Here is a 115,343-nt window from a genome sequence, read left to right on the forward strand (position 1 = left end):
GTGTGATAAAATTGGTTTACCAATATAATAGTCTGCATAAACTTATAAAGACCGCAGATGTTGCAAGCATCTACGGTCTGCACAATAGATTGCCCTCAATGGCGATCGTTAATGGATTCTTAACGAAGTAAGACCTCCGAAACTTCCAGGCTCAAGGGAGGTCTACTTCTTTTTTAAGTAGGAAAGTAAGGCGAGGATGAACATGCCAAATATGAGCATCAAATTAAAGTATCCTTTACTTCCATGGTATCACCTCCTTTCTAGGAGATGAACCAACCACCCTTGAGAACCGATTCTATTGCATCCATATTATACACAATGCTGAATGCGAACATATGCTTTTATATCCTATCTTTTTCTCTATCTTCATGTTTTTCTTTTCTGTCGTATAACGTTTCGTATCTACGACGTCCCTGACCTTACAGGCGCAGGCTGAGCCTTAGATAGCTCTTATCTTATCTTAGGCTCGGGCATGCTGGGTCAAAGATTTAGCCGGTGCAGGGTTGCCGCAGCTCCAACTTCTTCGAAAATGCTTCTTGCGGACCGAGGTCCGTATTGGCCGAATGTGTGAATGCTGTGTTATGCGAAGGACTTCACTTCAATGAATACTCATACAAAATCATCCCCGAATAACCGACACTGAATCCTTCTTTTAATTTTTCAAACTCACTACTCTGGATTCCAAATGCAAATGAAAAATCTGAATTAAATCCTGTTTGCCCAGTTTCAATTATCTCCCCCTGTGGATCTCTCAGGATAAATTGCCCATTTGCCCCTGTACTTGTATATGTCCCATCATTATTAAATATCTTGTTATAAAGAAAAGTACCCTCCTCAGAATCGAGCATATACGTTGTGTGAAAAATAAAAAGAATGTCGTGTTCACGGTTAATTACTTTATGAAGTAAAAAGCTAGTATTGTGAAATTCTGCAACCTGAACATCTAGTTTATGCGAATCTACTGACGATAAAGGGATCCATTCTGGGTCAATGAACAATTCAATGTTCTCTTTTTCTTTCTGATCGATTGTATATTGTCCGCTTTCAAATATATTTTTAACAGGTTTTTCATTTTCAGATTGATGTACAGAGTATGCACACGCCTGAGTTATTCCACATGTGAGAAAAATAAAAATTAAGAAAATAAGCTTTGGTTTTACTTGCACTATATCTCTATCCTTTCTGAAGTGTTTCGTATAACGGGCCGCATTTACGAACCCTCACCGACTTAAGTGACCGAAGGGAACGGCCGCGATGCGGTTAGTCGGTGAAGGGTTGTCGCCTGAATCCACTTCTCCGAAATCCCTCTTGCAGACCAAGGATCGCTTGTGATCCGTAGTAGAAACACTTTGTTATCAGATGTTCATGTCTTCTTAGAGATATTTACAATATGATCTTATGTATTCCTGCTTCTCCTAAAAAATCTGATCTTGCCAATCCTTGTTCCCCTAATAATATTCTGTCGTTTTTAATTGCCTAGCTGACTTTCTGTCTACGCTTAAAGCATGACGTTACCGCTATGCCTCCAAGACTTAATACAGAGCGGATGGCTAGCCCTTACCCTGGTGGGATCTCCCCCCACCAAAATGTGCGACCTGCCAGGGCGCACTGTAGATATATTGTTATGCACAGTTACTTCCCTTCTTTGAAAATACAATCGGTAAAATGAATATGATATAATTGAACTAAAGTTATTAATATATGGCAAAAATGTTTATGTAAAGGGGTGATGAACATGGCCATATCAAAAGATGAACTTTCCAAAATGATACAACAGTTACCTGAACAAGATCTTGATTTAGTTCATAATTTAGTGAAAAGATTAATTAACTCAACTGACTCACACATTCCTTACGATGATGAACCTTTAACTGAAGATGATAAAAGAGCTATTAAAGAAGCTAAAATTGAATACCAACAAGGAAAAACTTTAAATTTAAAGGATATTGAAAATGAGTTACGAAGTTGAGTTATCAAGTTCAGCAAATAAATACTTAAGAAAACTTGATAAAAAAACTCGTAATCGAATCCTTAATCACATTTTAATATTATCAGAAAATCCACGACATCCCGAATTAAATATAAAGAAATTGCAAGGTGAAGAAAGCCTTTACCGACTTCGTATTGGTGACTTTCGTGTTATGTATTCAGTTTATGATGACGTACTGATAATTTTCATAGTAAAAATTGGACCTCGTGGAGATATCTATAAAAAGTAATTTAACAAGTCACTTGATAGAGTGGCTTTTTTTTCTTTTTTAGTAATTGCGCATAACGTTTCGTATCTACGACCGCCCATGAGTCTTACAGGTGAAGCCTGAACCTAGAAATGCCTTTCTTGGTGAAGGCGAGCCGACTCGGTTGGCGAACGGGTTGTGTCGAGCACTACCTCCCTTGCCTACTCTTCGAGACCGAGGGTGCTTGTCACCCGACGCGTGAACACGGTGTTATCTGATGGGCACTATCTAAAAGAATTCATATAAGTCGTTGAAATATTTAATGTCCTCATCACAAACAGCATCAATTCCATAGCCTTTATAGAAAATCTCTCTGTCTATTTCGTTATTAAAAATATAAGGCTTTGGTCTAGTTGCTAGTGTTAGATCATATCTAGGGTCTCCAAACGCACCTCCAGACCAATCAATAATGCCAACAATTTCTGTTCCTTGAACTAATACATTATCGATAGTAAAATCACCGTGGATTAATGTATGATCAACTTTTATTGGTCTCTTTTTCATTAAATTGTTGAGTAATTCTTTTGTACCATCTACCTCGTATTTTTTTAGGTTATATTCAGCCTCGATAAGTTTCTTTTCTAACCATGGTTGCTCACCTGCAGTTAGCTCTTTTGGACATGTTGTACTATGTAAATCCCTTAATACTTGACCATAGTTATATAAGATTTCTTCTTTGTGTTGTTTTGAAATACCTCTCTGAAACAAACTTCGTATTGTTTCACCTTCTATAAAACTCATTAGCAACCAGGAGGAATTTCTATCCTCTGTAAATTTATAACGCTTGGGAACTGGTAATGATGTATTGTTTAGAATATGTAAGATTTTGCTTTCCTGGAATAGGCACTTTCGATATAGCTCTTGAACACTTTTCTTTAAAACAAATTTTCCCTTCTCACTAGTCACTATGCCTACACTCGAAGTACATCCTTGCTTAGGAAAAGAAATGTTTTTAATACCTCCGATTAATTGAGTAAATTCATATGGAATCTTTTCTATTTCAATAGGCTTCATTATAACAAAACTCCAGATTATTCTATTAAAGTGCTTTTCAGATAACGTTTCCGTATCTGCGACGCCTCTGAGCTTACAAGCATGACTAAGCCTTAGATAGCTCTTATCTTTGGCTTAGCCATGCTGACTCAATTAGCGAAGAAATGTGTATCTGAGTTCACTTCTAAGCCTGTCGGCATCCAGAGACCAAGCCGCCTCAAGCGGCGCCGTGTAGATATTTTGTTATGTGTAGTTACTGGTTACTTCGTGAAAAAGAAATCTACTACTAGTCTTCTTTTAATTGCTTTGTAAATCTATATCCGTTAATTTCAAAGCCTTGGCTTTTATAAAAAGAATGTGCTGCTTCACGTTCAGGCTTTATCCCACTTGTTAAAAACATTGTTGAAGCACCCCTATTTACTCCCCATTCCTCCGCTTTATTTATAAGTGATTTTCCTATTCCCTTACCTCTTTCTTCTTTACTTGTTACAAGTAAAGATATTTGAACAAAAGGTTTACTTTCTTCATAGATATAAAGTTCTCTTAATCCAATCATTCCAACTACTTTATCATTTTCCTCTGCTACAAAAGTAGAGTACATGGACAAGGCTAATATATTTTCCATTCTACACTGCATCTCTTGTAAATTTGTTGGATAACCCAAGTCTTCCATCAATCCAACAACATCTTTTAAATCGCTCATTTTGAACTCTCTTATTTGAACCATTTTTCTCACCTCATAAGTCACAACAATCGTAATTTAATATGGGTACAGTTTTTTTATAATTGCATCTTTTTAGTTACTCTCTAACAAAAACAGTAATTACATATAACGTTTGCGTATTCACGACGCCCATGAGCCTTACAGGCGATGTCCTGAACCTAGAAATGCTTTTCTTGGTGAAGGTGAGCAGACTCGGTTGGCGAATGGAGTGTGTCCCGGTAAATACTCCCTCTGCTTCAATCTCCCGGGACCGAGGGCGCTAGCCCGTAGCGTAGATACTTTGTTATGTAAAGTTATTGGCCCGCATTAATCCTACATTATGTCGTTAACAATTTCTCTTAAGTGAACCTGGTACATCTTATTTTCTTCTCTTAGAATTAACATGTCTCCTCTGAAGTCTCTATCGGTTGATTTAATAGTTTTACCTTCCTCATTAACAAACTTAATTGTTTTATGAGTTTTAAATCCTCTGGAACCTCTATTTTCAAGTAGTATATATTCATTGTGTTTACTATATCCAGCATCAAATAAGAAAAAATTATCAAATACTATGAATCCAGAAGAACCTGAAATATTGGGATTATAAAAATCCACTTCATTGTTTTCTATCTTTCCTAGATTAAAATCACTATAGTAGTAGAACCAGACTTGATTATCATTAACAACATTTAAAGCATAACAGTCACAGATATCCGCATCATTATTTGAAAATACTTTGTTTCCTTTCTCATCCCATGCTACTAGCCCAGAAGCACCTACAGGCGGGTTCCATCCATAATTTCCAAAAACGCCTTCATCAAAATAACTTGTCCAAATCTTTCCCTTTTTGCTTACTTGTACATTTTCAATACCATCACCTAACAGTATCTCTATAATATCTACTCCGTCTAAGGTAACTATTTTACCGTTTAGATCATATTTATTATTTCCGTAATATCTGGTTCTAGCACCTACAAGAAGTAGCTTATCCTCTTGTAAAGGTTGCAAAAAATGATAGTTAAAAAATTGATTATAAATATAAGTTTCAAATATATACTGACTGTCCAAAATTAGCACTTTATAAGTATGTGCATCTGAGAGCTTGGATTTAACAAACATCCCATCAATTCTTTGAGGCTCTTCATCTACAAGCAACACATAAATGTTCTTGTTAAATCCAATTGTAGAAGATACAATTCTATAACCATAAACATAATTGCTTATATCTTCTATAGCCTTAAGCTGATAATTTATTTTTTTCTTCATTGTATCTCCTTTCTATATTGCAATCATTTTACATAACGTTGCGTATTCACGACGCCCATGAGCCTTACAGGCGCAGGCTGAACCTAGAAATGCCTTTCTTGGTGAAGGCAAGCCGACTCGGTTGGCGAACAGGATGTGTCGCTGAATTCACTTCAATGCCTTTCGACAACTGTCGACCGAGCCGCCCCCGCGCGGCAATGTGTGAATATTGTGTTATCGGATGGCGATGCCTTCTCTGTTCAGATTGCCATGGACGGCAATCCCTTTCTTGTTAAACTAAAGCACCCGTTACTTCAACAAAAAATCGAAATATTTTCAGTCCCAGATTTGTGGTCTATCAATATCCATTGTTCTCATATAGTCTAACAATTGACCTGTGTGAACAGATTCGTGATAAGCTATACGCAACAACATATCACCAAGTGTTCTAACATATCCTACATCAGAACGATCTATTTTAATGTTTTCTAAATCACTGGGATTGATTGTCTTTATGTAACAAATGAATTTTTCACGATATGGTTGGGCAAATGCCAAATCATCTTCTACTGTTGTAAATTTTTTTGCATCAAAAGGGTTAGACAAACTTGTTAACACTCCGCTACCTTTTCCCACAAGAATTTGATGATAAAGAAATTCACCTTCTAATATATGTCTAATCATCTCGGCACAAGTCATTGCTTCTTCATCAGGTTTCCATTCTAGCATCTTGCTCGGTATTGCTTTCCATACTTTTATGCTCCTACGTCTAATTTCTTCAAAATTTAGTATTATTAAATCATTCTGGTTCACTTTGTTTCTCCCCCTGTATACTTCTTATTCTATGACAAAGAAAGAACACTCGTTCTCACTATGCCAAATATGAAATATTTCATTAAAAGACTTTCCTTCCCATATAAATTTTAATTAATGTTTCATAACTCTTGTTAAACTAGTATATTCTATGCTTTTAAAAACTGCGGCCATGGACGGACGCACCTTTACATCGCTTTCCGATAACGTTCTTGTGTTCACAACGCCCGTGAGCTTACAGGCGAAGGCTGAACCTAGAAATGCCTTTCTTGGTGAAGCCAAGCAGACACGGTTAGTGAACGAGTTGTGTCGAGCGATACTACCTTGTATCCTCTTCGAGACCGAGGGCGCTTGTCGCCCGGCGCGTGAAAACGGTGTTATCGGATGGTGATGTCTACTCTGTTCAGAGGTTGCCATGGACGGCAACCCCTTTCTTGTTAATCTAAAGCACCCTATAGTTAATCAAAGAAGTTCAATATTTGATAATTAATTTAAGCTGCATATTGTTATCCCTTTTTACCTTCCCCGTTAGTACAATTTTATTCTTATTCTCCTGTTTCCCAACTACCTTGCAACTTCCGAATGTAAACGATTTGTCCAATGTGATATGCGTTATGAGTAGATACATTTCCTAGTAATGCCCACCACTTCGCAGGCACTGGAAAACCTACAACATCATTTTCAATTTTTTCTTTTGTTAATAAACTTTGCCATCGTAATAACACTTCTAATAGGTGGTCTTTTAAGTAATTAAATGTATGGTTAGCATGGATTTCAAAACTTTTATTATTATTTCCTATTGACTGTACAGCATTGAAATCAGATTCTTGGTATCTTTTTTGCCATGTTTGGTTCCAATATAATAGATGTTGCACAATTTCGGCTATACTATGACTATTTTCGTTTGGCTTCCAAAATGCTTGCTCTTCTGACAAATCTTCTACTGATTCTGAAAATGTTATATACCAACTAGGGTCATTAGCATTTGCTAACAACAGTTCAGATAAAACCTCTTTTGCATGAACCATTACCCCACACTCCTCATTTTAATATCTTTAACAATCCTACTTCGATAGTTGAAGATAAATATTATTAATTAAAGCACTTTCGATTTTTTAAAATTTGTGGCCATGGGCGACCGCAACCATACATCGCTTTCCGATAACATATTTTTTCTGACATCTATCATAATAAATGATATTTTAATAGATTTTACGACAGATGTCGTAAATAATCACTTTAAAACTTGAAATCTATTGTTCATCAGGCCTTTCATGTAACATTCGATCCAATGGACTTTGGATCCTACTGACATCCTTTTTGGTCACATGTGTATAAATCTCAGTCGTCGTTGAATTTTTATGTCCTAATAATTCTTGGATATACCTTAAGTCCGTCCCTCCTTCTAATAAATGAGTAGCAAATGAATGACGCAGAGAATGAATCGATACTTTTTTGGTAATTTTAGCATTGGTACAAGCCTTTTCAAAGATTCTTTGAACTGTCCTTGCTGTAATATGCTTATCTGGATTTTCACCGGGAAACAGCCACTGACGTGGTCGGTACATCATCACATAATCTATTATGACGTCTAATGCAGCTTTGGAAAGGATGGTGTATCTATCTTTTCTTCCTTTTCCTTGCTTAACATGTAGCAACATTCTGTCTTTATCGATATCACTTACTTTTAGTTGTACCACTTCACTCACACGTAGGCCAGCTGAGTATGTCACATAAAGTATAGCTCGGTGTTTTTTATTTTTTACAGAGTTTAGTAAACTATAAACTTCTTTAAGACTCAGTATAGTAGGCAGTTTTTGTTGTTTTTTGGGTCGAGGAATATCTAGTTTCATCTGTCTTCCTATTACATATTCATAATAAAAGTTAAAGGAACTGATCGCTTGGTTAACATATGAATGGGTTCTTTCTTTCTCTTCTATTAGGAAAAGCAGATATTGCTTTACATTTTCCTCCGTTAATTCACTTGGTAATTTATTAAAATATCTAGATAATCGTTTAATATGTAATACGTATACCTTGCGAGACCGCGAACTATAGCCGCGTAGCTGAAGTTCATGTTTCTTTTTTTCTAACGTATAGGCTAGAGGAATCTCTATATTTTTACTGTTGGACATTGTAGAAGAATCGGGATTATTGAACGTTGGTGAATAGATAATTTTTTCTTCTGAGAAGACTCCCTTGACGTGTTCCAGTGCTTTTCTCGTGTTTGGAATAATCCAACATTTCTTTTCTTGATTCCACTGACGTCCTTTTACTGCTCTTATTTTCTGTACTCGTTCTTCAGAGTAGGGAAAATATACGTGTAGCTCGTATTCACTTACTTTTTTTATCCTTATCGTCATAGCTTTACCTCTTTTTAAATTGGAGTGATACGATGGTGTCTGACATGGTTATATATATCATAAATGCATACTTTTTAATGGAAATAATTTCTTTAGTTCTTCAGTATACTACAAAAATCCTTCCCAAAAACAAAAAAAGCACCTTTTCAGGCACTTTTTCAGGCACTTTTTGTCAAACATTCGAATTATATGTTTGTCGGCGAGTTTTTGAAGCATAAGCTTTCCGAACGGAAATTTTATGGTTTATGTCACACAGAAATAAAAAAACCACCAAATTAGTATTTTGGTGGAGGCGGTGGGAGTCGAACCCACGTCCGAAGATAACGCAACAATAGCCTCTACGAGCGTAGTCATTGTATTTGAGCTTCGCCTATTAGAACGCCCAACGACTGGCCACCTAATAAGCTAACCTGATTAGCTTAGACATGATCCGCAGGTGGAGAACCATGCTGCAGCCCACTGATGAGTGAACCCTAGTCTGTCAACATGGGCGATTGACAGGTAGAGCCGCTAGCATTATGCTGCTAAAGCGAAGTTATTGTTAGATTTGCCAGTTATTATTGGCGAATGCGTTTTTACGAGGCCGACCCCTCGACTCGCAGCTAAAGCCCGAACTATCCCCGTCGAATCCAGAACGCCCCCTCATAGGAGTGTCTGTTCTAAGATAGTTTTACAGCTCAGCTGTTATCTTCAAGCGTACGTTACGCTCTATTCAGCTGTCGTCAGTGACTCAATCGCTAGTCTCTGATAGTGTCACTAGATAATATACTATAGCATATTCACAGTAAAAATGCAACTTTTACACTGATCAAGTGTGCCGTAACCCCCTCCGAAGCAACCTTTGAGTGAAGCTCGAGTAGCGGAGGAGAGGAGCACCAGCCTTACGCTCTTTGACACCCCATAGCACGTGACGTGCCCCTCCGAAGCAACCTTTGAGCGAGGCTCGAGTTGCGCAGGAGTGGAGCACCAACCTTACGCTATTTGACACCCTATAGCAAGTGGCAATTGGCGTGCCCTCTCCGAAGCAACCTTTGAGTGAAGCTCGAGTTGCGGAGGAGAGGAGCACCAGCCTTACGCTATTTGACCCCCCATAGCAAGTGACGTGCCCCTCCGAAGCACCCTTTGAGCGATGCTCGAGTTGCGGAGGAGAGGAGCACCAGCCTTCCGCTATTTGACACCTATAGCAAGTGACGTGCCCCCTCCGAAGCAACCTTTGAGCGAGGCTCGAGGTGCGCAGGAGTGGAGCACCAACCGTACGCTATTTGACACCCTATAGCACGTGGCAATTGGCGTGCCCTCTCCGAAGCACCCTTTGAGTGAAGCTCGAGTTGCGGAGGAGAGGAGCACCAGCCTTCCGCTATTTGACACCTATAGCAAGTGACGTGCCCCCTCCGAAGCAACCTTTGAGCGATGCTCGAGTTGCGGAGGAGAGGAGCACCAGCCTTACGCTATTTGACACCCCATAGCAAGTGACGTGCCCCTCCGAAGCAACCTTTGAGCGATGCTCGAGTTGCGGAGGAGAGGAGCACCAGCCTTACGCTATTTGACACCTATAGCAAGTGACGTGCCCCCTCCGAAGCAACCTTTGAGCGATGCTCGAGTTGCGGAGAAGGGGGCCACGCCACTAAACAAATTACATCTTCTGCCGCTCCCGAAACGCCCGCTCGATATCCCGCTTGGCATCCTTTCGTTTTAGCGCCTCACGCTTATCGTGTAGCTTTTTACCTTTCGCTAGAGCCAATTGTAACTTGGCATAACCGTTTTTGAGATATAATTTTAGCGGAACCAAAGAAAAGCCTTGTTCCCGTGTTTTACCGATCAACTGATTTATTTCCTTACGATTGAGCAATAATTTCCGCGCCCGTTCAGGCTCATGATTGTAGCGATTACCTTGCTCATACGGGCTGATGTGCATATTGTGTAGCCACACCTCTCCGTTTTTGACACGGGCGAAGCTGTCCTTTAAATTAGACCTTCCGGCTCGGATAGACTTAATTTCTGTCCCCGTAAGAACAATACCAGCCTCAAACGTTTCTTCTATATGAAAATCGTGTCTGGCCTTTTTATTCTGGGCCACTGTTTTAATCCCTCTAGCCATAGGGTAACACCTCGATTCTATCTGTACCCTTCATTATATCAATATCTGTTTCCATAGTTCAACAGGTCCGATTTTGTAAGAGGTCACAATAACGCCATTAGTGATAAACAACCCCGAATAAGATGGCGATCCCGATCACAGCTAAAGGATGCAAATGGAAAACGAAGATGAGCACAGCTGCAACGCCAAAAATAGCTATGTTCATCGTGTTCGTCATTTCCTTCATCCCTAGCTCCCAAGTGACTTGGAGCAGGAATACGATCACCACAACCCGTAAAACCTTGACGATGCCCTCTATCTTAGAGATGTTCTTAAATTTAATGTAGAGCGTGGTGAGTATGACGACGAGGACAGCCGTGGGGATGACCATTCCCCCAATGGCTGAAACAATACCAAAAACACCGCCAACTTTATAACCGACAATGGCAGCGATTTTAGTTGTGATAGGACCGGGGAGTGTGTTCCCTAAGGCTAAGGCCTCCATAAATTCATCATGTGTCATCCAACCGTAATTTTCGACGACTTCTTTTTCTATAAAAGGAATAGACGCAGGCCCACCACCGAAACCGAAGAGCCCTGGCTTAACGAAACCTATAAATAGTTGCCAATAAGTGATCAGCGATTCTGCCATCCTTACTCCTCACCCTTTCGGATGGACACAACCGTATCGTTCCAAGCCTGCCCACCACCGACAGGATCGGCATCACTGCGGATAATCGCATTAGGATTATAGCCCGTTGTCGTCCACCACCGCTGTTCTTGGTTTTCTCGCTGTTCTTGCTGTTTTTGACCCCCATTTTGACGCTCATGGATATCTGCCCGTGCCCGACTACTGTTTTGACGCTCAAGGGTATCCGCCTGTGCCCCACTACCATTTCGAAGCTCAAGGGTATCTACCCGTAACCCACTATCGTTTTGCTGCTCAAGGATATTTGCCCGTACCCGACCCCCATTTTCACGCTCAAGGATATCTGCCCGTGCCTCACCACCGTTTTGCTGTTCAGAAGTATCTGCCTGTGCCCGGCCATTGTCTTGACGCTTGGACGTATGGGCTTGAAGCACAGATCGGGGTAAGCCTTGACCTGAAGCGACAGGACCGTATGCGGTATGACCCATACTGGCAGAGATGGCAACCACTTTTGGATGAATGCCTTCGGTTATGAACGCTTTGACCTCTAAGTACTGCTCTCCGTCTGGTAAATGTAACGTCACATCATCGCCATCCTCTATGCCTATCGCAAGCGCCGACTTTGGATGTAACCACATCGGGTTATCATGGACGATCTCCGCTAACCACTTCTGGTTCATGGTTCGAGACTGTGTGTGAACGTTCCATTTAAAAGTGGTGAGGACAAACTGATCGTCAGCCAGCTCCTGATGATCCAAGGGCACGTACGTCGGCCATGGACTATATGACGTCCCGTGTGTACGATTCAATTCATCTATCATAGGGTTGTAGATGGTGAACTTCCGAGTGGGGGTCTGAAACCCACGATACGGTTGCCCATCTACCATTATACCTATAGCCGTGCCGTCTTCACGTCGTATGATATCTGTACCATCCTCGACATAGGTGCCTTGTAACGCTTCCTTCGTCAGCTTCCTTTTGTACGGTTCATAGTTCGGGGTGGCTTCATTGTGCCAGTGTATCCCTTCCTGCTTCAATGTTTCCCAGCCTCCAGGGACGTTCACCGCCCACCTTTGCACGTAGTCTGCCGCCGAGTCGTATGCAAAATAAGCCGCCATCCCTTCCCCAATCGCTAAGGCGATGTCTTTCATTATATCTCTAATATCTCTAGATTCTCCTTGTGGAGGCACAACCGGTTGCCGTAACCCTATATAGGGAGTTAATTCATACGAATTTCTGGTGTCTAGGTCCCATTTCTCCAAGAACGTAGCATCCGGTAATATGAGGTCGGCAAGATGCGCTGATTCACTATAAAAAGCGTCAATGGCCACATGAAAAGGGACCAATGATTCATCTAAATACACATCCTGGACCGTTGTTTCTCCTTCTGGCCAACTCATGGGCGCGTTCACGTAATAAGTGATCAGTGCCTCTACATCCACCTTGCCCTCGGCAATATAAGGATAGATGGTGGAAGACACAGCACCGGGATACAAAGCGTTAGCGAGCGGGAACGCCGACGGATGGGAAAGTTCCGTTTGCTTTTGAGGCTTGGGCGGCATTGGCACTGGCGGCGGATAAGCGCTTGAGTCAGGTTTACTCGACGTGTAGCACCAGCCCCCTTTTTGCCCTACACTGCCAACGATCGCATTAAGGAGTGTGACGGCGGATTCATTATAAAAGCCGTTACGATGGGCATGTGTCCCTCGATTAGAGATCGTGGTACACTGGGGTGCCGCTTCAGCGAACGCCTTGGCCAGTCGCACGATCGTTTCAGCGGGTACGCCACTTTCCGCTTCGGCCCACTGAGGGGTGAACTGAGACAAGTGATCCTTGAGCGCTTGCACAGAGGTTGTCGTCCATTTTTCAATGAACGCTTCATCATATAAGCCCTCCTGCATGATCACATTCCCCATGGCCAGTGCCACAAGACCGTCCGTCCCAGGAAAAATAGGATGCCATTCATCTGACTGCGCAGCCGTATGAGATAAGCGCACATCGAAGGTGACTAACGTCGCTTGCTTTTTAAGCTTCCCTTCAACCACACGTTGTAAAAAGGGGACATGGCCTTGGTGCGCCTCATATAAGTTACTCCCGAAGTTCAACATAAAAGACGTGTGGGCCACATCATTGGTATCCCAATCTGTATCGCCAATAGCGGCTTTAATGGCCATCCGTTTGTTCAAGGAACACAACCCACGATGGCCCACTTTATTCGGGGTACCGAAGGCGTTTGTAAAGCGCTCCAGTAAGCCATTCGTGCGATCTCGACCGTACTGAAGCACCAGTTTTTCCGGATGACGCCTTTTGACTTCACGCAAACGATCCGCTACTTCATCGATCGCTTCCTGCCACGTGATACGCTCCCATTGTCCTTCGCCTCTTTTTCCTACTCTCCTTAAGGGATGAAGAATCCGGTGAGGGTCGTAGAGCATATTGATCGCCGCGTGACCTTTGGCGCACAGCTTTCCTCTGCTATTAGGGTCTTTGGGATTGCCTTCTAGCTTGGTGACTTTTCCCTCCTTGACATGGGCGATCATGCCACATACTGTGCTGCAGTTAATACACATGGTTGGGATCTGCTGCTCCTGCTGCTTCATGGACGACCCTCTCCTCTTCCACGCGGGATGGATGACGCTAGGCGAGTGGTTTTATGTTTTTGTGCAAGGTCGTTAATGCCGCTAAGGCGGGCTAAACCCTCTCTGAAGACTTCATCTGGTTGTATGTAGTACACGTGTGGGACTAGCTCGTCGTCCGATTTGTATATAGGCTCCGCCCCGTGTTCACGTATATGCTGGGAAATGTCGGAATCGGGATCGCTGACGTCTCCTATCTCTAAAGCGTTGGTTGGACACGTACTGACACATGCCGGTAGGCCACCGTCAGCCATTCTGTCGGAGCAAAAGTCACACTTTTCTGCTTTACCCGTGTCAGGATGCAAGTATATGGCATCATAAGGGCAAGCCGATACGCATGCACCCACACTGGTACACGTGTCCTCATTGACGACAACGACGCCGTTCTCATCTTTAGATAATGAACCTGTGGGGCACGAGGTGATACAAGGGGCGTCCGTACATTGGTTACACATGAGCGGTACAAATTGCTTTTTTACTTGGGGGTACGTTCCCTGTTCTTGTGTTTCAACTCTGGTTCGAAAAGACCCCAACGGAACGTCATGCTCCGATTTACAGGAAACAGAGCAGGCGTGACATCCTGCGCAAGCTCTCAGGTCTATGAGCATCCCCAGTTGCTTCGTCATCTCTCTCCCTCCTTCTCCTCTACATGTGCGCGATCCGTCTAACTGGACTTCCTTACAGGGGTCGACTTCTCTAGGACCTTCACAGCTTCAGGTTCGATGACGGCGTAAACATCATCCCCTTCTTCCATGCCCATCAGTGCTGTGATGTCCTCTCCTTGAACCTCTACAACGAGCGGTATGGGCCCTTCTAAGTCCACCCGTAGGCGGTTTCCGTACATGAGTATGTTGATTACTTTACTAGCGAGGACATTGGCCCGTGAGGCTGATGGTTTCTCCTTGGTCAGTCGTATATCCCATGGTTGAATCACGATGGATTGCTCACCTTCACTTCTCGCCGTTGAGCGTAACGTTTCTCCCCATCGTTCTAGTTTAAAATGAGCTAACCCATCTTCCTGTTTCGTCATTCGCCCATCGAAGTAGTTGGTGCCACTAAAATCAGCGACAAAAGAGGAACGCGGCGCTTGAATAAGTTCTTGAGATGTCCCTTCCTGAATGATTTTGCCTTCGTCCATGACGAGAATACGTTGCCCTAGAGAGATGGCGTCTTCATAATCGTGTGTCACCACAACGGCCGGGATGTTTAATAAGGACAATGTTTTCTTCAACTCTCTTCGCACGCGATCGCGTGTGGTCACGTCAAGGGCCGATAGCGGTTCATCCAGTAGAAGGATTTTCGGTTCTAGCACGAGTGCTCTGGCTAAGGCCACGCGCTGTTGCTGACCCCCGGACAGTTCATCAGGCATATTATCTATGTACTCCGTCATCCCCACTAAGGCCAGCTGTTCCTCCACCCTCTTTTTTTGTTCAGCAGGGGGGATGTGTCGGGCCGCCAGACCAAAGCCGACGTTTTCGTAGACGGTTAAGTGGGGAAACAAGGCATAATTTTGAAATAAAAAGCCAATTTCACGCTCCTCAGGAATCATATTAATCTTTTTGTCATGGCTAAATAGGAACTGGTCACCGATGGTGATCTCACCCTGATCGGGCCGAATTAGCCCTGCGATGGCTCTCAATGTGGTACTTTTACCACAGCCACTATGCCCGACGATCACGAGCGTTTCCTTCCCGATTGTAAACTCAATATCTAACTCGAAATCACGTAGTTCTTTACGGATATTACATGTGAGCATGTTGCTGCTTCCCCTTTCTCTTACGCCAATATCGCTTGAAGCGCGGATAGTATTCGACCCCTTTGACACTGAGTAATAAAATGAAGGCCACGAGGATCAGCAATGCCGACAACGCAACGGCGATGCTCATATCGGATTCCATCGCTGAGAAAATGGCTAAGGGCATCACTTGCGTCACTCCGGGAAGGTTTCCCGCAAACATAATCGTGGCCCCAAACTCACCTAATGCACGTCCCCAGCTTAACGCTGCACCGGTAATAAGTCCTGGCGCAGCCAAGGGCATGATCACCTTGAAGAATGTTCGCAACCTTGAGCTGCCTAGTGTACGAGAGACCGAAATAAGATTAGGATCTACGCCGGAAAAGGCGGTACGAGCCGCCATGATATAGAATGGCGCAGATATAAAGGTTTGAGCCATGACAACCGCCACGGCTGTAAAAGCAACCTGAATCCCCATCATGTCAATCCAGGTACCGAGCAACCCGTAACGGCCAAAGACCATGAGAAGCCCCACACCGGCTACAGCTGGCGGGATCACTATCGGAAGCTGAATGAGGACGTCTAAGAACTGCTTCCCCGGAAAATCTTTTGTCGCTAAGAAATAAGCAAGGGGTGTCCCAAAGACGAGGATAATGGTCATCGTGATTAATGTGGTATAGATGCTTAGTTTTAACGATTCGTAAGCCATAGGGGTTTGTAATTGGGTCCATATCTCCTGAGGAGACATATCAAAGAAAACAGCGACCATAGGGAGAAAGATAAACCCTAACGCTAGGATGACAATCAATGAGAATAAAGGAATTTGGAACCATTTATACATATTCAAATCGCTTCACCTACTCTATGACATTACTTATTTTCATAAACTTATGTTTGGCTAAAATGTCTTGCCCTTCCTCGGACAAGGTAAAATCCACCCATTGCTGAGCAAGATCAGGATTTGGGGCATCTGATACGACGGCAATCGTGTTATTTGTGATCACATTTAAATCCTCTGGGATCTCGATGGTTGTCACTTGGTCTTCGATGCTTGGTATGACATCCGTCACGTACACGATTCCTGCGTCTGCTTCCTTAAGCGTAATCTTACCTGATACAGCTCTCGTGTTCGTTTCTAGGGAGACCACATTCTCTAGCACATTTTCCTTATAGTTTGATCCGAAGGTGTCTTCCGCTTTTTTTAGGAACGCTCTGGCGTACTTTCCGATGGGCACTGTTTCTACCCCTACGACAAGTTTATAATCTTTGCTATCGAGCTCTTCTAAACGCTCAAGGTTACCTGGATTATCTACGGGCAAAAGGACCGTCAAAGTATTGTGAGAGAAAATGGTATCTTCACCCACACGCCCTAATTGCTGTAAATCCTCCATATGTTCTAAGTCAGCGGAGGCAAAAACATCCGCTGGCGCCCCTTGCTCGATCTGTGTCCGAACGACCTGGCTCCCGGCAAAATTAATGCTCACGTCAACGTCATGCTTTTCCTCAAATACTTCTTTCAGTTCCGTAAAAGCATCTTGTAGTTGAGCCGCTGCGAAAACTGACAGCGTTTCACCACCCGCTTCCTCACCTTGGCCTTGACTATCAGCCTGTGAACAGCCAGATAAAACAAACAGACATAAACCTATCAAGACAAAAGTTGTGACGTATGAAGTCTTGTGTTTTTCCATTTTTCTCTTCACGTACAGATCTCCTCTCTTACCCATTACAAAAGTTTTATTGTGTATAACTTACCGTTATGAATTTTATTACTATCATTTATATTTGTCTACTTTAATGCTTACGGTCTCAACTTATTATTCCTGACGAAATGGGTCTGTGCAAGTCAATAAGAGATAAATGGCGTGCTGCCAAAAAATGCCCAAGCAAAAAAACCCCATTTTTGTTTTCTTAATAAAAATGGGGTTCATAGTCTGTCACATATCTCATGGTACATTATGTCTGATTGTACATATATCTGCTTGTACAAATGTATCTGCTTGTACAAATGTATCTGCTTGTACACAAGAATTATCTGCTTCTTACATATATCCACATCTACATATATCTACATCTACGTATATCTGCATCTACATATATCTACATCTACGTATATCTGCATCTACATCTATCCACCTATATATATAGTGTGTTTAGCGTTTTCTTTTCTTTTGAGCTTTCTTCGCTTTTCTTTTTAAGCCATTGTTTTGTTTTTTCTTATCGTCTTTTTTGGGTTTACGTGTCCCTTTTTTATCTTTGCCGTCGTTTAGCTTAATGACTTTGGCTTTTTTATTTCTTTTGAGTGGCTGGCCTGTTTCACGATCCACCATTTCAAAATCAATGGAGCGTTCGTCTAAGTCTACTTTGACCACCTGTACAGTGACTTGATCTCCTAAACGAAAGACTTTACCTGTGCGCTCACCGATCATAGCGTACTGTTTCTCATGGTAGTGATAATAATCATCCGTTAAGTAACTGACATGGACGAGCCCTTCGATGGTGTTGGGGAGTTCTACAAAGATACCGAAGGAGGTCACACCGCTGATCACGCCTTCAAACTCTTCCCCTACTTTATCCTCCATGTATTGTGCTTTTTTCAAGTCGTCCGTTTGACGTTCAGCCTCCTGAGCCAAACGTTCTCGATTAGACGTGTGCTCAGCAATGACCGGGAGTTTTTCAGCCCAAGTTGCCTGCGTGTTCTCTTGCACATTTTTCTCAAATATATATTTGCGCAGAAGACGGTGCACGATAAGGTCAGGATAACGACGAATCGGAGACGTAAAGTGAGTGTAATAGTCTGCGGCTAAGCCGAAGTGCCCGACGTTTTCAGACTCGTATCTTGCTTGTTTCATGGAGCGTAGCATGACTGTGCTGATGATCGCTTGTTCTGGCGTATCCTGAATTTGCTCAAGCAACTGCTGTAGCGCTCGTGGATGGACACTATTCGCTTTGCCCCGCACTAGGTATCCAAAATTAGTGATAAACTCAACAAACGCTTGGAGTTTTTCTGGATTGGGGTCTTCGTGTATACGATATATGAAGGGCAAGTCCATCCAGTTTACGTGTTCCGCTACGGTTTCATTGGCGACCAGCATGAACTCTTCAATGATCTGTTCAGCAATGGAACGTTCCCGAATGTGCACCTCCACTGGCTTACCATCTTCGTCCACCTGTATACTCGCTTCCTTAAAGTCGAAGTCTATCGCGCCCCGTCCCATACGCCTTCCTCTTAAGATCAGGGCCAATTCCCTCATAAGATCGAAGAAGGGCACTAAGGGTTCATAGTGCTTGACTACATCGTCGTTTTCTCTTTCCACGATTTGACGTACGTCGGTATAAGTCATACGCTCTGTTGAACGAATCACGCTCGGAAAAATGTCGTGCTGAATCACTTCTCCTTGTGGTGTGATTTCCATCTGACAGGATAGCGTCAAACGATCTACTTTTGGATTCAAACTACATATTCCGTTGGATAGGCGATGGGGGATCATAGGGATGACCCGATCAACCAAGTACACACTGGTCCCCCGTTGGTAAGCCTCTTTATCTAGAGCTGAACCTTCTTTCACATAATAACTCACATCAGCAATATGTACGCCTAGGACGTAGTTTCCTTGGTCATTTTGTTCAAGTGAGATCGCATCGTCTAGGTCTTTGGCGTCTGCCCCGTCGATGGTCACGATCGTTTCTTCTCTTAAATCACGGCGGCCTTTGATTTCTTCCTCATCTATTTCGTTAGGAACAGCCTCAGCCTCAGCCATGACATCCTCTGGAAAAGGACCGGGTAGCTCGTAGGCACGTATGATGGAAAGGATATCGACGCCCGGGTCATTTTTATGTCCCAGAATTTCGAGCACCTCCCCTTCCGCATTCCTTCTGCCTTCGGGGTACTTGGTCAGTTGAACAACAACCTTATGTCCTTCAGCTGCCCCATTAAATTTCTCTTTGGGGATGAAGACGTCGTGGGTCATGCGCTTATCATCGGTGACAACGAAGCCATAATTCTCAAGATCCTGGAAGGTGCCGACCACCTGTTGTACACCACGCTGAATAATCCGAATAACCTCACCCTCTAGCTTGGGACCGGATGATTCATGATTGATTCTCACGAGTACTTTGTCTCTGTTCATCGCACCGTTTAAATCTTTCCCCGCAATGAAGACATCAGGCTGTTCCGCTATGTCTGGAATAAGGAAACCGAACCCCTTGGCATTCCCTTGAATGGTGCCTTTGACCAGGTTCATTCTTTCTGGTACACCGTATCTGTTCGAGCGAGTGCGGATAATTTCGCCTTCTTCCTCCAGCTCATTCAAAAGCTTAACGAGTTGCTTAAACGCGTCTGAACCGTCGATCTCAAACACTTCTTCAAGCTCCTGAACGGTTAAGGGCTTATAGGCGTCCTCCCGCATAAAGTCAAGTAATGTTTCCCTGTTGATCAAGGCTATCACTCCTTTCTAGTCGTTTGATATATTGATGTACGATGTCAAACAGGTCATCTTTTTCTTCGTCTAAGGTAATTATGTGTCCTGATTTCTGAAAATATTTAAGCTCCTTTGTGGCACTGCCAATCTTCTGATATAAGATTCTTCCACTGCAGGGATCTACCGTTTCATCCTGCTCAGATTGTATGATCATGATAGGCGCTCGAATCACGGGTAGTGCATAGCCCACATTCTCCATAAGGTTATGCAAGCTGGCGATACATTTTATGGGCGTGCGATCATAGATGAAAAGTTCTTTTTCAATATGATAGGCCTTTTTCTCCCGACGTTTGAGGTAAGGCTTTAGATGATAAAGGTATTGTGCTAATCCCATCCTTCGATCGTGTACCTTAATTGGGGCACACAAGGTGACGATCCCCAAGACCCGCTCATACTGAGCAATTTTAAGTGATAGGAGTCCACCCATGGACAAACCAACAGGTACAATATGCTCACACCCCAACGCTTTTAAGTGGCTATAGCCTGTCTTGGCACTCACCCACCAGTCTACCCACGTTGTGCACGCCATTTCCTCTGGTGTGCAACCGTGTCCTTTTAGCAGAGGGGCGTGAACCGTGTATCCTTGAGCATGTAGATACTCTCCTAACTCCCGAATCTCATTCGTCGTTCCCGTGAAACCGTGTATGAGTAAAACGCCTACCTTTGAATCGGTAGCTTTTAATGTCAATGGCTGTGGTAACGTTGTATGTTCCATAGGTGCACTCCCATTCCTCCATTCTAATGCTGCTGATGACAGAGCCGCATGACAACGAGATTAGTGCTCGGGCTCTAGCATCGGCTCTTTGGTTGTTGCGTTTAGAAATTGAGAGACCTTCTCAAACAATATCTCTCGCTCACAATCGTGACACACGATGTGCTTTGAATCTTTGAGTAAGAGCAACTCTTTTTCGGAAGATTGTACACACTGGTAGAGGTATTTAGCCCCCTTAGGATGGGCCACGTGATCTTTCTCGCCATGTATAATTAACAAAGGCACGCGTATGTCTTTTAATGATGGTTTGAGTTGTCTAACAAGCCTACGGAAGTTTACAACCGCTTTGATCGGTGTGGACGTCCATTTCTTTCTGTAACGTTGCAAACTTTGTCGTGCGTACGCCTCCTCATTAAAGAAACCTTTGGCGACGCCAGACAGCTCTCTGACTAGCTGTTGGGTATGTGGTGCGTATACAGCTGGGCTAAGCAATATTAACTTAGATACCGGGTAACGCGAAGAGAGATGTCCGGCAATGAGGCCACCCATCGAGAAGCCAATGAGATAGACTTCATCGCATTCTCGTACGGCAGTTTGAAGGGCTTGCTCTGCTGAACGAATCCAATCCTGCCACGTTGTCTCTTCTAAAGAGTGTTCATTTCCGTGTCCAGCCAAAGTGGGAGTATAAACCTTCCATTCCGTGTGTTCGCGAAAATAATCTGCTAAAGGTTTGATTTCACGGGGACTACCGGTGAAACCGTGGATCAACATACACCCCTTCACACACTTCACTCCTTGTTGTCATTTCTTCTACTTATATTACCCTGTTTTCCTGTCTTTAAAAAGAAAAAGACAGCAGGCTTTGACTCCCTACTGTCTTTAATGTATGCACGAAATATTTTATTGACCCACAATATATGCTACTGTCATAGACAATAAGATGAACAGTACGGCAAATACCGTTGTTAGCTTTCCGAGTAGTGCGTCAGCACCACGAGCTTTTTGTTTCCCCATAATTTGTTCCGCACCACCGCCGATAGCGCCAGACAAACCAGCACTACGTCCGCTTTGAAGTAGCACTACAGCGATCAAACCAAGGGAAACGATGATGAGTAGTATTTTAAAGATCATCTCTCCCACCTCCTAAGTGAGTATGCAATACTATTAAAGTATCACACTTTGTCCCACATTTCAATTACTTCTTTAAGTTATAGAAGGCGTCAGAGCCACCGTAAAGCCCAACGTATGCGAGTTTGTCTTCGATTCTAAGTAACTGGTTATATTTGGCAACGCGATCTGTTCTAGAAGGCGCCCCCGTTTTGATTTGTCCAGCGTTTGTGGCTACAGCGATATCGGCAATCGTTGTATCTTCAGTTTCCCCAGAACGGTGGGAGATGACAGCTGTGTAGCCGGCACGTTTGGCCATTTCGATTGCGTCAAACGTCTCAGTTAGAGTACCGATTTGGTTTACTTTTACGAGGATAGAGTTACCCACGTTTTGTTCAATTCCTTTAGATAGACGTTCAGTGTTGGTCACGAATAGGTCATCGCCTACAAGCTGTACGCGGTTCCCGATCGTTTCCGTTAGCTTGTTCCAGCCATCCCAATCGTCTTCATCTAAGCCGTCTTCGATTGAAATAATCGGATACTTGTTAATCAGCTCTTCGTAGAAGGAAACCATTTCGTCTGTTGTACGTGTGACACCTTCACCTTTTAACACGTATTGGCCATCTTGGTATAGCTCAGTTGCAGCGACATCCAATGCGATAAACACTTCTTCTCCTGGCTTATACCCTGCTTTTTCAATCGCTGTGATGATGGTACTGATCGCTTCTTCGTTTGAAGAAAGGTTGGGGGCAAAACCACCCTCGTCACCAACCGCCGTGTTCAACCCTTGTTCGCTTAACACTTTCTTTAGACTGTGGAAAATTTCTGCACCCATACGTAGGGCGTGTGTGAAGCTGTCCGCACCGACTGGCATAACCATAAATTCTTGGATATCCACGTTATTATCCGCGTGCTCCCCACCATTGAGAATGTTCATCATAGGGACAGGTAGTGTCTTGGCATTGAATCCGCCAAGGTACTCATATAGTTCTTGTCCTAGACCTTCAGCAGCAGCTCTTGCTATAGCCATGGACACCCCTAGGATGGCATTGGCACCAAGCTTAGACTTATTAGGTGTCCCGTCTAGGTCGATCATTAATTCATCGATCCCAACTTGGTCACGTGCATCATAACCGATAAGCTCAGGGGCGATCGTCTCATTGACGTTCTCTACAGCTTTGGTAACCCCTTTACCTAGAAAGACTTCCTTGTCCCCATCTCTTAATTCAACGGCTTCGTGAGCACCTGTAGAAGCACCAGAAGGAACGATTGCTCTTCCGATCGCACCAGACTCGAGCTGTACTTCTACCTCTACTGTAGGATTCCCACGAGAATCTAATACTTGGCGTGCAAATACGTCAGAAATAATCATGCTTATCACTCCTTATTTTAAATGTATAAAGTTATACTTCGTTTCCTTTAATCAATGATGTTCCCGTCATTTCTTTTGGTTTCTTAACCTCTAATAAGTCTAAGATCGTCGGTGAAATATCTGCCAAAATACCGTCTTCTCTTAAGGTGCTGTTTTCTTGTGTGACGATAAACGGCACAGGATACGTCGTGTGGGCCGTGTGAGGGTTACCCTCTTCATCCATCACCATGTCCGCGTTACCATGGTCCGCTGTAATAACAGCAGTGCCACCTTTGGCCTTAAGTTTATCCACAATCTCACCGAGACACTCGTCAACAACTTCAACAGCCTTCACTGTTGGCTCTAGTTTACCAGAGTGTCCTACCATGTCAGGATTAGCAAAGTTTAAAATAATCACGTCATGCTTATCTGACTCAATCTCTTCTAGCAGCTGATCCTTTACCTCGTATGCACTCATCTCAGGCTGTAAGTCATACGTGGCAACCTTCGGAGAGTTAATGAGTACTCTCGTTTCCCCGTCAAATTTGGCTTCTCTACCACCACTAAAGAAGAACGTGACGTGAGGGTATTTCTCAGTCTCTGCAATACGCAATTGGGTGAGGCCGTTCTGTGTGAGCACTTCACCCAATGTGTTATCTAGATTTTCTGGCTTGTAAGCGACAAAGCCATCGACTGTTTCACTGAAATGCGTGAGACACACATAGTGAAGATCTCTAGGGAATTGTTCCCCTCTGTCAAAGCCTCGGAAGTCTTCGTTGGTAAAGACTTGTGAGATTTGAATGGCACGGTCCGGTCTAAAGTTATAGAATACGACGGCGTCCTCAGATTCGATTAAACCGATTGGCTGATCATTTTCATCAACCATGACGGTCGGCACGACAAATTCATCATAAACACTGTTCTCGTACGACGTCACAATCGCTTGGATTGGGTCCTTATATTTGGGCCCTTCACCATAAACCATGGCACGGTACGCTTTTTCCGTACGGTCCCAACGCTTGTCACGGTCCATTGAGTAGTATCGCCCTTGGATGGTGGCTAGCTGACCAACACCGATTTCATCCATTTTTTGAATGAGTTGTTCAATATAGCCACGTGCACTGTCAGGAGCAACGTCACGTCCATCAAGAAAGGCATGCACGTAGACGTCCTTCACCTTTTCCTGTTTGGCCAGGTCGAGCATAGCAAACAGGTGCTCAATGTGACTATGAACGCCCCCGTCAGACAATAGACCATAAAAATGGAGTTTTTTATTTTGTTCACGTGCGTATCGCATGGCTTTAACCATGACGTCATTCTCGTAAAACGTCCCTTCGTTGATGGCCTTATTCACACGTGTAAGATCTTGATATACCACTCGGCCTGCGCCGATGTTCAAGTGGCCTACTTCTGAGTTCCCCATCTGCCCTTCAGGCAACCCAACCGCTTCACCACAAGCTTTTAACATGGTATGGGGGTAGTTCTCCCAATATCGATCAAAATGGGGTGTTTTGGCCTGTGCGACCGCATTCCCTTTTTCTTCATCTCTTAAGGCGAATCCATCTAAGATGATTAAAGCGACAGGTTTTTTCTGACTCATCCTTTATGTCCCTCCAGTAATTGTAGGAAGGAATCTCCTTTAAGGCTGGCGCCACCTACTAAGGCACCGTCAATGTCTGACTGTCCCATATATTCTTTGATGTTTTCCGGCTTTACGCTACCGCCGTATTGGATACGTACTTTATCTGCAACCTCAGAACCGAACTGATCAGAAACGACACTGCGTATGTATGTAATCACTTCATTCGCATCTTCAGCGGATGAGGATTTTCCAGTTCCGATGGCCCATACGGGTTCATAGGCAATGACCGTTTGGGAAGCTTGCTCAGCGGATAAACCATCGAACGCTAGCGTCACTTGTTCTTTGACGACGTCCTTTGTCTGGTTACCCTCACGTTGATCAAGGTTTTCCCCCACACATACGATCGGTACTAAACCATACTGATGCGCCGCTTTGGTCTTTTTATTCACTGTTTGATCCGTGTCGTTGAAATACTGTCTTCTCTCAGAGTGCCCTAAGATGACGTAATCGACACCGAGGTCCTTGAGCATTGTCGGACTCACTTCTCCTGTAAAAGCGCCTTGCTCTTCAAAGTGCATGTTCTGAGCTCCGATGGCAACCGGCTTTTCTTTCACAAGGTCGACAAGTACTGGGAGATGGACAAATGGCGCACAAATGACCGTATCGATATCGGCTTCGTTAGGGACAAGGCCGTCGATTTCATTGATGAAATGCTTGCCTTCTTCTACTGTTTTATGCATTTTCCAGTTTCCGGCGATAATAGGTTTACGCATCATTGTTTCCTCCTCTATTTACACTTACTTGTCCTGTAGTGCAGCGACACCCGGAAGTACTTTACCTTCCATAAATTCTAGTGAAGCGCCGCCTCCAGTGGATACATGATCCATTTCGTCAGATAACCCCGCTTGTTGTACAGCACTAGCAGAATCGCCACCACCAATAATGGTCGTGCCTTCACATTCAGCCACCGCTTTGGCTACACTATTCGTCCCTTGGGCAAATAGGTCATACTCGAAAACACCCATTGGGCCGTTCCAGATGACGAGTTGAGAGTCCTGGATGATCTCTCTATAGCGCTCGATGGTCTTAGGGCCAATATCGAGTGCTTCCCAATCGGATGGAATCTCGTCTATATCGACTACCTTGGTGTTCGCTGTTCTAGAAAATTCATCAGCGACAGTCACGTCTTGGGGTAAGTAGAAATGAACGCCTTTGTCTTTGGCCTTTTCCATAAAAGTTTTTGCTAAGTCTAGCTTATCTTCTTCTAGTAGGGATTTCCCAATTTCATGTCCCATCGCTTTAACGAATGTGTATGAGAGTCCGCCACCGATGATAAGGTTATCGACTTTATCTAATAGATACTCAATCACACCTATTTTATCTTTTACCTTCGCACCGCCAATAATAGCCGTAAATGGACGGTCAGGGTCCTCAAGTGCTTTTCCTAGGAACTGAAGTTCTTTTTCCATGAGTAAACCTGCAACGCCTGGTAAATGATGAGCGATCCCTTCTGTAGAAGCATGGGCACGGTGAGCGGCACCGAATGCGTCATTGACATAAAGGTCTGCTAGGCGTGCAAAGGATTGAGCTAGCTCAGGATCGTTTTTCTCTTCTCCTGCATAGAAACGCACATTCTCTAGGAGTAAAATGTCCCCTTCTTTCATCTCTGCTATGTGGTTTTCAACTTCCGTCCCATAAGCATCGTTGGCCTTAGACACTTCTTTACCAAGTAACTCGGCTAAGTGTTCGGCCACTGGGTCTAAACGAAGATCTTCAACAACCTCACCTTTAGGTCGACCAAGGTGGCTTGCGAGGATGACTTTGGCACCGTGTTGAATGAGGTATCCAATCGTCGGTAGGGCTGCTTTTATACGTGTATCATCTGAGATGCGCCCTTCGCTCATAGGAACATTAAAGTCCACGCGGCAGAAGACCCGCTTCCCTTTTAAATCAATATCACGGATACTTTGTTTATTCATTACTTTCGCCTCCTGACTCAGTCAATCGTATCATGCATGGGAAAGAGGAGAATGTTCAATTCTCCTCCCCAGTGGTTACGTTGATTATAATCCTTTTGATGCGATGTATTCAACAAGGTCAACAACGCGGTTAGAGTAGCCCCACTCGTTATCGTACCAAGATACGACTTTAACCATGTTTCCGTCGAGCACCATTGTAGATAGCGCGTCAATGGTTGAGGAGTGTGGGTCCCCATTGTAGTCAGTGGATACAAGAGGCTCTTCAGAGTAAGCAAGAATGCCTTTTAATGGCCCTTCAGCCGCTTCTTTTAGCGCTTTGTTCACATCATCAGCTGAAGCGTCTTTATCTAATTCAGCAACAAGGTCAACAACGGAAACGTTCTTCGTTGGAACACGCATCGCGAATCCGTTTAATTTTCCTTCTAATTCTGGTAGTACAAGGGCAACTGCTTTAGCCGCGCCTGTTGTTGTCGGGATGATATTCTCAGCCGCTGCACGTGCACGACGGTAATCTTTATGAGGTAAGTCTAGAATCTGTTGGTCATTCGTGTACGAGTGTACCGTTGTCATCAGACCACGCTTGATGCCAAACTCATCATTTAATACTTTAGCGAAAGGTGCTAAACAGTTTGTCGTACAAGAAGCGTTGGATAGCACATGGTGAGAACCATTGTCATACTTATCTTCGTTAACACCGAGTACGACATCGAAGTCTGCGTCTTTAGAAGGAGCTGAAATAATAACCTTCTTAGCACCGCCATTTAAGTGTTGAGCAGCGTCGTCACGAGCTGTGAAGCGTCCAGTACTCTCTACAACGACCTCGATACCAAGGTCTCCCCACGGTAATTTGCCAGGCTCACGCTCAGCTAATACTTTAATTTCTTGACCGTTTACCACGATCGCGTTTTCTGTTGCTTCTACACTGAGGTCTAACTTGCCATGTACAGAGTCGTACTTAAGTAAGTGAGCCAGCATTTTCGCATCTGTTAAGTCGTTAACAGCTACAACCTCTACCTCAGGATTGTTTAAAGCTGCGCGAAAGACGTTACGGCCGATACGACCAAAACCATTAATACCAATTTTTGTTGCCATAATGTAAATCCTCCTCATTGTTTTTAAAAGTTAATGTATAAGTAAGCTTAAAAAAAGCTAAACACCTATGCTTTAAGTATTTCCCTTGCTGCGCCTTCATCCGTTACCAGCACATCGTGGACACCTTGCTTGAGAAAGGCGCGTATGGCTGATGCTTTATTCTTTCCGCCAGCCACAGCTAAAATATGATCAGCTTGTCTGACATCTTCAAGACGCAATCCAATTGTACGTATCTTATGTACAATATCACCTTGGGCATTAAAGTAATACCCAAATGCTTCGGCTACAGCGTGTCTATCCGTCAGCAAATCTATGACTTCCTGTGGAGACTTTCGACGTTTGGCCATGGTTTTAGCTTCTCCGATTCCGTGTATGATCATACGAGAGGATCGAATTAACCTGACCACTTCTTTGATCTGGGGGTCGCTTAACAAAGACTGATAAGAAGTGACGCTTAACTCATCTGGCACGTGCAGCAAACGGTATCTACCATCCGTTTGTTTAGCCATCTTTGAACTAATCGTATTCGCTTGTAGCTCAACCTCTTCACCCAACCCTCCTCTAGCTGGTACAAATAATAGAGACTTTAGCACAGTACTAGAGGTGAGTGCTTCTGACACGGCAGCGACAGTCGTCCCTCCAGCAACGGAGATGACCCAGTTTTGCTGTACCAATTGACGCAACTGATCTGCAGCCGCTCTACCAAGGTCTGCTTTGACCCACGGAGATTCATCGGTGTCTCCCATGACTACGACGACTCTATTAAGCCCTAGCTTCGTTTCTAACGCTTGCTCTAATTCTTGTAGGCCGAACAGCTCTCGTGTGACCTCTTCCATCTCTAATAGGACTTCTGAACCTTCCTGTGAAAGACTCATCCCTATTTTAGAGATATGTATTAAACCCTGGTCTTTGAGAAAATCTGTTTCTGAACGTAAGACTCTTTCCGTTAGGCCTGACATTTGAGCCAGCGTACGTCGTCCGACAGGTTGAGCAGCACGGATTAAGTGCATGATGTACATCCTATTGCGCATGGTATCGACGACATCTGGGACGAGCGTTTTTTGCAATTCAATGATTTGCTTCAGATCAACACCCCCTCCGTGTAGAGACTGTAAACCGGGACGTCTTTTATCCCACTGAGACTAATTATGTCCCACCAGAGGTAAAAAAATTCATTCTTCCTGTATTTTATCAGTGGCTTATACGCATTGCAATAAAAAAAGACGCTGGCGAGGCGCTGTAAACCCTTACATCAGCGTCTGTTACCGTACTTTTTTCTTTGAGCAGAAGACAGGATGCCCGCTTCCTCTCTATATTTTGCCACTGTTCTTCTCGCGACCTTTATACCGACCTCACGTAGGGCTTTGACAATGGCTTGATCGGATAAAGGCCTCGTTTTATCCTCCTGATCAATGAGCTCACGGACCTTCTCCTTAACTGCATTCGTTGAAAGAGCACCGCCATGGTCTTGCTGTAATCGGGTTGAAAAAAAGGTTTTTAATTCATAGACACCCCAAACGGTCTGAACATACTTTTGATTCGTGGCTCTAGAAACAGTAGACTCATGGACATCAAGCCTTTCCGATACTTGTTTTAATGTCAAGGGCTTGAGGTCTGCTGTCTGTCCGGATAGGAAAAAATCCCGCTGGGCATCAACAATGATCTGCGCCACATTTAATATCGTACGGTGACGTTGCTTGACACTACTGACAATCCACTCGTATTGTTGCTTCATTTCCTCTAGATAAGCCTTGGCGTCCTGATCATACTCTAGGTGGCGATACACGGGATTCATCTGAATCTGAGGCAGCACTCGGTCATTCACCTGAATCATAAATTCTCGCCCTTGTAATGGCTCCACAATGACGTCTGGCACTACGTATTTGGTTTCATCCTTATGAAACAGCGCGCCCGGACGAGGGTTTAAGGTACGAATAAATTCAGCCATCTGTTGCACGTCTTGTGAGGTGACATTAAGTGCTTTCGCTATTTTCACTATACGGTGTCTGGCTAGATCATGGAGATGATGCTCAATGAGCGATTCAATCTTGCTCTCTCTCCATTCGCTTTGCCGCACTTGTAATTGTAAGCATTCCTCTATACTTCTGGCGCCAACGCCGAGTGGATCAAACTGTTGCAATGTACACAGCGCTTCATGCCATTCAGAACGGGTACACCCTGTCAGTTCCTTACTGTCTTCATAGATTGTGGTCAGGTAGCCATCCTCATCCACGTTACCAATCATAAACTCTAACAGCTTTCTCTTTTTTTGAGATAGGGACAGGTATCCACACTGCTCTATGAGATAAGTGTTAAGAGAGTGATCTTGATGAACATATAAATCAATAGGGTTGGTGTAGGTCTCCGTTTCTGACCTAGGAAAACCATGATACCGATCATCAATCCAACTTTCCTGCTGGCCATTTTTGCGCTCAACCGTTTGTTGCCAGTGCTCTGGGTCCTCAACTTCCAGTAATGGATTTTCCATCGCTTTTTCATGTAGAAATTGCAGAAGGTCAGGCAAGGAATACTGTAGAATGGAGATAGATTGCCTAAGCTCTGGCGTCATGGCCAGCTTTGTTTGCTGTTGCTGTAGTAATCCCATTCCTAGCTCCATTATTGCTCAATCCTTCCTTTGTGTGTTAGGTATGACTCACACAGCCGTCAACGAACCTCAAAACAAAACCTCGTTCAAATGATATCTACCTTATATTGTACATGATTTTGATAGCGCTTGCTTTTTCAAGTTATGGAAAGAACTCAACGGAGACGAGGGAAAAGTTTGAGAGACAGACATACCACTTGTATTTTGTCTGGTCATTGTATTTATGACCATTATATGCAGGCTTTACGTTCTTGAATAACCCTTGCATCTCATGGTTTCATATCGTATAATATACGTTGCACCTTTTATTCAATGTACTAACGATGGATTAACTTGTCTGCACCCGTAGCTCAGCTGGATAGAGCGGTGGTTTCCGGTACCACGTCTGCCGGGGGTTCGAATCCCTCCGGGTGCGCCATAATTTTGTTCTGAGTGGTTATACCTTGCTGGATTATACCTTGCTGTAGCTTTCTTTTGGATACTAAACTCTGCTGTAGCTTACATACGATCGTCATAACCACACGAATATACGATTTAAAACCATATAACTATATATATAAAAATACACCTTTTTTGTCATGACGTATGGACAGAAAAGGTGTTTTTGTTAGGTCTCCTTTTGCGGGTCACGCCTTTTTATATTAGACTGAAAATAAGATTGATTCTTTAAATCTCTTTAAACCTTGAATGACTTATCTACATACACAACGCTCAACTCACCATTTTTTAATACCAATTTAATACCAAGAATAAATTTTAGGAGATCAAACGATGGGAGACCACATAATAGACCAAAGCGTATACGAAACTGAGTGGCAACAAATAGGACGACACACATGGATACTAAAAGCTCACCCCGATCCGACACGTGTACAACCGGTGATTGGTGTGATTATAACGGAAAACCATACGGTGCTAGTGGATGCTGGGAACGGCCCTGAACATGCTCAAGTGGTGCTAAACTGGCTAGAGCAACAACAAGCACCGCCCATTTCACACGTCATCATCACCCACCATCACTGGGACCACTTATTTGGCATGGGCGCTTTTGACGGTCTCATCTTATGTCACGAACAAGGTTATGAGCATCTTAAGAGACTGTCAGGCGTCCCGTGGAGTGAGGATTATCTCAAAGCGGACATGGTCAAGCACCCTGAAAAGAGCGCAGGTCACGAAGCAAAGCTAAGGGTGATTCAAAACTGGGAAAATGTTCGGCTTAGGATGCCTGATATCACTTTTAATGGTCACATGTTTTTACATATAGACCATCTCACATTAAAACTCCGTGCTATCGGTGGCCGTCATGCAGAAGACTCCATCAGCATCCATGTCGTTGAAGACGACATCGTTTTTGTAGGAGACAGCTTCTACCCTCCTCCCTCATCGAAAAGACAACCGGGGGAGTCGTTTTCAATGGATGTGTTACAGAGATTATTAGATGAAGAGGCCAAACTGTATATTCATGGGCATGGTAAACCATGGACGCGAGAACGGCTCGCGTCATTTATGGCTCAATGGCATAAAAAAGACTAATAAAATTAAGACAACAACAACATCGAGGCTCACAGTATGTGGACCAATGCAACTTGTGAAAAAACAGCAGCCAAATGAGAGATATCATGGCGTACTATGCATAACCTAAAAGCAAAAAAACGCGTACACCTAGTCAGGCATACGCGATTTTTTTGTTTATGAAGTGACCATCATCATCAATCTGTTATATTTTTACTACATTTTCAGCTTGAGGACCTCTGTCTCCTTCAACAATGTCAAATTCAACTTGTTGACCTTCGTCTAACGTTTTAAAGCCTTCCTCATTGATAGCGGAGAAGTGTACAAATACGTCGTCTCCGTCTTCTCTTTCAATAAATCCAAATCCTTTTTCGGAACTAAACCATTTAACTGTACCTTGCATTACTTTACGAGACCTCCATGTTTATAAGTTTACAATTTTATTTTGTCCATTGTGCCTTAAATTATAATACGGTTTGATCTAAAAATTTTGGCATTCCTTTCACTTTATCCATGCGAAAAAGTATCTTGCCAAGAAAAGCAACGTTAGGTATAGTGGCACATGTGTGTATCCAACCTAACGTCGAAAGAAGCAGTGTCGTATGAATGAAACAGTAAGGATGGATACTAACCTCAACATCCTTCAAATATCTTAAGTCTGTTACCACTCTTAAGGAGGTTTTCATCCGTGCAACAGGAGCAACGTGAACAGAATGAAGCGGCTTGGAACCAGAGTCCTTATCTAGCCTGGGTTCAGCGCCACGGAACACCCCAACAAGCAGCAGAAAAATTAAAGTCAGCACCAGAAAAACCTCTACGGGCACTTTTGCCATACATGGGTGATGTACGAGGGTTAAAAATAGGTAACCTGTTAGGTTCGAACGGTACAAAAGCTGTGGCCTTGGCCTTACTGGGGGCGGACGTCACAGTTGTTGACATTGCACCAGAAAATGCGCGTTACGCGCACGCATTAGCGGACCATGCAGGTGTGTCCATTCGCTACATCGTGTCAGACGTATTGGCTTTACCACAACAGGAATTAACAGGAGATTACGATGTCATTATGATGGAATTCGGTATCTTACATTATTTCATAGACCTTTCCCCTTTGATGGAGAACGTATATCACCTTCTTAAACCGGGTGGGCGTTTGGTATTACAGGATTTCCACCCTATCTCCACTAAATTGATCTCATCTAGAGGGAGAACAGCCAAAATACGCAAGCATAAAGTCGATGGCGATTACTTTGATTCCTCTATAAAAGAAACTGAAGTGGCTTACGCCAAATTTTTACCTGAGGAAGAAAAACAGGACATGCAGAAGGTTCAAATCCGCCAATGGACATTGGGTGAGATTGTAACGGCGATCGCACAATCACACCTTATGGTAAAAGAGCTGGTAGAGGCACCTAATCGTTCGTCCGAAGTTTTTGATAAAGGCATACCAAAATCGTTTACAATCGTAGCCGAAAAGCAAGGACATATGTAGAAAAAGAAATTAGAAAGGCAGCACACTCTACCCCTTAATAAGACAATGGCCCTAAAGTCTCAAAACACATTTTTTGTCGAATTAAGAAGGATTTTCGTTTTTAGCGGAGAATATCATATTCTTAGAGTGCAAAAGTCGAAATGTTTTTGTTATACGAGTACTATGTACAAACATAGGAGTGGGCCCATGAGAAAGAAAAAACGTTGGTGGACGATACAATTTATACCCCATGGGAAAGGCAAGGTCCAAACATTCAAGATCAAGTTATTCCCGATGATCATGACGATTCTTCTACTCTTCACCACGATGATCCTAGCATACACCTCTGCATATCTTCTATGGCAACTAAAAAAGTCATCGGATCAAAAAATCATAAAGCAAGATTCGGAAATGGATCACTACATCACAGAAAATCAAGACTTAAGAGAAGAAATCGACCATTTAAATCAAGAGCTTGTTGATTTGCACGAAGATGTCCAAGAATTACAAAATTTCATAGAGGAAGTCCAAACACTCGAACAACAAATACAAGGGTTAGATGGGACAAGCCACCGTCATATAGAGCAGACTGAAGATGATGATGAACGCATCAAGAATATGTTGTCGGTTGCCAGCTATGACATTGAGGCGGAATCTACTTCTCCAGATGAAATACGACAGCAAATAGAAACGATTAAGGAAGAAGCTGTCGTCCAGCAAGAAAATCTAGAGCAGCTCAAAGAGGAAATTAAAGAAGAGCAGTATCGCGCCCAATTTATACCCTCCATCGCACCGTCTAATGGCAGGCTGACATCCCCTTTTGGGTGGAGGCGTGATCCGTTCAATGGTTCGCAAAAAATGCATGCTGGTATCGACTTCGCTAGTCACAGTGGCACTCCAATCTACGTGACAGCGAATGGCATCGTGAAGTCAGCTGGCTGGCATTCTGGTTATGGTAAACATATCGAAGTTGATCATGGTAACGGGTACGTCACAACATACTCACACTTATCTTCGATGGATGTGAGCGCTGGCGAGTCAGTCGAACGTGGTGATGTCATCGGTAAAATGGGCAGCACAGGGCGTAGTACAGGCGTACACTTACATTATGAAGTACATAAAAACGGAACACCCGTGAATCCAATGCCTTATATTAGAGGGGGAAATTAGTCATGTTGTCTAAAAAGCAGCAAACGGATCGTGTCAACACAGTGATCGGCCATGGTACATCCATAGAAGGTAAAATAAAATCAACAAGCTCTATTCGCATTGATGGTGAGTTCGTAGGTGAGATTCAAACGGAAGGTAACGTATTAATTGGAAAAGAAGGGCAAGTCAGAGGTAACATCGAAGCCGCTAATGTCACTGCTGAAGGCCATATTCTAGGAAATATGACCGTACGTCACACGATACAATTGGTTAAAGGCTGTCAAATTGAGGGTGATATGATATCTGAGACCATCGAAGTTGAGAAGGGCGCTTACTTTAACGGTAGAAGTACGATGGTCATCCCAGATCAAGACACGAAAGGTAAGCCTCATAAAAAGCAAAGCGAAGAGCAAAAGACAAAGAACGGAAATGACCCTGCTGCGGATAAGAACGAAGACCGACAGAACCCAAAAGACACAGATAAGAAAAAAGGCAAGGCCAAGGAAAAAGACAAAGTCGCATCGTAATATTAGCACCACTTTTTAGCACACGACCTTTTACTCCACCACGAACAGACAGATCGCAATGCATCCCTACCGGCAATCTTAACGATTATGAAAAAAGCATGCCACGGATACTGGGCATGCTTTTTTGGGCTCGATTTTTCACTATTGTTTTTACTATTTATATGGTTGGCCCTGTTTAAATCAAATTTTAACCGGGTATAATGTTAGCATTTGTAAGAACTTTTGTGACGACTTTACAGAGCGATTCATAAACCGGCATGAAATTATTTGACCTTTTTTGACCTTTTGATATAATAGAGGTGAAACGGAATTGATGGAAAAAAAGGAGGTTCTCTTAATGAATTTGATCCCTACAGTTATTGAACAGACAAACCGCGGTGAACGTGCGTATGACATCTACTCACGTTTGTTAAAGGATCGTATTATTTTCTTAGGAACAGGTATTGATGATCAGGTCGCCAACTCTGTTGTTGCTCAACTACTATTCCTAGCTTCTGAAGATCCAGATAAAGATATTTCCCTATACATTAATAGCCCTGGTGGTTCAATCACAGCAGGTATGGCCATTTACGATACGATGCAGTATATTAAGCCAAACGTGTCTACTATATGTATCGGTTTAGCTGCGTCTATGGGTGCTTTCCTACTCGCTGCTGGTGAAAAAGGTAAACGCTTTGCGCTCCCTAATGCCGAAGTGATGATTCACCAACCTCTAGGCGGCACACAAGGGCAAGCAGCTGACATTGAAATTCATGCGAGACGTATTATTCAAATGCGTGAACACTTGAACGAGATTCTCTCTGAGCGCACTGGCCAACCGATTGAAAGAGTTGCGAAAGATACAGACCGCGACAACTTCATGTCTGCTGAAGAAGCGAAAGATTATGGATTAATTGATCGTGTCATTACAAGCACACCTCAGACATAAGACGGATGACAAAAAAGAGAGTGATAATCGCTTATCACTCTCTTTTTTTATTCATCGTTTTTAACGAATTGGACGAGCGCCTCCACTGCTTGCTCTGCGTCACTTCCGTCCGCGGAGATGGTGACTTCTTTACCGTTACCAATGGCGAGACTCATGATGCCCATGATACTTTTGGCGTTTACTTTTTTATCATCTTTTGCTACAAATACATCTGCCGAATATCGGTTAGCTTCCTGCACGAAAAGTGCAGCCGGACGGGCCTGAAGGCCTGTTTTGAGATTCACAACAACTTTCTCTTGTACCATACATACTCCTCCTTTACAGAATGACGAGTTTACACTTTAATTCATTATAGCACTACTTCGTTCTAATAGAACATGTTTCTGTTAAAATATACGATTTGTTTCCAAATTGTACTACTTCGTTCAAAATGAACGTCACATTTCAAAAAAAGTTATCTTAGCTTATCAGCTATCTCATTTAACTTTCTTAAGCGATGATTGATTCCAGATTTACTCACTTTGCCACTTGGGATCATATCCCCTAATTCTTTTAAGGTGACATCAGGATGTTGCTTACGGACCTCGGCGATTTCACGGAGTTTATCAGGTAACTGTTCCAATCCGAGCTTATCCTCAATTAACTGTATAGTCTCCAGTTGCTTCATCGCTGCCGACACCGTCTTATTAAGATTGGCTGTTTCACAGTTAACGAGACGGTTCACTGAATTTCGCATATCTTTGACGATGCGTACATCCTCAAATTGAAAGAGCGCTTGATGGGCACCAATGATACTTAAAAATTCTGTTATCTTTTCACTTTCTTTAATGTACACCACATATCCTTTTTTTCGTTCAATATATTTGGCGTTCAGGTGAAAGCGATTCATGAGCTTCACTAATGCTTTGGCATGCTCTTCATAACTGGAGAAGATCTCTAAGTGATAGGAAGAGGATTCAGGATGGTTTACTGAACCGCCAGCAAGGAAGGCCCCACGGAGATAAGAGCGTTTGCAACACGACTTACGAATCATCGCACTTGATATGTCTCGTTTCATTTCAAAGTTGGGGGTGACAATATTAAGGCTTTCTAAAATTTCACGAACTTTCATCGTGACTCTCACAACGTAAATATTATTTTTCTTGAGCCGCATTTTTTTACGTACAAGAAGTTCAGACGGTACTTGATATAAAGATTTCACATAACTGTAGATGACCCTTGCAATCGCTGCATTTTCTGTCGTGACATCAAGTACAAATTTGCGATCTCTATAAGTGAGAATCCCGTTCATGCGGATCAATGCACTTAACTCTGAGCGCATGCAACATTCCTGAACCTCTAGACTTGTTAATTCTTTTTTTGTTTGAGCAGCAAAGGACATACCACATCAACTCACTTCCTATAACCATGACCATATAAACAATGTAAGACAATCTCTTTTAATCTTTGAGCATCGTGTCGTACGTAGTTGTTCATTTGATATAACGTGTCTTCTATCACTTCAATATGCTTGTCAGCTAAACTGTTAGGCTGATATGTAACGGGTGAGGCCCCTTCAAGCTTGTAACGCTCAACGACCTCAGGCGGAATAAGCCCTGTATTGACGATAGCCTTTTGAAATAGTGGGAAAGATACATGACGGTATATGGCATCGATATGATCTTTTACATCATAGTTGTCCGTTTCACCTGGCTGTGTCATCACATTAGCAATATAGATGATATCGGCTGATGTTTCTTTTAGTGCGGTCTGTATCCCCGGCACTAATAGATTAGGAATAATACTTGTATAAAGACTACCAGGACCGATCAGAACGATATCTGCCTCTTCAATCGCTTGTAACGCTTCTGGCAATGCTTCTATATCTGGAGGCTCTAATTTGAGTCTTTCAATTCTCTTATTCGCTTTTGGAATATTAGATTCACCTGAAACGATACTCCCATCGTCCATATGTGCTGTGAGCTTAATGCTTTGGTTCGCGGCAGGCAACACTGTTCCTCGGACGGCCAGGACACGACTCAAAGCTTTCACAGCTGTTACAAAATCACCGGTAATTTCTTTCATACCGGCGATAAGGAGGTTTCCTAAACTGTGACCCGAGAGTTGGTCTCCATGCTGAAAGCGGTGTTGAAACAGACTCTGTAAGAGAGGCTCTTTCTCGGCTAAAGCGACGAGTACGTTACGAATATCTCCAGGTGGTGGCATTTTGAGCTCTTCTCTTAAGATACCTGAGCTACCGCCATCGTCTCCTACTGTGACAATCGCTGTTAAGTCTAAAGAACTGACTACTTTCAACCCTCTTAGGATCGTACTAAGACCAGTCCCGCCTCCGATCACAACGGCTTTTTTATGTTCTCTATTATCTTTCGTCATGCTTCACCTCATCGGTCTTTGTTAATGTCTCGATGCGTTACACGTGTCGTATACTCTTCTATAAACCGTTGGTGGAAGTACTCCGCAAGTGTGACTGAGCGGTGCTTCCCTCCTGTACATCCAATCGCGATCACCACTTGGCTTTTCCCTTCCCTCTGATACTGTGGGATGAGGAAATCAAGCATTCCTTCTAATTTTTTGATAAACGTTTGGGTGTCAGCCCATTTTAATACGTATGAGGAAACCTCTTCTTCTAGCCCTGTTTTGGGTCTCATTTCTTCAATGTAGTGCGGGTTCGGTAAGAAGCGGACATCTAATACGAGATCGGCGTCAATAGGAATGCCATACTTATAACCGAAGGACATCATGTTGATCGTCAGCTGGTGCTGATCAAGGTCAGTAAAGCGCTGAATCATGCTCTCCCTTAGTTGGGCCGGTTTCATGTTGGACGTATTGACGATCTGTTGCGCTCTCCCCTTCAGCTCCTCTAATAGTTTTCTCTCTTTGCGTATCCCATCAAGAGGTGTGCCGTCTGGAGAAAGGGGATGACGTCTTCTGGTCTCTTTATAGCGCTGGACCAGTACCTGATCATCAGCGTCTAAGAAAAGAATTTGGTAGTTAAAGTGTTCCTTTTGCTCAAGGTCGTCCATTGCCATGAGCAATGAATCAAAAAACTCACGCCCACGTAAGTCTAATACGAGCGCCACTTTATTAATGGATTTAGATGATTGTTCTATCAGTTCAATAAACTTTGGAATAAAGACAGGCGGCAGGTTATCCACGCAGAAAAAGCCTAAGTCTTCCATGCTTTGCATGGCCACGGTTTTCCCTGCCCCTGACATGCCAGAGATAATGATGAGTTGTATGGACTTGTTCTCCATCCTACATCCCCCTATTGATATGAGATTAACTCATATTCCGTTGTGTACCTAAACTTTCTGACTAGTACGTTTTGCGCTTCTCGTAGGACATGATCAATATACTGTTGATCTCCCTCAGCTTTAGGCAGTGAGGCAATATCTTTGATTGGCACCCACTCAAGCTCTCCCTCGGGTGATTCGTCGAGTAACGTCCCTTTGTAAGTGTCCGTGAAAAAGGTAAACATCATCCATTCATCAACCACTTGGTCATTCTCTTCTATCACCATTGTTGATACGCCTTTTAAAACGGGGTCCACGATATCTATTCCTGTCTCTTCTTTGTATTCTCTCTTAACGGATTCAGTGATGGATTCCTGGGCTTCCATTTTACCGCCAGGTGCCACCCACCATCCTCGTCTCGGCTTTTTTAATAATAATACTTGATTCGTTTCTCGGTCTAAAAGTATACAGTTCGTTACTCGCTGCACATTCGTTCACCTCATGTCTAGCATACCACCAAGCGAGGCCACACGCAAAAAAAGAACGCAGGGAAGTGTTCCCTGCGCTGCATGAAATATTTAAAAGGGGGTCAATTACTTAACTATAGTCTACCCCACTTTTATTTCATTTATATTACAAAAGCGTTAAAAACCCGTTACATTTTATTGACTAATTTTTGAACAGAGGATTTCATGTTCTTTTCCAGTGATATTCACGCGATTTTAGAACTTAGTTTTTCACTTTTTCTTTTATTTTCTCATCTAGGTTCTCAACATAATGTTGCGCACTAATGGCCGCCTGAGAACCATCACCTGTGGCTGTAACAATTTGACGTAATGTCTTGTCTCGAACGTCCCCCGCAGCAAAGATACCTGGAACATCCGTTGCCATGTCTGCCTCGTTAGATGTGATGTAGCCCTCTTTATTGGTAATCCCTAGTCCTTCTACAGAGTAGCTAATAGGGTCCATACCAATGTAAATAAAGACGCCGTCACAATCAAAGTCTTGGGTTTCACCCGTCTTGGTATTTTTAATGCGTACCCCTGATACTTTGTTATCTCCTAGGATTTCTTCTACAACGTGGTCCCAAATAAAGTCGATCTTTTCATTGTCATAGGCACGTTTTTGTAGAATTTTTTGCGCACGGAGCGTATCACGACGGTGGATCACCGTTACTTTGCTCGCGAAGCGTGTGAGATAGTTCGCTTCCTCTACTGCAGAATCTCCCCCGCCGACCACGACGAGTTCTCTATTTTTGAAGAATGCGCCATCACATACTGCACACCAGGACACGCCACGACCAGAAAGTTTTTCTTCTCCAGGAACGCCTAAGCTACGGTATGAAGAACCTGTAGCGACAATGACTGACTTGGTGAGGAATTCGTCTTTGCTTGTCACCACTTTCTTGTACGGATCAGCATTTTCGATTCTTTTGACATCACCGTACTTGTACTCTGCTCCAAATTTCTTGGCATGCTCAAACATTTTGTTTGAAAGCTCAGGTCCTAAGATATAATCAAAGCCTGGAAAGTTTTCAACTTCTTCCGTGTTAGCCATTTGTCCACCAGGTACACCTTTTTCAATCATGAGTGTGTTCATGTTTGCTCGAGAGGTGTAAACCGCAGCTGACATACCAGCAGGGCCAGCTCCGACGATGATGACGTCATAAATGGTTTGTTCATTCATATCATTCACCCCTACTTGTTCTATTCATCCTTATCATACGAGGTTGCCTTTTTACTGTCTAGTAATATGCTTTTTTCAATCTTGGCTATATTTTTACTCAGTGTTTGAAGCGTAATCCCGTAGCGTTGAGCCAATTCTTTCTTGACCACTTTTTTGCTGTAGTTGATGGCAACCAAGTATTCAAGCGCGGCCGCCCAGGCTTCAGGTTTCCGTATCATAGGGACATTCGGCTGAACATCCTGTAGAAACTTGGCCCATAATATTTGCGCCTCTTGATGTTCTATGACGTTATACTTCCCTGCCATCTGTTGTTTTAGTACATCAAGGACGTCCTGCCACTGCGACATCCATTCCGGATACGCTTCCTGTAGAGTGTCCGGGTGCACTTCTTCAACCCGACCGTTCAACCAAGCTTGATAAGGAGGCTGTGCTCCCATTTGGCGCAGCGCAAAGATCGCCGTTCTTTTAATATATTCTTCTTCTTGAGGGGCTTTAATAAATTGCCTTAACGCTTCTTCTATTTCGGCATCAGCGAAGTATTGGAAGGATTGAATCACTTGTAATTTGGTGTCTCGATCACCATGACGAAGCGACCACAAGAGAGAAGAACGTATAACAGGGTCTTGTAAAAGATTCGTCGGGATCTTACCGTCTTTAAACCATTCTTTCTTTTTTATTTGTACGTCATAAGGCAGTTGATAGTGATAAGACAACCTTTTTTCTCTATTCTGTGCTGTGCTGGTATGGAGCAGCTGTAAGTAATAATCAGCCACTTCGTCCTGAGGATAAAGACTTTTTAGCTTTTTCCATACTTTCTGTGCCTTTTCATACTGTTGTGTATTGTAAAGGGCCACCGCGATATAGTGATAGAGGCTGGGATCATGCTCAATATCCTTTTTAGTCAGGGAAAGAAAAAGTTCGTATGCTTTCCCATCCTGTCCTAGTATACCAAGGGTGGTCGCTAGTTTGTATTGATGATCCGGTAAGATCGGTTGGACTTTTGTTAATCCTTCAATAATCTCATCCGCTTTCTCATGCATGTCTCTGTGCTTAAGAAACACCGCTAGATTACACAGAGCATGAAGATTCGTAGAGTCACGCTCTAAAATGTCATCAATGACGCTCATCGCTTGTTCAAATTCACCCAGGTAATAGTATGAAAGGGACAGGTTATTACGTGCAGCAAGAAAATGCGGATATTCATCCACCATCCGTTCTAAAAGCTTCGTGGCCTCCACAAACTTTCCTTGCTCTAGACACGTCCGCGCTTTCTCATGCTCTTTTATTAACTGATTCTCTTCATCCCATTCACGAGGGGCACGATCAAGTTCGAAGCAAATAAAGTCCAATAACTCTTCTGCTTCTTCGGCATAGATGCCGTCTGGGCTTTCTTGTATATACATAAGCGCAAATTTCTCGGCCTCATCAAACTCTCCTAAATGCGCATAGTTATTAGCCATGTAGTAATAGCAGTCCACAAGGGTACTGTCCATATGCTGTATCACTTGAGACAACCAGTTATTACTCTCCTCGTAATGTCCCATTTCCGTATAACATGCCGCCAGATGAAGCACGTATGTGGGTTGCTCTGGTGCAAGATCGACACATCGTCGTAAATATTTATACGCCTTAGGAACGTCACCTCGATGAAAGTATCGAATGCCTCTTTCAAAGAAAAACTCTGCATCAAAATGTACAGAGACAATATTATTTTTTAGTTTTAGTTGTTGCTTAGTATTAGGCATAACGCTCCCCCGTCTATAGTCGCTATCAGTGTTGTTTGCCAAAAGTATACCATAGGAAGACACTCGATTCCTAGTGCCTTAATTTGGCCACAGCCTAGCTTACAATGGGTAAAGATTGATATCCATGATGCGACACAAACAAAAAAGGATAGGCTATAGGAAACCTACCCGGCATTGTCAACTTATCAGAACGGTCGTCTTATTTGCGATGACGCTGTTCTAGTATTTCTAGCACTTGGTCTAGTCCCAGATTTTGTTCTTTCCACAATACGATGAGATGATAGAGTAAGTCGGCAGATTCATTGCGTAACTCTTCTGGGTCACGGTTCTTAGCCGCGATAATGACTTCACTCGCTTCTTCTCCTACTTTTTTAAGGATTTTATCGACGCCTTTATCGAACAAGTAGGTGGTATACGCGCCTTCAGGACGTTCGACCTCTCTTTGGGCAATCGTCTGTATCAGTTCACTTAGAATCGTGTAGTCGTAAAGTGAATCAGTCCCGGCATTCTGCTCAGCTGAGGTGTCCACATCGATGGTCCTTGCAAAGCAGGAGAAGGTGCCTTCATGACAGGCGGGGCCAGCAGGGTCGACCATGACAAGTAATGTATCCCCATCACAATCGTAGCGTATCTCATGAACCTGCTGTGTGTGACCTGACGTTTCGCCTTTGTGCCATAAGGATTGTCTAGAACGACTATAGAACCACGTTTGCTTCGTTTCGATGGTTTTTTGTAATGATGTACGATTCATATATGCCATCATCAGGACGGCTTTACTTTGCCTATCTTGAACGATGGCCGGGACAAGCCCTTGCTCATCGAATGTGATATCCTCTATGCTCGTTATTTGATTGGCCATCTTACAGGGACCCCTTTCTCTTGTAAATCCTCTTTGACTGCACGTACGGTCGTCTCATTAAAATGAAAGATTGAAGCAGCGAGGGCCGCATCCGCTTTCGCTGCATCAAAAACCGGATAAAAGTCTTTTGTTCCGCCTGCCCCACCGGAAGCGATGACAGGAATGTTAACGTTCTCTGATATGTGCTTAGTGAGCGCGATATTAAATCCCGTCTTTTCTCCGTCAGCGTCCATACTTGTCAGCAGGATTTCACCGGCACCACACGCTTCAGCTTCTGAAGCCCATTCTAGAGCGGTCTGATCAACACGATGACGTCCACCATGTGTATACACATACCAATCTTGACGATCTGCATCCCACTTCGCATCGATAGCGACCACGATACATTGTGAGCCGAAATAATTGGCGCCTTCCGTGATGAGCTCGGGGTGATTTAAAGCAGCCGTGTTAAGAGACACCTTGTCCGCTCCTGCACGAAGGATTTGCTTCATACTTTCCAGAGTGTTAATGCCGCCCCCAACGGTAAATGGAATCGTGATCTTGGCTGCCGTCTGCTCCACCACATCAACCATCGTCTGACGTCCCTCATGAGAGGCTGATATGTCCAGAAAGACAAGTTCATCTGCCCCCTCCTGGCTATAGATATCCGCGAGCTCGACAGGGTCCCCGGCATCACGCAACTGCTTGAACTGGACCCCCTTCACCACACGCCCATCCTTCACATCCAGACAAGGAATGATTCTTTTGGTTAACATGTTAAACCTCCTCTACGACTTGCTGTGCGTCCGTCAGGGAGAAAACAGGCTGATACAACGCTTTCCCCACAATGGCTCCAGAGATCCCTTTACCCACGTATTGAGCGAGGTGGCGTATATCTTCAAGCTGACTCACACCTCCGGATGCAATGACAGGCTTACCCACCCGCTGAGCAAGGTCCGCAGTCGCTTCCGTATTCGGGCCCGACAGTGTACCGTCTTTACTAATATCGGTGAAGATAAACGTTTCTGCCCCCTGATCAACCAAACGCAGGGCGAGTTCCTCTACTCTTACTTCAGAGGATTGCAACCATCCTTCTACTGCGACGAAACCGTCTCTAGCATCTAACCCTATAGCGATATGCTTACCATACTGCTGCAACGCTGCTTTCACAAAGTCTGGGTCTTTTATCGCGGAGGTACCTAAAATGACACGTTCAACCCCACATTGTAAGTATTGTTCCACATGCGCCAGTGAACGAATGCCACCGCCCACTTGCACCGGTATATCTACGGCTTTGGCTACCTCACTGATCACTTGATCATTAACTGGATGCCCAGCTTTAGCCCCATCAAGGTCAACGAGGTGTAGCCAAGAAGCCCCCTGCACTTCCCACTTCTGCGCCATTTCTAGCGGTTCGCCGTAAACCGTCTCTTGATTATAGTCTCCTTTGAACAATCGTACACATTTCCCCCCACGAATATCTATGGCAGGGTAAACGGTAAAAGTTTCTTTTACACTCACTATGCTCCGCTCCTTTTTTGGCGTCTAGGCGTCGATATTTTCGATAAAATTTCGCAACAGTTTCATCCCAGTGGGTCCACTTTTCTCAGGGTGGAACTGCATCCCGAGTAAACGTTCTGTTCCGACCACACCCGGTACGCGTGTGTCCCCATAAATAGCTTCTGCTATGCGTGCCTCTTCCTTCATCTCCGCGACATAGTAGGAGTGGACGAAGTACGTATAGCCTTGGTCTATATTTGCTAAAATCGGATGGCCTTTTTTCAGATGTTCAAGTCGGTTCCATCCCATATGGGGGACCTTGTAACGTTGTCCTTGCGCATCCTGTCCCGAAAACCGCTGAACATGTCCCTCCAAGAGGTTTAGACCTTCGTGATGTCCTCCCTCTTCACTACTCGTAAAAAGGAGCTGCATGCCAAGACATATCCCGAGTAATGGGGTCTCCCGCTCTACAAGCTCACGCATGACCTGGTCTAAGCCTGTGCGCCTCAGCTGAGCAATGGCGTCTCCAAACGCACCGACACCAGGCAGGATGACTTTTTCAGCTTGACGGATGATTTCAGCGTCCTCAGTCACTTGGTAAGCATGGCCGAGTCGTTCAATCGCTTTACTCACACTGTGGAGGTTGCCCATTCCATAATCGACGATGGTGATCATCGTTACAACATTCCTTTCGTTGAAGGGATCCCTTTGACTCTGGGATCCATCCCAGTGGCTTCATCTAGTGCACGGGCACAAGCTTTAAACATCGCCTCAATTTGATGATGTGTGTTATGTCCGTAATGTAGTAACACGTGTAGATTCATCCGTGCCTCTAAGGCGAATTTCCAGAAAAACTCATGGACAAGCTCTGTATCAAACTGCCCGACCGTCGACTGAGACAGCGTCGCTCTGTATTCGAGGTGTGGGCGATTGCTCAGATCGACCACCACTTGAGCCAGGGTTTCATCCATGGGAACGAAGCTGTTACCGTATCTGCGAATCCCTTTTTTATCTCCTAATGCTTCCTTCAAGGCGGCCCCGAGGCAAATGCCCACATCTTCGGTTGTGTGGTGAGCGTCAACCTCCACATCGCCGTTCGCTTTAATGTGTAAATCGAAGTGGCCATGCCTCGTAAATAGGTCGAGCATATGGTCTAGAAAAGGAACGCCTGTGTCAATCTCACTTTTTCCTTCTCCATCTATGTTAAGTTGAAGCTCTATTTGTGTCTCACTCGTATTCCTTACGACACGGTACGAACGCGGTTGGTTAGGATTCTCCATCGTCTTCCTCCTCTTGTTGGGTCGCTTCAACTCTTTTTTGAATCGCCTGAGCGTGACCTTCTAATCCTTCATACCGAGCCAGTGCCATTATTTTATGAGCGTTTTGCAGGAGGTCTTGTTCGCTATATGAGATGATACTACTTTTCTTCGTAAAATCATCGACATTCAGAGGAGAAGCGAAACGAGCTGTACCGTTTGTAGGCAGTACGTGGTTAGGACCAGCAAAATAATCACCCACAGGTTCAGAGCTATACTCGCCGAGGAAGATCGCACCAGCATGACGGATATTTCCAAGTAGTTTAAACGGGTCTTGGACGAGAAGCTCCAAATGTTCAGGGGCGATTTCGTTGACGGCATGCACCGCTTCTTCTAATGTTTCTGTGACATAGATGGCGCCGTAATCCCGAATAGACGCTGTTGCGATGGCCTTTCTCGGAAGGCTTTGAATTTGAGTCTCTACTTCAGATTGCACACGTTGCGCGAGAGTATGGGAAGGTGTCACGAGCACAGAGGAAGACATGGGATCATGCTCCGCCTGTGATAGAAGGTCGGCAGCAATATAGGCTGGGTTCTGTTCCTCGTCTGCGAGCACCACGATTTCACTTGGACCTGCCACCATATCAATATCAACGGTGCCAAATACTTCTCTTTTGGCCAGAGCGACATAGATATTCCCGGGTCCGACAATTTTATCTACCGGTTGAATCGTGTCTGTTCCATACGTGAGCGCGCCGATCGCTTGAGCTCCGCCCGCTTTATAGATTTCAGTCACACCTAGCAGATCAGCAGCGACGAGCACCGCTGGGGTCAGTGTGCCATCTTTTTGCGGCGGGGTGACCATCACGATCTCCTTCACCCCCGCCACTTTAGCTGGGATGACGGTCATCAGAACGGAGGAGAGTAAAGCCGCCGTCCCACCAGGCACGTACACCCCTACACGATCTAAAGGTTGGATTTTCATCCCTAAAAGGGTGCCAGATTCCCTCGTGTCAATCCAAGACTGCTTCACTTGTTTTTGATGATAACGTTCAATATTTTGGATGGCCTCTTGAAAGTAGGTGACTGCTTCCTCATCCACGTGGTCGTAAGCGGCTTTTCGCTCAGCCTCACTCACTCGGAGATCATCTAATGAAACGCCGTCCAAACGAAGCGTCAAGTGATACAACGCTTTATCACCCTCTTTTTTCACACGCTGTAAGATGTTTAGCACACTTTGTCGTTGGGCATCTGTCCCTTGCCCTATATTTCGCCGTAAAGACACTTCATCTAATTGGTCAGTGATACGAATCATATTTCGTCCCCCTTTTGAATCACACGATTAAATCGTGCCATGAGATCTTCTATCTGCTCAGTTTTTGTGCGGTAACTCACCTGGTTAGCGATCAGTCTCGTTGTGATGTCGTACATGGTTTCCATTTCTTCGAGTCCATTCTCTTTTAACGTCCGCCCTGTTGAGACGATATCCACTATACGGTCCGCCAAGCCCACAATAGGAGCTAATTCAATGGAGCCGTTTAACTTAATGACTTCAACTTGTTGTCCCTGCTGACGAAAGTAAGCTGATGCGACACGCGGGTATTTCGTCGCCACACGCGGGGCAACGGTTGGTTTCCAATCAGGTAGACCTGCAATGCTTAAGCGACAGTGACTTATCTGTAAATCAAGAATCTCGTAAACCTCTCGTTGTTCCTCTAATAGAATGTCCTTCCCTACCACTCCGAGGTCAGCCACACCATACTCCACATAGGTAGGGACGTCCGTTGGCTTAGCTAATATAAAGGACATGTTCGCCTCAGGTACATCAATCACAAGTTTACGACTCTCCTCAAATGAATCGGGAAAGTGATCATCCGCTTGTCTTAAGAGGTCGACAGCTTCTTCAAAAATCCTACCCTTGGGCATGGCGATGGTTAAAGTATGTTGTCCTGTACTCATCACTGTGACCCCTCCTCCTGTTCTAAAGCGATTCTTTCGTCTGCTTCCACTGATACGGGTGTGTGGTCATTTTTCATTCTGTGCAGAATGACCGTGTGGTTTTCTTCACGTAATCGTTCAGCTAACGCAACCGCTTTTTGGCGTTCCTTGGACGTATATGTGATCACGACGCGTTTGTTTTCAGAGCGTGTTTCAACGGTACTCACCTCAAGAATGCGATCCACTTTTAATGAGAAGCCTATGGCCGGAGCCGGTCTTCCAAACTGCGACAAGAGATGATCATAACGCCCACCGTTTCCTATGGGGAATCCCAGATTCTGTGCGTATATCTCGAAGTGTACCCCCGTATAGTAGTCCATCTCCCTCATCAGACTAAAATCTAGTTTGAGGTATTGTGTCACGTTATAGTCTTCTAAGACCGTCCAAAGCTCTTCTATCTCTTGTATCACTTGATCGAGATCCGCTGATTTAATCATACCACGGACCTGCTTTAAGATATCCGTTGACCCGTGATGTGTCAGGAGTGACAATAACGCTTCCTTTTTCTCTGAGGTTAAAGCCATGTTGTTAACGGCCCGTCTGTAACCAACGTAATCTTTGTCATATAGGGATTGTTTTAACGTTTTTTCTTGTTCATCATGATCAAGGCACTGTTTGAACAACGCCGTGATAAATCCGGCGTGACCAATGGTAAGGGTAAAATTGGGTACTCCAGCTGCTTTTAGGGCACTAATCGCTAGCGCAATCACTTCTGCGTCCGCATCAGGCGCTTCCTCTCCAATATATTCTACACCAACTTCGGGAAATTCGGCATTACGTCCTGCCTCCTTTTCCTGTGCACGAAAAACGTGTCCCTGGTACGAGAGACGTAGGGGAAAAGGATGATCTCTAAGCAGAGAGCCCACTACTCGCGCAATCGGTGCCGTCATATCAGGACGGAGGACGAGCGATCTCCCTGAGCGGTCTAAAAGTTTAAATAACTTTTGCTCTAATGTGGCACTCACGCCCCCGACGGTGTCGTAAAATTCGAGCATCGGCGTTTCTATAGGTTCATACCCCCATTGCTGCACCGTATGTTGCACCCGAGACATAATGTCGCTTTTCTTTTTTAACAATGTGGGCAGCGTATCCCGCATGCCTATTGGCTTTTCAAAAACAAATGGCTTTGACATGACCTCCACTCCTCTATTTTAATCTCTAAAACACTGTATATTAAATCCCCAAGTGTATATGAAAATCTCTCTTAAAAAACCAAACGCTTTAGCTTGCTAACAAATTAAAGTAAAAGTGCTATGTGAAAAAGTCTATCATGAGATTTATAAGGGGTCAACCGTTCAACTTGCCTCCTTCTCTGATACAAAAAACGAGAAGAGCGACACGTTCGTCACTCTTCTCGTTTGCTTAAAATAAAAAATTTATACTCTTTCACGAATGGTTTGTATCGGATTCCCACCAACAAAAGATCCCGGTGCCACATCCCTTGTCACAACAGATCCTGCGGCAACAACCGCCCCATCTCCAATGGTCACACCCGGTAGAATGGTGGTATTGGCTCCTATCATTACATCTGACCCGATATGTACTTCACCTAGACGATACTCTGATATGAGATACTCATGGGCTAATAGGGTTGTATTATATCCAATAACGGTGTTATCTCCTACTTTAATGTATTCCGGATACATAATATCCACCATCACCATCAAAGCGAATGATGTATGCTGTCCTACGGTCATACCGAGGCACGTGCGATAAATCGCATTCTTAACCTTTAAGAACGGACAGTACCTTGCCACCTGAATAAAAATGAAATTCTTCATCACTTTTATGAATGACACTGTATCATAAACCTGCCATAAACTATTGTGTCCTTCAACTGGATATCGTTTCGTCTTTCTAGCCATTTATGCCTTACACCACTCTCTATGCGTTACTATGAACGTGACAGCTCTTGTTGGATGGTCAGTAAATCTTGCATCGATTCGAGCATATACGTTGGTGAGAAAGATTGGAGGTAATCGACGCCCTTCAGTGTCCAAGCCACACCAGCTGAGTCAATACCTGCTCTTTGAGCGGATTCAATATCATAACGGCTGTCTCCCACCATGAGGGTCGTCGGTGCTAAGGCCCCCAATTCTGACATGGCTTTTAGCACTGGCTCTGGATGAGGCTTAGGGTGGTCGACGTCTTGAATTGTAATGACCGTTTGCATAAAGGGTTTGAGCCCACAAAGCTCAAGGCCCATCATCGCTGTTTTACGTTGCTTCGTTGTCACAATGCCTAATTTGACCCCTCTATCATGTAAGGTTTGTATGACGTCGTAGGCGTGGGGAAAGGCTTCAACCATGTCATCGTGCACCCTCAGGTTATGCTCACGGTACACCTGTATCATGTCTTGTATACGTTCCGTATCTGTCTCTGCTTCTTCAGCAAAGATCGTCATCATATCCACTAAGGTTTTCCCCATGTGTGGGATGATGTGATCACGGGTGTATGCTTTCTCAGGGTAATATTGATTCAGCGTGTGTAAAAAGGATGATATAATCAGTTCATTTGTATCCAGTATTGTGCCGTCAAGGTCAAATAAGACGGTTGTGTATTTTCCCATGGTCCTTCTCATACTCCTTTGTGTCTGTACCTATAACGTACATTTAATGGTTTGTTTCTTCTTTGAGGTAGGATTGACTAGGGGTGTGCTCCGTTCGTTTCCATAATAGCCCAATCGCAATTGTTAACAATATCGCTAGCACGAGACGCGTCAGGAGCAATGGCCACAGCGGAATACCTAATGGCAGAAATATTAAAGTATCTTCTACCACCGCATGACAGGCCACAAGGAATATGAATAATAGATACACATCGCGTTGACTCATATTATCTTCCTTTACAGCCTGAATGATCACACCGGCGCCATATGCGAGGCCAAACAGAAGCCCAGCCCCCAACGTTGTAGACGTATTGGGTGATAAGCCTAATACTTTCGTGGCCGGTCTCATCCAACGCGTGAACAACTTCAGGAAATCCCGGTCCTTCATCCATTGAATAAAGATCATGAGCGGGATCACGATCATTGCTAACTGCAAAATACCGATCACGGCTGTATTAAGAGCATGAAGTGTCATCGCTAACCACCCTTCAATGTTCTCCGTTGAGGTGTTCGGTATCATCCCATACTGTGCAGGCGTTTGACCGCCAGACCAAAATAGATGAATAAGGAACGCAGAAAGGAAAGCTAAGCCTAACCTCACGGTGACTGCCACCCATGCTTTAATCCCCACTTTGACTGCCACCGCTGTCTCAATAAAAAGATTGTGAGAAAGAGACATCATCACTGCTAGTATAAAAACTTCCTTCACGTCAAGACTTAAGCTTAAAACGGCCCCGATCCCAGCATAAAGGTTGAGAAAGTTAGCTAAAACAAAAGGGATAGCCGCTTCACCCGGCAGGCCGATCAAACGCATCAAAGGTTCAAACAGAACCACAATCCAGTCGATCACAGGCGTGAAGGATAGCAAGGTCACAATTAACGTGACGGGGAAAATGACTTTTCCTAGTACCCATGTCGTCTGTAGTCCAGCTTTTATACCCGCTTTTAATGTATCCATAGGGCGTGCACCTCCTTCAAGCGATTATTTTGTGTTTTGTTGTGCGTAGTAGAGAGGATGCTCACCTTTTTTACGGCGATAAATAATAAACGTTACGCCTGCTGCAATAAGAAACAGACTGATGACTTGAGCCATACGTAACGTATCCGTTAGCATCAGACTATCTGTTCTCATGCCTTCAATAAAGAAACGTCCGATAGAATACCATATCAGATAAGACGCAAACAGTTCCCCGACTTTCAAGTTAAGTTTACGAAGACTGATCAAGATAAAAAAGCCAACAAAGTTCCAAATTGATTCATACAAAAACGTAGGATGATGATAATAGAAACCGGGGCTCATACCAGGGCCTGGGTTGTCGTTGTAAATGTACATCTGGTTAATGATGAACTCCGGGAGTCTAAGGCCTTCTAAGAAGTCACGTGTAACAGGCCCGCCATGGGCTTCTTGGTTCATGAAGTTACCCCAACGGCCAATCCCCTGAGCAAAAATAATACTAGGGGCTACGGTATCCGCTAATCTCCAGAAATGCAGATTCCTCTTTTTCGTAAAGACGATGAGGGTGATCACGGCCGCAATCAGCACCCCGTGAATGGCAAGCCCACCTTCCCATACCGCGATAATGTCAACAGGGTTCTGTGAGTAGTACTCCCATTCAAAAATGACATAGTACAAGCGTCCACCTAAGATACCTGCGGGTACACCGTATAAAACAAGGTCTAAAAACGTATCCGGGACGATGCCATGTTTTTTCCCCTCTCGTATGGATAGTGTGAGGGCTACAAACACAGCAAAACCTAATATCAAGCCATACCAATGTACGGTTAATGGGCCTAACTCTAAAGCAATCGGACTTAATGGTTCAATCTGCTCAACTGCTTCATTCATTTAATCTGTCTCCTCTCTCGCTTGATATAACATTCTCGCAATGAGCATATATCATCATTTTTTCCACTCGTTTTAGTAGAAATGATATTCATTACTTCTAGGGCATCTCCAGACTCAATCTACAGTTCACTCAATCTACAGCTCTTCATTATCTTCACTTAGGATCGTGTCTTTTAGTCTGTTGTCGAAGGCTTCCGCTGCATTATATCCCATGCGCTTCAAACGGAAGTTCATTGCGGCGACTTCAACAATAACAGCTAAATTTCTACCTGGTCTCACAGGAACGGTAATCTGTGGGATTTGGGCGTCTAAGACTTCGAGCTGTTCTTCATCTAAACCGAGACGATCATACTGCTTATTCTGATCCCAATTCTCCAAACGACAGACAATGGCAATTTTCTTAAAGTTTCGGACTGCCCCCGCACCGAATAAGGTCATCACATTGATAATACCAACACCCCGTATTTCTAATAAGTGACGGATCAATTCAGGCGCATGACCAATGAGGATATCCTCGGCCGTTTGTCTAATGATGACATTATCATCAGCGACTAAGCGATGCCCTCTTTTAACCAACTCAAGTGCTGTTTCACTCTTTCCTATACCACTACTCCCCGTAATCAGCACACCTATCCCGTAGATATCGACGAGCACGCCATGCATTGTTGTGCTAGGAGCCAAGCGGCTCTCAAGATAGTTGGTTAATTTGCTAATGACCTGTGTCGTGGCTAATGGGCTTCTTAACACAGGAACATTATATGTTTGTGAGGCTTGAATCAACTCATCAGGCACATTGAGCCCTCTAGAAATACAGATACAAGGGGTCTCCTCCTGACATAATCGATTCATACGGATCACTTTGTCTTCAGGATCAATACCACTAAAAAAGGTCAACTCCGTCTTACCCAACAGCTGTACGCGTTCCGCTGGATAATACGTGAAGTAACCTGCTAGTTCGATACCAGGCCGTGAAATATCACTTGTTGTAACCGTGCGTTCTAAGTACTGTTCGCCTGTAATCACTTCAAAATTAAATTGTTCGACCAACTCTTTGACCTTTATAGGGCTCATGCTTTTACTCCTTTTGAATGAATCATCATTAAAATCTTAACCGATTGATTTTTCCCTTAGTCTATCTTAGGCAAGATATGTATAGTTTATCATTAAATATAAAAAAGAAGCTAGCCTTTTAGACGTAGCTTCTTAGGCACCTGGATATTATTGCTTTAGTCCTTGTCCTTCAATTACAAACAGGTCATGTTTATACAAATACAGCGAAAAGGTCAGTCTGATTAAGCACTAACCTTTCTCGTCAAGCATTACGTGATGCGGTTGACAATCACCCGTTGTATCACCCAATTCAATATGCCGATAATGATGCCTGCCCAGAACGCCGTCCAAAAAGAAGTAATGGTAAAACCTTCAATAAGGGTTGCCGTTAGCAGGAGCATAGCTGCGTTAATGACGAGCATAAATAAGCCAAGCGTGACGACGGTAATGGGGAATGTGAGAAAAATCAATATGGGTTTAATAAACGTATTCACAACTGAGAAAAGTAGGGCTGCCAAGAATGCAACGCTAGCACTTTCAATGGTAAAGCCTGCAAAAAAGCCAGCCACAATCATTAAGGTCGCCCAGTTTACCAGAATGCTAATCAACCACTTCATTTAAACGTCCTCTCTTTCCTGTATAAAGATTGAGCCGGTCTTAGACAACAAATCAACATCATGCGCCTTTTCTTCACCTTGAGCAAGTAAATATTGCTTATGATTCGTCGTCTGGGGTCCTTCTGTTTTTACTGTATGCGGAATCTGGACATGTATATGCCCTACTTTTGTCTGGCACTGGCCATGCACACCATAAACGGCAGGGGGATAAACAACCCGTATGGTGCCATTTGTCGTTGTCGCTTTGATATGACTGCCCTTCAAAAGGTGCTCCTCTATGCGAATGTTCCCATTGGTGGTGTCACACAAGATCCATGCTAGGTTTCCTTGCAACTGGACACTGCCATTGGATGTTTTCCAAGTACTTTCTTCCGCATCCACTTGCAAACACTGGACTCTCCCATTTGAGGTATTACCGGAAATTTTCCCGGTCGTTAAGTCTTGCAAACGAATGGAACCATTTGATGTGTCCACGTCTAAAAGGTTTACCTCATGCTGACTTATTTGGATAGACCCGTTGTTGGTACTGAGATTGATACGTTCATAAGCACGTCGAGGCAATGTCACCTCAAGTGAGATCTTCACATGTTTCTTGTCCTCTACTTCAAATCTATACTTTCCCTGATCAGTTGAGCTATGGATCAAAGACTTCATAATGTCCCGAGCTTCTTGTTCGTCGTCCGCTTTGGATATAACACCGATAACGTTGATTTGACCTTCATCTCTATCCCAGGACTTAACCTTAATACTGCCATTCGATGCGAGCAATGACACATCCGTGTATGAAAATTGCGGAATACGGATGGCTTCCGTTACTTTCATTCCGCCACTCCATTGAAAATCTAAGTCGAGATCAACGTCCATGGTTTGGAGTTTATCAACGGCTTTTCCCACGAGATCTAGGAGCTTGGTGGCACCCTTGTTCGCTCCCCCAATCAGCTTATCCGTTGTCTCATGTAAATCCGCCTTCATACGTTGAAACTGTTCCCGGTAGGCTTGCTTTTCTGTGTCATCTCCATCTTCCTGTCTAAACGTCTCACTTGTATGCTGCGTTTGATGACTTTTGTCAAGGGCATCCAATAGCTTATTTGCTTCCTCTGCGCTTATTTTACCCTCTTCTAACATTTTTAAAATGATGCGTCTTTCTTCCATAGGGGTCACGCTCCTTTCAAGTCAGCGAGATACAAACACCTTAAATATCTTGTAAAAGCCTTAACGCTTCAGATGATGAAATGTCTCCTTGATCTAGTGCATTCAAAATGTCTTTTTGGGACGCTTTTACCTTATCATCACCGTTACGCTGAGCGAGGTCCGCTTGATTGCCTTCACTTCTTCCTGTACGATGTTCTAATGCATCAATCACTTGTTCTAATCTGTTTCGCACTGTAGGATAGGAGATGTTTAACGCCCTTTCCATCTCCTTTATCGACCCTCTTACTTTGATAAACGTTTCCACAAATTTAAGTTGTTCTTGGCTCAGTGAGGTGAGTGTACTGGCTTCAAAATGGCCTTGTATCGTTGTCTGACAATGATCACAGTGCAATTCCTTCACAATGAGCTCATGACGACAAACCGGACACTGTTCTGGTATGGGATGCTTCATTGAGAACTCCTTTCTCCGAGACATAATCATGTTGATCTATTTTAACACTGTTCTTTTTAACATCATAAATAAATATATTTATTTTTTCAACAATATCATCCTATTCAATTATATATTTAAGGGTTAAAATTAATTTTATTGATTTTACACCTCAACCCTCCAACACACTGGTTGACAAATCGAAGTGTCTCTTTTTATTCTGATAGTGACAGGAATGAAAAGAATATAACAGATGGTCTAAAAATAAAGTCAAAACGATCCGATATACATAAAAGAAGCGTTGTGTACGAATGATTTATGTTTGTCTATTTCGTGCGTTCATCATTCTGACGATGTATGGTCGACAATGAATCGTCATAGAAGGCATGCGTTTATTGCTTTTTCACTGTCGGGTGTTACACTAATACCCTGTTAATATGTTCATAAATCCTAAAACAAGTGAGGCTAGAAAAATGGACAGAACTTCTATCATCGGGGTCATACTTGGGTTCCTTGCCATCGGCATCGGAATGGTCTTGAAAGGGGTTAGTATCGGGGCCCTCCTCAACCCTGCAGCTTTACTCATTATTTTTCTCGGTACAGCAGCATCATTGTTTATCGCTTTCCCGTACCAAGAAATCAAGAAGTTTCCTACTTTAATGAAAATCCTTTTTACAGAGGAAAAACTCATTACTGAAAAAGATCTTATCCCGTTGTTCAAAGATTGGGCTGGTATTGCGCGTAAAGAAGGCTTATTAGCATTAGAACCACAAGTCGAGGACATAGATGAGCCGTTTCTCAAACACGGCATGAAGATGGTGATTGATGGACAACCTCCTGAATTTATTCGTGAAATACTTGAGGAGGATCTAGATGCGATGGAAGATCGTCACCGCGCCGGTGCGAGTATTTTCTCACAGGCAGGCACCTATGCACCCACTTTAGGGGTGTTAGGAGCTGTTATCGGGCTTGTAGCCGCTTTAGGTAATTTGGACGATATAGATGCACTCGGACCAGCCATTGCTGCAGCTTTTATCGCCACTTTGTTTGGTATCTTCTCCGGGTATGTTTTATGGCATCCTTTCGCCAACAAGTTGAAACGTAAGTCTCAGCGAGAGGTCAGAATGAAGCAAATTATGATCGAAGCCATTCTAGCCATTCAAAGTGGTGTATCTGCTCGCGTCATTGAAGATAAAATTTTAACCTATATCCCTTCTAGAGAACGTCATATCGAGTCTTCTGAAGGAGGAGAAGCGTTCGATGTCTAGAAGACGCGGAAAAAATCAAGAAGAGCATGTCGACGAGTCGTGGCTGATCCCCTACGCCGATATTCTCACTTTATTACTCGCATTATTTATCGTGCTATTTGCGGCAAGCTCTGTTGACGCACAAAAGTTTGAGAAACTAGCGGAGTCTTTAAAGGTCGCTTTTACCGGTGGTACAGGCGTCATGGAACATCACGCCCCAGTCGTCCCTCCGGATGATATTCCCGTTACGCCTGATGAACCGGAGGAGACACTAGACGAAGAACAACTCGCTGAATTTTATGCGAGTCAACAAGACTTAGAGGATTTAAAGCAGCTGCAGGAAAAAATAAATGATTACATACAGGAGGAAAATTTAGGACTAAGCCTACAGACTGAAATGACAAAGGAAGGCTTGTTGCTTACCATTTTGGACGATGCCCTATTCACTTCTGGTAGTGCCGAGATCCGTCCGGACGCTGTCCAGTTAGCAAGGGAAATGTCCCATCTACTTGTGACGGAACCTCAAAGGCATATTCAGATTGCTGGCCACACAGATAATGTGCCCATAGGAGATGGCAATCAAAATTTCCGCTCGAACTGGGACTTAAGTGCCATGCGAGCGATCAACTTTCTCAAGATTCTCCTTGAGAACGAAGCACTAGAACCGCCAATATTTAGTGCTTCCGGGTACGGTGAATACCACCCAGTGGCAAGTAACGAAAATGAAGAAGGCCGGGCTCAAAATAGAAGAGTCGAAGTGCTTATTCTTCCCTATAGTCAGAGTCAATAACGACGAGCGAAAAAAAAGCTTGTAGAGCATTCATGCCAAGATCTACAAGCTTTTTTATAACTTATACGTTCTGCGCTGATGCTTGGGCAAGATGTTTTAGGATGACTGTGTCACTTTCAACTTGGGTGGCTTGACCGTACCTAGGAAAACATTCTCATAGTAGATGCTCACTTTCATGTCTTCCGATCCTTCCAATAGTTGCGTGATCTCTTCAGTCGAGTGATTCACTGATGAGATGATGTTCGTTTGATAAACGCTTGGGTTAGATAGAGAGTCAACAGTCATGACACTATAAGTGGGATCTATTCCTGACATACCAATAACCTCACTAATGATCCTATCGTACTCTAAACCAAAACCTAGCGACCTGACTTTGTCTGGATGAATAGAGCTTGGGACATGGTATGTGACGATATATTCAATTCCCCGCATCTCATGGTCCCCACCTCGATCGATCACCGTTTCCCGCGCTTCCAAATTAACAATATCTATGACAGAATATATTTCATTCAATTCACGGTGTTGTTCATCCGTTAATTGACCGTCATAATGTGGTTCTTCTTGGTGACTAAGGACTTCATATCCTAAGTCTTCTTCAAGATAGTGCTTAGCCGTAGCCATACTTTCACTCTCAGGGGGTTCATGGCGACAGCCTAAGATCATCGTTGTCACTGAGAGTATGATGAACAACACTCCCCAGCTTTTCATGGTAAGGTCCTCCCAAATCACATAACATATTTTCCAGCTGATAACGTTCTAAAACGTCCTTTATAGTGGAACGACTCGTGTTAGCCTACTTCCGTCTCTAAGTCATCTACACGCTTCTCAACGTATTTCGTATCCTTATGAGCGTTAAACGTTTCCGCACGCTCTAATTTGACCGTTGTGTTGTATTCAGGTATACCCGCAACATGCTCGTATACACCTTTAGGGATGAGGCAGTTCCCTTCAGGCCAATGGACCTGGACGTTACCTTTCTTGACGTCGGCAAACTTTGCTTGCCCCTGCATCATACCATATTCATTATGGGCGATAATCGCTTCACCTTCTTCTATACCCAGTTTTTGTGCGTCTGCTTTGTTGAGTAAAATGTCATATCGGTCTGCTGCGTTGAAAGGATCTTTTTGACTATAAACCATGGAGTTAAACTGTTTACCACGGCGGGTGGTGACGTTAAACTCTCCCTCTGTCCGACGATTTTCTGGAAGGTCAATAGAAATGAGGTTGCCTTTACCGTCTGACGTTGGGCACACACCATCTTCACAGAGCCAAGCGCCACCCCATTGGAACACATCACCTTGCTTTTTCAAGTGTTGAATGCCGTCGTAGTTTTTATTCGCTTGGGCGATTTCATCACGAATCTGTTGGGCATTTTCAAACCTTATCAAATGTTTATACAGTGGTTTCACACGGGCAGCAAGATCAACGTAGATCTCCCATTCCGCACGTGCTTCTTCAATTCTAGGGCCTTCTATTTCCGGACTATAGTAAACCATGCGTTCTGTACTGGTCGATGTCCCACCCCCTGGTTGCTCATAACGAGTCATAGCGGGCAGCACGATGACCTCTTCCTTGGCATCTACGAGCGTAGAGGTATTGAAAATAATATCCTGATGCACGCGGATATCCACACTACTTAAGCATTTTTCCACGAAATCCGGGTTGGGCATGGTTTCTAAAAAGTTGCCACCACTGGTGTAGAAAACCTTTAACTTACGCTCCGCATCTTCAGGGAGCAAAGCGTTCTCCAACGTCACACCGACAATGTCACCTTGCCAGCGTGGAATTTTGAACTTCCAAATCTTCTCCATTCTCTCAGCGTTGTCTTCGTCGAAATCGCTCCCCGGTAAAACGAATGGATCTGCCCCCATCTCACCGGAGCCTTGCACACCGCTGTGTCCCCGTATCGGCATCACGCCACAATGTTTACGACCGATAAAACCACGTAGCATGGATAGGTTCGCCACTTGGGATACATTATCGGTACCAAAACGATGCTGAGTCAGTCCCATACTCCATACAAAAACGCCTGATTGAGATTGAGCCAGAAGCTGAGCGAATGCTAGCATTCTTTCCTTTGACAGCCCTGAAGATTTTTCAAGTTGACGCCAGTCTTGTTTTTTGACGTGTGCTTTCAGTTCCTCGACATGGTTGACATGCTCTTTAACGAAAGCGTGATCGATAGCGGAGCCGGGGTTTTCCTCTTCCATCTCAAACCAATGCTTCATCACCCCGTTCATAAAGGCGATATCCCCACCAATGTTCACCTGATACGTGTCGTCTACTATTTTGGTCCCAAACAGTGCACTCTCAGTGATAGACGGAATCCAATACTTTTCCATTGAGGGCTCACGATACGGATTGATCATGATGATTTTTGTGCCCGCCTTCTTCGCAGCGTACATGTACTTAGTGGAAACAGGCTGATTATTTGCTGCAACGGAACCCCAGAAGACGAGGACATCCGTTCCAATCCAGTCTTTATAGTTACAGCTTGACGCCCCTATACCGAGAGAGCGTTTGAGTGCCGTTTTACTGGGCGAATGGCAAATACGTGAAGCGTTATCAATATTGTTGGTACCGATAAACCGAGCAGTCTTAGCGGCTGTATAATACACTTCATTGGTAATCCCACGTGAGGTCAGATAGAAGGCAAGCTGCTTCGGGTCTATAGCCTTTATTTTGTTCGCTACTTTATCTAGTGCTTCATCCCAGGATATTCTCGTGAATTTATTCTCCCCAGGCTTACGAGATAGAGGATAAGGGATGCGACCAAGTTGACGTAATGCCGTACTGTCCATTTTTCGTAAGCGATCCACATCCTCCAGCCACTTAGGGTCCATCGCGGGCATTGTGTTCAGGCGTAAGACGTTTAACCGTGTGGTACATAGGTGCGGTCCGGATAACGTTTGGTCCTGTAACCCTGCCACTCCGAGCGCACAGCCGTCACACACTCCTTTTGTGAGAATACGATAAGCATAACCTAAGTTATCTTTGTTCTCATAAGCGACTTTAAGCGTATCCCGTATGTGATGCGGTTTGATTTTTCCTAACCCCATTGGGGCTAGACTCGCCCATAAAGAAGGCTTCGGCTTGGTGTTTAATTTTATTGGTCCAGTGTGTTTCGTCTTCCCCATCTTACATCTCTCCCATCTTTAAATGTTCATTGTGAGACAAAAACTCATGTGACAGCAACAGCCATCTAAAAAAAAACCATCGTACAATCGTCTTTGCCTATTTACTGAAAGCAACGATGTAACGATGGTTGTTCTATAGCAGGAACGCTACTATGAGGCATACCATGATGTCTCTCTCTTGTACATGGCCTCCAGCAGGGGCGCTACTGAGACTCATGTGCTTTGAGCTGACTCGTATTAAACTTTTCTTCTAAATTTTGATCAAAGACAAAGATAGAAATCCCATAATCTCTGTCAATATCTATGTCTAGGAATAAGTCCTGAAATTGGGCTCCTAAAAAGCGCTCCATCTCCACAGGGTGGTTTTGACGGTACATATCCTTTACCATTTCTGTACGCGCGGCGCGTACCATTTGTTTGCCGTCATCTGCGTTAGCAATAAATTTCTCGACAGGTGACAAGTTCCCTTCCATCTCACATATGGCCCAATTTTTACAAAACGTTGTTGTAATTTTTCTGGGTCCCTTACCCATATGTTTTTTACGAAAGGATCGCACGAGATTACTAAACTCTGCTTCATATTTATTCATTTGCTTCACCTTTTGTTCGATTAAAATGAAAGCTCATGCTGTTCTTAGGATGTATGTATGACTATATTAATCATAACACTCGCATACCTCATTTTCAAAAGAGATTGAGCATTCAGTCTAGCAACCATTCTCACAACGCTAGATCCTCACCATAAGCTAGCTAGCGACTTCTATACTGTCGTTTTGGCCTTGTTCTAGTTCACGACGCAATCGTCGTATATCTAATCGGATCAGAAGAGAGATGGCCAAAGCGAGTACGAACATACCTGCGAAGATATAAAGGGTGGTCGAATAACTCCCCGTCGTATCGTAAATATAAGAGACGAGTGAGGGACCGGCCAGACCTGCTGCAGCCCATGCTGTCAAAATATAACCGTGAATGGCGCCTAATTGTTTGGTGCCGAATAAATCACCGATATATGCTGGTATAGAGGCAAAACCACCACCGTAACAGGTCATGATGAGATAGACGACGATACTAAATAAAATCGCGCTTGGTATCGTTGGCATGACGAAAAAGATGATGACCTGTAGGATAAAAAACACAGTATACACATTGGGGCGACCAATGTAGTCTGAAATTGATGCCCAGAAAATACGACCTGCCCCGTTAAAGAAACCCATCAATCCGACCATCGTGGCTGCCGCTAATGAGGACATGCCAACGACTTCTTGGGCCATTGGAGATGCCACCGCAATAATGGCAATACCACAAGTGACATTAATAAACAGCATGAGCCATAATGCCCAAAAGCGCTTGGTTGCAGCGGCTTGAGTAGCGGTGAGTTGAGATAGATCTTGTTTAACTTCCTTTACCCCTGATGCAACTTTCGCTTTAAACCCTGATGGCATCCATCCATCTGGCGGGGGCGCAAGATATTGTGACGAACTAATCATCACAATAAAGTAGATGGTTCCCAGAATATAGAAGGTCGAGTCAATCCCCACACTGCTAATCAGCCTTTCCATAATTGGACTTGAAATCATAGACGCAAACCCGAATCCCATAATAGCTAACCCTGTTGCTAATCCTCTTCTATCAGGGAACCATTTGACTAGAGAGGATACGGGTGTGATGTAGCCAATTCCCAGTCCAATACCTCCGCAAACCCCATAAAAGAGATACAAGAGGGGCAAGGATTCCATGGAGACGGCTAATCCAGAACCTATAATGCCTGTCCCAAAAAAGATAGCAGCAACTGTCCCAGAGTGACGAGGTCCTTTTTTCTCTACAAAATGCCCCATGAAAGCGGCAGAGATACCTAGAAATAGGATGGCGATACTAAATGCCCTAGACACTTCTGTTTGCGTCCATCCAAACGTTTCCATTAAAGGATTTGTGAATACACTCCAAGCATATACTGATCCAATCGATAGGTGAATACCAACTGCGGATAGCGCGATGAGCCAACGATTCTTTACTTTTTGATTCATTTGTTCACTTCCCCTTTTAATATAGATACATGTCTTAAAGACATATTAAAAACCGTCGCGATGATAGGACTCTACTTCATACAATGTCATTAAAGTATTAAAAAGAGTGACAGTCATATCTCATCACGACGGCTAGTCTTCCGCAGGATCGCTACAAAGTACCATCCGTTTGGCTATTCGTTTGTTGTTATATCCTTTGTCTCTTATGTGCTATCGTTTAAAGACAATAATATGAGACCTTAAGTCATTGAAGATGGTGACTTACTTTAACCGAACAACAGGAACGCTGTCTCGTTTATCAAAGGGGCACCTTAATACAAAGTTGTCTAAATTGTGACATTCACACAGATATAGTAGCATGCAAGCGCATACATTGCAATAGTGACTTACATCTGTTTTGTTACTGATAGACTTCAAGTTTAGTACCAAGGCAACGAAATGTCGCTCTGTACCGCAAAGCGACAACCACGTACAAAACGTCCCCATAACATGATAAGATATGATAAACCAGTACACCTACAATCATTTGTTTTAGGATCGTAAATAGCGGTAGGTAGAGTAAAAAAATGAGGCCTAAACTCAATACAACTAAAGGAGCTAGAGCAATAACCACCAGCTGTTTTGTGTTCATTTCTTTTACTGGTGTACAAGTGGCGTTGAGCTGTAGCAGAGCCAAACGACTGTCGATACCGTAATACTGAGCCGCCCATTTATGAAGATACTCATGAGGAAATCGCAGCAGAAAACAGCCTATAAATACGAAAAATAGCGGCTGCATATCACTAAATGTATGAATCTGATAATAAGTGAACATCCAAATCCCTAACATCAGTCCTAGGCCACACCCCACGAGCCGATGTATACACGCATTAAGATCCATGCTATATACTTTTTTCAATCACACCACCACCCTAAGCATTTCCTTTTTGATAGAGTCTATGAACCGATGCTTGAGATCATGTCCCCTATTCATAGGGTTAACTTTTGGGGTGGTGGGCATACGAATAAACGTACGTGGTTTAATGACATTTTTCGAATCATCATTTAAGATATAAACAATATGAAGAAGCTTAATGTTTGGCAAAAAAGAGGTGGTCATGTGAGTGATAGTAAGGATAATAGAGCAGTGGATGAGGAGAAGGCACAAGATATGAAAACGAAAAGAAAAGTCTTTCATTACTCAGGCACACACTTTGAAGAAAAAGAGGACGACGTTGTCACCGAATACCCGTTAACGATCATGCTAAATGGGGAAGAGTTTGCCACAATGGTGTGTACACCGACACATCTAAAAGAATTAGTCGTGGGGTTTCTCGCTTCAGAAGGGATAATTCTGTTTTATGATGAAGACATCAAATCCATCGATATAGATGAAACGCGTGGTTTTGCTTATGTAGAACTAAAAAAAGCGCCTAGAATGAGTTCAAACTTTCATTCTAAACGCTTCATTGGGTCCTGCTGTGGCAAGAGTAGACAGTCCTTTTATTTTCAAAATGATGTCAGAACGGCAAAAGTATCCCGCTCCCGAGTCACCATCCACCCTGATACGTGTCTCAAACTAATGGCTGACATGCAAGGAGACAGTCATGTATTTAAAGAAACAGGTGGTGTACATAATGCAGCCCTATGTGCCGAAGAAGGCATTGTGGTCGCACGTACGGATATCGGTCGCCATAACGCCTTAGATAAAATCTACGGCTACTGCCTGATTGATCGGATCCCTATTAAAGACAAAATCCTCGCTTTCAGTGGCCGTATATCCTCAGAGGTCTTATTAAAGGTTTCTAAGATCGGGGTGGGTATTATTCTCTCTAAATCGGCACCGACTGCACTCGCCCTAGACATGGCGGATGAGCTCAATATTACGGCTGTGGGATTTATACGGGGTGGTAAAATGAACGTCTATACCCATTCTGAGAGGATTAATATATAAAAGGATGAGGATAATGATGGAAAATAGTAATCTAGATTTATTAGAAAAAATCACTAGGTTGGAATCTGAACTGAAAGAGGCAAAACACAATATTGAGATATTAACGGATTATGTTTTACGTCTTTCAGTGTGCAAACAAGTTAATCCAAAGTATCCTTACTATGATTTTATTGTATCTTACGGCATTGACCCCTACAAACAATCTAAGATAGACCTATTATTTTCCTTAATGTCTGAAAAATTAGAGTCAAATAAAATACCAGAGCGCTTTGGGAATATTGAAGATTTTCCAACAGATTTTTTATTTCGTCATTCTCCTCTTAAATATGAAGACGTTGAAGAAGCTATAATGAACATTTTAAACGCAAAAAGTAGTGATGTACCAATCACATTAATTCAATCAATGAAAGACCAAGGATTACAAGTTAAATTATGCGAACATTTATTATCTATTGCAAATTAATATCGTGGTACGTAAACACCAACGGTCCGAGTACAAGTACCCTCTAAGGGGGCTTGGCTCAAAGGTATTCTCTAGATCACCCTTTGTCGGCTCCAGGGTGGTCTTTTTGTTGCTCCTCGTACGTCTCCTCTATGGGACCATGATGAAGTAATCCGAACCATAGTGTATATACACTATTTGTTTCGCAGTAAGGTAGGAAGAATTTTGCTTACATGGATCCTAGTAATTCTTTCTCATAACGTTCAAAGAATTGAACCATAAATTGATGGCGTTCTTCAGCTATTTGCCTTGCTGTTCGGGTATATAAGCGGTCCTTGAGTTTCCTTAACTTGAATTCAAACTCCTGCAAAGGCGTATGCCCCTCTTCTTCACCAAAACGCTGAATCGATTGGTTAATCACGCCTGAGTACACAAACGCACGCGCCACACCGATTGCGCCTATCGAGTCAAGCTTGTCACTATCAAAAAGGATCTTCTCTTCCAACGTCGTGGGAGGTTGGTCCTTACGGAAGCGGTGCGCCCGTATGGCACGCTGGATAGCGTCAAGCTTATCGTGACCGTGTTCTGAAAGTGTGGCAGATATCCCTTCTTCTTCTAACCACTGTACCGCCCATCGTGCACTGATTTCGGCGTGACATTCTCCCGTTCGGCGCTCCTCTGCCCGTCCAATATCATGTAGGAGGGTGGCATACCTTAGTAAGGTCATGTCCGCTTGTTCTTCTTGACCTATTCTTTCAGCTAGGAGAAGAACCCTCAAATTATGCGCCCAGTCATGAGCAGGGTCTTGTCCATCAAACGCACGCTTTGTCCTTTCAATGAGTGAGGAACTAAAATGAGATAACACGTCATCCACTTCTACATTTTTAAATTCAACATCACGATTTACGTTGTGCATGTGCATCCTCCTATTAGGTCGTGATAAAAAAGGGTTCTATATCAAATGTTGGGATAAGGCGTGCAAACTCCGTACTCCCATGATGCTAACACATAAGACATTTTACTCGTTTTTTAATGCCGTGTGGGATGTGCTTACGGTCGCTCTTACTCAGGCTCAAGTATTTAAAGTAGAGGAGCTTCGTGATTTTTAATGAAAAAAGAGCGCTAAACCTTGCTCTTAGATATAGAAACGTCAGTTTAGCGCCTAATATAAAACAAATCGTATATTGAATGTGGTTGATAGACTTGTATTTCACACGACATTAAAACGGGATCATCACATTTAAGCTCTAGATCATAATTATCACACTTAAGCTTTTATGGTCATTATCACATTTAAGCCTGGACCATCGCAGAGGAAGCCATCCGTTGGCGTTCTCTGTCTAGGATCGGCTTCAAGAAGGTGGCGGTATGTGATTGTTCTACATCGACAATGTCCTCAGGTTTCCCTGTTGCGACCACTTGACCTCCACGGTCACCGCCTTCCGGTCCGAGATCAATGATATAGTCTGCCGTTTTGATGACATCTAGGTTGTGCTCGATGACCATCACACTATCACCGTTATTGACAAGACGTTGTAGCACGCCGAGTAGTCGTTCAATATCGGCCACGTGTAAACCTGTTGTCGGCTCGTCTAAGACGTACAATGTCCGACCGTTACTGCGTCGGTGCAGTTCCGATGCAAGTTTGACCCGCTGCGCCTCTCCACCCGATAATGTCGTCGCCGGTTGCCCTAATCGGACATAGCCTAACCCCACATCAACGAGTGTATCTAGCTTACGCTTAATTTTAGGGATGTTACGGAAAAACTCTGCCCCATCTTCGACGGTCATATCGAGAACATCGGCTACCGTTTTCCCTTTATACGTCACCTCGAGAGTCTCGCGGTTATAACGCTTGCCTTTACAGATCTCACACGGAACATAGACGTCAGGTAAGAAATGCATTTCGATCTTAATGATGCCGTCCCCACGACACGCTTCACAGCGCCCGCCTTTGACGTTAAAACTAAAACGACCTTTCTTATATCCTCTAATCTTTGCTTCGTTCGTCTGAGCGAATACGTCACGAATATCATCAAACACACCTGTATAGGTGGCTGGGTTTGAACGCGGTGTACGACCAATTGGCGACTGGTCGATATTGACCACCTTATCGAGATACTCCGTGCCATTGATGGCGCGATGTGTACCAGGTTTGGCCTTGGATTTGTAATATTGACGCATGAGGGCTTTTAGTAAAATTTCATTAATGAGTGTACTTTTTCCCGATCCTGACACTCCAGTAATACAAGTGAAGAGGCCCAATGGAAACTTCACATTCACGTTCTTAAGGTTATTCTCTTTGGCGCCTTTTACCTCTACCCATTTTCCGTTAGGCTCTCTTCGCTCTGAGGGTAAAGGAATAAACTTTCTGCCACTAAGATACTGACCGGTAAGTGACTCTTCATCCTCCATGACTTCCGCTGGCGTCCCTTGAGAGACGATTTGGCCCCCGTGCACACCTGCCCCAGGTCCCACATCGATAATATGATCGGCAGCTAGCATGGTGTCCTCATCGTGTTCCACAACGATCAGTGTATTCCCAAGGTTACGCATCTGTTCTAGGGTTTGGATCAATCTCGCGTTATCTCTCTGATGTAGTCCTATGGAGGGTTCATCTAGGATATATAGGACCCCCATGAGACGAGAACCGATCTGTGTCGCTAGCCTAATCCGCTGTGCTTCTCCCCCACTTAGTGTACCTGCTGATCGATTAAGAGTCAGATATTCAAGGCCCACATTATATAAAAACCCGAGACGTTCCTCAATCTCTCTCAATATTAAATGCGCAATGTGACGCTCTTTATCTGTGAGTTGAACACTGTCAAAGAACTGTTTGGCTTCACCAATGGAAAGCCGGGTAACGTAGTCAATGTTTTTATCGTTTAGCGTCACGGCTAAGGATTCTTTTTTTAACCTAGCGCCTTTACATGTCGGACACGGTTTTTGGCTCATATAGCCTTCAAGTTGCTCCCGGATATAATCTGAGCTCGTCTCTCTATAACGACGTTGAACGTGTTTTAGTACGCCTTCAAAGATGATGTGACTCTCGCGTACCTGATTAAACTCCGTCACATATCTGAAGTACACTTTTTCACCCTTACTGCCATTAAGGATAATTGATAGTTGATCTTCAGTTAACTTTTCCAATGGCACATCCATATCAATGCCGAAGTGATCACAGACGGCTTTTAGCAATTGCGTGTAGTACGTTGTAGAAGCTCCTTCCCAAGGCGCAATCGGGTCTTGCTTTAGCGTCTTAGTCATGTCGGGGATCACGAGCTCTGGGTCAACTTCTAGCTTACTACCCAATCCGTCACAAGTCTGACATGCCCCGTAGGGACTGTTAAACGAGAACATTCTAGGTGCGAGTTCCTCGATACTAAATCCACATTCCGGACAAGCAAGATTAGAGCTAAATAGCAATTCCTCTCCGTCAATCACATCAATGAGAACGAGACCATCAGCCATTTGTAAAGCTGTTTCCATTGAGTCAGCCAAACGCGAACGTATGCCATCCTTGACGACGATACGATCGACCACAACTTCAATCGTATGCTTTTTGTTCTTCTCTAGGTTGATCTCTTCAGATAAGTCTCTCACTTCGCCATCCACACGCACACGTACAAAGCCTTGTTTTTGGATATCCTCTAGTAGCTTCACGTGCTCCCCTTTTCGGCCCTGGACCACCGGTGCAAGAATCTGAAGTTTCGTTCTTTCAGGGAGGTCTAAGACTCTGTCCACCATCTGTTCGATCGTTTGTGATTTGATCTCTATACCGTGCTTAGGACAATGGGGATGCCCGACTCTGGCGAATAACAAACGTAAATAATCGTAAATCTCCGTCACTGTTCCAACTGTCGATCGCGGGTTACGGCTTGTCGTTTTCTGATCAATAGAAATGGCAGGGGAAAGACCGTCAATGGAATCCACGTCTGGCTTATCCATTTGCCCTAGAAACTGGCGAGCATAAGCTGACAGAGACTCTACGTATCGGCGTTGTCCCTCCGCATAGATTGTGTCGAAGGCCAAAGACGATTTCCCTGAACCGGAAAGACCGGTTAGCACCACAAATTTATCCCTCGGAATGGAGATATCAATATCTTTTAAGTTGTGCGCCCTTGCCCCTTTGACAATAATATTTTCATTGTTCATCTTCTCACCTTTTTTCTATAGATATTGCCTTTTTATGCTCGTTCTTGCCGTTAACTTGGGGTCACTGCACTTGCTTGATCGTGTGTCACGTCTATCGGGTTGATCCTTTTTGTTTACGGTCTACAATTCAGCTTTTAATTCAAGGACGAGGTCACGTAGCTCTGCTGCCCGTTCAAATTGAAGCTGTTTGGCCGCTTCCTTCATTTCTTTTTCTAGACGTTCAATCATCTGTTTACGATCCTTTGCGGACATTTTCGTCGGATCGGGGACAGTTTCATACTTCTCGGTATCTTCCGCCGCCTTGACCGCTTCAATGACGTCATGAACCGGCTTGTTTATCGTCTGTGGTGTAATATCATGCTCTTCGTTGTACGTAGTCTGACGGTCACGTCGTCTCTGTGTTTCGTCCAAAGCGACACGCATGGAGTCTGTTATTTTATCTGCGTACATGATGACGTGCCCCCCTGCGTTCCTAGCCGCACGTCCAACCGTTTGGATTAAGGATCTCTCTGAACGTAGGAACCCTTCTTTATCTGCGTCTAGGATGGCAACAAGGGATACCTCTGGAAGGTCTAGACCTTCCCTTAACAAGTTAATGCCCACAAGCACATCGTATGTCCCTAAGCGTAGCTCTCGAATAATATGCAAACGTTCAAGCGTCTTAATCTCAGAATGCAGGTAATTTACCTTGATTCCAATCTCTTTTAAATAATCTGTAAGATCTTCAGCCATCTTCTTGGTCAGCGTCGTGACTAGGACACGTTCATTCCTCTGCATACGCTCCTGAATCTCACCGAGCAGGTCATCAATTTGCCCCTTAATCGGACGAACATCAATCGTCGGGTCTACTAGCCCTGTCGGACGGATGATCTGTTCTACTAGCTCAGGTGTATGCTCCAACTCATACGGGCCAGGCGTCGCTGAGACGTACATAATATTACGGATATGTTTTTCAAATTCTTCAAATCGTAACGGCCGGTTATCCGCGGCTGATGGTAAACGGAAACCGTGATCAACTAAGACTTTTTTACGCGCTTGGTCTCCGTTAAACATTCCTCTTATTTGTGGTATGGTCACGTGAGACTCGTCGACGACGATCATAAAATCATCAGGAAAGAAGTCTAGTAACGTGTACGGCGTTGACCCTGGCTCACGGAAAGTGAGGTGACGCGAATAGTTCTCAATCCCTGAGCAGAATCCCATCTCTTGCATCATTTCAATATCATAGCGTGTTCGCTGTTCTAAACGTTGCGCTTCTAGAAGCTTGCCTTGGTCGTTCAGCTCTTTTAGACGTTCTTCAAGTTCCGCTTCAATGTTAACGATGGCCCGCTTCAAACGCTCCTCACGCGTGACGAAGTGGGAGGCTGGGAAAATGGCTATATGGTCTCTTTCACCTACAATTTCTCCGGTGAGTACGTCAACAACTGTGATGCGGTCAATCTCATCTCCAAAAAACTCTACACGCACAGCCTGTTCATCACGGGACGCTGGGAAAATCTCCAACACGTCGCCCCGGACACGAAACGTCCCTCTATGAAAATTGATGTCGTTCCTATCATATTGGATATCGACGAGCTTGCGTAACACATCATCTCGATTGCGTTCCATCCCCACACGAAGAGAGAGTACGAGGTCTCGGTACTCTTCCGGAGAACCTAAACCGTAAATGCAGGATACACTGGCGACGATGATCACATCTCTTCTTTCGAAAAGCGCACTCGTCGCAGAGTGACGTAATTTATCTATTTCATCATTAATGCTGGCGTCTTTTTCTATGAAGGTATCCGATTGAGGAATATAAGCCTCTGGTTGATAGTAGTCGTAGTAACTAACGAAGTATTCCACTGCGTTGTTTGGAAACAGCTCCTTCAACTCGCTGTGTAATTGGGCTGCTAACGTTTTGTTATGTGCGATTACGAGCGTGGGTCTATTGACTTGGGCAATGGTTTGGGCTACGGTGAACGTTTTCCCCGTCCCAGTCGCACCAAGCAAGGTTTGATGTTTTTTTCCGTCCTTTAGACCTTGCACCAATTTTTCAATTGCTTGGGGCTGATCACCCTGCGGCTCGTATCTGGATACGAGTTCAAACTTATGATCTAGCATGGCAGCCTCCTTCTTTCCGCTCTATTTCTCCAACATCTAGATTATAGCACAAAGATGGGGGATTTAGACACAATTCACGAATATATGTTCTTTATTTTACTATAGCACAAGAGTGCGTTTCAAAAAAGATGATTTGGTATTATCTGTATGGGAAGGTCATCTCCTATTCGTAGGGCATCGGACCTCCGCACAAAGGTGAATGTGTATTGAACAAACGGTTTTTGATCAAAATAATAGGTGGCAAGAATACATAAAAATCCCATCGAGTGAACGCCTCCCAAAATACACTAAGACGGCCCACGATAAGACAACTCCCAACTCAGACAATAGCATGAGGAGGTCACTTTTATGCTCTTAAGTCTCGTCAAGAAAGTCCTTCAGCATACGATTAAGATCAATCATTGGAAAATACTGCTTATGGCCGTTATTTTTATGGTCTTTAGCTCTTATGCACTGTATTTTATCGAACCCAAAACGTTTAAAAATCCGTTTATTGGCTTTTGGTACGTCATGACCACCGTTTCACAGGTGGGTTTCGGGGATTATACACCCAAAACAGTTGGGGGAAGGGTATACTCCATATTCATGTATCTTGTTGGCATCGGATTATTCGCTATATTTGTGACAAAGCTTGTTGATTTCATTAATAAATACGAGGAGTTTAAGGAGATGGGTATTATTGGGTTTGAAGGAAAGGATCATGTCATCATGATTCATTGGTCTCAGAAAACAAAGTTAACCGTCGAGGAAATGTTAGATTCTCATCAAGGGACTCCTATTGTCATCATTGATCAAGCATCCACCGCTCCTATGAACCATAAAAATGTTCATTATATTCAAGGTAAAGCAACGAAATGGGACACTTTAAAAAAGGCGAACGCACTACAAGCTGAATCGATTTGTATTTTTGTCCCTGACGATACAACGGACGACATGGCAACAGATGGGAAGACGTTATTGATTGCTTCTAAAGTTAAACAGTTTGCTCAACAACATGACAAGGATGTTAAAGTTATTGTTGAAATACTGGATCAGGACCACATCACACCAGCCACACAGCAATATTTCGACGAATATATTCTCACTTACAAACCGTTCTCAAACTTAATGGCTGAAACGGCGGTCAATAAGACTTAAGGACCCAAGTTCATTAGATTCGACCCGGATGTGACAACAGTTACTATGTGTGCATCAGCCCCTTGGAGAGTAAGCACTCACACGCCTCCTCATGACTCTTTGATATAAACACTGATCTCGTCTAAAAGCTGATCCATTTGTTGCGCCTTTCTTTTAAACATTTGCTTAGCCTCTTCATTTTCCGTTTGTACAGCGAATCTTTCTAAGTCTGATTGTAGCTGTTTAATGCTCGCTGCCGTTACGACCTTTTGTTTTACTTCCGGCATTTCTTTCTGATCGTTATATAGGTCCATGTAGACATTTCCCTTCGAGTCAAGCTGGGCTAGAAATACATCAGAAAACGTGGACGCCCCCTGCTTCTTAACTTGGTCGAGTAGCCATGCCTTGCTGTATCCGTAAGTGTTTAAACTATTCTCCATCACGTTGCCGTCAATGATCACAAGCCGGGGTTGGTGTTCCGGTTTGACGTTCATGCCAACATCCTTAGGTGTTAGAGGTTGCCTGTCACTTTTCTTTAGCACGCTCACTTGGCCACTCGTCTCCATGATTGCAGATTCGACCTCGGATAGTTTAAAAGCATTATTCTGCCGTAAATGAATCATGAGTTCATCTACAGTCATATTTTCTTTTTTCATATTATCTTCAAGTACCCTTCCATGTCGGACGAGAAAGGTAGGACGGCCTTCTGTCATGGTGCGAAAACGGTGAGACTTCAACTCCAATTTTGCAACGAGGATCGGCAAGAGTCCCCAGATCACCATCCCAAGGATAAAGTTAGCCATTCTGACATCTGGACTAAAGGTAAGTTCGGCCGCTATCCCACCTATGGCAATCCCAACGATATATTCAAAGTACGTAATTTGATTAATCTGCTTTTTCCCGATAAGACGGGTGAAAAAGAATAGTAAGATAAAACCTAATAAGCCTCGAACGAGTATGACAACCATGTCTGGCATGCCCTCACCCCCGTATATCAATGCTGCTAATTTTACATTATTGGGCAAACTAGATAGAAACATACTCTTCTCTACAAAAATAATGCAAGGAGTGTCCTGTGTGCATAACATGATCCACACACGATATCTATTAGTCTTTTTGATACTGTCGACCCTACTCATGGGCTGTGACGTGACGAAGTCTGCGAAAGATCAGGCCTTGTTTAAGAAGATCGATGACATCCATACTCAGGTTAAAAATGAGGAATGGGATGACGCCCTAGACAATGTGGACAAATGGGAAGATACATACGAGAAGCGCCTATGGAAAATGCAGCTATTAGGTGAACAAGCAGACTATGAGGGCATTAATCTAGAGATCACACTACTCAAAGAACGATTAAAGAGGCAAAATGAGCGCCAAGCGATCGATTCAATCATTCAGCTCAAACATTATTTATCTGCCATATATGATTTTTAAGTGGCTTGGACTGGCTGTACCTTTAAGGAGCAGGCCAGTCCTTTTCAAGTCGCTAACACAGCTGTCATGGTGTGATCAATGACTGATCCTCCCAGAAAATGAAAATCTTTAGCAATACACCTCTGCCACTCGCATAAGCTGATAAATAAGACATGCTTTGTGCTAGGAGGAGGGAAGTAAGTGTCATCTTTGTTTTATCACCAATGGGGGCTGTTTTTTATTTCTGAAGGCTTAATCTGGATACTCATGGTTTTCTTTCTACTTGCTCGGTATCTATTGCGTTTAAACGGCTTAAGTCTTTTTTTATTGTTGTTAGTCATCTTAGGAAATGGCTTTCAGCTGTTTCTGGGGAGTGTGGACTATTATTTTACGGGGAAGGTCTCGTTTTTTCAGGTTTTTATCATTTTATTTATTATTTATGCCAGTACGTTAGGGCAAGCAGATTTCAAACGTTTGGATCGTTATATCAAACAAAAAGTATTGACATGGCAAAACAAGCGGGGGTGGATGAGACACGAGATGCTTGAGGTTATTCGTCCTGAACCTGAAGCAGAACGCCTCGCCTACAGAAAGTATAGAAGGCAACTCTTGGCTATACATATCCTTGCCTATCTGGTGATGCACACGCTCTGGTTTATGATTGATGTGAGTGTATCTTATGGTGCCACAACCCGCTTTGATATCGCGGAATGGATGCAACACCCACATCGGGGATGGTTTCACGACCCTTTTTTCAATATCTTGAGTTATGTTTGGAGTCTGTTTCTCATTTATGATTTAGCCGTGCCCTTTACTTATGGGCTCAGTAGATCTCAGTTAAATAAATAGAATGTTGGCTACCGTTTTTATATTTAAAGTGGTGTCATCTAGTCAATAGGACGCCCAGATGGGGATGACTTAGGTATTGATCGCTTTGACCTCCAATGTTTGCACGTGGTGTCCTTCAAGCTTTAATGCCTTAAATTCGTAATGGCCGTATGTTATCTTTTGGCCTTCCTTGATATTCATATTCTGCGTGAGTACCCATCCTCCAATGGTATCGATTTCTTTCGCTTCAATATGAATGCCCAACACTTCATTAACCTCAGTCACAAGGACTTTGCCGTCAAATATATAGTGATCGTGCCCCTTTTTTACTATCCTTGGTTTCTCATTGACGTCGAATTCGTCTTGTATTTCACCTACAATCTCCTCCAGTATATCCTCTACTGTCACAAGTCCAGACGTCCCCCCATACTCGTCAATTAATATAGCAAGGTGGCGTCTTTCCTTCTGCATTCGTATTAATAAGTCGTGTATCGGTATGGTCTCTAAGACTTCAATTACGGGACGGACGTAGTCATTGAGTGAATGTGGCTCTATCTCCTCAACCGTTAATCTAACGTGATCCTTGAGGACTTCTTTAATATTGACCATCCCTAAGATGGTGTCTTTGTCGTTATCCATAACAGGATAACGTGTAAACGGCTTTTCCTGAGCCATTCTTAAAACACCCTCAATATCGTCTTCTAAGGAAATGGTAATCATCTCTGTTCTCGGTACCATGACCTCTCTGGCTATCCGATTATCGAATTCAAATATTTTATTGACATAGTGATATTCAGACTGGTTAATTTCCCCGCTTTGATAGCTTTCTGTTAAAATGATTCTTAATTCTTCTTCACTATGCACGACTTCATGCTCGGAAGCGGGTTGTAGCCCGAATAAACCGACGAAAAATCTGGCTGATCCATTCAGTGCCCATATAAATGGATACATCAATTTATAGAATAATATCAAAGGCGGTGAGAGCAACAAAGTGACTTTCTCTGCCTTTTGAATGGCGACGGTTTTGGGTGCTAACTCTCCAATCACCACATGTAAAAACGTAATCGTTATAAAAGCGATCGCAAAAGAAAGAATATGTGAGACGGAGCTTGGTAGATTTAAGTCGTGAAAGAGCGGGTTCAACATACGCTCAACTGTCGGTTCTCCTAACCAACCCAAACCTAGAGCCGTGATGGTAATACCGAGTTGACACGCTGATAGATAGCCATCAAGGTTAGAGAGGACTTTTTTAGCCGCTTGTGCTCTCTTGTTTCCTTCATCCGCCAGTTGTTCGATTCTTGTGCTTCTTATCTTAACGACGGCAAACTCAGCCGCAACGAAAAAAGCCGTGAAAATAATTAATATCGCCACTAAAATTAAGTTAATGATAATCAAAGTGCTCCAAGATCATGTCGATCTCGGTTTCACCTCCATCCGTTCATAACCACTCATTTTATATTGTACATTTACACCGCTATTTATGAACGAATGAGACAAACATCATCTCCTACCCGTATAGGTGGCATGGATTTCAGATGGACCATTGGAGTCTCTACTTAATAAATATTTGACTCTGTCTTATCAATCATGATTTCTGTTGCCTCGACAAGATGTGCGCCAAATGTTGTACTTGAGTGGCTCCAAATCATTAATTTGTCCCCACTATTTAATTCTGAAATGGATGCTTCTTTTCTTTCAACGAACCCTTCATCGTCAGTTATTTTATAGAACTTAGTATTTTTAGTAATCAATATAGGAAATTTTTCATGAATAGCTGAATTCACCGAGAATTCGTTCACTGAGAGTTCGTAGTCATACCTTAAATTTCTAATAAGAGTATCAAACCAAATATCATTTTTTGTTAGTTTATACTCTTTTACACTGTTTAGTATGGCAACATCTCTTGATTCTCTTGTATAATCTTGAGGAATATAAGTGAAATACCAAATGAAAATGATTGAGGCAACCAATAGACCTGATACTAGATATAAAAACAACTTGGAAATTTTCTTCAAGATTCGCACCTCCATTAATATTAGACGGCAATATCCACTAAAAGTTATGAATTTTTTTAGTCTACTGTAGCTGCTGCCATGAATCACTTGGAAGCTGGCAAATTGGATGCGGCCCTTTGGTCCGTCTGTATTTTTTAAAACGAAAAATTCTTCTAAACCATTTATTCTAAGAGCATCTACGAAGATGAGAGCTGAAAGCAGTGTGAACAGTTCACGTACAGCTGTTATCCAATTACAGTAGAGGTTATAGACGTTACAAAGCCATTCCCCGATAAAAGGGAATGGCTTGTAGTGGCTTCCGCAAAGCCGGTATCATCGCTGTAAGGTTCAGTCTACTATTATTTCTTTTGTATCATGTCCTCGTATAGCACATCGGCAATATGTACCGCTTGAAGATGACGATCGGGGCGGCCAAATTTGCGGATACCCAGTTTCATTTGTAACAAGCAACCGGGGTTAGAAGTGACAATAGTGATGGCCTCGGTCGCATTCACTTGTTCCATTTTATCGGCAAGGATGTGAGTGGCCATCTCTGATTCAATAAGGTTATAGATACCGGCTGATCCACAACAGTGATCGGCCTGGGGCAGTTCAATATAGCTGTTCTCATCAACCGATTTCAATAACTTGCGTGGGGCTTCATGAACATTCATCCCGTGTCTCAGATGACATGAATCCTGATAGGTCATTAGGTTAAGTTTTGCCCTATTTTTCTGCGTTTTTTGGGTTTTGGTGCCTTGATCCACTAACCAACTTGATAAATCCTGTATGCATTCAGCAAAACGAACGGCCCGGTCATGCCATTCGGGCTCATGAGCCAGCAAGTGAGGATACTGCTGTAAAAAGGCCCCACATCCACCCGCATTGGTGATGATCGGTATGAGTGAGTCTTTGTCCTGAATCGCATGGCACGCTTGTTCGAATGCGGCGATGTTTTGTTTCGCTAATGATTGAGCCTTGTCAAACTCTCCAGCGTGAGCATGAAGGGCACCACAACACGTTTGCTGCTGGGGCACGGTAGGGTTTCCCCCTCTATGCTTCAATAGTTTGAGGGTGCGCTCATTCGTTTCGTGAAACATGACGTCCATGATACACCCTGTGAAGAACGCCACAGGGTGTTTGACATGTTCGGGGTGTTTAGGGTTCGGAGCCTGTTCGTCATATTCAGGATGGTCGGTATGATTGGTGGCATTTTGGTGTAAATGTGCTTTTCTTTCCCTCCTCGACTGCCATAGTGTCCGGGGTGATGGCATACGTGGCATAACGGCTTCCATTTCTAAAAAGGGCTGCCATTTTTTATTGATCTTTTTTAAGAGCGATAAGAGACCTGATTGTCTCACAACCCATTGGATACCGAAGCGTTGATAAGCCCATAACATGACACCCATCCCTTTCAGCCAGCGCTGGTGAGGTATCAGTGTCTTAAAAAAGAAGCTGCGTAGCATGCTGACGGGCCAGGAGTACCGCTTGCGCTTAGCCATGATGGCCCGTGCCTCTTCTAATATCTGTCCATATTGTACACCTGAAGGACATGCGGATTCACAGGCACGACATCCTAGACATAGACTCAGTTCCCGTTCAAATCGCTCACTCGGTTCTAGTTGTCCGTCTACGACGGCTTGAATTAACGCAATTCTTCCTCTGGGTGAGGAGGCTTCATTTCTCCCCGTTTGAATAAACGTGGGGCAGGTCGGCTGACAAAAGCCACAACGCGTACAATTTCTTAGCTCATCCACATTTTCGAAATGTTGAAAGTCCTGGGCCGTATTGTTTAGATTCATGCGCCGATCACGATCCTTTTTCTGGACGCTTTGGCAAACACTTTACCGGGATTCATAATGCCCGTCGGGTCTAAGGCTTGCTTAAGGCTCTTCATCACCGCGATGCCACTCTCTCCTAGCTTCCATTCCAGATAAGGTGATTTAACCACACCGACACCATGCTCCCCCGTTATGGTGCCACCCATCTCTAAAGCTGTGGCGAAAATGTCTTCAAACGCTTGCTCCACGCGATGAATCTCTGCTTCATCCCGACTGTCTGTGACACAGGTGGGGTGCAAATTCCCATCCCCTGCATGACCGAACGTGCAGATTTGAACGTCATACTTGTCGGCAATCTTATTAATGGCTCGGACCATATCAGCCAGTTTTGACCTAGGTACGGTGGCATCTTCGAGTATCGTTGTCGGTTTCAAACGGGACAAAGCGGTTAATGCGGAGCGTCTCGCGGTCGTTAAGCGCTGACCTTCTTCATCGTTCTGAGCGACTTGAACGGACACGGCATTCGCTTGCTCGCAAATAGTGCGTATTTTTTCAATATCTCTATTGACGATGGCTGGTGCACCATCCTGTTCAATGAGTAAAACGGCACCTATATCTGTGGGAAGACCCAGTTTGGCATAAGCTTCGACGGCTTGAATGGTTCTCTGATCCATAAACTCCAAAGTGGCTGGAATCATTCTCTGGGCGATGATGTCCGACACCGTTTGAGCGGCCTGTTCCATGGTGTTAAACCAGGCGAGCATGGTCCGTTTCGTCTCGGGCAGGGGCAACAGCTTTAGGGTAGCCTCCGTGACAATGCCTAACGTGCCTTCTGAACCAACGAGGAGTTTAGTCAAATCGTACCCCGCTACATCCTTGGCCAGTTTGCCCCCTGTATGCAGGACATCTCCGTTGGCGAGCACCACTTCGAGACCTAAGACATAATCCTTCGTCACCCCATACTTCAATCCCCGTAAGCCCCCAGAGCATTCACTAATGTTTCCTCCTAAGGTGGAAATCTTCATGCTACTCGGGTCAGGGGGATAGAACAGCTGACGCTCCTCCATCTGTTCGATGAAGAACTGTGTGTTCACACCGGGCTGGACTCGTGCACATACGTTTTCCTCATCCACCTCTATGATCTGATTCATGTGATCAAAGAGGAGGACAATTCCTCCCTCTAGTGGCACCGTTCCAGCACATAAATTTGTGCCTGCGCCTCTGGGAACGATTGGGATGTGATGGGTTCGACATAAGCGAACGATTTGTTGAACCTCTTTCGTGTGACGTGGTTTGACAACGGCGTCAGGTAAGGATTGATACTGCGGTGTAGCGTCATAGGAATATGAGAGGCGAGTGACGTCGTCATCACCCACGTTTCCATCACCTACGATCGTCTTCAGCTGATCGATCACGGCTGATTCTAGCATTTTACCACTCCTTATACGCTCCCTTGGTTTAATAGATAACGGGAGGGGATGACCAGTTTACCCATAGAGACCTCTTTCGTAGCCCCAGTTGCTGTGGGTATCGTGTTCGCCTCTCCGTTTAAAAAGGCGTAGCCTAACAAAGCAAAAGCGACCGCCTCTTTGGCTTCACTTGTGATGGGGGTGACGTCGTCCATTTTATGAACATCCACATCAAGCGCCTCTTGTAGTCCTGCCATGATACGAGGATTTTGAGCGCCCCCACCCCCAACGAGCAATTCTTCAATGTTTACTCGCTTAACGGTGTCAAACTGTAGGGCTTGAGAGATCGACTCAATCGTGTACTGTGTGGCCGTAGCGACCCGATCGGGGATAGACAGACCTCTGTGCTCCCCTTCCTTCCATCGTGCTTCAATCCACGTTTGGTTGTAACGCTCTCTTCCAGTGCTTTTAGGAGGGGCTGCTTGGAGGTATTCATCACGGTCTAACAAGTCCTGCAACCAGTCATGATCCACCCTGCCCTGACCGGCCAATTGTCCATCCTGATCGTACGTCTGTTGTCCCTTTGTTGCTCGCTGCACAAACCCGTCGATGAGGACATTCCCGGGACCTGTATCAAAAGCGATGATGTCATCCTCTTGATGGCTGGGTGGCAGTACGGTCATGTTTCCGATCCCGCCAATGTTTAGGAGGATTCTCCCTTTTGAATGGTGACGAAAGAGCAGATTATCGATAAACGGCACGAGTGGGGCGCCTTCTCCGCCAGCGGCTATGTCACTAGGACGGAAGTCCCCTACGGTTAATATACCTGTGCGTTCAGCTATTTCAGCTAGCTCTCCGATTTGCAGTGTAGCGCCCTTTTCGGGCATATGATAGATCGTTTGTCCATGTGAGCTGATAAAGTCGATATCTTCAGGAGACCGCCCCACCGTTTGGAGTAAGTTTAGTGTGGCCTCAGCGAACTTTTTTCCTAGCCAATGATTCGTTTCGCAGATCAAAGCCACATTTGACGTATCGGGTGAACATAGTTGCAAGAGTCGTGCTCTTTCTTCAGATGTATAGGCTAACGTTTGAAAGTGTAACAGTTGTGCTTGAACGTCTTTGCCCTTTCCTGTTATCTGGACGAGTGCTGCATCAATGCCGTCTAAAGACGTCCCTGACATCAAACCGACGGCTAATGTCACCTTCTTTGTCACAACTTCACGAATCCATGTGTCCATCCTTTCCCCCCTGTTTTTTATTTGACTTGCTGCCCAAAAAGTGTATCGCTTGTCGTGTTTGATCTAACCACTTGATACTATCCTCATACTCTTCTGAAGCCACACACATATATAAAATATCGATGACGTGTAACTGGGCTAAACGAGATGACGTAGCCGCTGATCGAAAGACTGCTTCTTTAGACGCGGAGGTAAACAGGCGTATACTCGCGCGCTCTGAGACTGAAGTCGTGCCGTACTTGGTTAAACTGATCGTTGTGGCACGCTTCTCATTGGCAAGGTCAATCAATTTGACCACTTCTTCCGTTTGCCCTGAGAAGGATATACCCATCACCACATCATCTTCGGTTAAGTTAGCCACATGCATGGCCGCCATATGAATATCTGAAAAGGAGACGGCTTCTTTGTTAATACGCAAGAACTTCTGCTGGGCGTCTAAGGCGATAATACTTGAGGCGCCAACCCCAAAGAAATGGATTCTTCTTGCGCTTAGAATCGCCTCGACGGCTCGGGCTAAAGCATCAGGGTTGAGCATTTCCTCCGTCTCCGTAATCGCTTGCACACTGTTGCTCGTCATCTTTGACAGCACTTCAGATTGTGATTCATGCGGATGTATATCGCGGTAGCCTTCTTGCTTTGGTTTTTGCAGATCGCCTGCAATTCTAATCTTCAAATCTTGAAACCCTTTTAGCCCCAAGGATTTGCATAGTCTAATCACAGCGGCACCACTGGTATTAGTCCGTTCTCCCAGTTCACCGGTGGTACACAGCACAGCGGTATCGGGGTGCTTAAGTATATAGTTTGCGATCTTTCGTTCTGAAGGTGGCAGACTGGCTAACATTTCTTTGATCATCGTCAGTCCGCCGGTCGTTGACGTGTGCATAGACTGTATATTCCTCCTCTTGTTTGAGCCGCTGTGGATGTTGTAGTAATTTTTTAGTGTCTCTCAAAGACTAAAGCTACGGTCTTTATTGTAAAACTTAAAACTTAGGAATCGTGACGGGCATTGTTCCTTTTGCTTTTTTACGCCCATAGAGAATGTCTGTCGCCACTCTTAAGGCTGGATTGGTAAATTCATAAGTGGCAATATAAATATCTACATTTGGAAAGTGAGCCAAATCGTATGGGCTGCGCATGGCCATAACGGCCACCTGTACGTTGTCTAGCTGACAAAGTTTTTGAACGAGCTCAGCCTGTGACGACCTCTGGCCGGCCGTTAACGTTCCGACAATCACGGTGTCATAGTGTGCAGCTTCATCCAGCACATCTTCTATTTCTAATAACGTCGGCTCAGCGGATAAAATGTGTACGGACGCCTGAGGGTCTACACGCTGCACTTCTGCGCCCAATGTATGATTAGAGAAGCGCTCATCCTCTACCCAAGTCAGATAGGAATTCTCAGGGTAGACCACCAGTGTCCGATATCCTGTCACTTCAGATGATGGGTTGAGGGGTAAATGATGCTCTCCTTTGACGAGGGTGACCCCTTGTTCATACACATCATGCGCTAATACCTCATGATCCTGACACCCCACCGTCGAAGGAACGGACAATGTAAATGTATCGGTGATGTCTTCCCATGAGAGATAAGTCTCTTTTAACCTTTTAACTCGACGGTAAGCTTCATCAATGCGCGCCTGCGAGCATTCCCCCTGAAGCAGCGCCTCTTCAATCGTTTGGATGGCCTCTTTTTGTAATGTAGGCAGGTGCGAAATCATCACCAGATCGACCCCTGCTTGAATCGCTTGAAGCGCTCCCTGAGGTGTCCCTACTGTGTCCGCAATCGCCTTCATTTCCATACAATCCGTTGTCACGACGCCGTCAAAGCCTAAAGTCTCTCGCAATAATCCGGTTACGATCGATTGGGACAGTGTAGCGGGCCTCCCCTGTGGTTCTAAAGCAGGAAAATCAATGTGAGCCGTCATCACTGTATCTGCGCCTGCCTGAATACACTGCTTAAAGGGGACGAGTTCGACTTCTTTCAACCGGTCGAGCGAATAGTCTATCTGAGGTAGGTCTAGATGGGAATCCACATGGGTGTCTCCGTGACCGGGAAAGTGTTTCAACGTTGTGATCACTCCTGCCTCCTGCATGCCTCTCATGGTTGCCTGACCGAACCGCGCTACCGATTGAGGATCTTCGCCATAAGAGCGTACACTGATGACGGGATTATACGGATTGTTATTGACATCAACGGTAGGTGCTAGGTTCCAATTAATGCCCAACGCTTTTAGTTCTATCCCCGTAGCCTTACCCACTTCATAGGCGTACCGTTCTTGGTTTGTTGCACCTAGACACATGGCCCCTGGGAATATGGTCGTCCCTTCCCCTAGCCTGCGCACAACGCCATTCTCCTGGTCAATACAAATGAGTAGAGGGCGTTCATGTCCCGCTTCTTTAGCTAATTGTTGAAGTTTCGTCGTCAGTTTCAAGACATCTTGGGTTGTGCCAATATTACGCCCGAAAAGAATGACACCACCCACATACCACTCCGTAATGAGCGTTTCCATCTCCTTGGAGACTTGCTCGGGACGTTCCGCTTTAAACCCACACACCATGAGCTGGCCGATCTTTCGTCTTAATGCTTCCTTATCCTTCATCATTACTCTTTGACGCCTCCTAACGTTAGACCTCTAACAAAATATTTTTGGAACATCAGGAAAAAGATAATCATTGGGATGGCCGCAATAGTCGCGCCAGTCATTAATAGCTTAAAACTAGCAAGGTTTGCATCCTGTAACGTCTTCAAGCCGGCTGGCAAGGTGAGCAGTTCTGTATCATTGATGACGATGATGGGCCATAGGAATGCGTTCCATATTAGCACGAAAGTAAAGATAGATAGGACGGCCATCGCGGGTTTAGCTAAAGGTATAATGATCGTGTAAAATATTTTCCACTCAGAGGCCCCATCAATTTTGGCCGCTTCGATTAATTCATCCGGGATAGAGAGCAAGAACTGTCTCATTAGAAATACCCCAAAGGCTAGGGCCAGATTAGGAAGTATCAGGGCCCAATGTGTATTAAACAGTTCTAATTTCTGGACCATGATAAAAGTTGGCACGAGCGTCACCTGCTCAGGAATCATCATGGTTGAAATAATGACCCAGAAGATCAGCATTCGACCGGGGAACTTTTTCTTGGCGAGTACATAGCCTGCCATCGTATCTAATAGGACCAGTAAAAAGGTGCCGAGTAAGGCGATATATAAACTGTTAAATAGCCAGCGTAAGATCTCCGTTCGTTCAAATAGTGTGACAAAACTCTCGAACGTTTTCTCTCTCACTTCTGTCATTTTCTCTTGATGAAACTGTGCTTTCTCCGATTCTCCTGCACTTAAGGCTGCTCGCTTTTTCTGCCACTGTGACATATATTCTGTGATCCCTACAGGATAAAGCTTAGGGGGAGTCGATTCGACATATGATACGGGGCGCTCCATCTCCTCATTCTGATAGGCCGGTAATTGCAAAGCGGTCACAAACACCCAATATAGAGGAAGGATGGAGACGAGAGCCATGACAAGCAGAATCATATAGATTAAGGGTTTGCTTAGTGAAGATAATTTTAGTTTCATTATGTCCCCCCTTCCTAATTCTCTGTCCTAAACCAACGGTATTGAAAAATTGCGAATATCATAATAATGAAAAACAGAATGACGGATTGGGCTGAAGCAAGACCGAAGTTAAAGTCACGGAAGGCCGTTTTGTAAATGACATGCACAATGGTCTCTGTCGCATTACCCGGCCCACCGCCCGTCATCATAATGATCTGCGTAAACACTTGGAAAGAGCCAATCGTACTGAGGATGACCAAATACAACGTTGTGGGTTTGATCAAAGGCACTGTGATGCGCCACCAACGTTGAAACGGACTGGCGCCATCGATCTTGGCCGCTTCGTATAATGTCGGGCTGATGTTATTCATCGCTGCGAGATAAATGATGATCCCTGCCCCGGGTGGAATGAGAATGGACATGATCATCAAGGCTGGCAAGGCTGTTGCGGTTTGATTTAACCAGTCAATCGATTCGATGCCAAACCATCCGAGCACATAGTTGAATAATCCAAAACGATAGTTATACATCCATCTCCACACCATGGCGATGATGACCATAGACGTCACTGTCGGCAGGTAAAACGCGGAACGAAAGAACGACTGAGACAGTTTGCCTAAAGGGTGAATCATGGTGGCGATGATGAGCGCCGTTATGACGAATGCTGGGACGGTGACAACTGTGTATAAGAATGTATTCCATAAAGAGGTGCGAAACAGTGGAGATTCAAACACATCGACATAGTTTTTGAACCCGACCCACGTTGTTTCAAAGACCCCAAACTCCTGAAAGGATAAAACAAACGACCATAATATCGGTATGAGCATAAAAACAGTAAAAAATAAGAGCTTAGGCATTAAGAATAAATAAGCCGCTTTGTTCTTTTTTATTTCCTGTAAGAGCGTGGGGCGCTTCCTTTTCTTTTTCCCATGTGGACGGTGTGATAAAGCGCCTTGCTTTGAGTGTTCAAATTCGGTTTGTACAGACATAAGACGCGTGGCCTCCTCCTTCAATGATAGAGAAAGGCTCCCTTCTCCTCGTAGGAAGAAGAGAGCTTCTACTCTGTCTGTAAAGCTGTTCTCTGTTTACTGTTTTTTGTTTACTGTTTACTGTGTTTCGTTTTATTGTTTGTGTGATCTGTTTTCTGTTTTTTGTTTTTTGTGCTCTGTGTTTTCGTTGTTTCTATCTCTGTCGCTATTCCCCGATAATGCGTTCAACCTCTTGGCGTGCATCCTGTAAGGCTTCAGCCGGTTCTTTTTCCCCATTTGCCGCTAGTTGTAATTCTTTTTGAATCGCTTCGTCTATTCTGGCCCACTCCGGATGACGCGGTAGCATCACCGCTTGCTCAGATAATGCCTGGGCACGTGCCATTTCTGGGTTGTCTGCGAAAGGTTCCATCTCTGCCGTCGATTGTAGCGCTGGGAAAATCCCGTAGTGCTGAGCCATCGTAAATTGTTCCTCTGTGTTTGATATGTGCTTTAAGAATTCGGCTACCATTCGACGCTTATGATTATCTTCTTGCATAAACATCACCCAGCCGCCGACGCCGCCTATTGTGATAGGTTCCCCTGTATCACCCGTCGGGTACTCTGCCACCATGAAATTGGTCTTCCACTCTTCACCTTGAGCGGAGACGATCGCCCAAGTGGCCCAAGGCTGTACCGCAATCGAGCGTTGTTCCTCTGAAGCCCAAGCTTGCCAAACCTCACCTACGTTAGGACCTCCCATCTCCGTTGGCGCCACCTCATGTTCAAATTTGAGGTCGATGAATTTTTGCAGGCCACTGATGGCCTCCGGAGAGTCAAAAGTATACTCCGTAAAGTCATCGCTCAGTGGATACCCACCGTCCATTAACAAGAACGGCCAAGCTTCATAGTATCCGGGTAGTAGATACGTGGAAAAACCGTAAACATCGCCATCCGTGAGCTGTTTCATTTTTTCTACAAATTCGTCATACGTCCATTGACCATTTTCAGGGGGAGTGACCCCTTTTTCTTCAAATATATCTAAGTTTAGTAGCATAGCATGGACGCTAATAGAATTCGGTACACCGTATAGTTGACCATCGTGCATATACGCCTCTAGCGCATTGGGATAAAAATCATTTAATTCCTCTTCAGTATAGAAATCATCCATCGGTTCGATAACACCTTGTTCAATATGATTAATACTCACAGCGCCGCCACTGATATCTACGGGAGCGATATCAGGCCAGGCATGCCCTGCTATAGCGACGTTTAGATTATCTCCCATTTCGGCCCAAGGGGTTTGTACAATTTCAACCTCAACCCCCGAGTACATCGCTTCAAACTCCTCTTTTTTCTCTTCTAGCCAGTGATACTTGTTATCCTCTTCATCTGCCCAGCGCGGCCCATCCCAAACTGTAATGGTCCCTGACCAATCTTCCCAAGCGTCACCATCAGCGACATCGTTAGAAGGCTCCCCATCAGCCGGTTCACTATCACCACTACAAGCCCCTAGGAATAAGGACATGATAAAAACAAAGACTAGTGTCAACAACATTCCTCTTTTTTGCTTCATACTACGCTCCCCCTTTTTGATCCGTTTGTCATGTCATAGGCACGTCGTTACCACCTGGTGACATGCTTTTCTAAATGAGTTAATGTCTTTGGGTTTGTCCTGATGTAATCGACTTGTCATGATGACTGCACTTAGCTTTTTGGATGGATCCACCCACACCGATGTGCCTGTAAAGCCGGTGTGGTAGAAACCCCCAGTTTGCTCTCGGTCATACACCCAGCCTAAAGCTCTCCCAACAGACGCATTCGGAGTATAATCTCTTAGTGCCAGCTGCTGAATGTCCGACGACAACCATGGGTTATCCATCATATATAAACGGGCAATAGCAGCAACATCTGTTGCCGTACCGAAAAGACCTGCATGCCCGGCTATACCTTGTAAAAAATAATAACTGTTACCATCATTGACCTCGCCCCAGATGACATTCTGACGAAAATGTTCAAACGATTGCTTTCTTTTACTTACCATCTCGGCTTCAATGCGGTTACCAAACTCCGTAGGGACCATTTGTGATGTGATCTCGTGTGATGGTCGATACTGTAAACCACTCAAGTTCAATGGGCGCACCAAACGATGATACAAAACCTGGGATAGGTTTTGTTTCTCTATGGCTTCTATGACCTTGCCAAGCAGGATGAAGTTAGCATCGCTATATATCACGTCGGTAGCGGGATCTGCTTCTCGTTCAATGCATTTGAGCGTGTCTTCTATGCTATGATTGTTGTTCTTATGTATGACGTAAAAGGGTTGCCAAGCCCTATATCCTGATGTATGAGTGAGTAAATGTTGAATGGTGACACCCTCTCCTACCTTGCCGAGCCAGCTCAGGTGTTTTAAAACAGGGGTTTGTAAACGGATCTTGTCTTCCTGTATCAGCATCAGGATCAGGGTCGTTGTGACAATCTTAGTTAATGAGGCCAAGTCAAAGATATGCGCGGTGCTCAATGCCCGTCGTTCAGGATAAGTTGACGCCTCTCCCATCGCCTGATGCATCACAGGGTAACCGTCTTGTTCTACGAGCATGACACCACCAGGGAAAAGGCCTTTCTGAATCGCATCCCGTAGGAGGGTCGACAGCTTATACTCCAGCAAGTTGGATGGCTTCACGTACATACCCCTTTGCTTCAGTGAGTAGGGCTCTGGCTTCTTGAGCTGAGACATTTGCCTTGAGCATCACGACAGCGACCTTCACTTGATAGTCACAGGATTCTAGTGCTTCTACGGCTTCTCGCTCGGATACTTGTGTCACACTGGTGACAATGCGCATGGCCCTATCACGAAGTTTGTGATTACTCGCATGGACATCAACCATCAAGTTTTCATATACCTTACCAAGCTTGACCATGACCGTTGTGCTAATCATATTAAGGATCATTTTATGAGCGGTGGCTGCCTTCAATCGCGTTGAGCCGCTTAACACCTCCGGCCCGACAATGACCTCTATGGCCGCATCAGCAACGGTTGAGATTTGGGCATTCGCATTGGCAGAAAGGGCATAAGCTTTCGTCCCCACCTTTTGGGCATACTTTAAGGCGCCTAAGACATAAGGGGTACGTCCACTAGCGGAAATACCAATGACCACATCAAATGGGGTGATTTGACGCGCCTCTAGGTCACGTTTGCCCTCTACAACGTCGTCCTCTGCCCCTTCTACTGCCTCGAAAATGGCATGATTCCCACCCGCCATCACAGCCTGTACCATGTCATGTGAAGTACGAAAAGTCGGTGGACACTCTGAAGCGTCTAGAACACCTAAACGTCCACTCGTGCCTGCGCCAACGTAAAATAGTCTGCCACCTTGATTGAGGGATGCGAACACACCTTCCGTCACCTTCTCAATGTCGGGTATGACGTCTTGCACCGCCTCAGCGATCTTCATATCTTCTTGGTTCATCAGTTGCAGAATTCCTTTGGTTGAAAGTTGATCCAACTGCCTCGTCTCTTCATTGATCTGTTCTGTTGTGAGTTGATATAACACTTCCTCGTTCATATCACCAGCTTGCTGTTCTGCTCTTCTCTTCTCCATGCCATCACGACCAATCTTCTTGGTAATTTCAACGCCACTAGGTGACAGAAAATTGTTAAGATATTTAATTCTATAATAGAACGTTGCCTCTTTGATTTCAATCTTTTTTGAAATTTTTTTTTAATGTTTATGCCCTATATTTAAAAGGGTTTTTTATTTTTGTGTTGAATACAGTGTATATCACCTTGGATGATGGCAGCATTGAGCAGCAAGATTTTGCTCACTTTGATATGAATGATCATTAATTTTTAACGAGGAGGTTGACTCATGAATCAAAAAAGGACAACTCACACATGGTCCTTGGTCCTAACGGGTGTACTGATCTGTGCACTGATTTTGAGTGGTTTGCAGTGGACACCTGGTGCAGCAGCGCAGACACTAGTACAGGAAGAACCTGATATTCGAATTGGCGTGATACCAGCCACGGAAGCTCTTACGGTAGGCAGCTCTGGTCCCTATCAGATTGTGGATATGGAGACAGGCGACGTATTAGTAGAAGGGGAGAACTCAGAAACCACGGTAGAGCTTTCCTCAACGGCCTCCATTGAAACGAGCTACATGTTACAAGTGGCGTACACAACGAGCAAGGCGTACGTGGATGATTGGTTAGATCGTGCCGAATTGGCAGGTCATCCAACGTATGTAGAACCCTACCTTGACGGGTGGCGACTCCTCATTGGTCAATTTCCAACCGACGCATCTTGGGGAGACAGAGTCGCTTTCAGAGATGAGATTATCGCTCAGGGACTCGGCGGTTCTGACTCCTTTTGGAGAACAATGACCATCTCCGAGGGGGAAAGCCAAATCGAACTAAAGCTAGGTGAGACCGCTGTCTCGACAACCCATCCCTTACGTGTGACAGCACATTCAGAAAAGGTCACCATGAATGGTCAGCGGTACAGAGGTGAAGTGGAAGTCGCCTTCAATAGTAGTGGCACATTGGTGGGGATTAATGAACTACCGATAGAAGAATACTTATACGGTGTCGTTCCTCGTGAGCTGCCACCCGTTCCCTACGGTGAAATTGAAGCACTGAAGGCCCAAGCTATCGCAGCGCGTACGTATGCGTTAAGCAATTTGGGAAAACGATCCCAAGACGGCTATGATTTGCTACCGACACCTTCCGATCAGGTATACGGGGGCTATGAGTCAGAGCATCCCCTTTCCACCCAAGCCGTTCAAGAATCACGTGGCGTTGTCGCCACGTATGATGGACAATTAATTACGACGGTGTACTCATCTACGAGTGGGGGCTACACTGCAAATAACGAGGACGTGTGGAGCACAGGCGAGGTCCCTTATCTTCGTGGCGTCCCTGATGCTGAGCGAGGACAAGCGATAGACAACGTACCATCCTTAGACGTCTTTAAAAATCATGCCAATCCGACGTCATTACGAGCAGAGAAAGATGGAGATTACGAGTCAGACTGGTCTAGGTATCACCGTTGGACCTATGAGTGGACAATGGATGAAATAACCGAAGTATTAAGCGACTACTACAACCAAGACGTGGGAGAAGTCTATGACATTAACGTCACGGATCGCTCCAACTCAGGTCGGGTTTTAGAAATTGAATTTGTGACGGAGAACGGGACTTTCTATGAACAGAAGGATCGCGTACGTTGGGCACTTAAATATGTGAATAGTAGTGGCACGCACAGTGTGTTAAGAAGTACACTGTTCTATATTGAACCCGTTATCGATCGCCCATCTAAAGAAACGGTCGGTTTCGTCACCTATGGCGGCGGATGGGGACACGGTGTCGGTATGGCTCAAACTGGCGCTGTAGGTATGGCTGAGAAAGGCTACACTGTTGAGGAGATTTTGAAGCATTATTATCGTGGCATTGATATTGAACAGTGGTATGAGTAGTTTCGTAAGCTCCTTGAGCTCAGTAACTGACCTGTTCTAGTTGTTCACCTTTATTTTATTTTGATAAACGAATGAGAAGTTAAAAAGGAAGACCATGATCGTAGCAGATGATCGTGGTCTTCCTTTTAGATAGATAGCTAGACTCTAGACTTCTCTTAGGCTTGTGATGTGATGGTCACTTTAGGTGCTGATGTATGTATCATTTCCCGCTCATACAAATGACAAGCCACTTTATGATGGCCACCAACGTCTTGCAGCGCCGGTTTCACTTTCGCACACAAATCCATTGCCTCGGGACAGCGTGTGCGAAACACACAACCACTCGGTGGATCAATGGGACTGGGGAGTTCCCCTTCCAAAATAATACGTTCTCGACGATCCTCGATTCTGGGATCTGGGATGGGTATAGCGGATAATAATGCTTGAGTATATGGGTGCAACGGATTGCGGTACAACGCTTCACTTTCGGTCATCTCCACCATGTTCCCCAAGTACATCACACCGATACGATCACTAATGTGCTTCACCATAGATAAATCATGGGCAATGAACAAATAGGTGAGCCCTTTCTCTTGTTGTAATGTCTGAAGAAGATTGACGACCTGCGCCTGAATAGAAACATCAAGAGCTGAAATAGGTTCGTCAGCAATGATGAATTCTGGTTCTAGGGCGAGGGCACGTGCAATCCCAATTCTTTGACGCTGCCCCCCACTAAACTCGTGAGGATACCGATTCGCATGCTCTGCATCGAGCCCTACTTCACGCAAAAGTTGGTGGACACGGTGCTTGCGTTCTTTTCCCCGGAATAAACCCTGTACATCCATTCCCTCTGCAATACTGTCCATGACGGTGGCCCTCGGATTGAGTGAAGCATAAGGGTCCTGGAAGATCATCTGCATCTGACGGTGCAGGCGGTTACTTTCCTCTCCTTGTGCTTCGTGAACGTTCCTACCTTTAAACATGACATCGCCTTCCGTCCGATCATAAAGACGTATGATTGTTCTACCCAGCGTTGATTTCCCACAGCCGGATTCCCCAACTAAACCAAAGGTTTCTCCTTCATAGATATCAAAGGTCACGTCCTCGACCGCCTGTAGCACTTTGCCTTTGTCCATATTGAAATATTTTTTTAGTTGTTTCACTTCTAGTAGTTTTTGGCGTTGCATATGTCTCCCCCTTCCCTGACTGTTCAAATGATGGCATCACGATGTGACATCATGATGTGACATCGTGATGAATATAACGTCTAGAAGCACAATGTTCACGTTCATATATTGTACCGACTAAAGGAATCACTTCAATCGACTTACCCGTCTTGGGAGCATGGATCATACGCCCTTCTCCGACATACATACCAACGTGATGAACACGTCCCTTACCTTCCTCATAGGCAAAGAACAGTAAATCGCCCGGTTGTAATTGTTCATGTGGGACAGGTACTCCGCTATTGGCTTGGTCTGAAGCATCTCGAGGAATGTTTAGGCCACTCGCGCGATGAAGTGTATACATAAAGCCAGAGCAATCGAAGCCAAAACCGGACATCCCACCCCATAAGTATGGCAACCCTAAAAACATTTGGGCCAGCTGTACGAGATCTGAGCTTCTCACCCTAGGGCGTTCACCCGGGGCGTATGTGTCCACATCCTGACGTTGTACCCAACGCTCACCATGAGGGGTGTCCACTTTAACCCAATCTGCCTCTTCAGCAATAAGGGGGAGACGTGTTTGGAAGCTCACTTCAAGATGCTTTATTTTGGTAGGCGAATGGTTTACTATGTTAGGCGATACTGGTTCGTTCTCACCCTCAGCGTATAACCACGCTGTCGGTTGCTTCACGATGGCCACCGGCGTCTCTGCACACTCTATACTTCCAACGTTGCTCATCGTTTGACTGGCATCAACCAGTTGGGCCTTTGGCACCCACGCGGGGTAACCTTCTTCTTTCTTTCTAGTGGGCTGGACTGGGACGTATACATGAACCCACTCACCATCAGTTTCAATGCACTGCACTTCTTGTCCATAAAGCACCTGACTCTGAACGAGATTATCCTCGTGAAGTTGTAGGCGTTGTTCAGTCGTCATGTCCGCTAGCCACCGTCTTATATCTCCGGGGTAGGAGATAGCCTTATCGTCCGTCTTGCGGGCTGAAGAAGGCGCGGTCCACATGGTGGCTACTGGCACACGTACGATCAAGGTCTGACTCAAAGTTTCATTCCTCCTTCACTCTCGTTGATGACTATATTGTTAATCACATTATTTTATTAAACCGGGCTCAATGGTCAGTGTGGCGTTTGTTGTATCTACCCGTGCTTGAACGCCAATAGGGATCGTCATGTGCGGTTCACAGTGACCCACTTGGAATCCACGCACCAACGGTTTACGTACGCTCTGAAGATGATCGCTTAACACTTCTTCTAGGCTTAACGATGGTTTTCTTTTTTGGGGGCCACAATGGGCAAAGTCAGCGATGATGATCCCTTCAGCATCCGTAAACTTTCCGGCTAATCGTAACTGATTAAGCATTCTATCAACCCGGTAAGGTTCTTCATCAACCTCTTCTATAAATAGGATTTTACCCTTGGTGTCAACCTCAAAAGGGGTCCCTAAAGTACTCACTAATAAAGACAAATTACCACCCATGATCGTTCCCTGTACGATGTCCTCCGCTTCTACTAACACCTCAATGGACGTTTCTATGGGGCCATCCAAGGCATCCGAATACGCATGTTTCATTTGCCTGGGAGCCATGATTTGTTTGAGATACTTTTCTGTCATCGGATGGACAACGGGGTGGCCCTCTAGCATGGTATATCCCAAGTCAGAACTAGGCATAGGGCCGTGAAAGGTGACGAGGCCCGTTCGTTGAAAAATGGCCACATGTAAAAACGTGATATCACTATAGCCTAAAAATACTTTTGGATGACGCTGTATTAAGTCATAATCAATATGTTCTGCAATCCTAGCCGTGCCATAACCGCCACAGGCACAGAAGATGCCTCTGATGTCATCATCTTTAAACATGTCGTGTAAATCCTGTAACCTCTCCTTATCGGAACCGGCCAAGTATCCGTACGTCTGCTCGATATACCGACCAAATCGCACTTTAAGACCCAAGGACTCGTAGAACTGACAGCCAATGTATAGCCGCTTTAGGTCGGGTGGACTAGCCGGTGCGACGATACCGATCGTATCTCCTGGACGTAGTGACTGTGGCTTGATGACACTCATTTACTTCTCCCCCTTTATAGCGAGAAAGGATGCCCATCCACACATGGACACCCTTCTTCACCTTACACCATTGGCGTTATTGGACATCTGCCCATTTGAGCTCCATATAACCCACGGGGTGACTTACAATACCGGATACACCATCCGCTTGTAGAACCGCTTGGTTATAGAAATAGATTGGGAACAATGGCATCTCGTCAAAGAGTAACTCTTCCGCTTGATGCATCAGATCGTAGCGTCTAACATCGTCCGCCTCCTGCTTAGCTTGGGCAATCAAGTCATCATATTCTGCGTTGCTCCATCCTGTCCGGTTCATGGAGCTACCTGTTATGAAGCTTTCTAGATAGTTAATCGGATCGGCAAAATCAGCTAAGAATGAAGAGCGAGAGAATTGCAATTCCAAATTACGTTGCGCTTCTAGAAAGACGTTCCATTCTTGGTTCGTCAGTGTGACATCTACACCTAAATGCTCGCTATACATTTCCTTTAACACTTCTGCAATTCTTCTATGAGAGTCGCTCGTATTGTAAGCGAGTGTAATTTCAGGGAGTGTGTCATAACCTTCTTCTTCCATCCCTTGTTCTAACAAGGCCTTCGCTTGCTCTGGGTCGTATTTTATCAGATCACCGCCGTTGTCTCGGAAGTCGCCACCTGCGGGATCATTAAACCCGTACGCTACAAATCCTTTGGCCGGTTTTTCTCCTTGCTTCGTGACGTGCTCTACGATCGCTTCACTGTCTACGGCTAAAGCAAACGCTTTGCGAATATTCTCATTATGGAAAGGTTCCATCTCTAGGTTAAAACGATAAAAATAAACACCTGAACGGTCAAACGTATCCACTTCACCCGCTTCAAAAAGTTGTTCACTCATGTCAGCTGGAATGCCTAGCGTATCCCCTACAACGTGCAAATCTCCCGTCTGATAGAGTTGATAAGCCGTGTTAGGATCATCGACCATCTGCCATACAACTTCCTCAAGTTTTACTGTATCTGCATCCCAGTAATGGTCACTTCTCACCATTCTCAACTCATTATTGTGGTCCCAATCAGAGATATGAAATGGCCCATTACTTACAAATGTGTCAGCGCTGTTTGCCCAATTCTCGTCTGCTTTCACTGTATCCTTATGAACAGGGAAGAAAGCAGGGTTTGAGATCACACTGAGAAAGTAGCTCTGCGGACTCGTTAGTGTCACTTCTAGTTGTTGGTCATCTAACGCCGTGACCTGCATATCATCTGCAGATCCTTCACCCGTATTGTACGCTTCTGCTCCTTCAATCAGGTACGTAAGAAAACCGGCTGGGGACGCTGTTTCAGGGTCTGCTAATCTCTTCCATGCATATTCAAAATCGTGAGCCGTGACCGGCTCCCCATTGGACCACTTTGCATCTTCACGAATATGGAACGTATACGTACGACCATCTTCCGACACGTCCCAGCTTTCAGCTGTGGCTTCTTGTGGGTCATGATCTGGTCCTAAACGCGTGAGGCCTTCCATCAAGTTGTTGAGCACATGGTAGGAGTAACTATCAAACCCTTGCGGTGGATCTAATGAAGTCGGCTCGGTCACATTATTAAGCACTAAAACCTTCTCACCGGAAGCATCGACCTCATCTCCGCTTCCTTGATCATCATCCGGTTCGGGTGTTGTCCCTCCCTCTGTCGTCGTACATGCCGCTAACGCAAATACTAGTGTTAATGCTAAAACGAAAAGACCGTATTTCCTTAACGTTTCCATAATTTGTCCCCCTTTTTACCATTAAAAATTATATAGTGTGTATCATGAACTAACTTATGCCTATCCCTAACGATTCTAACTCTTGTTTACTCAGTGCCCTTTTTGCTCTCTCATCTTGTAACCAACAGGCGACCGTATGACCTTGACCCAAGTCTGTGACTGGAGGTTCAACACGTTTACATACTTCCATAGCAAACTCACAACGATCAACAAACGGACATCCTTTTGGTGGAGAAAACAAGTCAGGCGGCGTACCATCAATAGGAATAAGAGGTTCGTTCTTATTAGCGTCCATTCTAGGCACCGATGAGAGTAATCCCTTCGTATACGGATGTTGTGGTCGATCAAACAAATCGTATCTCGTTCCAGTTTCCACCACCTTTCCAGCGTACATCACCTGAATCCGGTCAGCCATTTGTGCCACGACACCTAAATCATGTGTAATCAGTATAATAGCCACTTCAAATTGCTTCTGTAAATCTCTAAAAAGATCAATGATTTGGGCCTGTATCGTCACATCTAAAGCGGTTGTGGGTTCGTCAGCGATCAACAACGCTGGTTGACAGACCAACGACATGGCAATCATGATACGTTGGCGCATCCCTCCACTGAATTGGTGAGGATACTGTTTTAATCTTTCTTCCGGATTGGCTATCCCAACAAGAGTGAGCATGTCTATCGCTTTAGCGTTAGCCTCAGCCTTTGATATTTTAAGGTGGCGAATCATCCCTTCGGTGATTTGATCACCGATACTAAGGGTGGGGTTGAGAGAGGTCATAGGGTCTTGAAAGATCATTGAAATCTCTCTCCCCCGAATACCTCTCATTTGAGCATCTGTTAATTGTGTTAGCTCTTGTCCCTTAAATTGGATGGTACCAGATTTGAACCGACCGGGTGGCTCAGGGATGAGGCGCATAATACTTTGAGCAGTGACACTCTTGCCACAACCACTCTCTCCGACGATGGCCAGTGTTTCACCTTTATCTAAAGAAAACGAGACACCGCGAACAGCCTGCACTTCTCCTCCATGTGTATCGAATGAGACGTGTAATTGTTCCACTTCTAATAGTCGTTCCACTGAACATCACCTCCTTAGCTTCGGATCAAGTGCATCTTGCAACCCATCACCAAAGACATTAAACGCAAACATTGTCAAAGAGATAAAGAAGGCTGGAAAGAACAAACGCCACCAATGCCCCGATAGTATGGTTGATAATGCGTCGTTAGCCATGACTCCCCAGCTTGCGAATGGGGCTTGGACACCTAAACCTAAGAAGCTAAGGAACGCTTCAGCGAAGATTGCGGTGGGGACGGTTAGGGTCATTTGAACGATGATAGGTCCCATGGTGTTTGGCAGAAGCCCTTTTCTGATAATTCTAGAAGTCTTTGCGCCAAACGTCTTGGATGCTAAGATATACTCGTTATTTTTGAGCTGTAAGACCTGTCCTCGTACAATCCTGGCCATACCAACCCATCCCGTCACTGTGAGTGCCACGATGATAGTCAGGAGTCCAGGTCCCATGACAACCATGAGCAAAATCACCATTAAAAGGTATGGAAGCCCGTATAAAACTTCCACCACACGCATCATAATGTGGTCTGTACGGCCCCCTCTATAGCCTGCAATACCGCCATATACGACCCCGATTAAGCCATCTATTAAAGCGGCCATAAAACCAACAAATAGTGAAATTCTTGCGCCATACCACGTTCTAGCAAACATGTCTCGTCCCAAATCATCCGTTCCAAACCAATGGGTACTAGAAGGCGGTTGATTGCTATTCGTTAATGTTTGTTCAGTCACATGATGCGAAGAAAGCATCGGACCAAAAATAGCCATAATAATAAGTAGAATAAGAACCATAAGTCCAACCATTGCCAGTTTGTTTTTCCTTAAATTAAGCCATACCGCTTCCCAATAGGAGAGGCTAGGTCTTTTGATCTTCTCCCCCGCATGAGGATCTTTATCTTTCCTTACAAACCATTCATCTGGTACGGCTTGATTTTGTTTGGTATGTAATTGATTCTCAGGAATGGCCATAGCTACTCTCCCTTCTTGTGGAGCTTAATTCTTGGGTCTAACACGCCGTAAATCATATCCACGATAAAGAGCATTAGAATAAGTAGCGCACTATAAAAGATGGTTGTCCCCATAATGACAGGATAATCACGGTTGTTGATGCTTTCTACAAAATATCTTCCCATCCCAGGAATAGCAAAAATTTTCTCTATCACAAAGCTCCCGGTTAAGACCGCCGCCACTAAGCTCCCCATAATCGTCACGACCGGTAATAAGGCATTACGGAGGGCGTGTTTACACACGATTGTAAAAGGGGACAATCCCTTCGCTCTGGCCGTACGGATGTAATCTTGGGTTAACACCTCCAGCATACTCGCTCTTGTTAAGCGTGCAATGATGGCCATAGGACCTGTACCTAAGGCAAGGGCTGGTAGAATCATATGTTGCCAGCTAGACCATCTCGCAGGGGGGAGAATTTCCCAATTGACCGCCACCTGCTGAATCAGAAGAGTGGCAAGGATAAAGTTGGGAACGGAAATACCCAATACTGCTAAGGTCATCATGGTGTAATCTATCAAACCGTTATGCCTTAAAGCGGCGAACACACCTAGAGCAACACCTGAAAACAAAGCTAAGGTGAGAGAAACAAAACCTAGTTCAAAGGAGACGGGGAACCCTCTGCCTAATAATTCATTCACCGTCGTTTGAGATTGTTTGATCGAGGGGCCTAGGTCTAATTTGATTAAATTCTGTAAATAGTAGATATATTGAACAGGAACAGGCTTATCGAGATGATAATGTGCTTCTAAGTTAGCTTGAACGGCTTCATTGGTGTTTCTTTCCTGATTCAGTGGCGAGCCTGGAATGGCGTACATGAGAAAGAAAGTGAGGGTCATAATCACCCATAATGTCACCACCATAGATAAAAACCGCTGACCTATGTATCGCAGCACGCCGCAATCCCCCCTACTAGCAAAATGTTGTCTTCATTGCTAACTCCGTCATGACGAGCATGGCTCGATAAGCGTCTATCACTGTCTTTGCTTGATATCTCACGATCGTGGTATCCTCTTCAATGGCGGTTCCGGGCATTAAGCTAGCCCACTCGGCCTGTCCATAGTTGGCGTATTCTATACGTAATAAGGGGTTATCTGGGGGCACCAGCGGTTGAACCTTGGCCTGTTGCGTAAGCGCTTCTTCGGTCTTGTGTTGAAGCAGCTCTCTCGTTTTTGCTGGTGTCAGACACAGGGCAGCTGAGCGGGATTGCTGTTCTTTGACGACAGCCGTGGTCACATTGGGAATGAGAGCCTCAGCCTCTTGGGCTGTTTGGTCATCTCCGGCGACCATTAGTACAGGGACACCATAATAACCTGCGACATAAGCGTTAAATCCAAGCTCTCCTACTTCAACATCGTCGAGAAAGATGTTGCGTACGCCAAATGTCATCGTGTGACTCATGACCCCTTTTTTCGAAGCCCGTGCATGATACCCTATAAACATCGCAGCATCACACGTACGGTCTAATCCTTGTACCATGGACATCGGTTTCGCGTTTCCTGAGATCAGCTTCGCCTCGCGATGTATATCCTCAATATACAAATTGTTCATTTTAGAATGGCTATCATTCACGATCACATCAGAACAACCGTATTGAAATGCGCTCTCGATGACATGGTTCGCTTCATCCGTCATCAGTTGACGCCCCCGGTCGTAGTTTCTTTGGGCCGCATCGACAAAAGTCGCATCGGGTAATCCCGTTATGCCTTCCATATCAACGGATAAAAAGAGCTTCATATCAGACCCTCCTTTGTTCATCTTTTTATACTTTTCAGATAATTAATAATTATAGCATACTTTTGTCCTCGCTTAAACTTGGCGGTTGTATCGCTTGTTTCCCCCAGGAGGATCGTTTTATGTTAATCTTAGTATCATTTCTATGTCGCTATGATTCTAGAATATGTCTGTTGTTTACTGATAGAAGAAACAACATCAAACGGAAACATCACCATAAAAAAAGGGAACGATCGTATGACTATACGCGTTCCCTCTTTGAGTGACCTTTATTGTCGTTTCACTTGCTAGACGGACATAATCTACGTCCGTTATTCTAATGGTTTTAGTTCTTTGTTTACGAGATAGTGAGGTAGACCACCTGTTAAGGTATCCGCCACATTTTGGGCTGTTTTACGTTTCAGTTCTCTTTCAGATTCTTCGGCATACCAAGCGACGTGAGGATTTAAAATCACCTGGTCCATACTTAGAAAAGGATGGTCAGCCGGGACGGGCTCTTGTTCAAGCACATCGAGTGCGGCCCCAGCAATCTTATTCTGCTGTAACGCTGCAATCAATGCATCTTCATCCACAACAGGACCCCTAGAAGTATTGATGAGAATAGCCTCGGATTTCATTAATTCAAATTGTGGTTGACTGATCATCCCTCTCGTACTTTCAAGTAATGGCGCATGCACGGAGATAAAATCAGATTGGGCACTCAGTTCATCAAGTGAGACGAGCGTGACCTTTTTTTCTTGGGCAATGTCGGGCGACATGTACGGATCATAGGCGATCACATTCAACCCCAGCGCTTGCGCTTTCTGAGCAAGTTGTTGCGGAATCTTGCCGAAGCCGACTAAGCCCAACGTGCGATCTCTCAAGCGAAAGATCGGGGTCCCCACTTTATAGTCCCATGTCCCTTGTTTCACGGCTCTGTCTAATACTGTCACTTTACGTGCGGCGCTCATCAGTAAAGCCAAGGCATGATCAGATACCTCATCGAGGCAGTAATCAGTCACATTACCTACAGCAATACCTTTTTCAGTTGCCGCTTTAATATCAATGGTATCTACACCAATGCCATAACGTGCGATGACTTTGCAACGGTCGAGCTGTTCAATTACACGGCGGGTGATTGGAGCGTATTGGTTAATGATACCGTCTGCATCTTTGGCAGCGGCAATGACTTCCTCTTCTGTTCGACATTGGGCCGGTACTATTTCAGCCCCAATGTTCTCTAACACCTCTTTTTCCGGGTCTAAGGTGGCATACTCATAATCGGTTACAACAACTTTAAATTGACTCACTTGGCTCTTCCTTTCTCTGTTGCATGGTGATGACACCTCGATCTAACCTAGTAACATAAGCAATACTGTTATCGTAGCTACACTGACAATCGTTGTCACGAGCGTCACCGTGGACACGAGGTCAGGCTCGGACTCAAATTGGACCGCATACATCACGGTTGTTGCAGCAGATGGCATGGCGGCAGAGACGAGTAATACTTTTGCAAGTAAAGGATCGAGGGTCATGTATTGTAAAATAGCAAAGGCGATGAGCGGAGATATAACCATCCGCACGATCACACCGAAACTAATATGTTCAAAATTTAATTTCTGCAATTTAATCTCGGCCAACTGCATACCCAATATCAGCATAACCACAGGAATGGTGGCTTCGGCGACCAGATCGACTGCCATGAAGAGATTATCGGGCATGGCTAGGCCTGTCCATTGTAAGATCAGGGCGATGATAACAGCATACGTGGCTGGCATTTTCATGACAGAGACGAGTGCCATTTTGATCCCCGCCTGCCCTCTCGCTGCATAGTAAACGCCGAAGAAATTCATAATGATGGCTTGCAGTACCAAGAACAGGACGGAATAGGCAAAGCCCTGCTCCCCAAAAGCGAATAAAACGATCGGGGCACCGTAATTGCCAGAGTTCATAAAAGCAGTGGAGAGCACAAGCCCACTTTCAATCGATTGTGAAAACCGCCTAATACTCGCGTAGATTTTGTTAATTAGAATAATAGAAAATAAAAGGATTAACGAAAAGATAATAATCTGTACGTACTCAAAATTTAGCTCTGTTTGATAAAATGTCCGAAATACGAGGCACGGCGTTAAAATATAGATCGCGACCGTCGAAATCGATTTGATGTCAATGTTTTTCCACTTTTGTACGCTGTACCCTGTCAAAAAAATCAGGATGACAGGCAGTACGACTTGTATAAAAATGTCCATGTGTGCACCTTACCATTCGGCGATGGAGCCATCTCGATGTCGCCATACAGGATTGCGCCATCTATGGCCTTCAGCAGCCATTTTTCTGACTTGCTCCTCGTTAATATTAATGCCTAAGCCTGGCCCCTGAGGGATACGCACATAACCGTCCTCATAAGCGAATACAGACGGGTCACTGAGGTAATCGAGTAGATCAGACCCTTGGTTATAATGGATACCTAGGCTTTGCTCCTGTATGAAGGCGTTATGTGCTGTGGCATCGACTTGTAAACAGGCAGCTAAAGCGATAGGCCCTAATGGACAGTGAGGGGCAACCGCCACGTCATACGCTTCGGCCATAGAAAAAATCTTTTTACATTCAGTAATACCCCCCGCGTGGGATAGGTCCGGTTGAATGACATCAACGTAACCGTCGGCCAGCACCCCTTTAAAATCCCAACGAGAGTACATACGCTCACCTGTAGCTATAGGTATATTTGTATGTGCGGCGATGTCCTTTAAGGCTTCATTGTTCTCGGGCAACACCGGTTCCTCAATGAACATCGGGCGATACGGTTCAAGCTCCTTAGCTAGAATCTTGGCCATTGGCTTGTGCACGCGACCATGAAAATCAATCCCAATCCCGATATCCTTTCCTACAGCCTCACGTACGGCTGCAATCCTCTCCACAGTGGCATCGATTTTATCGTAGGAATCCACGTATTGGAGTTCTTCTGTACTGTTCATTTTGACGGCTGTGAACCCTTTCTCGACGACTGCTTTTGCTGCTTGGCCCACGTCACTAGGACGATCCCCACCAATCCAAGAATAGACTTTAATCGCATCACGACAAGCGCCCCCTAATAATTGGTAGACGGGTGCATTAAAATATTTTCCTTTGATGTCCCATAATGCTTGATCTATGCCGGCAATGGCACTCATCAGGATCGGTCCGCCACGATAAAAACCGGCGCGGTACATCGTTTGCCACAAGTCCTCTATACGTAGGGGATCCTGATCTATCAGGTAGTCACTTAATTCCTCAACCGCCGCTTGAACGGTGTGTGCTCTCCCTTCCACAACAGGTTCTCCCCAACCTTCAATCCCCTCATCCGTTGTGATTTTTAAGAACAACCATCTTGGTGGCACAATAAACGTCTCGATCGATCTGATTTTCACTGCTGTCACTCCTCTACATTATTCAGTCTGTTGTTCCTTTATAAGGAACGGTGTTTCGTTATATGGTAATAGAGGAAAGGTAGATACGTTATCTACCCTCCTCTATTCTAAAACTATTAAAAAATGGACGCTTTCTATTCTAGTCCGGCGCGGAACTCTTTCATCACCTCTACGAGATAGAGAGACATTTCCGGCCAATACGTGACAAACAAGAGCGTAATAATCATGGTGACAAAGTATGGAATTATCGCTTTAGATAACTTTTCTATCGATACGCCCGATATGCCCGAACCTACGAATAAGTTGACGCCTAATGGTGGCGTAATAAACCCGATGGCTAAGTTAACCACCATGATAATACCAAAGTGTATCGGATGAAACCCTAGTTCTATGGCTATCGGTAGTAATATGGGCGTCAGGATAATGATAGCCGCTAGTGTATCCATAAAGGTCCCCACGATTAACAATAACAAGTTAATGAGTAGTATGATGACAATGGGGTTGTCAGAAAGGCCCATCATGAACTGTGCCACTTGGGTTGGAATCTGTTCGATCGTTAAGAAACGTCCAAACGCTGTCGCTGTCCCGACGATGACCAATACGGACGCCGTGGTGGTCGCAGCATTGATGAGGACGCTCGGAATCTCTCTCGCTTTAAGTTCACGGTATAGGAATAATCCTGCCACTAATCCGTAAACCACGGCGATCACAGCCGCTTCCGTCGGTGTGAAGACCCCGCCATAGATCCCCCCTAAGATTATAATCGGGATGAGCAGCGCCCATTTAGCTTCATATACTTCCCTTAGAATCTTAACAATAGATGTCTTCTCTCCGTTACCAGTAAATCCTTTTTTCTTGGAGTAAATATAAGCCCAAATCATCAGGGATAAACCAACGACAATCCCTGGAATAATACCGGCGATGAACATTTCACCGGGGGATTGGCCTCCGACAACACCATAGATGACCATGGGAATGCTCGGTGGTATAATGACGCCGAGGGAGCCTGCAGCTGCCACGGTGACCGTAGCAAACTTAACGTCATAACCTTGGCGCACCATAGCCGGTATCATTATGGAACCGATGGCCGCTACCGTGGCAGGCCCTGAACCTGATATAGCAGCAAAAAACATACAAGTAATAATCGTGGCTATTGCAAAGCCGCCCGTTTTATTCCCTACGAGGGCATTAGCTACGCGGAACAGTCGCTCCGAAATGCCTCCCCGTCCCATGATCTCGCCTGCTAAAATAAAGAATGGAACGGCCATGAGAGGAAAGGAGTCCACTGAGGTGACAAGCTCTCTCATTAAGAAATCGATCGGTATAGCGCCGGTGACAAATATGGTGACTAATACAGATAAGCCTATGGAAATGCCGATGGGCACACTAAGCAGTAAAAAGATAAAAAATGATAAAAACAATACGGCTGCCGTCATCCTAGTCTCCTCCTTCCACTTTATCCTCTACGATTTTATCTCTTTCCGTTTTGACATCGAAGTCGCCCTTACCGAATAAGGCTTTAAACTGAATAATCAGCTGTTGTATAAGGCGAATGGCTGCTAAGCCCATGCCAATTGGTGTGGCCAAATAGACAAGCCCCATCGGTATTTTATTCGCTGGAGACTTCTGCCCGAATTCTAGTAATTTCATTGAAATCTCTGACCCATACTTGATGACGAACAGACAGAAGACAAAGAATAATAGATTCGCAGTGATATAAAGAATCAATTTGGCCTTGCCTTTAAGGGCTAAAAGTAAAACGTCAACTTTAATATGTTTTTGCTTTTTCACCCCGTAACTAATCCCAATATAGACAAGCCATATGAAGCAGTACCTGGCTAGTTCTTCAGTCCAAGATAGTGAATTCCCAAATTGGCGCATGACCACTTGTAGAAAGATGACCGTGACCATAATACTGCTAAAAACAACGAGAAATACTTCCTCTAAGTGATCATCTAGCCATTTTAAAATGTGCTTTAATCCCTTAAATATGTTTTGTCCATTCAAAACTGATCCTAACTTATCCATGTGATAAAGCCCTCCTCTCCGAGCCTATGGCCCCTCTGGTGTATCCTCTTGATGAGTGATAAATGGTGAAGTTTGGTGAAGTAAGAAAAACAAAACTATATCCCCCTATCTCTAACCAAATTTACATCCGGGGTGACCCTACACTTTTGTTTTTCTTATTTCTGCTTAAAAGTGCTTGTTTATCAAAGGAAAATGAGAAGGCTTACAATCCTCATAAAATTAGGCTCTTGTAAGCCTCCTCATTAGACTTTCTTATCGTGTTAACATGGCTAAGATGTGAGCGTTAACCATGATGTGACTACTGAGCATTTTCAATCGCTTCGTACACGCGGTCCACTAGATCTTGACCGATTTCTTCAGCGTACTCATCAATGACAGGCTGAACAATGTTTTTCATCTCTTCGCGATCCTCGTCAGAAATACGCGTCACTGTCATGCCTTCCTCCTCTAGATCTTGGAGGTATTGTGCATTCGCTTCACGATTCAATTCACGCTGGTAGTCTCTCGCTTCAAGCGCTGCCTCACGCACAATCTCTTGTTGTTCTTCTGTTAGTCCATCATAGAAAGACTTACTCATTAAGAAAACGAACGGGCTATAGACATGATTTGTATCAGAGACATGTTTTTGTACTTCATGGTACTTCTGTAGGTAAATCGTGGCGAATGGATTCTCTTGTCCATCAACCGTCCCCTGTTGCATAGCCGCATACAGTTCAGTAAAGGCCATTGGCGTTGGAGAAGCCCCTAGCGCCTTGAAGGCATCTAAGTGTAGATCATTCTCCATTGTACGGATGACCAATCCGTCGAAATCATCTGCTGACGCTACTGCTCTTTTATCGTTTGTCAGGTTACGGAAACCGTTCTCCCAGTACGCGAGACCGACGAGATCTTGGTCTTCTAATTTTTCTAAGAGTTCATCCCCAACTGGTCCATCTAACACTTCGTCCGCCACTTCTTCATTTGGGAAAAGGAATGGGAAGTCGAAGACGCTAAACTCAGGCACAAAGTTTGCGATTGGTGCTGTAGATGGGATGGTCACTTCCTGAGAACCGAACTGTAAGTTTTCCATCATGGTACGATCATCACCGAGCTGACCACTGTGGTACGTCTCTACTTCAATTTGTCCGTCTGTTTCTGCTTCCACAATTTCTTTAAACTTTAATAATCCTTTGTACTGTGGATGCTCATCATTTAGGCCAATACCTGCACGGATGGTTTTGACATCACCATTGGATGCGCTTTCGTTGCTACCTTCTGTCTCTTCATTCCCCGTTGTCTCACTACTACCGCAAGCGGCTAATGTGAGTACGAGAGTCAAACCGAGTACAAATGAAAATAATTTCTTTGTCATAAGATTTTCCCCCTATTTCTTTCTTTAGAATGTAACCGCTACCACACACTTCCAAAAAAAGATGGTTACTGGTTCCAAATCATGGAACAGCGTTCCGTAAAAGCGGTTACAACAAGAATAAAGCATTCTATTAGACGTGTCAATTATTTTTAATAGCCTAATAGCTTGGAAATATTTTGACTCGTCTCAATCACAATGGGCACCAGTTCATTTGCTATTCTATCTGTGTCCATCCGCTCCGAAGGCCCCGAAAGGCTGAAGGAGGCCACTACTTGCCCTTCATGGTTATAGATAGGTGCCCCAATACATCTCACTCCCTCCACGTGCTCCATATTATCCAAGGCGTAGCCCTGAGACCTGACCTCCTTTATTTCCTTGATCAGTTTAAGAGGGTCCGTGATCGTATCATCTGTAAACGGTTGCAGCTTATAGTTTAATACCAATTGCTTAAGGGCTTGATCTTCCATACCTGCTAATAGAGCTTTTCCTGCGCTTGTACAGTGGAACATGGTTCTTCTCCCAATTTTTGAGTAAATACGTATTGTGCTGTTACTTTCAATTTTATCAATATATAAAACGTCTAAGTGATCTTGGATACATAAATGCACCACTTCATTCGTTTTATGACACAATCGTTCTAGGTGCGGCCTGGCCACTTCACGGATACTGAGCTCTTCAAATACAGAAGAAGCTAGCGTGAACAAGTATAACCCTAGTGAATAATGTTGAGTGTGTGTGTCTTGCTTCACTATGTTATGATGTAACAAGGCGTTTAACAGACGATGGGTGGTACTTTTAGCTAGTCCAAGTTTCTTAGCGATATCTGTGACACTCAACCCTGTTGGCGCATCGGATAAAATTTTGAGAATGGCGACTGCACGATCAATGGATTGTACGGTATTCATGTTCTCAACAACTCCCTGTCTCAACTCCTATGTTTATGTTTAATCATACAGGGTTTGCTCGTATAGGGAAACAAGAAATGACGATTTTTAGAACGATCTATCGCTTATCTGTGTAAGCGATCACAATACACAACATATTAGACATACAGGTGATGACGATGAGCAAAAAATACGTAATCGGTTTAGATTTAGGAACGACAAGTGCAAAAGCGGTTTTATTTACTTACGATGGCCATGTGGTCACAGATGTGGAAGAAACCTATCCCCTGCACCACCCGCATCCTTCTTGGGCTGAACAAAACCCGGATCAGATCGTCCAAGCTGCTGAGAAAGTGCTCGGGCATATTGTCACGCGTTACCCTGCGGATGACATCCTAGCCGTGGGTCTCTCTTCTGCTATGCATTCTCTCATTTGTGTCGATCAGGATGGTAAAGCGCTGTCTCCTTCTATCATATGGGCTGATGGCCGCAGTCAGGCGCAGACAGAAGAAATCAAAACACATGCAAAGGACATCTATATACAAACGGGTACACCTATACACCCTATGTCCCCGCTCACAAAATTAAAATGGATGAAAGACAACCATTATGAGCCGTATATGAAGGCGCATAAGTTCCTGTCTATCAAAGAGTATCTGTTATGGCAGTGGTTTGGTCGTACGGATGTAGATTATGCGATCGCTTCGGCCACAGGACTATTCGATGTCCATCGGTTAACGTGGTCGAGTGAAGCCCTCAACATTGCCGGCATTAGCGAAGAGCAGCTGTCACGCCCTGTCTCACCAACTCATACTTATCAGGGACTTCAATCGGACGTCGCCAGGAAAATCGGCCTCCCCCTTGACCTGCCTATTGTGATCGGGTCTAGTGACGGTCCCCTGGCAAACTTAGGAAATGGGGCCATTACCGATGGGGATGTGGCGATGACGGTCGGTACAAGCGGGGCCATTCGTCGATTCGCTTCACAGCCTCATGTCGATGCTTTACAAGAAACGTTCTGTTATGCATTCACAGAAGACAAGTGGATTCTAGGGGGTCCCACGAATAACGGCGGGATTGTCTTGCGGTGGTTAAAAGAATTGCTAGGGGAGCAGGAAGTACAGCTGGCGGAGGAAAAAGGCCTCAGTCCTTATGATCTGTTAACAAAGTTGGCTGCAGACGTTCCTGCTGGTGCAGAGAATCTGCTATTCCTCCCCTACCTTAACGGTGAAAGAGCCCCTATATGGGATGCACAGGCTAAGGGTTCTTTTATTGGACTCACGCTGAGACATCAGAAAGCACACATGGTACGCGCCGGTTTAGAGGGGGTTATCTTCAGCTTATACCATGTCGCCCAATCGCTGGAAAGACTGTCGGGACGCTCTAACCATATCTATGCGAGTGGCGGATTTGCTAGATCTCACTTATGGCTACAGATACTTGCTGATGTGTTTGAACAGGAAGTTAAGGTTCCTGAGAGCCACCAAAGCTCAGCTTGGGGCGCAGCATGGTTAGCGATGATGGCCCTAGGAGAAGCGCCATCTCTAGAAGCGATAAAGGCTTTTATTCCGATGCGTGTGAGTTGTTCTCCGAATCATGAACAACACCAGACTTATAAACGCTTATACCCGATTTATGAGCAAGCAGTGAAGGCGTTGCAACCATCTTTCCAAGCGTTGCATCAGTCAGAACACGAGGTATAACGAGCGATATTCGGTGTGATTGATTGATGACATCGCCTTGTGCTATAAGAGTATGAGTCTATCATATTTTAATTTCGAATCAGACACCTCGTGTGTCTGATTTTTTTATGACTCGTATAATTGGTATGGTTTCGTTTCTTCCATATAAGACGTTAAGCTGACTTCTTCTTCCGCTAGCCACGCTTGTACAGGTCGTTTAGCGTTTAGGCTTTTCCTTACTTGGTCAGTCCCAAGTAATAAGTCAATAAAATATCGGTTTTTAATCGGGTCTTGCCATTTAAAATGCTGCGGGTACAGCGCACTCAAGGTCTCTAGCATGGTTAGCCCTACCCGCGTTGGATGCATACGTTCTCTATCACTGATATGGACATGTACACCACTGCATAACGCGTCTTGATATTTGGATGTAGTCGGCTGAAAGGCTACAGGACGAAACTGTACCCCTTCCAGTTTGTATGTGTCTAACGCTTCCTTCCACTCTTGGGCTGTAATCCATGGTGCACCAATCCACTCAAACGGTTTGGTCGTGCCTCTGCCCTCTGACACGTTTGTGCCTTCAAACAAACAAGTACCAGCATATAATAGGGCCATGTCCAGGCCTGTGGCGTTTGGTGAAGGCATCGTCCAGGGAAGGCCGGTTTGGTCGTACCAATCCCTGCGGCACCATCCCTCCATAGGGATCACGCTTAAATCACAACGCAATTGAAGATGAGCATGCATATACCTTGCAAGTTCACCTACAGTCAAACCATGACGTATAGGAAGGTGATAACCCCCAACGAATGAGTCGAAGGCAGGATTGATACGATTCCCTTCTATCTGAGTACCTGTAACGGGGTTAGGGCGATCTAAGACCACGAAGGAGAGCGCATTTTCACTCGCCGCTTTCATGGCTAGGATGAGTGTGTAAATGTAGGTATAATAACGCACACCCAAATCCTGGATATCGTAGATGAGACAATCAAGGTCTTCTAGCATTTCCGTTGTCGGTTGCTTCGTTTGACCATACAGACTATACACCGGTATTTGGGTGATGGGGTCGATGTGATGTTTGACATGCGCCCCAGCTGGCTTCTGTCCGCGAATGCCGTGTTCGGGAGCAAAGAGAGCCACCACTTCATACCCTTGTGCTAATAATCGGTCAACGCTTAGCTTAAGTTGATCATCCACTGAGGTGTGATTCATGATCAAGCCTATTTTTTTACGCCTCAACTCTTCATACAGTCTGGCTTCACGTTCGTTATGCGCGTCCTTGTCTAGGAGCCGTTGCAGTCCTGTTCGAACGGCAGGCCCCTCATTATCGTTACGTCGTTTGACATCTACACTCGTACGCTGTTGTTCGCTATCCATTCTCGACGGTTGGACTCTGTCCTCATGACTCCTTTTTTGCATGTTTGATACTCCTCTGTTCAGTTATCTCAGTGATTTCGGGCACAGGCTTATTCGCTTTGCGGAAAGCGGCGTACACCGCTCCAGCCACTGGGGGCAAGGAGGGCGTGATGAACTTGAGATCAAAAGGCAAATCAGATAAACCTTTTTTAAGACTTGGCAGCAACCACTTGGCATGGGTGTATACACCACCTGCAAGTACGACAGGCACTAGCGGACGTGTGACGTCCTTCTGTCCATCGTGTGGCCCTTGTACATAAAGCATGTTTATTACGGTCTTGATCTCTTGTGCAGCATCCAGCCCTGCCTGTTCGAGTATAAGCTCTGCCACACGGTCACCCGCTTCAGCAGCGTGAAACACTTGCTTGGCCAAACGTGAGACGCGTGTTCTCGTTTGCCCCGTTTCATAAAGATAGGGAATCAGTTCTTTTACCGTATTTAGACCTATATCATTCAAAATGAGGCCCGTTAGTTCCGTCTGTGGACCACTTCCCTCGTGAGTAGCTAATATAGACTGACAGGCCGCTTTGCCAATGGCGAAACCACTTCCCGGATCTCCAAGAATATAGCCCCAACCCCCTATCTTCTGCTCATGCCCTTGCTCATTAATACCATAGGCCACGGATCCAGTCCCTGCGATGTGAACGACACCTGGTTCACCTTTTGTACCTGAATATAATGCATTGACGGCATCATGACCGACATATATTTTGACCTGATGAGGGAGCTGCTTTTCTAAAATGGCGGTAAGACGTAATGTCACATCCCCTTGCGTCGCACCGGCAAATCCTCCAAAAACATGGGATAACGCCATAAATACTTGCGGGGATTGACTCTTCAACTGTCGCAATAATCCCTCTAAGTCAAGCTGTACACGTTCGACCTCCCCACCATTTAAATTTGAGCCTCCGACAGTAGCCGAGGCTAGCAATTGGCCTTGGCCATCAACGAGCCACCCTTCCGTTTTTGTCCCTCCACCATCTATTCCCATGACAACTGTCTGACGCATCTGATGTGCGATTTGTGCAACCATTTATCTCCAGCTCCTTTATTAACCTTCTCTATATATTAGAAAAAGAGGTGTGTGATTCCTGCAATGAGTGGGATGGCGAGTAAGGTACGTAAGAGAAAGAGGACTAGGATATGCGTCAGTTTAATGGGGATATCGATTTCTAACAATAACGGAATCACAGCAGAGAAAAAGAGGATTTGTGTAAGAGAGAGTACGGCGATAAAGAATTTGGCTGCGATCGTCGCTTCACCTATGATTAAAGCGGGTAAAAACATTTCTGTGATCCCAATCAGTGTCGCGGGTGCAATGATAGCTACATCAGGCAGGCGCAATAAGTGTAATAGCGGCTCCATCGGCTTCCCTAGCCAAACAAAAAGGGATGTATGCTGCGCAATCAGTATGGCTAATACCCCGACAGAGAGTATTGTGGGTAGAATGACCATGGATAGTTTTATACCGTCTATGAGCCCCTGTACTAATGTCTTACATATTGATTTTGTTTGTTGGGCCTGCATGACGCCCTGATGCAGTGCGAAGCGCCATATGGGCATTCTGTTTGCTCTTGTTGGCTCAGGAGAAGGGTGTCCATGATAGGCATCAGGCAAACGGGAAAGTGGTGGGATTCTGACGAGAATCATAGAAACGATGATACTCACGAATAGCGTAGAGAAGAAGATAAGAGGAAAAATAGATAGCAGTCCTAATGTATTGGCTACAACGGCAAAGAACCCTATGCTGACCGTGGAAAAACAAGTGGAGATAATGGTCGCTTCTCGCACGGAATACCGACCTTGTAAGTACATTTTATTGGTCATGTAAATCCCCACTGAATAGCTACCGACAAACGAGGCTATGGCATCCAATGCAGACCTTCCCGGTACCTTAAATAATGGACGCATGACAGGTCGGGAGAGCGCGCCAATAAAGTCCAAGCCTCCAAATACAACAAATAAAGTAATAAAGATGGCCCCAATGGGTACGATCACGGCAACTGATGAAACGAGAGTGTGGTACATGAGTCCACCCGTTTGACTAGCTAATAGCCATGCTGGTCCGATTTGAAAGTAGATGAAGATGGCCAGAAGGGCACCTAGACATCGAAAGAAGAAAAAAGTTGGCGAAGCGTCAAAATATTGAAATGAGGGTAGCATCGTGAACATGCCTGAGCGTTGAAGCTTTGCCATCATACTACATAATGCGGCTAGAAGTATAAGCACAAGACAGTATAAGGTTACCACATCGGGGTAGGTTCCCCTCACGTAACTGACCATGAAGTCAAAAATGATCGTCCATGTCCCATTGATTTTGATCGGCATCATAAAGAAGAATAGCCCAATCACAAGGGAAAACCATAACCGAACGGCGCCTTGTTGGTACTTATGTCGATCAATGATCGTTTGCTTATCTTTTGCTTTTGATGACATATCCTTCCCCCTTACGTATCTGCTCTACTACTATACGTATGGGCGAACGTCACCTTGTATGGCATATTTTTTATTTAATTAACGGCTCACGATGTCGTTAGTATGCTCGTTTAACGGATCATGAGGTTTTTCGATATCCGTTGTGCTGTACTTGACCGTTTTTTTGAGGAGGCGGTTACGTAGGAGCTGCCCTAAGGACACATCCTGTCGTCCCATGTAAAACGGAACCTCCTCATCCGGTGCCAAGATAATACCAAGCTGATGATGATCCTCTTCGTAAATAGATGATTTGGCAAAACGAATCATAGACTGCTCATCGATAACCTCTAGTTTACAGAAGGCCATATTCGATTGCATTGCTTCATATAGATCTTTGCGTTCATGAACACGTTGTCCATTTACCTTGTAGATGAGTTCTCCTATTTTTAAACCCATGCGCTCCGCTGGTGTGCCAGGAATCACCGCTAAGATTCTAAGTCCGTCATTGGTATGGACAAATGTCGGTGCCACTTCCTGCTCTTTCCAACGACTATAAAATAGGATGGCTTCATGACCAAGAAATGAGAACAATGCGGCCAATACAAGAAACCATTCAGATAAGTACACAGCCCCAAACACTAAGGCTAGCAGAGCCATGCTGTAAAAAAATAGATACTTTGCGTTCGTGTTGGCCTTTTGTTGTGGTGTAGAAGATATGGCTTGCTCTGAAAAACCTAGGACGGCTGGTAACAGCAATAGAGAGTAGCTTGTCCATCCCACGCTTGTTTGTAAAAGGGGCCAGCCTTCAAATAAAGATGGCAGCCCATCACTAGCACCGAATACAGCAAAAACAGGAACAAACCATATCTGCTGAATATGGTATGCTCCTACAATGCGTCCTCTTTTACTTTGTATAAACACAGGAGTTGCACGGTTCGCACCGTTGAGATATATAAGTAAGGCTTCGGCTAGGTGAAGTATGCCGACGATGGCAAAAAGGGATGGGATATGAATGTCTAGCAAGATCGTCCATAACGGCTGTAGCCATGTCACCTCTAGGCCCTGGGGGAACCAAGTGGCGATGAGTGCAAACAAGCCAACGATGGCGCCAGAATAAGCAAAACACAAGTATCTCACCTGAAAAAGCATAAGGACAAGAGCCACAATCCATAAGGCGATAAAAGTATCCATGGAGAATATAACACCGAGCCCAATAAAGGCGCTGGAGGCTAATAAGCCCCCTAAGATGCCATAAAAAACAGATTGTAATACACCTTCCGATACGGTGTGCAGTCTTGCACTAAATAGCTTGCGCTCCATATCCACTTGTCTTTTCCATTGCATACAGATGATGAGAAGTAAGAGATATGGAAATGGATTAATAAAAAAGGCCGGTATCCCATACCACATGGCTGTTATCCACTGCATCCAAACTTCCATCCCTTTGGCCCACCTTCCTTAATTCAATTCTTGTAATAGTACTTCTACTGCCTTCTGTAATTGCTCGTCATTTTGTGGATCTCTCATCGCTTCCAAAAGCTCTTCTTGTAACAACGCAGCTGTTTTACTGTCGACTTTTCCTGAAACGGTGAGACTATGATCTTGCTGAAAACGGCTGACGGCTCTTTCCGTTGCTTCGTTATAGAAACCGTCCTCCCGACCAGGATCATAACCTAAACCTCTAAGCATTAATTGTATATTCTTGACCTGACTGTTATTCATATCACGTTCATACACCGTGTCAGTATCGATCGGTACAGCATGGAAGTAATCTGGTTGCTCAACTTTGATATCCGGTTCTACCCCGACACCATTAATCCAATTCTCATCCGGTGTGAGCCATTTGGCCACCGTTAGTTTGATTTCACTGTCATCTCCCATCGGAATCGTACTTTGAACGGTCCCTTT

At 44.5% G+C, this 115,343-nt stretch carries 108 protein-coding genes, 1 tRNA gene and 1 other RNA gene (1 of these 110 only partly in view); 18 read left to right on the forward strand and 92 right to left on the reverse strand.

From position 1 onward, the window contains the following. Window positions 1-162 precede the first annotated feature (162 nt). A complete protein-coding gene (locus JKM87_RS18175) occupies window positions 163-222 on the reverse strand; it encodes a putative holin-like toxin (RefSeq protein ID WP_419761837.1) in 60 nt (19 codons plus the stop codon). A gap of 371 nt (window positions 223-593) precedes the next feature. Next, on the reverse strand, window positions 594-1,166 hold the full coding sequence (locus JKM87_RS06180) for a hypothetical protein (RefSeq protein WP_202079107.1): 573 nt from the start codon (window positions 1,164-1,166) through the stop codon (window positions 594-596). A gap of 569 nt (window positions 1,167-1,735) precedes the next feature. Here JKM87_RS06180 and JKM87_RS06185 point away from each other — a divergent pair. Both JKM87_RS06185 and JKM87_RS06190 read left to right on the forward strand, forming a co-directional pair. Beyond that, complete coding sequence (locus JKM87_RS06185; protein WP_202079109.1) at window positions 1,736-1,969, forward strand: hypothetical protein; 234 nt, start codon at window positions 1,736-1,738, stop codon at window positions 1,967-1,969. Further along, complete coding sequence (locus JKM87_RS06190; RefSeq protein WP_202079111.1) at window positions 1,953-2,219, forward strand: type II toxin-antitoxin system RelE family toxin; 267 nt, start codon at window positions 1,953-1,955, stop codon at window positions 2,217-2,219. The genes JKM87_RS06185 and JKM87_RS06190 overlap by 17 nt, the downstream gene beginning before the upstream one ends. Window positions 2,220-2,465: 246 nt before the next feature. Here JKM87_RS06190 and JKM87_RS06195 read toward each other — a convergent pair whose 3' ends face one another. The 4 genes from JKM87_RS06195 to JKM87_RS06210 all read right to left on the reverse strand — a co-directional run bounded on the left by JKM87_RS06195 (window position 2,466) and on the right by JKM87_RS06210 (window position 5,991). Then, entirely contained in the window at window positions 2,466-3,251 is a 786-nt protein-coding gene (locus JKM87_RS06195) for a phosphotransferase (protein ID WP_202079113.1), read from the reverse strand. Between the two features lie 265 nt (window positions 3,252-3,516). Further along, window positions 3,517-3,957, reverse strand: a complete 441-nt coding sequence (locus JKM87_RS06200) for a GNAT family N-acetyltransferase (protein ID WP_272899178.1) — start codon at window positions 3,955-3,957, stop codon at window positions 3,517-3,519. A 309-nt stretch (window positions 3,958-4,266) separates the two neighbouring features. Beyond that, window positions 4,267-5,199: a hypothetical protein gene (locus JKM87_RS06205; RefSeq protein ID WP_202079117.1), complete on the reverse strand. Its 933-nt coding sequence runs from the start codon at window positions 5,197-5,199 to the stop codon at window positions 4,267-4,269. Between the two features lie 315 nt (window positions 5,200-5,514). Next, window positions 5,515-5,991: a DinB family protein gene (locus JKM87_RS06210; protein ID WP_202079119.1), complete on the reverse strand. Its 477-nt coding sequence runs from the start codon at window positions 5,989-5,991 to the stop codon at window positions 5,515-5,517. 151 nt (window positions 5,992-6,142) lie between these two features. On the opposite strand from JKM87_RS06210, the gene JKM87_RS06215 reads away from it, so the two are divergent. Then, window positions 6,143-6,382: a hypothetical protein gene (locus tag JKM87_RS06215; protein ID WP_202079121.1), complete on the forward strand. Its 240-nt coding sequence runs from the start codon at window positions 6,143-6,145 to the stop codon at window positions 6,380-6,382. 154 nt (window positions 6,383-6,536) lie between these two features. Here the strand turns inward: JKM87_RS06215 and JKM87_RS06220 are convergent, their stop codons facing one another. From JKM87_RS06220 to rpoN, 21 genes are all read right to left on the reverse strand, one after another. Beyond that, complete coding sequence (locus JKM87_RS06220; RefSeq protein ID WP_202079123.1) at window positions 6,537-7,019, reverse strand: DinB family protein; 483 nt, start codon at window positions 7,017-7,019, stop codon at window positions 6,537-6,539. Window positions 7,020-7,244: 225 nt separating this feature from the next. Beyond that, the gene (locus JKM87_RS06225) at window positions 7,245-8,354 is read right to left on the reverse strand and encodes a tyrosine-type recombinase/integrase (protein ID WP_236838646.1); all 1,110 of its coding nucleotides are present in this window, start codon (window positions 8,352-8,354) and stop codon (window positions 7,245-7,247) included. 284 nt (window positions 8,355-8,638) lie between these two features. Beyond that, window positions 8,639-8,996, reverse strand: a transfer-messenger RNA (tmRNA) gene (gene ssrA, locus JKM87_RS06230). Window positions 8,997-9,987: 991 nt separating this feature from the next. Continuing rightward, window positions 9,988-10,452 carry an SsrA-binding protein SmpB gene (gene smpB / locus JKM87_RS06235; protein ID WP_202079124.1) on the reverse strand — a complete coding sequence of 155 codons (465 nt, stop codon included), beginning with the start codon at window positions 10,450-10,452 and terminating at the stop codon, window positions 9,988-9,990. 97 nt (window positions 10,453-10,549) lie between these two features. Next, window positions 10,550-11,083, reverse strand: a complete 534-nt coding sequence (locus JKM87_RS06240; protein WP_202079126.1) for a chromate transporter — start codon at window positions 11,081-11,083, stop codon at window positions 10,550-10,552. A gap of 2 nt (window positions 11,084-11,085) precedes the next feature. After that, window positions 11,086-13,680, reverse strand: a complete 2,595-nt coding sequence (locus JKM87_RS06245) for a molybdopterin-containing oxidoreductase family protein (RefSeq protein ID WP_202079128.1) — start codon at window positions 13,678-13,680, stop codon at window positions 11,086-11,088. Then, complete coding sequence (locus tag JKM87_RS06250) at window positions 13,677-14,342, reverse strand: 4Fe-4S dicluster domain-containing protein (RefSeq protein WP_202079130.1); 666 nt, start codon at window positions 14,340-14,342, stop codon at window positions 13,677-13,679. The genes JKM87_RS06245 and JKM87_RS06250 overlap by 4 nt, the downstream gene beginning before the upstream one ends. 38 nt (window positions 14,343-14,380) lie before the next feature. Continuing rightward, on the reverse strand, window positions 14,381-15,472 hold the full coding sequence (locus JKM87_RS06255; protein WP_202079132.1) for an ABC transporter ATP-binding protein: 1,092 nt from the start codon (window positions 15,470-15,472) through the stop codon (window positions 14,381-14,383). After that, entirely contained in the window at window positions 15,459-16,292 is an 834-nt protein-coding gene (locus JKM87_RS06260; RefSeq protein ID WP_236838661.1) for an ABC transporter permease, read from the reverse strand. Before JKM87_RS06260 ends, JKM87_RS06255 begins: the two co-directional genes overlap by 14 nt. A 16-nt stretch (window positions 16,293-16,308) precedes the next feature. Then, window positions 16,309-17,151 carry a molybdate ABC transporter substrate-binding protein gene (modA, locus tag JKM87_RS06265; protein WP_202079136.1) on the reverse strand — a complete coding sequence of 281 codons (843 nt, stop codon included), beginning with the start codon at window positions 17,149-17,151 and terminating at the stop codon, window positions 16,309-16,311. Window positions 17,152-17,601: 450 nt separating this feature from the next. Further along, window positions 17,602-19,857, reverse strand: a complete 2,256-nt coding sequence (gene rnr / locus JKM87_RS06270; protein WP_236838663.1) for a ribonuclease R — start codon at window positions 19,855-19,857, stop codon at window positions 17,602-17,604. A gap of 4 nt (window positions 19,858-19,861) precedes the next feature. After that, entirely contained in the window at window positions 19,862-20,644 is a 783-nt protein-coding gene (locus tag JKM87_RS06275) for an alpha/beta hydrolase (protein WP_202079141.1), read from the reverse strand. 60 nt (window positions 20,645-20,704) lie between these two features. Further along, entirely contained in the window at window positions 20,705-21,433 is a 729-nt protein-coding gene (locus tag JKM87_RS06280) for an alpha/beta fold hydrolase (protein WP_202079143.1), read from the reverse strand. A 108-nt stretch (window positions 21,434-21,541) separates the two neighbouring features. Then, on the reverse strand, window positions 21,542-21,772 hold the full coding sequence (gene secG, locus JKM87_RS06285) for a preprotein translocase subunit SecG (RefSeq protein WP_202079145.1): 231 nt from the start codon (window positions 21,770-21,772) through the stop codon (window positions 21,542-21,544). 64 nt (window positions 21,773-21,836) lie between these two features. Continuing rightward, the gene (gene eno / locus JKM87_RS06290; RefSeq protein ID WP_202079148.1) at window positions 21,837-23,120 is read right to left on the reverse strand and encodes a phosphopyruvate hydratase; all 1,284 of its coding nucleotides are present in this window, start codon (window positions 23,118-23,120) and stop codon (window positions 21,837-21,839) included. A 31-nt stretch (window positions 23,121-23,151) separates the two neighbouring features. Further along, window positions 23,152-24,699 carry a 2,3-bisphosphoglycerate-independent phosphoglycerate mutase gene (gene gpmI / locus JKM87_RS06295; RefSeq protein ID WP_202079150.1) on the reverse strand — a complete coding sequence of 516 codons (1,548 nt, stop codon included), beginning with the start codon at window positions 24,697-24,699 and terminating at the stop codon, window positions 23,152-23,154. Beyond that, window positions 24,696-25,454: a triose-phosphate isomerase gene (gene tpiA, locus JKM87_RS06300; RefSeq protein WP_202079152.1), complete on the reverse strand. Its 759-nt coding sequence runs from the start codon at window positions 25,452-25,454 to the stop codon at window positions 24,696-24,698. The genes gpmI and tpiA overlap by 4 nt, the downstream gene beginning before the upstream one ends. Before the next feature lie 24 nt (window positions 25,455-25,478). After that, the gene (locus JKM87_RS06305; RefSeq protein ID WP_202079154.1) at window positions 25,479-26,660 is read right to left on the reverse strand and encodes a phosphoglycerate kinase; all 1,182 of its coding nucleotides are present in this window, start codon (window positions 26,658-26,660) and stop codon (window positions 25,479-25,481) included. A gap of 84 nt (window positions 26,661-26,744) precedes the next feature. Then, window positions 26,745-27,752, reverse strand: coding sequence for a type I glyceraldehyde-3-phosphate dehydrogenase (gap, locus tag JKM87_RS06310; RefSeq protein WP_202079156.1), 1,008 nt, complete (start codon window positions 27,750-27,752; stop codon window positions 26,745-26,747). A gap of 65 nt (window positions 27,753-27,817) precedes the next feature. Further along, on the reverse strand, window positions 27,818-28,837 hold the full coding sequence (locus JKM87_RS06315; protein WP_202079536.1) for a sugar-binding transcriptional regulator: 1,020 nt from the start codon (window positions 28,835-28,837) through the stop codon (window positions 27,818-27,820). Window positions 28,838-29,004: 167 nt separating this feature from the next. Further along, window positions 29,005-30,369: an RNA polymerase factor sigma-54 gene (gene rpoN, locus JKM87_RS06320; protein ID WP_202079158.1), complete on the reverse strand. Its 1,365-nt coding sequence runs from the start codon at window positions 30,367-30,369 to the stop codon at window positions 29,005-29,007. Between the two features lie 327 nt (window positions 30,370-30,696). On the opposite strand from rpoN, the gene JKM87_RS06325 reads away from it, so the two are divergent. Further along, a tRNA-Arg gene (locus JKM87_RS06325) sits at window positions 30,697-30,775 on the forward strand. 353 nt (window positions 30,776-31,128) lie between these two features. Next, window positions 31,129-31,890: an MBL fold metallo-hydrolase gene (locus tag JKM87_RS06330; RefSeq protein WP_202079160.1), complete on the forward strand. Its 762-nt coding sequence runs from the start codon at window positions 31,129-31,131 to the stop codon at window positions 31,888-31,890. A gap of 184 nt (window positions 31,891-32,074) precedes the next feature. Here JKM87_RS06330 and JKM87_RS06335 read toward each other — a convergent pair whose 3' ends face one another. Next, the gene (locus JKM87_RS06335) at window positions 32,075-32,272 is read right to left on the reverse strand and encodes a cold shock domain-containing protein (protein WP_202079162.1); all 198 of its coding nucleotides are present in this window, start codon (window positions 32,270-32,272) and stop codon (window positions 32,075-32,077) included. A gap of 285 nt (window positions 32,273-32,557) precedes the next feature. Between JKM87_RS06335 and JKM87_RS06340 the strand changes: the two genes are divergently transcribed. The 4 genes from JKM87_RS06340 (at window position 32,558) to clpP (ending at window position 35,941) form a co-directional block, all read left to right on the forward strand. Continuing rightward, the gene (locus tag JKM87_RS06340; protein WP_202079164.1) at window positions 32,558-33,358 is read left to right on the forward strand and encodes a methyltransferase domain-containing protein; all 801 of its coding nucleotides are present in this window, start codon (window positions 32,558-32,560) and stop codon (window positions 33,356-33,358) included. 186 nt (window positions 33,359-33,544) lie between these two features. Continuing rightward, a complete protein-coding gene (locus JKM87_RS17885) occupies window positions 33,545-34,507 on the forward strand; it encodes a peptidoglycan DD-metalloendopeptidase family protein (protein ID WP_236838647.1) in 963 nt (320 codons plus the stop codon). A gap of 2 nt (window positions 34,508-34,509) precedes the next feature. Continuing rightward, the gene (locus tag JKM87_RS06350) at window positions 34,510-35,013 is read left to right on the forward strand and encodes a bactofilin family protein (RefSeq protein WP_202079166.1); all 504 of its coding nucleotides are present in this window, start codon (window positions 34,510-34,512) and stop codon (window positions 35,011-35,013) included. 337 nt (window positions 35,014-35,350) lie between these two features. Next, entirely contained in the window at window positions 35,351-35,941 is a 591-nt protein-coding gene (clpP, locus tag JKM87_RS06355; protein WP_202079168.1) for an ATP-dependent Clp endopeptidase proteolytic subunit ClpP, read from the forward strand. 47 nt (window positions 35,942-35,988) lie between these two features. Here the strand turns inward: clpP and JKM87_RS06360 are convergent, their stop codons facing one another. From JKM87_RS06360 to JKM87_RS06470, 23 genes are all read right to left on the reverse strand, one after another. After that, on the reverse strand, window positions 35,989-36,246 hold the full coding sequence (locus JKM87_RS06360) for an HPr family phosphocarrier protein (RefSeq protein WP_202079170.1): 258 nt from the start codon (window positions 36,244-36,246) through the stop codon (window positions 35,989-35,991). A gap of 149 nt (window positions 36,247-36,395) precedes the next feature. Next, window positions 36,396-37,322: a DNA-binding protein WhiA gene (whiA, locus tag JKM87_RS06365; protein WP_202079172.1), complete on the reverse strand. Its 927-nt coding sequence runs from the start codon at window positions 37,320-37,322 to the stop codon at window positions 36,396-36,398. 11 nt (window positions 37,323-37,333) lie between these two features. Beyond that, window positions 37,334-38,314: a gluconeogenesis factor YvcK family protein gene (locus JKM87_RS06370; RefSeq protein ID WP_202079174.1), complete on the reverse strand. Its 981-nt coding sequence runs from the start codon at window positions 38,312-38,314 to the stop codon at window positions 37,334-37,336. An 8-nt stretch (window positions 38,315-38,322) separates the two neighbouring features. After that, on the reverse strand, window positions 38,323-39,195 hold the full coding sequence (gene rapZ / locus JKM87_RS06375; protein ID WP_202079176.1) for an RNase adapter RapZ: 873 nt from the start codon (window positions 39,193-39,195) through the stop codon (window positions 38,323-38,325). An 11-nt stretch (window positions 39,196-39,206) separates the two neighbouring features. Then, a complete protein-coding gene (locus JKM87_RS06380; RefSeq protein ID WP_202079178.1) occupies window positions 39,207-39,662 on the reverse strand; it encodes an NUDIX domain-containing protein in 456 nt (151 codons plus the stop codon). A gap of 241 nt (window positions 39,663-39,903) precedes the next feature. Next, the gene (trxB, locus tag JKM87_RS06385; RefSeq protein ID WP_202079180.1) at window positions 39,904-40,860 is read right to left on the reverse strand and encodes a thioredoxin-disulfide reductase; all 957 of its coding nucleotides are present in this window, start codon (window positions 40,858-40,860) and stop codon (window positions 39,904-39,906) included. A 20-nt stretch (window positions 40,861-40,880) separates the two neighbouring features. After that, a complete protein-coding gene (locus tag JKM87_RS06390) occupies window positions 40,881-42,605 on the reverse strand; it encodes a tetratricopeptide repeat protein (RefSeq protein WP_202079182.1) in 1,725 nt (574 codons plus the stop codon). Window positions 42,606-42,804: 199 nt separating this feature from the next. Continuing rightward, a complete protein-coding gene (hisIE, locus tag JKM87_RS06395; protein ID WP_202079184.1) occupies window positions 42,805-43,464 on the reverse strand; it encodes a bifunctional phosphoribosyl-AMP cyclohydrolase/phosphoribosyl-ATP diphosphatase HisIE in 660 nt (219 codons plus the stop codon). Further along, a complete protein-coding gene (gene hisF / locus JKM87_RS06400; RefSeq protein ID WP_202079186.1) occupies window positions 43,449-44,219 on the reverse strand; it encodes an imidazole glycerol phosphate synthase subunit HisF in 771 nt (256 codons plus the stop codon). Before hisF ends, hisIE begins: the two co-directional genes overlap by 16 nt. A 1-nt stretch (window position 44,220) precedes the next feature. Further along, complete coding sequence (gene hisA, locus JKM87_RS06405) at window positions 44,221-44,964, reverse strand: 1-(5-phosphoribosyl)-5-[(5-phosphoribosylamino)methylideneamino]imidazole-4-carboxamide isomerase (protein WP_202079188.1); 744 nt, start codon at window positions 44,962-44,964, stop codon at window positions 44,221-44,223. Between the two features lie 24 nt (window positions 44,965-44,988). Next, window positions 44,989-45,618, reverse strand: a complete 630-nt coding sequence (hisH, locus tag JKM87_RS06410; RefSeq protein WP_202079190.1) for an imidazole glycerol phosphate synthase subunit HisH — start codon at window positions 45,616-45,618, stop codon at window positions 44,989-44,991. Window positions 45,619-45,620: 2 nt separating this feature from the next. After that, window positions 45,621-46,223: an imidazoleglycerol-phosphate dehydratase HisB gene (hisB, locus tag JKM87_RS06415; protein ID WP_202079192.1), complete on the reverse strand. Its 603-nt coding sequence runs from the start codon at window positions 46,221-46,223 to the stop codon at window positions 45,621-45,623. Then, window positions 46,210-47,511, reverse strand: a complete 1,302-nt coding sequence (gene hisD, locus JKM87_RS06420; protein WP_419761838.1) for a histidinol dehydrogenase — start codon at window positions 47,509-47,511, stop codon at window positions 46,210-46,212. Before hisD ends, hisB begins: the two co-directional genes overlap by 14 nt. Next, a complete protein-coding gene (gene hisG / locus JKM87_RS06425) occupies window positions 47,511-48,158 on the reverse strand; it encodes an ATP phosphoribosyltransferase (RefSeq protein ID WP_202079196.1) in 648 nt (215 codons plus the stop codon). The genes hisD and hisG overlap by 1 nt, the downstream gene beginning before the upstream one ends. Beyond that, entirely contained in the window at window positions 48,158-49,330 is a 1,173-nt protein-coding gene (locus tag JKM87_RS06430; protein ID WP_202079198.1) for an ATP phosphoribosyltransferase regulatory subunit, read from the reverse strand. Before JKM87_RS06430 ends, hisG begins: the two co-directional genes overlap by 1 nt. A gap of 243 nt (window positions 49,331-49,573) precedes the next feature. Then, window positions 49,574-50,062: an acyltransferase gene (locus JKM87_RS06435; RefSeq protein ID WP_202079200.1), complete on the reverse strand. Its 489-nt coding sequence runs from the start codon at window positions 50,060-50,062 to the stop codon at window positions 49,574-49,576. Window positions 50,063-50,091: 29 nt separating this feature from the next. Next, entirely contained in the window at window positions 50,092-50,766 is a 675-nt protein-coding gene (ppaX, locus tag JKM87_RS06440; protein ID WP_202079202.1) for a pyrophosphatase PpaX, read from the reverse strand. A 43-nt stretch (window positions 50,767-50,809) separates the two neighbouring features. Continuing rightward, on the reverse strand, window positions 50,810-51,763 hold the full coding sequence (locus JKM87_RS06445; protein WP_202079204.1) for a nucleoside recognition domain-containing protein: 954 nt from the start codon (window positions 51,761-51,763) through the stop codon (window positions 50,810-50,812). Between the two features lie 24 nt (window positions 51,764-51,787). Continuing rightward, on the reverse strand, window positions 51,788-52,651 hold the full coding sequence (gene lgt, locus JKM87_RS06450; RefSeq protein ID WP_202079206.1) for a prolipoprotein diacylglyceryl transferase: 864 nt from the start codon (window positions 52,649-52,651) through the stop codon (window positions 51,788-51,790). Window positions 52,652-52,786: 135 nt separating this feature from the next. Next, on the reverse strand, window positions 52,787-53,722 hold the full coding sequence (gene hprK / locus JKM87_RS06455; RefSeq protein WP_202079209.1) for an HPr(Ser) kinase/phosphatase: 936 nt from the start codon (window positions 53,720-53,722) through the stop codon (window positions 52,787-52,789). A 248-nt stretch (window positions 53,723-53,970) separates the two neighbouring features. Beyond that, the gene (locus tag JKM87_RS06460) at window positions 53,971-54,318 is read right to left on the reverse strand and encodes a phage holin family protein (RefSeq protein WP_202079210.1); all 348 of its coding nucleotides are present in this window, start codon (window positions 54,316-54,318) and stop codon (window positions 53,971-53,973) included. Next, the gene (locus JKM87_RS06465) at window positions 54,319-55,470 is read right to left on the reverse strand and encodes a DUF4097 family beta strand repeat-containing protein (protein ID WP_202079212.1); all 1,152 of its coding nucleotides are present in this window, start codon (window positions 55,468-55,470) and stop codon (window positions 54,319-54,321) included. A gap of 40 nt (window positions 55,471-55,510) precedes the next feature. Next, window positions 55,511-55,921, reverse strand: a complete 411-nt coding sequence (locus JKM87_RS06470; RefSeq protein ID WP_202079214.1) for a DUF2089 domain-containing protein — start codon at window positions 55,919-55,921, stop codon at window positions 55,511-55,513. A gap of 452 nt (window positions 55,922-56,373) precedes the next feature. Between JKM87_RS06470 and motA the strand changes: the two genes are divergently transcribed. Further along, window positions 56,374-57,168, forward strand: coding sequence for a flagellar motor stator protein MotA (motA, locus tag JKM87_RS06475; protein ID WP_202079216.1), 795 nt, complete (start codon window positions 56,374-56,376; stop codon window positions 57,166-57,168). Then, window positions 57,161-57,937: a flagellar motor protein MotB gene (motB, locus tag JKM87_RS06480; protein ID WP_202079219.1), complete on the forward strand. Its 777-nt coding sequence runs from the start codon at window positions 57,161-57,163 to the stop codon at window positions 57,935-57,937. The genes motA and motB overlap by 8 nt, the downstream gene beginning before the upstream one ends. A 96-nt stretch (window positions 57,938-58,033) precedes the next feature. Here motB and JKM87_RS06485 read toward each other — a convergent pair whose 3' ends face one another. From JKM87_RS06485 to JKM87_RS06505, 5 genes are all read right to left on the reverse strand, one after another. Beyond that, on the reverse strand, window positions 58,034-58,645 hold the full coding sequence (locus JKM87_RS06485) for a hypothetical protein (RefSeq protein WP_202079221.1): 612 nt from the start codon (window positions 58,643-58,645) through the stop codon (window positions 58,034-58,036). A gap of 80 nt (window positions 58,646-58,725) precedes the next feature. Beyond that, a complete protein-coding gene (locus tag JKM87_RS06490; RefSeq protein ID WP_202079223.1) occupies window positions 58,726-61,074 on the reverse strand; it encodes an FdhF/YdeP family oxidoreductase in 2,349 nt (782 codons plus the stop codon). A 203-nt stretch (window positions 61,075-61,277) separates the two neighbouring features. Further along, window positions 61,278-61,664, reverse strand: coding sequence for a Na-translocating system protein MpsC family protein (locus JKM87_RS06495; protein WP_202079538.1), 387 nt, complete (start codon window positions 61,662-61,664; stop codon window positions 61,278-61,280). A 156-nt stretch (window positions 61,665-61,820) separates the two neighbouring features. Continuing rightward, a complete protein-coding gene (locus JKM87_RS06500; RefSeq protein ID WP_202079225.1) occupies window positions 61,821-63,098 on the reverse strand; it encodes an L-lactate MFS transporter in 1,278 nt (425 codons plus the stop codon). Between the two features lie 400 nt (window positions 63,099-63,498). Beyond that, the gene (locus JKM87_RS06505; RefSeq protein WP_202079228.1) at window positions 63,499-63,996 is read right to left on the reverse strand and encodes a metalloprotease family protein; all 498 of its coding nucleotides are present in this window, start codon (window positions 63,994-63,996) and stop codon (window positions 63,499-63,501) included. A gap of 252 nt (window positions 63,997-64,248) precedes the next feature. Between JKM87_RS06505 and fdhD the strand changes: the two genes are divergently transcribed. Together fdhD and JKM87_RS06515 are read left to right on the forward strand one after the other, a co-directional pair. Further along, entirely contained in the window at window positions 64,249-65,031 is a 783-nt protein-coding gene (gene fdhD, locus JKM87_RS06510; RefSeq protein ID WP_202079539.1) for a formate dehydrogenase accessory sulfurtransferase FdhD, read from the forward strand. Window positions 65,032-65,047: 16 nt separating this feature from the next. Next, window positions 65,048-65,494 carry a hypothetical protein gene (locus JKM87_RS06515; RefSeq protein ID WP_202079230.1) on the forward strand — a complete coding sequence of 149 codons (447 nt, stop codon included), beginning with the start codon at window positions 65,048-65,050 and terminating at the stop codon, window positions 65,492-65,494. Window positions 65,495-65,702: 208 nt separating this feature from the next. Here JKM87_RS06515 and JKM87_RS06520 read toward each other — a convergent pair whose 3' ends face one another. The 3 genes from JKM87_RS06520 to uvrB all read right to left on the reverse strand — a co-directional run bounded on the left by JKM87_RS06520 (window position 65,703) and on the right by uvrB (window position 71,731). Continuing rightward, window positions 65,703-66,389, reverse strand: a complete 687-nt coding sequence (locus JKM87_RS06520; RefSeq protein WP_202079232.1) for an HD domain-containing protein — start codon at window positions 66,387-66,389, stop codon at window positions 65,703-65,705. Window positions 66,390-66,766: 377 nt separating this feature from the next. Then, window positions 66,767-69,628, reverse strand: coding sequence for an excinuclease ABC subunit UvrA (gene uvrA / locus JKM87_RS06525; RefSeq protein ID WP_202079234.1), 2,862 nt, complete (start codon window positions 69,626-69,628; stop codon window positions 66,767-66,769). Between the two features lie 120 nt (window positions 69,629-69,748). Beyond that, entirely contained in the window at window positions 69,749-71,731 is a 1,983-nt protein-coding gene (gene uvrB / locus JKM87_RS06530; protein ID WP_202079236.1) for an excinuclease ABC subunit UvrB, read from the reverse strand. A 348-nt stretch (window positions 71,732-72,079) separates the two neighbouring features. Between uvrB and JKM87_RS06535 the strand changes: the two genes are divergently transcribed. After that, on the forward strand, window positions 72,080-72,868 hold the full coding sequence (locus JKM87_RS06535; protein ID WP_202079238.1) for a potassium channel family protein: 789 nt from the start codon (window positions 72,080-72,082) through the stop codon (window positions 72,866-72,868). An 89-nt stretch (window positions 72,869-72,957) separates the two neighbouring features. On the opposite strand, the gene JKM87_RS06540 is transcribed toward JKM87_RS06535, so the two are convergent. Continuing rightward, a complete protein-coding gene (locus JKM87_RS06540) occupies window positions 72,958-73,824 on the reverse strand; it encodes a DUF421 domain-containing protein (protein ID WP_202079240.1) in 867 nt (288 codons plus the stop codon). 109 nt (window positions 73,825-73,933) lie between these two features. Here JKM87_RS06540 and JKM87_RS06545 point away from each other — a divergent pair, with 109 nt between their 5' ends. Both JKM87_RS06545 and JKM87_RS06550 read left to right on the forward strand, forming a co-directional pair. Beyond that, entirely contained in the window at window positions 73,934-74,284 is a 351-nt protein-coding gene (locus JKM87_RS06545) for a DUF4363 family protein (protein WP_236838667.1), read from the forward strand. 180 nt (window positions 74,285-74,464) lie between these two features. Beyond that, window positions 74,465-75,112: a hypothetical protein gene (locus JKM87_RS06550; RefSeq protein ID WP_202079244.1), complete on the forward strand. Its 648-nt coding sequence runs from the start codon at window positions 74,465-74,467 to the stop codon at window positions 75,110-75,112. Window positions 75,113-75,181: 69 nt separating this feature from the next. Here JKM87_RS06550 and JKM87_RS06555 read toward each other — a convergent pair whose 3' ends face one another. The 12 genes from JKM87_RS06555 to murQ form a co-directional block, all read right to left on the reverse strand. After that, a complete protein-coding gene (locus tag JKM87_RS06555) occupies window positions 75,182-76,486 on the reverse strand; it encodes a hemolysin family protein (protein WP_202079246.1) in 1,305 nt (434 codons plus the stop codon). Between the two features lie 161 nt (window positions 76,487-76,647). Beyond that, the gene (locus JKM87_RS06560) at window positions 76,648-77,106 is read right to left on the reverse strand and encodes a hypothetical protein (protein WP_202079248.1); all 459 of its coding nucleotides are present in this window, start codon (window positions 77,104-77,106) and stop codon (window positions 76,648-76,650) included. A 338-nt stretch (window positions 77,107-77,444) separates the two neighbouring features. Continuing rightward, on the reverse strand, window positions 77,445-78,887 hold the full coding sequence (locus JKM87_RS06565; RefSeq protein ID WP_202079250.1) for a (Fe-S)-binding protein: 1,443 nt from the start codon (window positions 78,885-78,887) through the stop codon (window positions 77,445-77,447). Further along, window positions 78,884-80,296 carry a glycolate oxidase subunit GlcD gene (gene glcD, locus JKM87_RS06570; RefSeq protein WP_202079252.1) on the reverse strand — a complete coding sequence of 471 codons (1,413 nt, stop codon included), beginning with the start codon at window positions 80,294-80,296 and terminating at the stop codon, window positions 78,884-78,886. The genes JKM87_RS06565 and glcD overlap by 4 nt, the downstream gene beginning before the upstream one ends. Before the next feature lie 11 nt (window positions 80,297-80,307). Next, entirely contained in the window at window positions 80,308-81,513 is a 1,206-nt protein-coding gene (locus tag JKM87_RS06575; RefSeq protein ID WP_202079254.1) for an anhydro-N-acetylmuramic acid kinase, read from the reverse strand. After that, window positions 81,494-82,396 carry a MurR/RpiR family transcriptional regulator gene (locus tag JKM87_RS06580; RefSeq protein ID WP_236838648.1) on the reverse strand — a complete coding sequence of 301 codons (903 nt, stop codon included), beginning with the start codon at window positions 82,394-82,396 and terminating at the stop codon, window positions 81,494-81,496. Before JKM87_RS06580 ends, JKM87_RS06575 begins: the two co-directional genes overlap by 20 nt. A gap of 97 nt (window positions 82,397-82,493) precedes the next feature. Then, window positions 82,494-84,116: a beta-N-acetylhexosaminidase gene (nagZ, locus tag JKM87_RS06585; protein ID WP_236838649.1), complete on the reverse strand. Its 1,623-nt coding sequence runs from the start codon at window positions 84,114-84,116 to the stop codon at window positions 82,494-82,496. After that, window positions 84,116-85,084, reverse strand: a complete 969-nt coding sequence (locus JKM87_RS06590; RefSeq protein WP_202079256.1) for a carbohydrate ABC transporter permease — start codon at window positions 85,082-85,084, stop codon at window positions 84,116-84,118. Before JKM87_RS06590 ends, nagZ begins: the two co-directional genes overlap by 1 nt. Before the next feature lie 14 nt (window positions 85,085-85,098). Further along, window positions 85,099-86,052 carry a carbohydrate ABC transporter permease gene (locus JKM87_RS06595; protein ID WP_202079259.1) on the reverse strand — a complete coding sequence of 318 codons (954 nt, stop codon included), beginning with the start codon at window positions 86,050-86,052 and terminating at the stop codon, window positions 85,099-85,101. 205 nt (window positions 86,053-86,257) lie between these two features. Further along, the gene (locus tag JKM87_RS06600; RefSeq protein ID WP_202079261.1) at window positions 86,258-87,604 is read right to left on the reverse strand and encodes a sugar ABC transporter substrate-binding protein; all 1,347 of its coding nucleotides are present in this window, start codon (window positions 87,602-87,604) and stop codon (window positions 86,258-86,260) included. A gap of 33 nt (window positions 87,605-87,637) precedes the next feature. Continuing rightward, entirely contained in the window at window positions 87,638-88,696 is a 1,059-nt protein-coding gene (locus tag JKM87_RS06605) for a serine hydrolase domain-containing protein (protein ID WP_202079263.1), read from the reverse strand. After that, entirely contained in the window at window positions 88,683-89,630 is a 948-nt protein-coding gene (gene murQ / locus JKM87_RS06610; RefSeq protein ID WP_236838650.1) for an N-acetylmuramic acid 6-phosphate etherase, read from the reverse strand. The genes JKM87_RS06605 and murQ overlap by 14 nt, the downstream gene beginning before the upstream one ends. Before the next feature lie 267 nt (window positions 89,631-89,897). On the opposite strand from murQ, the gene JKM87_RS06615 reads away from it, so the two are divergent. Continuing rightward, entirely contained in the window at window positions 89,898-91,502 is a 1,605-nt protein-coding gene (locus JKM87_RS06615) for a SpoIID/LytB domain-containing protein (RefSeq protein ID WP_202079265.1), read from the forward strand. A 155-nt stretch (window positions 91,503-91,657) separates the two neighbouring features. On the opposite strand, the gene JKM87_RS06620 is transcribed toward JKM87_RS06615, so the two are convergent. From JKM87_RS06620 to JKM87_RS06690, 15 genes are all read right to left on the reverse strand, one after another. Continuing rightward, complete coding sequence (locus tag JKM87_RS06620) at window positions 91,658-92,668, reverse strand: ABC transporter ATP-binding protein (protein WP_202079267.1); 1,011 nt, start codon at window positions 92,666-92,668, stop codon at window positions 91,658-91,660. A 49-nt stretch (window positions 92,669-92,717) separates the two neighbouring features. Continuing rightward, window positions 92,718-93,707 carry a C40 family peptidase gene (locus JKM87_RS06625; RefSeq protein WP_336885141.1) on the reverse strand — a complete coding sequence of 330 codons (990 nt, stop codon included), beginning with the start codon at window positions 93,705-93,707 and terminating at the stop codon, window positions 92,718-92,720. 48 nt (window positions 93,708-93,755) lie between these two features. Continuing rightward, window positions 93,756-94,730 (reverse strand): S66 peptidase family protein, encoded by a 975-nt coding sequence (locus JKM87_RS06630; RefSeq protein ID WP_202079269.1) that lies wholly within the window; start codon window positions 94,728-94,730, stop codon window positions 93,756-93,758. Window positions 94,731-94,806: 76 nt separating this feature from the next. Beyond that, complete coding sequence (locus tag JKM87_RS06635) at window positions 94,807-96,468, reverse strand: peptide ABC transporter substrate-binding protein (protein ID WP_202079271.1); 1,662 nt, start codon at window positions 96,466-96,468, stop codon at window positions 94,807-94,809. Between the two features lie 49 nt (window positions 96,469-96,517). Then, window positions 96,518-97,546, reverse strand: coding sequence for an oligopeptide/dipeptide ABC transporter ATP-binding protein (locus JKM87_RS06640; protein WP_202079273.1), 1,029 nt, complete (start codon window positions 97,544-97,546; stop codon window positions 96,518-96,520). Window positions 97,547-97,552: 6 nt separating this feature from the next. Then, window positions 97,553-98,509 (reverse strand): ABC transporter permease, encoded by a 957-nt coding sequence (locus JKM87_RS06645; protein ID WP_202079275.1) that lies wholly within the window; start codon window positions 98,507-98,509, stop codon window positions 97,553-97,555. Window positions 98,510-98,511: 2 nt separating this feature from the next. Continuing rightward, window positions 98,512-99,441 (reverse strand): ABC transporter permease subunit, encoded by a 930-nt coding sequence (locus JKM87_RS06650; protein ID WP_202079277.1) that lies wholly within the window; start codon window positions 99,439-99,441, stop codon window positions 98,512-98,514. Between the two features lie 16 nt (window positions 99,442-99,457). Further along, complete coding sequence (locus JKM87_RS06655) at window positions 99,458-100,282, reverse strand: M55 family metallopeptidase (RefSeq protein WP_202079279.1); 825 nt, start codon at window positions 100,280-100,282, stop codon at window positions 99,458-99,460. Window positions 100,283-100,590: 308 nt separating this feature from the next. Beyond that, window positions 100,591-101,568, reverse strand: coding sequence for an NAD(P)-dependent oxidoreductase (locus tag JKM87_RS06660; protein ID WP_202079281.1), 978 nt, complete (start codon window positions 101,566-101,568; stop codon window positions 100,591-100,593). Window positions 101,569-101,610: 42 nt separating this feature from the next. After that, complete coding sequence (locus JKM87_RS06665; protein ID WP_202079283.1) at window positions 101,611-102,507, reverse strand: AEC family transporter; 897 nt, start codon at window positions 102,505-102,507, stop codon at window positions 101,611-101,613. Window positions 102,508-102,516: 9 nt separating this feature from the next. Continuing rightward, window positions 102,517-103,665, reverse strand: coding sequence for a galactonate dehydratase (gene dgoD, locus JKM87_RS06670; RefSeq protein WP_202079285.1), 1,149 nt, complete (start codon window positions 103,663-103,665; stop codon window positions 102,517-102,519). 134 nt (window positions 103,666-103,799) lie between these two features. Then, window positions 103,800-105,101, reverse strand: coding sequence for a TRAP transporter large permease (locus tag JKM87_RS06675; RefSeq protein ID WP_202079287.1), 1,302 nt, complete (start codon window positions 105,099-105,101; stop codon window positions 103,800-103,802). 1 nt (window position 105,102) lies between these two features. Then, entirely contained in the window at window positions 105,103-105,693 is a 591-nt protein-coding gene (locus tag JKM87_RS06680; protein ID WP_202079289.1) for a TRAP transporter small permease, read from the reverse strand. A 298-nt stretch (window positions 105,694-105,991) separates the two neighbouring features. Next, a complete protein-coding gene (locus JKM87_RS06685; RefSeq protein ID WP_202079292.1) occupies window positions 105,992-107,044 on the reverse strand; it encodes a TRAP transporter substrate-binding protein in 1,053 nt (350 codons plus the stop codon). A gap of 149 nt (window positions 107,045-107,193) precedes the next feature. After that, window positions 107,194-107,949 carry an IclR family transcriptional regulator gene (locus JKM87_RS06690; protein WP_202079294.1) on the reverse strand — a complete coding sequence of 252 codons (756 nt, stop codon included), beginning with the start codon at window positions 107,947-107,949 and terminating at the stop codon, window positions 107,194-107,196. A gap of 158 nt (window positions 107,950-108,107) precedes the next feature. Between JKM87_RS06690 and JKM87_RS06695 the strand changes: the two genes are divergently transcribed. Next, window positions 108,108-109,631 carry a gluconokinase gene (locus JKM87_RS06695; protein ID WP_202079296.1) on the forward strand — a complete coding sequence of 508 codons (1,524 nt, stop codon included), beginning with the start codon at window positions 108,108-108,110 and terminating at the stop codon, window positions 109,629-109,631. Window positions 109,632-109,736: 105 nt separating this feature from the next. On the opposite strand, the gene JKM87_RS06700 is transcribed toward JKM87_RS06695, so the two are convergent. The 5 genes from JKM87_RS06700 to JKM87_RS06720 all read right to left on the reverse strand — a co-directional run. Beyond that, window positions 109,737-111,023, reverse strand: coding sequence for an exo-beta-N-acetylmuramidase NamZ family protein (locus JKM87_RS06700; protein WP_202079298.1), 1,287 nt, complete (start codon window positions 111,021-111,023; stop codon window positions 109,737-109,739). Further along, entirely contained in the window at window positions 111,004-112,053 is a 1,050-nt protein-coding gene (locus tag JKM87_RS06705) for an N-acetylglucosamine kinase (RefSeq protein WP_202079299.1), read from the reverse strand. Before JKM87_RS06705 ends, JKM87_RS06700 begins: the two co-directional genes overlap by 20 nt. Before the next feature lie 35 nt (window positions 112,054-112,088). Then, window positions 112,089-113,456 (reverse strand): YjiH family protein, encoded by a 1,368-nt coding sequence (locus JKM87_RS06710; RefSeq protein ID WP_202079301.1) that lies wholly within the window; start codon window positions 113,454-113,456, stop codon window positions 112,089-112,091. A gap of 78 nt (window positions 113,457-113,534) precedes the next feature. Continuing rightward, entirely contained in the window at window positions 113,535-114,875 is a 1,341-nt protein-coding gene (locus JKM87_RS06715; RefSeq protein WP_202079303.1) for a PDZ domain-containing protein, read from the reverse strand. Window positions 114,876-114,893: 18 nt separating this feature from the next. Next, window positions 114,894-115,343 carry the end of a S41 family peptidase gene (locus JKM87_RS06720; protein ID WP_202079548.1) on the reverse strand. 1,017 nt of this gene lie beyond the right edge of the window, so only the last 450 of its 1,467 coding nucleotides appear in the window; its start codon lies beyond the right edge, outside the window — the gene reads right to left on this strand; its stop codon occupies window positions 114,894-114,896.

It is taken from the genome of Caldalkalibacillus salinus (genome assembly GCF_016745835.1).
GTDB lineage: Bacteria > Bacillota > Bacilli > Caldalkalibacillales > JCM-10596 > Caldalkalibacillus_A > Caldalkalibacillus_A salinus.

Coding starts and splice junctions, on each gene's coding strand:
- JKM87_RS06710 (WP_202079301.1), bottom strand. CDS start 113,456: ATGTCATCAAAAGCAAAAGATAAGCAAACGATCATTGATCGACATAAG.
- gpmI (WP_202079150.1), bottom strand. CDS start 24,699: ATGAGTCAGAAAAAACCTGTCGCTTTAATCATCTTAGATGGATTCGCC.
- JKM87_RS06260 (WP_236838661.1), bottom strand. CDS start 16,292: ATGTATAAATGGTTCCAAATTCCTTTATTCTCATTGATTGTCATCCTA.
- JKM87_RS06460 (WP_202079210.1), bottom strand. CDS start 54,318: ATGAAGTGGTTGATTAGCATTCTGGTAAACTGGGCGACCTTAATGATT.
- eno (WP_202079148.1), bottom strand. CDS start 23,120: ATGATTATTTCTGACGTATTTGCACGCCAAGTATTAGATTCTCGTGGG.
- JKM87_RS06715 (WP_202079303.1), bottom strand. CDS start 114,875: ATGGAAGTTTGGATGCAGTGGATAACAGCCATGTGGTATGGGATACCG.
- JKM87_RS06465 (WP_202079212.1), bottom strand. CDS start 55,470: ATGGAAGAAAGACGCATCATTTTAAAAATGTTAGAAGAGGGTAAAATA.
- JKM87_RS06635 (WP_202079271.1), bottom strand. CDS start 96,468: ATGGAAACGTTAAGGAAATACGGTCTTTTCGTTTTAGCATTAACACTA.
- JKM87_RS06655 (WP_202079279.1), bottom strand. CDS start 100,282: ATGAAGCTCTTTTTATCCGTTGATATGGAAGGCATAACGGGATTACCC.
- hisG (WP_202079196.1), bottom strand. CDS start 48,158: ATGAGTACAGGACAACATACTTTAACCATCGCCATGCCCAAGGGTAGG.
- JKM87_RS06250 (WP_202079130.1), bottom strand. CDS start 14,342: ATGACGAAGCAACTGGGGATGCTCATAGACCTGAGAGCTTGCGCAGGA.
- JKM87_RS06665 (WP_202079283.1), bottom strand. CDS start 102,507: ATGGACATTTTTATACAAGTCGTACTGCCTGTCATCCTGATTTTTTTG.
- JKM87_RS06545 (WP_236838667.1), top strand. CDS start 73,934: ATGATCCACACACGATATCTATTAGTCTTTTTGATACTGTCGACCCTA.
- lgt (WP_202079206.1), bottom strand. CDS start 52,651: ATGAATGAAGCAGTTGAGCAGATTGAACCATTAAGTCCGATTGCTTTA.
- hisIE (WP_202079184.1), bottom strand. CDS start 43,464: ATGGCCAATCAAATAACGAGCATAGAGGATATCACATTCGATGAGCAA.
- JKM87_RS06305 (WP_202079154.1), bottom strand. CDS start 26,660: ATGAATAAACAAAGTATCCGTGATATTGATTTAAAAGGGAAGCGGGTC.
- JKM87_RS06255 (WP_202079132.1), bottom strand. CDS start 15,472: ATGCTCACATGTAATATCCGTAAAGAACTACGTGATTTCGAGTTAGAT.
- JKM87_RS06245 (WP_202079128.1), bottom strand. CDS start 13,680: ATGAAGCAGCAGGAGCAGCAGATCCCAACCATGTGTATTAACTGCAGC.
- JKM87_RS06540 (WP_202079240.1), bottom strand. CDS start 73,824: ATGCCAGACATGGTTGTCATACTCGTTCGAGGCTTATTAGGTTTTATC.
- uvrB (WP_202079236.1), bottom strand. CDS start 71,731: ATGCTAGATCATAAGTTTGAACTCGTATCCAGATACGAGCCGCAGGGT.
- JKM87_RS06195 (WP_202079113.1), bottom strand. CDS start 3,251: ATGAAGCCTATTGAAATAGAAAAGATTCCATATGAATTTACTCAATTA.
- JKM87_RS06675 (WP_202079287.1), bottom strand. CDS start 105,101: ATGACGGCAGCCGTATTGTTTTTATCATTTTTTATCTTTTTACTGCTT.
- nagZ (WP_236838649.1), bottom strand. CDS start 84,116: ATGATGAAGGATAAGGAAGCATTAAGACGAAAGATCGGCCAGCTCATG.
- JKM87_RS06485 (WP_202079221.1), bottom strand. CDS start 58,645: ATGAAAAGCTGGGGAGTGTTGTTCATCATACTCTCAGTGACAACGATG.
- JKM87_RS06515 (WP_202079230.1), top strand. CDS start 65,048: ATGGAAAATAGTAATCTAGATTTATTAGAAAAAATCACTAGGTTGGAA.
- JKM87_RS06225 (WP_236838646.1), bottom strand. CDS start 8,354: ATGACGATAAGGATAAAAAAAGTAAGTGAATACGAGCTACACGTATAT.
- JKM87_RS06205 (WP_202079117.1), bottom strand. CDS start 5,199: ATGAAGAAAAAAATAAATTATCAGCTTAAGGCTATAGAAGATATAAGC.
- JKM87_RS06350 (WP_202079166.1), top strand. CDS start 34,510: ATGTTGTCTAAAAAGCAGCAAACGGATCGTGTCAACACAGTGATCGGC.
- secG (WP_202079145.1), bottom strand. CDS start 21,772: ATGATCTTTAAAATACTACTCATCATCGTTTCCCTTGGTTTGATCGCT.
- JKM87_RS06370 (WP_202079174.1), bottom strand. CDS start 38,314: ATGACGAAAGATAATAGAGAACATAAAAAAGCCGTTGTGATCGGAGGC.
- hisF (WP_202079186.1), bottom strand. CDS start 44,219: ATGTTAACCAAAAGAATCATTCCTTGTCTGGATGTGAAGGATGGGCGT.
- JKM87_RS06330 (WP_202079160.1), top strand. CDS start 31,129: ATGGGAGACCACATAATAGACCAAAGCGTATACGAAACTGAGTGGCAA.
- rnr (WP_236838663.1), bottom strand. CDS start 19,857: ATGCGGGAGGACGCCTATAAGCCCTTAACCGTTCAGGAGCTTGAAGAA.
- JKM87_RS06185 (WP_202079109.1), top strand. CDS start 1,736: ATGGCCATATCAAAAGATGAACTTTCCAAAATGATACAACAGTTACCT.
- JKM87_RS06220 (WP_202079123.1), bottom strand. CDS start 7,019: ATGGTTCATGCAAAAGAGGTTTTATCTGAACTGTTGTTAGCAAATGCT.
- JKM87_RS06600 (WP_202079261.1), bottom strand. CDS start 87,604: ATGAAGCAAAAAAGAGGAATGTTGTTGACACTAGTCTTTGTTTTTATC.
- JKM87_RS06445 (WP_202079204.1), bottom strand. CDS start 51,763: ATGGATACATTAAAAGCGGGTATAAAAGCTGGACTACAGACGACATGG.
- JKM87_RS06360 (WP_202079170.1), bottom strand. CDS start 36,246: ATGGTACAAGAGAAAGTTGTTGTGAATCTCAAAACAGGCCTTCAGGCC.
- trxB (WP_202079180.1), bottom strand. CDS start 40,860: ATGAATGAACAAACCATTTATGACGTCATCATCGTCGGAGCTGGCCCT.
- JKM87_RS06595 (WP_202079259.1), bottom strand. CDS start 86,052: ATGTCTGTACAAACCGAATTTGAACACTCAAAGCAAGGCGCTTTATCA.
- JKM87_RS06590 (WP_202079256.1), bottom strand. CDS start 85,084: ATGAAACTAAAATTATCTTCACTAAGCAAACCCTTAATCTATATGATT.
- rpoN (WP_202079158.1), bottom strand. CDS start 30,369: ATGGAGCTAGGAATGGGATTACTACAGCAACAGCAAACAAAGCTGGCC.
- glcD (WP_202079252.1), bottom strand. CDS start 80,296: ATGCTAGAATCAGCCGTGATCGATCAGCTGAAGACGATCGTAGGTGAT.
- JKM87_RS06615 (WP_202079265.1), top strand. CDS start 89,898: ATGAATCAAAAAAGGACAACTCACACATGGTCCTTGGTCCTAACGGGT.
- ppaX (WP_202079202.1), bottom strand. CDS start 50,766: ATGGGAAAATACACAACCGTCTTATTTGACCTTGACGGCACAATACTG.
- JKM87_RS06435 (WP_202079200.1), bottom strand. CDS start 50,062: ATGGCTAGAAAGACGAAACGATATCCAGTTGAAGGACACAATAGTTTA.
- motA (WP_202079216.1), top strand. CDS start 56,374: ATGGACAGAACTTCTATCATCGGGGTCATACTTGGGTTCCTTGCCATC.
- JKM87_RS06535 (WP_202079238.1), top strand. CDS start 72,080: ATGCTCTTAAGTCTCGTCAAGAAAGTCCTTCAGCATACGATTAAGATC.
- JKM87_RS06390 (WP_202079182.1), bottom strand. CDS start 42,605: ATGCCTAATACTAAGCAACAACTAAAACTAAAAAATAATATTGTCTCT.
- murQ (WP_236838650.1), bottom strand. CDS start 89,630: ATGGAGAAGAGAAGAGCAGAACAGCAAGCTGGTGATATGAACGAGGAA.
- fdhD (WP_202079539.1), top strand. CDS start 64,249: ATGAAAACGAAAAGAAAAGTCTTTCATTACTCAGGCACACACTTTGAA.
- JKM87_RS06215 (WP_202079121.1), top strand. CDS start 6,143: ATGCTTTTAAAAACTGCGGCCATGGACGGACGCACCTTTACATCGCTT.
- JKM87_RS06680 (WP_202079289.1), bottom strand. CDS start 105,693: ATGGATAAGTTAGGATCAGTTTTGAATGGACAAAACATATTTAAGGGA.
- JKM87_RS06500 (WP_202079225.1), bottom strand. CDS start 63,098: ATGAATCAAAAAGTAAAGAATCGTTGGCTCATCGCGCTATCCGCAGTT.
- uvrA (WP_202079234.1), bottom strand. CDS start 69,628: ATGAACAATGAAAATATTATTGTCAAAGGGGCAAGGGCGCACAACTTA.
- JKM87_RS06190 (WP_202079111.1), top strand. CDS start 1,953: ATGAGTTACGAAGTTGAGTTATCAAGTTCAGCAAATAAATACTTAAGA.
- JKM87_RS06685 (WP_202079292.1), bottom strand. CDS start 107,044: ATGACAAAGAAATTATTTTCATTTGTACTCGGTTTGACTCTCGTACTC.
- hisB (WP_202079192.1), bottom strand. CDS start 46,223: ATGGAGAATCCTAACCAACCGCGTTCGTACCGTGTCGTAAGGAATACG.
- JKM87_RS06240 (WP_202079126.1), bottom strand. CDS start 11,083: ATGGCAGAATCGCTGATCACTTATTGGCAACTATTTATAGGTTTCGTT.
- JKM87_RS06200 (WP_272899178.1), bottom strand. CDS start 3,957: ATGGTTCAAATAAGAGAGTTCAAAATGAGCGATTTAAAAGATGTTGTT.
- JKM87_RS06335 (WP_202079162.1), bottom strand. CDS start 32,272: ATGCAAGGTACAGTTAAATGGTTTAGTTCCGAAAAAGGATTTGGATTT.
- JKM87_RS06705 (WP_202079299.1), bottom strand. CDS start 112,053: ATGGTTGCACAAATCGCACATCAGATGCGTCAGACAGTTGTCATGGGA.
- JKM87_RS06565 (WP_202079250.1), bottom strand. CDS start 78,887: ATGAATCTAAACAATACGGCCCAGGACTTTCAACATTTCGAAAATGTG.
- JKM87_RS06620 (WP_202079267.1), bottom strand. CDS start 92,668: ATGCAACGCCAAAAACTACTAGAAGTGAAACAACTAAAAAAATATTTC.
- JKM87_RS06700 (WP_202079298.1), bottom strand. CDS start 111,023: ATGCAAAAAAGGAGTCATGAGGACAGAGTCCAACCGTCGAGAATGGAT.
- JKM87_RS17885 (WP_236838647.1), top strand. CDS start 33,545: ATGAGAAAGAAAAAACGTTGGTGGACGATACAATTTATACCCCATGGG.
- smpB (WP_202079124.1), bottom strand. CDS start 10,452: ATGGCTAGAGGGATTAAAACAGTGGCCCAGAATAAAAAGGCCAGACAC.
- JKM87_RS06695 (WP_202079296.1), top strand. CDS start 108,108: ATGAGCAAAAAATACGTAATCGGTTTAGATTTAGGAACGACAAGTGCA.
- gap (WP_202079156.1), bottom strand. CDS start 27,752: ATGGCAACAAAAATTGGTATTAATGGTTTTGGTCGTATCGGCCGTAAC.
- tpiA (WP_202079152.1), bottom strand. CDS start 25,454: ATGCGTAAACCTATTATCGCCGGAAACTGGAAAATGCATAAAACAGTA.
- JKM87_RS06495 (WP_202079538.1), bottom strand. CDS start 61,664: ATGAATAAATATGAAGCAGAGTTTAGTAATCTCGTGCGATCCTTTCGT.
- whiA (WP_202079172.1), bottom strand. CDS start 37,322: ATGTCCTTTGCTGCTCAAACAAAAAAAGAATTAACAAGTCTAGAGGTT.
- rapZ (WP_202079176.1), bottom strand. CDS start 39,195: ATGGAGAACAAGTCCATACAACTCATCATTATCTCTGGCATGTCAGGG.
- JKM87_RS06490 (WP_202079223.1), bottom strand. CDS start 61,074: ATGGGGAAGACGAAACACACTGGACCAATAAAATTAAACACCAAGCCG.
- JKM87_RS06470 (WP_202079214.1), bottom strand. CDS start 55,921: ATGAAGCATCCCATACCAGAACAGTGTCCGGTTTGTCGTCATGAGCTC.
- JKM87_RS06575 (WP_202079254.1), bottom strand. CDS start 81,513: ATGGACACATGGATTCGTGAAGTTGTGACAAAGAAGGTGACATTAGCC.
- JKM87_RS06520 (WP_202079232.1), bottom strand. CDS start 66,389: ATGCACAACGTAAATCGTGATGTTGAATTTAAAAATGTAGAAGTGGAT.
- motB (WP_202079219.1), top strand. CDS start 57,161: ATGTCTAGAAGACGCGGAAAAAATCAAGAAGAGCATGTCGACGAGTCG.
- JKM87_RS06275 (WP_202079141.1), bottom strand. CDS start 20,644: ATGGAACATACAACGTTACCACAGCCATTGACATTAAAAGCTACCGAT.
- clpP (WP_202079168.1), top strand. CDS start 35,351: ATGAATTTGATCCCTACAGTTATTGAACAGACAAACCGCGGTGAACGT.
- JKM87_RS06690 (WP_202079294.1), bottom strand. CDS start 107,949: ATGAATACCGTACAATCCATTGATCGTGCAGTCGCCATTCTCAAAATT.
- hprK (WP_202079209.1), bottom strand. CDS start 53,722: ATGAGCCCTATAAAGGTCAAAGAGTTGGTCGAACAATTTAATTTTGAA.
- JKM87_RS06580 (WP_236838648.1), bottom strand. CDS start 82,396: ATGCACACGTCAACGACCGGCGGACTGACGATGATCAAAGAAATGTTA.
- JKM87_RS06645 (WP_202079275.1), bottom strand. CDS start 98,509: ATGGCCATTCCTGAGAATCAATTACATACCAAACAAAATCAAGCCGTA.
- JKM87_RS06430 (WP_202079198.1), bottom strand. CDS start 49,330: ATGTCAAAGCCATTTGTTTTTGAAAAGCCAATAGGCATGCGGGATACG.
- hisH (WP_202079190.1), bottom strand. CDS start 45,618: ATGATCACCATCGTCGATTATGGAATGGGCAACCTCCACAGTGTGAGT.
- JKM87_RS06630 (WP_202079269.1), bottom strand. CDS start 94,730: ATGAGTGTCATCAAGCCACAGTCACTACGTCCAGGAGATACGATCGGT.